Genomic DNA, 115,343 nt, shown 5'->3' with positions numbered 1-115,343 from the left:
CCTGACCGCGATGGCTTTATGAGCAAAACGTTATACGGCAATGTCGAGCATCAGTTCAGCGATAGCATAAGTGGATTCTTACGTGGATACGGTTTTGACAATCGGACCGCGTATGATGGTACCGCCAGCTTTAATCGTGTGGGGGCATTTCCCGATACAAGGCAGCTCTATAGCCAATCTTGGGATGGTGGATTACGTTATCACCAAGACATTTGGTCATCTCAGCTGATTACCAGCTACAGCCACAGTAAAGACTATAATTACGATCCGCGTTTTGGCCGCTCTGATATTTCCGCAACGTTGGATGATATTCAGCAGTACAACGTTCAGTGGGGCAACAGTGTTCAGGTTGGTAAAGGGAATATCGGCGTTGGGGTCGACTGGCAGAAACAGACCACCGAGCCTGGAACCAATTTTGTCACCAATGGGTATGAGTTGCGGAATACTGGCGTTTATACCACGGCGTTGCAGTCATTCGGGCCAGTAACACTTGAAGGTGCGTTGCGTAGTGATGATAGCTCTCAGTTTGGTCAGCATACTACCTGGCAGAGCAGTGCCGCGTGGGAGTTTGTTGAAGGGTATCGTCTGCTGGCTTCTTATGGGACGGGTTATAAGGCACCTACAGTTGGTCAATTGTATGGGTCATTTGCTGGAAATCCCAACCTGAAACCTGAGGAAAGCAAGCAATGGGAAGGCGGTATTGAAGGTCTTACCGGTCCGGTGAACTGGCATGTATCGGCATATCGCAATGATGTGGATAACCTGATCCAGAGCGGCAGTGCGCCGACTTTTGCAAATATGAACGTGGGACGCGCCCGTTTACAAGGTGTGGAAGCAACCGCATCGTTTGATACAGGGTTCGTATCACACAAACTGTCATACGATTATCTGGATCCACGTAATGTCGACACGAATGAAGTTCTGACCAGACGTGCACGGCAGCAATTCAAATATGATCTGGACTGGCAGTTCAACGACCTAGACTGGACGGTGACCTATCATTATTTAGGTGAGCGTTATGACCAGAACTTTAATACATCAGAGAGGGTGAAATTGGCTGGTGTCAGTCTGTGGGATGTTGCTGCGTCATATCCCGTCACCTCACATCTGACAGTTCGTGCTAGAATAGCCAACCTGTTCGATAAGAATTATGAGACGGTATATGGCTACCGAACTGCAGGGCGAGAATACTATCTCACCGGAAGCTATAGTTTCTGATTTACCCGCCCGCCCCACGGTCCTTGTATTTGATTCCGGGGTGGGCGGTTTGTCTGTTTATGATGAAGTTCGCAACCTACTGCCGGACTTACATTATATCTACGCCTTTGATAACGAGGCTTTTCCCTACGGAGAAAAGCCTGAGCAATTTATCATTGAGCGCGTGGTGTCTATCGTTGACGCGGTGGAAAAACAACATCCGCTGTCATTGGTCATCATTGCCTGTAATACAGCCAGTACGATTTCACTCCCGGCACTGCGTGCGCGCTTTAATTTCCCCGTCGTTGGTGTGGTGCCCGCGGTAAAACCGGCTGCCAAATTGACCCGGAACGGCGTCGTTGGGTTGCTGGCGACGCGTGCCACGGTCCAGCGTCCTTATACGCACGAACTGATTTCCCGCTTTGCCAATGACTGTCAGATTCTGTTGCTGGGGTCTGCAGAGTTGGTTGAATGGGGGGAGGCCAAACTTCAGGGGGAAACGGTACCTGAGGACGCGTTGCGGAAAATCCTCAAGCCCTGGCTGAAATTGTCGGAACCCCCGGATACGGTCGTTCTGGGATGTACTCATTTCCCTCTGTTATCGGAAGAGTTGCAGCAGGTATTGCCTGACGGCACACGGCTTGTCGATTCGGGCTCCGCTATTGCGCGCAGAACAGCATGGCTGATTGAGCATCTGGAGAATCCGAAATTGTCGACAGAGCGCAATCTGGCTTACTGTTTATCGATTACACCTAAGGTCGCGACACTGTTGCCTGTTCTGCGCCGTTATGGTTTCAGTTCGCTGGAACGATTAACGCTTTTGCCTGCTGGCGAATAAATATTGAGCGGTCAAAATTATTTTTGAAATTAGTGCTTGTCAGCGACGGAGAAGTCCCTATAATGCGCCTCCACTGACACGGCAACGGCAACAAACCGAAGCGGTTTCAGTAAGAAATCAGGCGCATATCGCTTGACTTCTTTTCGGGAAAGCATAATATATGCGACCCGCGACCACGGTAAGTGGTCCTGCTCTTTAACAATCAATCAGACAATCTGTGTGGGCACTCGCAGGACGCTTCACTAAAATATTTGTGAAAAGTCTTGAAGAGTGACAACAGTTAATTCATACGAACTAACAGTAAATTCTTTGAGCACGTTTTCTTCGGAAAACACATCAAACTTTAAATTGAAGAGTTTGATCATGGCTCAGATTGAACGCTGGCGGCAGGCCTAACACATGCAAGTCGAGCGGCAGCGGGGGGAAGCTTGCTTCCCCGCCGGCGAGCGGCGGACGGGTGAGTAATGTCTGGGGATCTGCCTGATGGAGGGGGATAACTACTGGAAACGGTAGCTAATACCGCATAACGTCGCAAGACCAAAGTGGGGGACCTTCGGGCCTCACGCCATCGGATGAACCCAGATGGGATTAGCTAGTAGGTGGGGTAACGGCTCACCTAGGCGACGATCCCTAGCTGGTCTGAGAGGATGACCAGCCACACTGGAACTGAGACACGGTCCAGACTCCTACGGGAGGCAGCAGTGGGGAATATTGCACAATGGGGGAAACCCTGATGCAGCCATGCCGCGTGTGTGAAGAAGGCCTTCGGGTTGTAAAGCACTTTCAGCGGGGAGGAAGGCGGCAAGGTTAATAACCTTGTCGATTGACGTTACCCGCAGAAGAAGCACCGGCTAACTCCGTGCCAGCAGCCGCGGTAATACGGAGGGTGCAAGCGTTAATCGGAATGACTGGGCGTAAAGCGCACGCAGGCGGTCTGTTAAGTTGGATGTGAAATCCCCGGGCTTAACCTGGGAACTGCATTCAAAACTGACAGGCTAGAGTCTCGTAGAGGGGGGTAGAATTCCAGGTGTAGCGGTGAAATGCGTAGAGATCTGGAGGAATACCGGTGGCGAAGGCGGCCCCCTGGACGAAGACTGACGCTCAGGTGCGAAAGCGTGGGGAGCAAACAGGATTAGATACCCTGGTAGTCCACGCTGTAAACGATGTCGATTTGGAGGTTGTGCCCTTGAGGCGTGGCTTCCGGAGCTAACGCGTTAAATCGACCGCCTGGGGAGTACGGCCGCAAGGTTAAAACTCAAATGAATTGACGGGGGCCCGCACAAGCGGTGGAGCATGTGGTTTAATTCGATGCAACGCGAAGAACCTTACCTACTCTTGACATCCAGCGAAGACTGCAGAGATGCGGTCGTGCCTTCGGGAACGCTGAGACAGGTGCTGCATGGCTGTCGTCAGCTCGTGTTGTGAAATGTTGGGTTAAGTCCCGCAACGAGCGCAACCCTTATCCTCTGTTGCCAGCACTACGGGTGGGAACTCAGGGGAGACTGCCGGTGATAAACCGGAGGAAGGTGGGGATGACGTCAAGTCATCATGGCCCTTACGAGTAGGGCTACACACGTGCTACAATGGCGTATACAAAGAGAAGCGACCTCGCGAGAGCAAGCGGACCTCATAAAGTACGTCGTAGTCCGGATTGGAGTCTGCAACTCGACTCCATGAAGTCGGAATCGCTAGTAATCGTAGATCAGAATGCTACGGTGAATACGTTCCCGGGCCTTGTACACACCGCCCGTCACACCATGGGAGTGGGTTGCAAAAGAAGTAGGTAGCTTAACCTTCGGGAGGGCGCTTACCACTTTGTGATTCATGACTGGGGTGAAGTCGTAACAAGGTAACCGTAGGGGAACCTGCGGTTGGATCACCTCCTTACCGAGTTGAAGTGCCTGCGTGGTGTCCACACAGATTGTCTGATGAAGTAAACGAGCGGTAAAACCTTATAGGCTTGTAGCTCAGGTGGTTAGAGCGCACCCCTGATAAGGGTGAGGTCGGTGGTTCAAGTCCACTCAGGCCTACCAGATTTCTCCTGATACTGCGTTGTGAAATAGCCCGCATATTGATGTATGCGTCGTCATTCCACGCCTTGTCTCAGAAGAAATTACGGGTAAAGGTTTACGTGTTGCATTCTATGGGGCTATAGCTCAGCTGGGAGAGCGCCTGCTTTGCACGCAGGAGGTCTGCGGTTCGATCCCGCATAGCTCCACCATTTACGAATGACTTCAGAGTATACTGGCGACAGTATGCTGCGAAGTATTCTGCTCTTTAACAATCCGGAACAAGCTGAAAATTTGAAACGACGGCATATGAGTGTGAATTCATGTGTTGTTCGAGTCTCTCAATATACCCGCATCCCGAGACACTTTCGGGTTGTGAGGTTAAGCGACTAAGCGTACACGGTGGATGCCTAGGCAGTCAGAGGCGATGAAGGGCGTGCTAATCTGCGAAAAGCGTCGGCAAGGTGATATGAACCGTTATACCCGACGATACCCGAATGGGGAAACCCAGTGTGATTCGTCACACTATCATTAACTGAATCCATAGGTTAATGAGGCGAACCGGGGGAACTGAAACATCTCAGTACCCCGAGGAAAAGAAATCAACCGAGATTCCCCCAGTAGCGGCGAGCGAACGGGGAGGAGCCCAGAACCTGAATCGGCTTGTGTGTCAGTGGAAGCGTCTGGAAAGTCGCACGATACAGGGTGAAAGTCCCGTACACGAAGATGCACAGGCCGTGAGTTCGATGAGTAGGGCGGGACACGTGGTATCCTGTCTGAACATGGGGGGACCATCCTCCAAGGCTAAATACTCCTGACTGACCGATAGTGAACCAGTACCGTGAGGGAAAGGCGAAAAGAACCCCGGCGAGGGGAGTGAAATAGAACCTGAAACCGTGTACGTACAAGCAGTGGGAGCACCTTTTGGGTGTGACTGCGTACCTTTTGTATAATGGGTCAGCGACTTATATTCTGTAGCAAGGTTAACCGCATAGGGGAGCCGCAGGGAAACCGAGTCTTAACTGGGCGTTAAGTTGCAGGGTATAGACCCGAAACCCGGTGATCTAGCCATGGGCAGGTTGAAGGTTGGGTAACACTAACTGGAGGACCGAACCGACTAATGTTGAAAAATTAGCGGATGACTTGTGGCTGGGGGTGAAAGGCCAATCAAACCGGGAGATAGCTGGTTCTCCCCGAAAGCTATTTAGGTAGCGCCTCGTGAATTCATCTCCGGGGGTAGAGCACTGTTTCGGCTAGGGGGCCATCCCGGCTTACCAACCCGATGCAAACTGCGAATACCGGAGAATGTTATCACGGGAGACACACGGCGGGTGCTAACGTCCGTCGTGAAGAGGGAAACAACCCAGACCGCCAGCTAAGGTCCCAAAGTCATGGTTAAGTGGGAAACGATGTGGGAAGGCCCAGACAGCCAGGATGTTGGCTTAGAAGCAGCCATCATTTAAAGAAAGCGTAATAGCTCACTGGTCGAGTCGGCCTGCGCGGAAGATGTAACGGGGCTAAAACCATGCACCGAAGCTGCGGCAGCGACGCTTAGGCGTTGTTGGGTAGGGGAGCGTTCTGTAAGCCGTTGAAGGTGGACTGTGAGGTCTGCTGGAGGTATCAGAAGTGCGAATGCTGACATAAGTAACGATAATGCGGGTGAAAAACCCGCACGCCGGAAGACCAAGGGTTCCTGTCCAACGTTAATCGGGGCAGGGTGAGTCGACCCCTAAGGCGAGGCTGAAAAGCGTAGTCGATGGGAAACAGGTTAATATTCCTGTACTTGGTGTTACTGCGAGGGGGGGACGGAGAAGGCTATGTCATCCGGGCGACGGTTGTCCCGGTTTAAGCGTGCAGGTGGGTGGACCAGGTAAATCCGGTCTGCTGTCAACACTGAGGCGTGATGACGAGGTACTACGGTACTGAAGTGACAGATGCCCTGCTTCCAGGAAAAGCCTCTAAGCATCAGGTAACATTGAATCGTACCCCAAACCGACACAGGTGGTCAGGTAGAGAATACTCAGGCGCTTGAGAGAACTCGGGTGAAGGAACTAGGCAAAATGGTGCCGTAACTTCGGGAGAAGGCACGCTGGGCATGGTGAAGTCCCTTGCGGACGGAGCTGAGCCCAGTCGCAGATACCAGCTGGCTGCAACTGTTTAATAAAAACACAGCACTGTGCAAACACGAAAGTGGACGTATACGGTGTGACGCCTGCCCGGTGCCGGAAGGTTAATTGATGGGGTTATCCGTAAGGAGAAGCTCTTGATCGAAGCCCCGGTAAACGGCGGCCGTAACTATAACGGTCCTAAGGTAGCGAAATTCCTTGTCGGGTAAGTTCCGACCTGCACGAATGGCGTAATGATGGCCAGGCTGTCTCCACCCGAGACTCAGTGAAATTGAACTCGCTGTGAAGATGCAGTGTACCCGCGGCAAGACGGAAAGACCCCGTGAACCTTTACTATAGCTTGACACTGAACCTTGAGCCTTGATGTGTAGGATAGGTGGGAGGCTTTGAAGTGTGGACGCCAGTCTGCATGGAGCCAACCTTGAAATACCACCCTTTAATGTTTGATGTTCTAACGTAGACCCGTAAACCGGGTTGCGGACAGTGTCTGGTGGGTAGTTTGACTGGGGCGGTCTCCTCCCAAAGAGTAACGGAGGAGCACGAAGGTTAGCTAATCCTGGTCGGACATCAGGAGGTTAGTGCAAAGGCATAAGCTAGCTTGACTGCGAGAGTGACGGCTCGAGCAGGTGCGAAAGCAGGTCTTAGTGATCCGGTGGTTCTGAATGGAAGGGCCATCGCTCAACGGATAAAAGGTACTCCGGGGATAACAGGCTGATACCGCCCAAGAGTTCATATCGACGGCGGTGTTTGGCACCTCGATGTCGGCTCATCACATCCTGGGGCTGAAGTAGGTCCCAAGGGTATGGCTGTTCGCCATTTAAAGTGGTACGCGAGCTGGGTTTAGAACGTCGTGAGACAGTTCGGTCCCTATCTGCCGTGGGCGCTGGAAGATTGAGGGGGGTTGCTCCTAGTACGAGAGGACCGGAGTGAACGCACCACTGGTGTTCGGGTTGTGATGCCAATTGCATTGCCCGGTAGCTAAGTGCGGAAGAGATAACCGCTGAAAGCATCTAAGCGGGAAACTTGCCCCGAGATGAGTCTTCCCTGGGCCCTTGAGGCCCCTGAAGGGACGTTCGAGACGAGGACGTTGATAGGCTGGGTGTGTAAGCGTAGCGATACGTTGAGCTAACCAGTACTAATGACCCGAGAGGCTTAACCTTACAACACCGAAGGTGTTTTGGTGAGAGAGACGAGAAAGAATTTGGCTTGTTCGACGGATGGATTCTGATGGTTGTGCGGCGCATGAGTGTGGGCATAACGGTTGGAATGAAAAGAATTTGCCTGGCGGCGAGAGCGCGGTGGTCCCACCTGACCCCATGCCGAACTCAGAAGTGAAACGCCGTAGCGCCGATGGTAGTGTGGGGTCTCCCCATGCGAGAGTAGGGAACTGCCAGGCATCAAATTGTGGTGTAAGAAAACACCGGTTATCGGATTGACTCCTCTGATAACGTACAGAATCGGTGGTGCGGTAGTTCAGTCGGTTAGAATACCGGCCTGTCACGCCGGGGGTCGCGGGTTCGAGTCCCGTCCGCACCGCCACCCTATTTAGGGGCGTAGTTCAATTGGTAGAGCACCGGTCTCCAAAACCGGGTGTTGGGAGTTCGAGCCTCTCCGCCCCTGCCAAACCAAAAATAGCCCTTCACGGTAGCGTGAAGGGTTTTTTTTCGTCCATTAATTTTTCATTTCATATTTTCCCCTTTTGATAAGCATGCCAATGATGCATTTTCACGACTATTTATTGAGGAAGTGCGTCTGGCTAGCCTCCCGTGAGTGGCTGCATCATAATACAGAACTGTTGCCATCCTTCATGATGGCGCATGTCTTAATGAAATCTGGAGTGTGTAACGGCTCTTCACAGACCGGTATACCTGCGAAGAATAATGCCTGGTTAATGAGGTCTATCGATCTTCCGAAAGCCCGTAGGACTTTCAGGTAGATCGCATAGTGCATTGATAATGGTTTAAGAAGCGATATTCAGTGGGGTTTTCATTAACTGTTTAATCAGCTCCTGTTGATCGCTGTTTCCAAGCCAAACCGCATAGCAGGGGCGAACCACGATATTGGCCTCAGGAATCGGGTGCAGTTCAGGATAGTGCTGCGACCAGTCGCTGGGGAGAAATGCACAACCACCGATGGTTGCCATCAATTGCCGCGTCAGGTGTGCGGAAGACGTGGTGAGCGACGGTACCTGATCTCCGGGCAGCCAGTGATTCTCATACTGATGGAAATCTGCCCCCCATTCCAGCCTGATATAAGGTCGTTCCTCTGCTGATACATTATCGGTAGTAAACAGAGACAAAGAAAAATTGCCCAATAACTGACAAGAAAGTTCGTCCATCTTCGGCGATTCGGTAGTAATCAGTAAATCCAACTGACGTTCATGGAGTTGCTTAATCAGCGTTTGTCGCTGTGCGATTCTTGCCTCTAGCTGCAGCAGCGGGCGTTGCTGATAGAGTTCATTTAGCCAGGGCGTCAGGAACGCCTCCCAGAGCGAAGCCGTAGCGCCTATGGAAAGCTGGCTGTGCTGTTGGGAACGAGCGACCTCTTTCTTGGCTATTTGCCAGGTGCCGATCAGGTTTTCCGCATAAGGCAGCAGACGTTCGCCGGCGGGCGTCAGGCGAATATTGTTACGGTGCCGGGTGAACAAATTGGCGCCCAGTTGATTTTCAAGTTGCCTGATACGAAAGCTCACCGCTGACTGCGTCAGATACAATGATTCGGCCGCTCGGCCGAAGTGTCTTGTCCGGCTGACTTCCAGAAAGGTTTTCAGTAAGTCGGTATCCATGCTTTCCTCCAAAATTTTTTGTCGTCATGATTTAAATGTTTTGTTTTACAGGAAGTCAAGCCTATCTAATACTCCGCGCCATAAACGGCACGACCATATGAGAATTAGGAGCGTGTAAGATGGCGGAAAGCTTCTCAACAACCAGTCGTTTTTTTGATAACAAATTCTATCCACGTGGTTTTTCCCGGCATGGTGACTTTACGATTAAAGAAGCTCAACTGCTGGAGCGTCATGGACAGGCATTTAACGAACTTGATTCGGGCAAACGTCATCCGGTGACAGAGGAAGAGATTCAGTTTGTTGCTGTATGCCGCGGTGAGCGCGCAGCACAGACCGAATTGGAAAAAATCTGGGCGAAGTACGTCAGCCGTATTCGTCGTCCTAAACGTTTCCATACGCTGTCTGGCGGCAAGCCGCAAATGGACACCGTGGAAGAGTACACAGAAAGCGATGACTAATCTGAATGGGGCTCCGGCCCCATTTTTATTTCTGCCGCAGATTAACTGACGCTGGCTCGGGTTCATGCCAGGCTCTTGTGCAACTGAATTAGCAGACGATCCATACAACGATAGCTGAGCGCTTCCGACAAATGAGTACGATGAATCTGATCTTCTCCTCCCAGGTCGGCAATCGTGCGCGAGACTTTCAGTATCCGGTGCCAGGCTCTGACCGACAGCCCTAATTTGCTCATCACTTCTTCCAGGTACGCCGCATCCTCGCTTTTCAACCGACAGTGACAGGCGATGTCATCCGATTTCATGTGTGCGTTGATTCTGCCGATACGGGCTAACTGCCGCCTTCTGGCTTCAAATACCCGTTCCCGCACGGTTGCGCTGTCCTCGCCAATGCGTGTTTGCTGGCGAAGAATACCGGGGGGCAGTAATGGCACCTCAATGGATAAATCAAAGCGATCCAGAAATGGACCGGATAGCCGGTTGAGGTAACGCAGAATTTGCTGTGCCGGCATGCGATTGTGGATGCCCTGATAGTGACCTGATGGACTGGGATTCATTGCGGCCACCAACTGAAAACGGGCAGGATAGCAGACTTTGGCGCGAGTACGGGAAATCACGATTTCGCCTGATTCCAACGGTTCCCGCAGCGAGTCCAGTACCCGTCGTTCAAATTCCGGCAACTCATCCAGAAATAACACGCCATTATGCGCCAGCGAGATCTCGCCAGGTTTGGGCAGTACGCCGCCGCCGACCAGCGCAGTAATGGATGCGGTATGGTGAGGAGAACGAAACGGCCGGTTACGCCATTGCGACAGGCTGGGCTGAATATCAATCAGGCTGTTGATGGCGGCGCTTTCCAGCGCTTCCTCATCATCAAGCGGCGGCAACAAACCGGGTAGACGGCTGGCCAGCATGGTTTTGCCGGTGCCCGGCGGGCCGAGCAACAGCAGGTTATGTCCGCCCGCCGCCGCAATTTCCAGCGCGCGTTTGGCTTGTTCCTGACCGATGATGTCCTTCAGGTCCGCTATCGGCGTATGGGCCGGCGTTTCAGACGTAATATCGCTGCCACACAGCAGCGGCGTTTCGCCTTGCAAAAAGGCGCAGACCTGCAGCAGGTGATTAGCCAGCAACGTATCGCCATGTGGAACCAGAGTGATTTCCATTTTGTTGTCTTCCGGCAGAATCAGCCCCCGGCCTGCTTTTTGTGCTTCCATCGCCGCCGGAATAGCGCCATGAACGCCTCTCAGGCTGCCCGACAGCCCGAGTTCGCCAAGGAACTCATACTGAGCAAGTTTCTCGCCGGCAATCTGTTCTGAGGCTGCCAGAATGGCCAGGGCGATGGGGAGGTCATATCGTCCCCCTTCTTTCGGTAGGTCCGCAGGCGCCAGGTTGACGGTAATCCGCTTGGCGGGAAAGGTGAAGCCACAGTTGATCAGAGCGCTACGCACCCGATCTCGTGCCTCCTTGACCGTGGTTTCCGGTAAGCCGACCAGTGTCAGTGCGGGCAGGCCATTACTGATATGCACTTCAATCGAAACTTCCGGCGCCTGCATACCGATGGTGGCTCGCGTGTAGGTCACAGCCAGTGTCATTGCTCATTCCTCCCTGTGAGGTGGGCATCATGCCGGTCCGGCCGCTTTGTGACATCGTAGTGATGACCACTTTGCGAGGCGTTGCCATAAAACAATCTGCTATTTCAGGCGAGATTCATAAAATTGTGTGCGTGCTTCCTGCTGTCGTTAATAAAAAGTTACAAGGTGGCCGTATTCGCAACAGATTCATACCGAACACAGCATTGCCCGATTGCCATGAGAGGCGTATTTAACAAATATTTAAAATATCATCTGCGATTTTCACATCGCCTCATCGACTGCGGCATCGCTTGCCGTTCAGCCTGTTAATGACGTGAAGCTGTCTCACTATCAGGATAAAAATTATGTTTGGTTGGACTGCCCTGCAACGTAATGCAGCGATTGCCAGCTTTTTAAGCTGGGCGCTGGATGCATTTGATTTCTTCATTCTGGTTTTTCTGCTTAGCGAACTCGCCCATGCCTTTTCCGTCAGCATGGAACAGGTGACGCTGGCCATTCTGCTGACGCTGGCCGTTCGTCCTATCGGCGCGTTGCTGTTGGGACGGTTGGCGGAGAAGTTTGGTCGCAAGCCGATTTTGATGCTGAACATCGTGCTGTTCTCGGTGTTTGAGCTGTTATCCGCCGCAGCGCCGAGTATTACGGTATTTCTGCTGTTGAGAGTGCTGTATGGCGTGGCGATGGGAGGAATTTGGGGCGTGGCGTCCTCACTGGCGATGGAAACCATTCCTGACCGCTCCCGTGGGTTGATGTCAGGCATTTTTCAGGCCGGTTATCCGTTTGGTTACTTGCTGGCGGCGGTGGTTTACGGATTGTTGTTTGATCAGGTCGGCTGGCGCGGCATGTTTATCATCGGCGCGGTTCCTATTTTGCTGCTGCCGTTTATTTATTTCTGTGTGGAAGAGTCGCCGGTATGGCGGGCTGCCCGGGTACGTAAGGAAAGCACGGCGTTATTGCCGGTGTTAAAGACGCACTGGAAACTTTGTCTTTATCTGGTGGTGCTGATGGCGTCGTTCAATTTCTTTAGCCACGGCACGCAGGACCTGTATCCGGCATTTTTGAAAATCCAGCATGGTTTTGACGCGAAAACCGTCAGTATGATCGCCATCGGCTACAATATTGCCTCGATCATCGGCGGCATCTTTTTCGGTACGCTGTCGGAGCGCATTGGTCGGAAGAAAGCGATTATGGCGGCGGCGTTGCTGGCATTGCCGGTGATCCCGCTGTGGGCGTTCTCGCACGGGCCCTGGGCGCTGGGGTTGGGCGCGTTTTTGATGCAGTTCATGGTGCAGGGCGCCTGGGGCGTGATCCCGACCTTCCTGAATGAGCTGGTGCCGAGCAACACGCGGGCGGTGCTCCCCGGTTTTGTCTACCAGCTCGGCAACCTGATTGCATCGGTTAATGCCACGCTGCAGGCGAGCATTGCCGAAGCCCACAACCATAACTATGCGCTCGCTATGGCGATGGTCGCCGGAGTGGTGGCGATCATGATTGCCGTGCTGGCGGCGTTTTCCGAACGAAAGTGGACGGCAAAAAGCACGATGTCGCATGTGGCGGGTTAATGCATGAATAATAAGCCGTTTTGTGATGCTTATCGGTTGGCTGGCTCAATAGTTGCGGAAAAAAAGAGTTGTCATGGCGGGGCTTGCTGTGATAACTCTGTAGGTATTCGTTCGACAGTAGATTAATGAACAACCTGAAATGAAAGCCTTCAACCTGGTGATTAGCCTAGTCGTGATTAGCGTGGTGGTGATTATTATCCCACCGTGCGGGGCTGCACTTGGACGAAGAATGGCTTAGAAATCAAGGCCGAATTCAAGAAAACCCCCGCACCGAAAGGTCGGGGGTTTTTTTATGGGCCGGCAATCGCAACAAGGGAGCAGATAATGTCGAGTAGCATAAAATCCTGTTTTCCCCAGATAGAGTCGGGGAAATAACTATGAATGGTGCGCAGTGGGTGGTACAAGCGTTGCGGGCGCAGGGAGTGGAGACCGTATTCGGTTATCCAGGTGGCGCGATTATGCCGGTCTATGATGCGTTGTACGACGGCGGCGTGGAACACCTGCTCTGTCGCCATGAGCAGGGGGCAGCCATGGCCGCCATCGGTTATGCCCGCTCCACCGGCAACGTTGGAGTTTGCATTGCGACGTCCGGCCCCGGCGCGACTAATCTGATTACCGGCCTGGCGGATGCGTTGCTGGATTCAGTACCCATTGTGGCGATTACCGGTCAGGTTGGCTCGGCCCTGATCGGGACCGATGCCTTTCAGGAGATCGATGTACTCGGCCTCTCGCTGGCCTGCACCAAACACAGTTTCCTGGTTGACTCCATCGCGTCGTTGCCGGAGATCATGGCTGAAGCTTTCGCCGTGGCCCGCAGCGGGCGCCCCGGCCCGGTGCTGATTGATATTCCTAAGGATATTCAATTGGCGGAAGGGGATTTCTCTCCGTGTTTCATGCCGGTGGATGACGTTATGCCCTTTTCGACCCAGCAGGTCGCGGAAGCGCGGGCGATGCTGGCGCGAGCGAAAAAACCGGTGCTGTATGTGGGGGGCGGCGTAGGAATGGCGCAGGCGGTTCCAGCGCTGCGCTCATTTATCGAAACGTCCCGGATTCCCGCCGTGGCGACCCTGAAAGGGTTGGGCGCGGTGGAGAAAGACTACCCGTATTATCTCGGTATGATCGGCATGCACGGCACCCGCGCCGCCAACCTGCTGGTACAAGAGTGCGACTTGCTGGTTGCCGTCGGCGCGCGCTTTGATGACCGCGTGACCGGTAAACTGAGCGCGTTTGCGCCGCATGCCAACGTGATCCACATGGATATCGATCCGGCGGAGCTGAATAAACTGCGGCAGGCGCACGTGGCGCTGCGTGGTGATCTGAATCAGCTGCTGCCGGCGTTGCAACAGCCGTTGGATATCGCTGACTGGCGTCAGCAGGCGGCGATGATGAAAGCTGAATACGACTGGCGTTATGACCATCCGGGTGAAGCCATTTATGCTCCGGCGCTGCTCCGCACCCTGGCGGACCGTATGCCGGCCGAAACGGTGATCACTACCGATGTCGGGCAGCATCAGATGTGGGCCGCCCAGCATATGCACTTCACCCGCCCGGAAAATTTCATCACCTCAAGCGGTCTTGGCACCATGGGATTCGGCGTGCCGGCGGCGGTCGGCGCTCAGGTGGCGCGTCCCGACGATACCGTAATCTGTATTTCCGGTGACGGCTCTTTCATGATGAATGTGCAGGAGCTCGGCACCATCAAGCGAAAACGTCTGCCGCTGAAAATCGTGTTGATGGACAATCAGCGACTGGGCATGGTGCGACAATGGCAGCAACTGTTTTTCGACGAACGCTACAGTGAAACCAACCTCTCCGATAACCCCGATTTCCTGATGCTGGCCAGCGCCTTCGGCATTCCCGGCCAGCGAATTACCCATAAAGACCAGATTGATTCCGCCCTGGATGCGCTGCTGAACAGCGAAGGTCCTTACCTGCTGCATGTTTCCATCGACGAGAATGAGAATGTCTGGCCGCTGGTGCCGCCGGGTGCCGGTAATGAAACGATGCTGGATAAAACAGAATAATGGCAGGAGATTTTCCCATGACACATCATCAGCTTTCCATTCAGGCCCGTTATCGCCCGGAAGTCCTGGAGCGCGTGTTGCGCGTGACCCGTCACCGCGGCTTTCAGGTCTGCGCCATGAACATGACGCAGGCGAATAACGACGATCAGGTACAGATTGAAATGACCGTTGCCAGCCACAGACCGGTGGATTTATTGTCAACCCAATTAAGCAAACTGCTGGACATCGCCTGTGTGGAGATCCAGCCGCTCACATCACAACAAATACGTGCCTGACGGCATCGGTAAGGAAAATCAACAATGACTAAAAAAGCAGACTATATCTGGTTCAACGGCGAAATGGTTCCCTGGGCGGACGCTAAAGTTCACGTGATGTCCCACGCGCTGCATTACGGCACGTCGGTGTTTGAGGGTGTGCGATGCTATAATTCTCACAAAGGGCCGGTGGTGTTCCGTCATCGTGAACACATGCAGCGCCTGCATGATTCAGCCAAAATTTACCGTATGCCGATTTCCTACAGCGTTGACGAACTGATGGAAGCCTGCCGCGAAACACTGCGTCGGAACAAACTGACCAGCGCGTATATCCGCCCGCTGGTATTCGTTGGCGATGTCGGCATGGGGGTGAACCCGCCGGCTGGCTACAATACCGATGTGATTATCGCGGCGTTCCCGTGGGGCGCGTATCTGGGCGAAGAAGCGCTGGATCAGGGGATCGACGCCATGGTGTCGTCCTGGAACCGCGTTGCCGCCAACACGATCCCGACCGCGGCCAAAGCGGGCGGTAACTATCTGTCCTCCCTGTTGGTGGGCAGTGAAGCGCGTCGTCACGGCTATCAGGAAGGGATCGCGCTGGATGTAAACGGCTATGTGTCCGAAGGCGCAGGCGAAAACCTGTTTGAAGTAAAAGACGGCGTGATTTTCACCCCGCCGTTCACTTCCGCCGCGCTGCCGGGCATCACCCGCGACGCCATCATCAAGCTGGCGAAAGACAAAGGTTTTGAAGTGCGCGAGCAGGTGTTGTCGCGCGAATCGCTATATTTGGCGGATGAAGTGTTCATGTCCGGCACGGCGGCGGAAATCACCCCGGTTCGCAGCGTGGACGGCATTCAGGTCGGCATCGGCAAGTGCGGCCCGGTCACCAAGCAGCTGCAACAGGCGTTTTTCGGCCTGTTCACTGGCGAGACGGAAGACAAATGGGGCTGGCTGGATCCGATAAACCGTTAATTGAAAAAAGACTTTTCCCGGTGGCGTATCGCCGCCGGCTACCCGTTTAAACTGGAGTAATCAGAGTATGCCTAAGTACCGTTCAGCCACCACCACGCATGGTCGTAATATGGCTGGAGCGCGAGCCCTGTGGCGCGCCACCGGCATGACCGATGCCGATTTCGGCAAGCCCATCATCGCTGTGGTGAACTCGTTCACGCAATTCGTTCCCGGACACGTTCATCTGCGCGATCTGGGCAAACTGGTCGCCGAGCAGATTGAAGCCGCCGGCGGCGTCGCCAAAGAATTCAATACCATCGCGGTGGATGACGGTATCGCGATGGGGCACGGCGGTATGCTTTACTCCCTGCCTTCCCGCGAGCTGATCGCCGACTCAGTGGAGTACATGGTCAACGCCCACTGCGCGGACGCCATGGTGTGCATCTCCAACTGCGACAAGATCACGCCGGGGATGCTGATGGCCTCGCTGCGCCTGAACATTCCGGTGATCTTCGTCTCCGGCGGCCCGATGGAAGCCGGGAAAACCAAACTCTCCAACCAGTTGATCAAGCTGGATCTGGTGGACGCCATGATTCAGGGCGCCAACCCCAACGTCAGCGACGCCGACAGCGATCAGATTGAGCGCTCCGCCTGTCCGACCTGCGGTTCCTGTTCCGGCATGTTCACCGCCAACTCGATGAACTGCCTGACCGAAGCGTTGGGGCTGTCTCAGCCGGGCAACGGCTCGCTGCTGGCGACCCATGCCGACCGCAAACAGCTGTTCCTCAACGCCGGCAAACGCATCGTTGAACTGACCAAGCGTTATTACGAACAGGATGACGCCAGCGCGTTGCCGCGCAATATCGCCACCAAGGCGGCGTTTGAAAACGCCATGACGCTGGACATCGCTATGGGCGGATCCACCAACACCGTGCTGCATCTGCTGGCGTCGGCGCAGGAAGCGGAAGTGGACTTCACCATGGACGACATCGATCGCCTGTCGCGTAAGGTGCCGCAGCTGTGCAAGGTGGCGCCGAGCACCCAGAAATACCACATGGAAGATGTGCATCGCGCCGGCGGCGTTATCGGCATTCTGGGCGAGCTGGATCGCGCCGGGCTGCTGAACCGCGATGTTCGCAACGTACTGGGCAAGGATCTGGTGCAAACGTTGCAAGCCTACGACGTGATGCAGACCGAGGACGAAGCGGTCAAGAAAATGTACTCCGCCGGTCCGGCGGGCATCCGTACCACGCAGGCATTCTCGCAGGACTGTCGCTGGGAGACGCTGGATACCGACCGTAAAGAAGGCTGCATCCGTTCCCGCGAACACGCTTACAGTCAGGATGGTGGGTTGGCCGTGCTGTACGGCAACATCGCAGAGAATGGCTGTATCGTGAAAACCGCCGGCGTGGATGAAGGTAGCCTGGTGTTCCGCGGTCCGGCGAAAGTGTACGAATCGCAGGATGACGCGGTAGAAGCGATCCTGGGCGGTAAAGTGGTGGCGGGCGACGTGGTGGTGATTCGCTACGAAGGGCCGAAAGGCGGGCCGGGCATGCAAGAGATGCTCTATCCGACCAGTTTCCTGAAATCGATGGGATTGGGCAAAGCCTGCGCGCTGATCACCGACGGTCGCTTCTCCGGCGGCACCTCCGGCTTGTCTATCGGTCACGCATCGCCGGAAGCGGCCAACGGCGGCACCATCGGCCTGGTGCAGGACGGCGACATGATTGCCATCGACATTCCCAAGCGCGGTATCGCGCTGGAAGTGAGCGACGACGATCTGGCCCGCCGCCGCGAGCAGGAACTGGCGCGCGGCGATGCCGCCTGGACGCCGAAAAACCGTAATCGTCAGGTTTCTTTTGCGCTGCGCGCTTACGCCAGCCTGGCTACCAGCGCCGACAAAGGCGCGGTTCGAGACAAGAGCAAGCTGGGAGGCTAAACGCCATGGCTGTTTCTCTACCTCTTCCCGCCGAACCCGGCGGGGCGGAGTACCTGCGCGCGGTGTTGCGCGCGCCGGTGTACGAAGTGGTGCAGGTCACGCCGCTGGAACGGATGGATAAACTTTCCTCACGGCTTGGCAATGTCATTCTGGTGAAGCGCGAGGATCGGCAGCCGGTGCATAGCTTCAAGCTGCGCGGTGCTTACGCCATGATGGCGAGCCTCAGCGACGAGCAGAAATCGCACGGCGTGGTGACGGCTTCGGCCGGCAACCATGCGCAAGGCGTGGCGCTGTCCGCCAGCCGTCTCGGCATTCGCGCGTTGATCGTGATGCCGGTCGCCACGGCGGATATCAAGGTGGATGCGGTACGCGATTTTGGCGGCGAAGTGCTGCTGCACGGCGCCAACTTTGATGAAGCCAAAGCCAAGGCGATCGAACTGTCGCAACAGCAGCACATGACCTTTGTGCCGCCGTTCGACCACCCGGCGGTGATCGCCGGGCAGGGAACGCTGGCGATGGAACTGCTGCAGCAGGACGCTCATCTGGACCGCGTGTTCGTGCCGGTCGGCGGCGGCGGTCTGGCGTCGGGCGTCGCGGTGCTGATCAAGCAACTGATGCCGCAGATTCAGGTGATCGGCGTGGAAGCGGAAGACTCCGCCTGCCTGCGGGCGGCGCTGGACGCCGGCCAGCCGGTGGATTTGCCGCGCGTCGGGCTGTTCGCCGAAGGGGTGGCGGTGAAACGCATCGGTAACGAAACCTTCCGCCTGTGTCGGGAGTATCTGGACGATGTCATCACCGTCGACAGCGACGCTATCTGCGCGGCGGTCAAAGATCTGTTCGAGGATGTGCGCGCGATTGCCGAGCCGTCCGGGGCGCTGGCGCTGGCCGGGATGAAAAAATACATCCAGCAGCACAACATTCAGGGCGAACGGCTGGCGCATATTCTGTCCGGCGCCAACGTCAACTTCCACGGGCTGCGTTACGTGTCCGAGCGTTGCGAACTGGGCGAACAGCGCGAAGCGCTGATGGCGGTGACCATTCCCGAACAGAAGGGCAGTTTCCTCAAGTTCTGCCAACTGTTGGGCGGGCGCTCCGTCACCGAGTTCAACTACCGTTACGCCGATGCCGACAACGCCTGTATTTTTGTCGGCGTGCGACTGACGCGCGGCAACGCCGAGCGCCACGAGATTCTGGCGGAATTGCAGGCGGGCGGTTATCAGGTGGTAGACCTGTCCGACGACGAGATGGCGAAACTGCATGTGCGTTACATGGTCGGCGGGCGGCCGTCCAAGCCGCTGAAGGAACGGTTGTACAGCTTTGAATTCCCGGAATCGCCGGGCGCGTTGCTGAAGTTCCTCAATACGCTGGGAACGTACTGGAATATTTCGCTGTTCCATTACCGCAGCCACGGCACCGACTTTGGTCGTGTGCTGGCGGCCTTCGAGCGTACGGAACACGACCCGGCGTTCGAGCAGCATCTGCAGGCGCTGGGGTATGAGTGCCACGATGAGACGCAGAACCCCGCGTTCCGTTTCTTCCTGCAAGGTTAGGTCCGTTCGCTTCTCCGAATGCGCCCGACGGTTTTACGCCGCCGGGCGCATTTTATTTTATGGCGTGCTGCGGTAGGCTTGACGTCTCACCAGTCAGTCAGGGACACCACATCATGGCAACGGGATTCAACGGGTTTTCGCCGCAGACGCTGACCTTTTTGCAGCAGGTACGCCAGCAGGACAGCAAAGAATGGTTTGAAGAGCACCGGCAAGAGTATGACGACCGGCTGCTGACGCCTTTTCGGGCGCTGGTGGAGTCGCTGTCTATCGCTATGCTGCAGATTGACGACCATTTCGAAACCAAGCCGGCGGTGGGCAAAACGTTATCCCGCATTCACCGCGACACCCGCTTTTCTCATGACAAATCCCGCTATCGCGACAAAATGTGGTTCACCTTCAAGCGTACCCACAAGGACTGGACCGATGCGCCGGTCTACTTTTTCGAACTGACGCCGTATGACTGGAGCTACGGGTTGGGGTATTACAGCGCCAGCCGCACCACGATGGAGCTGTTCCGGCAGACGCTGCGCGACAATCCACAGGGTTTTCTGGACATCGCGTCTTGTCTGGGCCGTGAGTTTGCGCTGGTGGGCGAGAGTTACAAACGGCCGCTGATTAAGGATCAGGAGGCAGAACTGGCGCACTGGTACAACCGTAAATCGTTTGCGGTCATGACCACCCGTCAGGATCAGGACCCGCTGTTTAGCGGTGAACTGGCGTCGGTGTTGGCGAAAGGCTTTACCCGGCTGGAGCCGTTGTACCACTATCTGATGAAGATTGAAGCGATGAAGAAAGCGGCGGAACCGGAAAAAGTCAGCCCCGCCTTTCTGGATGAGAAATGGTTTAGTCGTTGAGGGTTATTTGCCCTTCACCATCAAATAATCAAACAGATAGCTTTCACCGGCGGCGTCAAACACCGTGATTTGTACCTGCCGGTTATCAACGCAGGTCAACAGCAGCTTTTTCTGCCCGCCGAAGCTGCTTTCCGTCTGGCCGATGGCCTGAGTGTCGGTCATCTGGCGGGCGCTGAGCGTGATGTCATCCAGCTTGTTGGCATAGCGAAACGCCACTGAACCGGTGCCGGTGATGTCGCCGTCTTCGGTATTCAGCGTCAGGTTGACCAGGTGGTACGGCGCTTTCTGGTCGTACATTTCCTTGAAGTAATCGCTCAGTTCGGCGTACTCCTGATCGGACAACTGCAGGTAATACTCGTAGCTGTAGTCGCCGTCAAAGCAACTGCTGCGGCGTGGCCGGGCGATCGGGTCCGGCATCGTGTGCTGGGTGACATCGTTCAGGTAGCGCAGGCGGTTAAGCTGTTGCTGGTAGCTCTGGCGCAGGCACTCTTCATCCCGGCAGGTATTGCGGCTGGACAGCCAGTTGCGCTGGAACTGGGTCAGATTTTTGTCCTGCGCGACGCGTTCGGGGTTGCCGGTGAGAAACGCCCGCGATTTCTGCCACTCTTTTGCCAGCTCGTCATCCAGTTGGCTGAGCGCCGGCGTCTGGCAAATCAGTTTTTCCTGCGCCGAGGCGGCCTGCTGGCAGGGAAAACTGGCGGCCAGCGCCGGGAGCGCACTGCAACCCACAGCCAGTGGCAGCAGTAACGTAGCAAGCGATCGTTTCATCATTTTTCCTGTAGGGTTTCCCAAAATGCTGCTATCAGCGGGTCGTTCAGGCGCTTTTTCTGCACGCAGACGCCCAATTCGAACGGTTCCATGGCTTGCGCTTCCAATATCGACACACGATTACGCACCGGTTCCGGACTGTTTTCAAGTACCACGTCAGGAATCAGGGCGATACCGCAGCCCAACGCCACCATCGAGACCATCGCTTCATGGCCGGACACCGTGGCATAGATGGGAGGATTGGTAATGTGCTGACGGCGGAACCAGACGTCAATTCTTTTCCGCACCGGCCCGTGTTCCGGCAGGATGAACGGAATCTGCGACCAGTCCGGATGCGGCAGCAATGCCTGCGCCTGCACCGGGCAGGGCAGCGCCGGAATGATCAGCACCAGCGGCACCTTGCCGATCGGCATAAAGTCCACGCTGGCCGGCAGCGTTTCCGGATGTCCGGCGATGCCGAGATCGGCGTCATTGGACTGCACCTTGTCCACCGCGTCAGCCGCGTCGCCGGTCGTGAGCTTGATTTCCACCAGCGGATACCGCGCACGGAAGCGATCCAGAATCGGCGGCAGGTGGCTGTAAGCGGCGGTCACCGAGCAGAACAGCCGCAGCTCGCCGCAGAGCGACTGGCCGCGTTGTTGCAGAATCAGGCGTAACTGCTGGTATTGCAGCAGGGTCTGCTGGGCGAAGGTTTTGAGGTGCTCGCCGGCATCGGTCAGGCGTACGGTGCGGTTGTCGCGCAAAAACAGCGCCTGTCCGATGTCCTCTTCCAGCCGTTGGATCTGGCGCGACAGCGTGGAGGGACTGATATGCATCGCCTTGGCGGTACGGCCGAAGTGGCGGCTCTCCACCAGATGCAAAAAAAGTTTCAGATCCCGTAAGTCCATGCGCGCCGTGTCTCGTTTTAATGTTGCAATTCTTGCAATATGACGTTGTTAATATATCAATTTAAGCAATGTATTTCCTGTCATATCATAATGACATTCTGATGGCGGTGGTTACCGCCGTCCCGAACATAAAGCAAACACAAACACAATATCAGATGGAGCACGCCTCATGGCCAATTACTTCAATACACTGAACCTGCGTCAACAGCTGGCGCAACTGGGCAAGTGCCGTTTCATGGGCCGCGATGAATTCGCCGATGAAGCCAGCTATCTGAAAGGCAAAAAAGTGGTCATCGTGGGGTGTGGCGCTCAGGGTCTGAACCAGGGTCTGAACATGCGCGATTCCGGTCTGGATATCGCTTACGCCCTGCGTGCCGAAGCCATCGCCGAAAAACGCGCGTCATGGCGCAAGGCTACCGAAAACGGCTTTAAAGTCGGCACCTATGAAGAACTGATTCCGCAGGCGGACCTGGTGGTTAACCTGACTCCGGACAAACAGCACTCCGCCGTGGTACAGGCTGTGCAGCCGCTGATGAAACAGGGTGCGGCGCTGGGTTACTCCCACGGTTTCAACATCGTTGAAGTGGGCGAGCAGGTTCGTAAAGACATCACCGTAGTGATGGTGGCGCCGAAGTGCCCGGGCACCGAAGTACGTGAAGAATACAAACGTGGTTTCGGCGTGCCGACGCTTGTCGCCGTTCACCCGGAAAACGACCCGAAAGGCGAAGGCATGGCGATCGCCAAAGCCTGGGCTGCTGCGACCGGTGGTCACCGTGCGGGCGTGCTGGAGTCATCTTTCGTGGCGGAAGTGAAATCCGACCTGATGGGCGAGCAGACCATTCTGTGCGGCATGCTGCAGGCCGGTTCGCTGCTGAGCTTCGACAAGCTGGTTGCGGAAGGCGTTGACCCGGCTTACGCGGAAAAACTGATTCAGTTCGGCTGGGAAACCATCACCGAAGCGCTGAAGCAGGGCGGCATCACCCTGATGATGGACCGTCTGTCCAACCCGGCTAAACTGCGCGCTTTCGCCCTGTCTGAACAACTGAAAGGCATCATGGCGCCGCTGTTCCAGAAACACATGGACGACATCATCTCCGGCGCGTTCTCCAGCGGCATGATGGCCGACTGGGCCAACGACGACGTGAAACTGCTGACCTGGCGTGAAGAAACCGGCAAAACCGCGTTTGAAAACGCGCCGCAGTTTGACGGTAAAATCGGCGAGCAGGAATACTTCGACAACGGCGTGCTGATGATCGCGATGGTCAAAGCCGGCGTGGAACTGGCGTTCGAAACCATGGTCAGCTCCGGCATTATCGAAGAGTCGGCTTACTATGAGTCGCTGCACGAACTGCCGCTGATCGCCAACACCATCGCTCGTAAGCGTCTGTATGAAATGAACGTGGTGATCTCCGATACCGCTGAGTACGGTAACTACCTGTTCGCCAACGCTGCTGTTCCGTTGCTGAAAGGCGCGTTCATGGACAGCCTGCAGCCGGGCGACCTGGGCAAACCGGTAGCCGCGACCAGCGTGGATAACGCACAGCTGCGTGACGTGAACGACGCTATCCGTAACCACCCGATCGAAGTCATCGGCAAGAAACTGCGTGGCTACATGACCGACATGAAACGCATTGCGGTGGCTGGCTAAGGCCATTAGAACCTATCGCATAGCAGAACGGGGCGCAGATGGCGCCCCGTTTTTTTATGCATCCGAGCGTCGGTTTATCAGCCACATACGTCAAAGGCGAGTTATGCAAACCACAAAGGTGAGTAAGGCGTTTTCTTTCTCGTCGCCGCGGCTGACGGTCGCTGCCGCCGCTTTGATCGTGGTGTTTTTGGCTTTTCTCTATTGGTCGGACGATGATTACAATCTGGTACGACAATATCAGCTTGAAGATAACGTCACGGTAAATATTCTCCAGCTCGATAGCGGCGGGGCGACCGTAGGGTTTATCTATCGGTATACCGTCAGCGTGAACGGCGGGGAAGCGAGAGACGTGCTCAAGACTAACAGCCGCGACGCGGATATTCGTATGCAGGATGGCGTGCTGGTGATTAACGTGACCGGCGATGTGTACCGGCTGGATAACCGTATTCGGCTTCACGGCGGTTACGAAACATTGAAAACCCGCATTACCGTGACTCACCCATAACACGGCCCGCTGATTCGGGCCGTATTGTTGTCTGGGGTCAGGCATCCGCCGGCGCAGATTTAAACTCCCGCTCGGCCTGATGGAAACGCTCGGTCACAGCGGCGGACGGCGCGCGGCCCAGCAGACTGACGACCACAATCGCGGCGCAGGACAGCAGGAAGCCGGGGATGATTTCATACAGATTCAGCCAGCCGTACTGTTTCCAGATGATGACCGTGGCGGCGCCGACCAGCATACCGACCAGCGCGCCATTGCGGGTCATACGCGGCCACAGCAGGGAAATCAGAATCACCGGACCGAACGCGGCGCCAAATCCTGCCCAGGCGTAGCTGACCAGCCCCAGTACCCGATTTTCTGGGTTCACCGCCAGCGCAATGGCGATCACCGACACCAGCAGCACCATCGCGCGGCCGACCCATACCAGTTCTTTCTGGCTGGCGTTTTTGCGCAGGAACGGTTTGTACAGATCTTCGGTGATGGCGCTGGAGCAGACCAGTAACTGGCAGCTCAGCGTGCTCATTACCGCCGCCAGAATGGCCGACAGCAGCACGCCGGCGATCCACGGGTTGAACAGCAGACGTGCCAGTTCGATGAACACCCGCTCGCCGTTCTGGGCGACGTTGCCCGCCTGATCGGGATTACCGGTGAAGTAGGCGATGCCGAAGAAACCGACGGTGACGGCGCCGGCCAGACAGAGCACCATCCAGATCATGCTGATACGACGGGCATTGCGGATAGTGTGGTGTGAGTCCGCCGCCATGAAACGCGCCAGAATATGCGGCTGCCCGAAGTAGCCCAGCCCCCAGCCCAGCAGCGACAGAATAGCGACGGTGTCCAGCCCTTTGAACATATCCAGATTGGCCGGGCTTTTGCCTTCAATCACCGTCAGCGACGGCGTGATGCCGCCCACCGACAGAATAACGATTACCGGCGTCAGGATCAGCGCGAAAATCATCAGGCTGGCCTGTACGGTGTCGGTCCAACTGACCGCCAGATAGCCGCCGATAAAGGTGTAGGCGATGGTGGCCGCGGCGCCGGCCCACATTGCGGTGGTGTAATCCATATTGAAGGTGCTTTCGAACAAGCGGGCGCCCGCCACGATGCCGGAAGCGCAATAAATGGTGAAGAACACCAGAATCACCAGCGCCGAGATCACCCGCAGCAATTTGCTTTTATCTTCAAAACGATGGCTGAAATAGTCCGGCAGCGTCAGGGCGTTATGGTTCACTTCGGTGTGCACCCGCAGGCGCCCGGCCACCCAGGTCCAGTTCAGATAAGCGCCGATGGTCAGGCCGATAGCAATCCAGCTTTCAGAAATGCCGGACAGAAACACCGCGCCCGGCAGCCCCATCAGCAGCCAGCCGCTCATGTCGGACGCGCCGGCGGACAACGCGGTGACCACGCTCCCCATGCGGCGGCCACCCAGAATATAGTCGCCAAAGTTGTTGGTGGCGCGATAGGCCATCAGGCCGATCAACACCATCCCGAAGATGTACACCAGAAAGGTGACCAGCAAGGGTGTGCTCATCGTCGTCATTGTGTTCTCCATTGTGATGAGATCCGTCAGTCCTGCGCCCCGACAAATTCAGGGCGGTCGCGGATTCGATGTCGTTGCTACAGGTTGCACCTTTCATCTGACGGCCGGCAAGCGCAAAGGAAAACCTTGCGGACGTCGCCGGCCAACCGGCTATCCGATCAGAGAAACGGGCGGCAATATCGTGAAAAGCGTAATTTGTTAACAAGGTTGCACAAAGTTGCAACCTGCCTGATAGTGGTCCTGCTTTCCAACATAACTTTCTTATACCCGTCATACTTCAAGTTGCAGGTGCGTTGGCTTTCTTACTCGGCCCATAAATGGGCCTCGCCCTACGGGCCGCTGCAAGCAGCGTTCAAATCGGCGAGTGCCGATTTGTCGCTCACCCCAGTCACTTACTTGGGTAAGCTCCTGGGGATTCGCTGCGTCGCCGCGTTACAAGGCTCAATGAGCCTTGCCCTGAAGGGCCAACGTACTGCGTTGTTCAAAACGCGAGCGTTTTGTCCCGCAACTCGAATTATTTAGGGTACATAACAGGAGCGGATATGGGCACCACCACCATGGGCGTCAAGCTCGATGAGGCCACGCGCGAGCGTCTCAAAGCCGCGGCGCAGCGTATTGATCGCACGCCGCACTGGCTGATTAAACAGGCCATTTTCAGCTATCTTGAGCGCCTTGAAAGTGGTGCGGACACCCCTGAAATTCCTTCCCCGATCGGGCTGGACCCGATTGAGGCGGCAGAGATTATGCCGCAATCGCCGCAAGAAGAAACCCATCAACCGTTTCTGGACTTCGCTGAGCAGGTGTTGCCGCAGTCGGTGCTGCGCTCCGCGATCACCGCCGCGTACCGACGGCCGGAGACGGAAATGGTGCCGATGCTGCTGGAACAGGCGCGGATGCCGGAAACCATGTCGCACGCTGCCAGCACGCTGGCGGCCGGGCTGGCGGAGAAACTGCGCGGACAGAAAAACAGCGGCGGGCGCGCTGGCATGGTGCAAAGCCTGCTGCAGGAATTTTCGCTGTCGTCGCAGGAGGGGGTGGCGTTGATGTGTCTGGCGGAAGCGCTGCTGCGCATCCCGGACAAACCCACGCGCGATGCGTTGATCCGCGACAAAATCAGTAACGGCAACTGGCAGTCGCACGTCGGGCGCAGCGCCTCGTTGTTCGTCAACGCCGCCGCCTGGGGGTTGCTGGTCACCGGTAAGCTGGTTGCCACTCACAACGAATCCCATCTGTCCGGCGCGCTTAACCGTATCATCAGTAAAAGCGGCGAACCGCTGGTGCGCAAGGGCGTGGACATGGCGATGCGGCTGATGGGCGAGCAGTTCGTGACCGGGGAAACTATCGCCGAGGCGCTGGCGAATGCCCGCAAGCTGGAAGAGCGTGGTTTCCGTTATTCCTACGATATGCTGGGCGAGGCGGCGCTGACCGCCGATAACGCCGAGGCGTATTTAATGTCCTACCAGCAGGCGATTCACGCCATCGGCAAAGCCGCCAGCGGACGCGGGATTTATGAAGGGCCGGGTATCTCCATCAAACTGTCGGCGCTGCATCCACGTTACAGTCGGGCGCAGTACGAACGGGTGATGGACGAGCTTTATCCGCGCCTGCTGTCGCTGACGCTGCTGGCGCGGCAATACGATATCGGCATCAACATCGATGCCGAAGAGGCCGACCGGCTGGAACTGTCCCTCGATTTACTGGAGCGCCTGTGTTTCGAACCCCGGCTGGCGGGATGGAACGGCATCGGCTTTGTGATTCAGGCTTATCAGAAACGCTGCCCGTTCGTGATTGACGCGCTGATCGATCTGGCGCGCCGCAGCCAGCGCCGGTTGATGATTCGGCTGGTTAAAGGCGCTTACTGGGACAGCGAAATCAAGCGCGCGCAGATGGACGGGCTGGAAGGCTATCCGGTGTACACCCGCAAGCTGTACACCGATGTTTCCTATCTGGCCTGCGCTCGCCGCCTGCTGGCGGCGCCGAACCTGATCTACCCGCAGTTCGCCACCCACAACGCCCATACCCTCAGCGCTATCTACCATCTGGCGGGCAACAACTACTATCCGGGTCAGTATGAATTCCAGTGCCTGCACGGCATGGGCGAGCCCCTGTATGAGCAGGTGGTGGGTAAGGTGTCGGACGGCAAACTGAACCGCCCGTGCCGGATTTATGCGCCGGTCGGCACCCATGAAACGCTGCTGGCCTATCTGGTGCGCCGTTTGCTGGAAAACGGCGCCAATACCTCGTTTGTCAACCGGATTGCCGATCCGTCGGTGGCGCTGGAAACGCTGGTGGCCGACCCGGTAAGCGAGACGGAAGCGCTGGCGGCGCGTGAAGAGCGGGTCGGGCAGCCGCATCCGCGCATTCCGCTGCCGCGCGCGTTGTATGGTAGCGGGCGGCGTAATGCCAGCGGGCTGGATTTGTCCAGCGAACACCGGCTGGCGTCGCTGTCCAGCGCATTACTGACCAGCGCCGCCCGGTCGTGGCTGGCGCAACCGATGCTGGCCGTAGACGATGATGCCGGCGGCGATAGCAGACCGGTGGTCAATCCGGCTGAACCGCGCGACGTGGTGGGATATGTGCGCGAGGCGCAACCACAGGCGATTGCGCAGGCGTTAGCGCAGGCGGTCAGCGCCGGCGATATCTGGTTCGCCACGCCGGCTGCCGAGCGAGCGGCGATTTTGTCGCGCGCCGCCGATCTGCTGGAAAGCCAGCAACAGCACCTGCTGGGGTTGCTGGTGCGCGAGGCGGGCAAGACGCTGGCGAACGCGGTGGCGGAGGTGCGCGAAGCGGTGGATTTCCTGCGTTACTACGCGGCTCAGGTCAGCGAGACGTTCAACAATCATGACTATCGCCCGCTGGGTCCGGTGGTATGCATCAGCCCGTGGAACTTCCCTCTGGCGATTTTTACCGGTCAGATAGCGGCGGCGCTGGCGGCCGGCAACAGCGTGCTGGCCAAACCGGCGGAGCAAACCCCGTTGATTGCCGCGCAGGCGGTGCAGATTCTGCACGATGCGGGGGTGCCGGTCGGCGCGCTGCAATTACTGCCGGGTACCGGCGAAACCGTGGGCGCGGCGCTGGTCGGCGACGAACGGGTGCGGGGCGTGATGTTTACCGGGTCTACCGCCGTTGCCGCGCAGTTGCAGCGTGCGCTGGCCGGTCGGCTCGACCCACAGGGGCGCACCACGCCGCTTATCGCCGAAACCGGCGGCATGAACGCGATGATTGTCGATTCTTCAGCGCTCACCGAGCAGGTGGTGACGGATGTGGTGACCTCGGCGTTCGACAGCGCCGGTCAGCGCTGCTCCGCCCTGCGGCTGCTGTGCGTGCAGGAAGAAGTGGCGGAGAAAACGCTGGCGATGTTGCGCGGTGCGATGGCGGAGTGCCGCATGGGTAACCCAGAGCGGCTTGCCACCGACATCGGGCCACTGATTGACGCCGAGGCGAAACAGCGGATTGAACGCCACATTCGGACTCTGCGCGCGAAGGGGCGGCCGGTGTTTCAGGCGGCGTGGCCGAACAGCCAGGATGAGCAGGAGTGGACGCGCGGGCATTTCATCCCGCCGACGTTGATCGAACTGGAGAGCGTGGAAGAGCTGCGGCAGGAAGTGTTCGGCCCGGTACTGCACGTGGTGCGTTACTCCCGTAATCAGCTGGATGCGCTTATCGGGCAAATCAACGCCGCCGGTTATGGGCTCACGCTCGGCCTGCATACCCGTATTGACGAGACAATTAACCGGGTAACCGGCCAGGCGAAGGTCGGCAATCTGTACGTGAACCGTAACATGGTCGGGGCGGTGGTCGGCGTGCAGCCGTTCGGCGGCGAAGGGCTGTCCGGCACCGGGCCGAAAGCGGGCGGGCCGCTCTATCTCTGTCGGCTGCTGTCGCACCGTCCGGATGACGTGGTGATACGGGCGCTGGCCCGTCAGGACAGCGAGCGCCCGGCTGATGTCGCCGCGCGTCAGCCGCTGCTGAAGGGATTGCAGACGCTGGAAGCCTGGGCGCGGCAAGCTCGGCGTGACGGGCTGGTTTCATGCTGCCGGCGTTATGCCGAGCTGACGCAGAGTGGTACCGTTCGGGTGTTGCCAGGCCCTACCGGCGAACGTGATACCTATACGCTGCTGCCGCGCGAGCAGGTACTGTGCATGGCGGATAACGACGATGACGCGCTGGTGCAACTGGCGGCGGTGCTGGCGGCTGGCAGCCGGGCGCTGTGGATCGATACGCCCGAACGGCGGTCGCTGCATCGTCAATTGCCTGACGAGGTTCAGGCGCGAGTGGTGTTCTGTCGTGATGGGGTGACGGACGACAGCCGGTTTGACGCCGCGATTTTCCACGGCGACGCCGATCAGTTGCGTCATCTGAGCGAACAACTGGCGCAGCGCGATGGTGCGATTGTCGGTATTCAGGGACTGGCGCGAGGGGAAACCGGTATTACGCTGGAACGGCTGCTGATCGAGCGATCGCTCAGCATCAACACCGCAGCGGCCGGCGGCAACGCCAGCCTGATGACTATTGGATAATGCTTTAGGCTGGAAACAGCCTCATCGTTTTGTTAGCGGCAAATTTATGTCAGAACAGTGAAACATTACGTGCGTAATAACGTTAGGTATTCCTTGCAACTTCATCGCACGCACGACAATGAGAGGCTCAGACGCTGCCTCTCCTTGACCACTGGCTAGTGGCTAAACTGTGCCGCTACGCGATTCCTTCGGTATTCGCCTTCGCTGTTCGGGCCACCCGTGACGCGTTTACTCGCCACATACTGTGGCTCGCCCTGCGGGCCAGCGTAAACGCTGTTCAAAAACGCTTCCGGCGTTTTTGTTAGACGCGGCACGGGCTTTCGCGGCATCCATGCCGCTCACCCGGCGAAGTCGCTTGCCTCAGCACAGTTTTGACGCCGGAAAAGCATTCACCTGTAATTAAGGAGTTGTTAACAGTTTGAGGCGGCATTTGCCGCCTTTTCCTCAATTACGGTACAGCACCTTGATAATGTGGTAGCCGAACTGGGTTTTGACCGGGCCGAAGGGTTTGAGCAGTTCGCAGGAAAACACCGCTTTATCAAAATCCGGCACCATATCGCCTTTGCGGAATTCTCCCAAATCGCCGCCGTTACGTTTTGACGGGCAGGTTGAATGTTTTTTTGCCAACTGCTGAAAATCCGCTCCCTTCTCCAGTTGAGCCAGAATATCGGTGGCCTGTTGTTCAGTATCCACCAGAATGTGCAATGCTGCCGCGGTATTTGCCATAGTACGCTCCTTGAGCAAAGGGAAAGCTGATGTTGCAAAGCACAGCCTAGCACCCCCTCATCAGGAAAGGAAATGCGGGGCGCGTTCAGAAGCGGGTTAACGGATCTCGCCCCGGCCCTGACTTTTGCTACAATCCTCTTCTGTTATCATCCCCTTTCCGTTTGAACGTCGAGCACCAAACACCATGCGCATGAATCCCAGCCAACAACACGCCGTTGAATTTGTGACCGGTCCCTGTCTGGTACTGGCCGGGGCGGGATCCGGCAAGACCCGGGTGATTACCCAGAAAATCGCGCACCTGATCCGCGGCTGCGGTTATCAGGCGCGCCATATCGCCGCGGTGACCTTTACCAACAAGGCCGCGCGGGAGATGAAGGAGCGTGTGGCGCAGACGTTGGGGCGTCAGGAAACCCGTGGTCTGCTGATCGCCACCTTTCATACGCTGGGGTTGGAGATCATCAAGCGCGAATACGCTGCGCTGGGCATGAAGTCCAACTTTTCGCTGTTTGACGATCAGGATCAGATGGCGCTGCTGAAAGAACTGACCGAGCTATGGTTGCAGAATGACAAAGATTTGCTGCAACAGCTGGTGTCCGCCCTGTCCAACTGGAAAAACGACCTGATTGACCCGGCACAGGCGGCGGCACTGGCGCGCTCGGAACGGGACCGGTTGTTCGCGCATTGCTACCGCCTGTATGACGAGCATCTGCGCGCCTGCAACGTGCTGGACTTTGATGACCTGATCCTGTTGCCGACGTTGCTGCTCAAACGTAATGAAGAGGTGCGTGAACGCTGGCAGAACCGCCTGCGCTATCTGCTGGTGGACGAATATCAGGACACCAACACCAGTCAGTACGAACTGGTGAAGCTGCTGGTGGGCAGTCGGGCGCGTTTTACCGTGGTGGGCGATGACGATCAGTCTATTTACTCCTGGCGCGGCGCCCGCCCGCAGAACCTGTCGCTGTTGCAGCAGGATTTCCCACAGTTGCAGGTCATCAAGCTGGAGCAGAATTACCGTTCGTCCGGCCGTATTCTCAAGGCCGCCAATATTCTGATCGCCAACAACCCGCACGTATTCGAAAAGCGGCTTTACTCCGAACTGGGTTATGGCGAAGAGCTGAAAATCATCACCGCCAATAACGAAGACCATGAAGCCGAGCGGGTGGTGGGGGAACTGATTGCCCATCACTTCATCCGGAAAACCCAGTACGGCGACTACGCTATTCTCTATCGCGGCAACCATCAGTCACGATTGTTCGAAAAAGTGCTGATGCAAAACCGCATTCCTTATCGCATTTCCGGCGGTACGTCGTTTTTCTCCCGGCCGGAAATCAAGGATTTGCTGGCTTATTTACGCGTGCTGACCAACCCGGAAGACGACAGCGCGTTTCTGCGCATCGTGAATACGCCGAAGCGCGAAATCGGCCCGGCGACGCTACAGAAGTTGGGCGAATGGGCCAATCAGCGTAATCGCAGCCTGTTTAACGCCAGCTTCGACATGGGGTTGAGCCAGACCCTGAGCGGGCGCGGGCTGGAGTCATTGCAGCGTTTCACTCAGTGGATAGGCGAGATAGCCCGGCTGGCGGAACAGGAGCCGGTGAAGGCGGTGCGCGATCTGATCCACGGTCTGGATTACGAAAGCTGGTTATACGAAACCTCGCCGAGCCCGAAAGCGGCGGAAATGCGCATGAAAAACGTCAATACGCTGTTTACCTGGATGACGGAAATGCTGGAAGGCAGCGACCTTGACGAACCGATGACGCTGACTCAGGTGGTGACCCGGTTTACCCTGCGCGACATGATGGAACGCAACGAAGCCGAGGAAGAGCTGGATCAGGTGCAATTGATGACGCTGCACGCCTCCAAGGGGCTGGAGTTTCCGTATGTGTATCTGGTGGGGATGGAAGAAGGGCTGCTGCCGCATCAGACCAGCATCGACGAGGACAATGTCGACGAGGAACGGCGTCTGGCTTACGTGGGCATTACCCGCGCGCAGAAAGAACTGACTTTCACCCTGTGCCGCGAGCGGCGGCAGTACGGTGAGTTGATTCGCCCGGAGCCGAGCCGTTTTCTGCTGGAGTTGCCGCAGGACGATGTGATGTGGGAAACCGAACGTAAGGTCGCCAGCCCGCAGGAGCGGATGCAGAAAGGGCAGACCCATCTGGCTAACCTACGCGCCCAGTTGGCGAAAGCCAGAGACAAAGAGTGAAGAAGGAAAATACGCCGGGCCTGGCGGCCCGGCGTAAGGATCGCTACCGGTTAGGGCGTAACGATTTTGCCATCCACGGTGACATTCTTCACCGTGCCGAATTTCCACGGTGAAGAGCCGCTGCGCAGATTACTGAACGTCAGGTTGTTGAACTGGCTGTCGCTCAGATCGCTTATCGCGGTGGGCATCACGCCGCTGAGTTTTATATTGCTGAACGCAAACTGGCTGTGCCAGATGCCTTTGCTGCTGTCACCGGTGATTTCGATAGCCGGGCTCTTGCCGGTGCTGTCCTGCACGGTGACGTTTTTGACGGTGAAGTCATAGAAACGGGCAGGCACTTTAGCCGGTGTATAGTCGATGGTGCCGTTGCTGTCCGTGTAGCTTAAGGTCACGATCACTGCCTGTTTAGCCAGATTTTTTATCGCGCTGTTGCGGAATACGATGCCATGCGCGCCGCCGCCGATGGCAGGGGCGCTTTTGGCGCGCAGGCCGACGTCGTTCTGGCTTATCACGTTGTTTTCCGCCAGCACGTCGACGATACCCGCGCCGGTATGGCTGCCTAATACCACCGCGCCGTGACCGTGGCGGAAGTAGTTATTGAACAGCCAGGCATTCTGGACCGGTTCCTGATTTTGGGCCGATTGCCCCATGCCGGCGGCAAAATTGATGCTGTCGTCCCCGGTATCGAACACGCTGTTGAACACCATGATGTTCTGGCTGTTGCCGAATTCGACGCCGTCGCCGTTGTTGGCGTCAAAGGTTTGATGAATCACGCCGTTTTCAACCACATTCTGGTTTTCCAGGAACATGATGCCGTGGTTGGCCGGATTGCGGATGGTAACGTCGGCGACATAGACATTCTGCACGCCGCGCAGGGTGATTAGGCTGGAGCGGCGCTGGCTGTAGGCGGTTTTGGTGTCCATGCCATTGGCGACGGCGGCCGCCACCTGGTTTTTCGCCAGAATGCCGTCTTTACTGACTTTGCTATTATCACTCTTCACGTACTGCGGCAGGCTGTTACCCAGTTCATCTTTGGCGTCAGCGCTACGTTTCCAGCCGTTACCGTCGATGATGCCTTTGCCGACGATACGGATGTTTTTAAACGTCCCGATGGCGGAGCTGGTTTTATCAATGGCGTTGATCAACGAGGCCGGGCGCATCTGAGACGAATAGCTGTAAATCTTGTAGGCGTCAGGGTAATCCGCCGCATTGTCGGAGCCGAGCAATGTCGCACCCTGTAACAGATTCAGCGTCATGTCGCTTTTCAGCCACAGTGCGCCAGTCTTGAATACCCCCGCCGGGACGTCAATGCGGCAGCCGACCTGGCAGGCGTCAATGGCTTTCTGGATGGCGTTGGTATTGAGCGTGGAGCCGTCGCCTTTGGCGCCATACTGGGTGATGTTGATCACCTGCGGTGCAGCCGTCGTGGTGACGGTAACAGCGTTGCTGTCGGCTGACGTCGTGCCATCGGCATAGACCGCCCGAACAGTAAACTGGTAGTCGGTCTTGGCTTTCAGACCGTCGATTTTGGCGTTTTGCACGACAATTCGGTGGTGAAAATTGCTGGTGTCATTTTTGTAAAACGCGCTGATGTATGGTTTGGCCGGTGAGTTCTTGTCATTATTCTGGCTGGCGAGCCCGACAAGTTGACCGTTCTGATAAATCTGGTAATCGGTGATGGCGGACGTGTCTTCCGGCGCGTCCCAGACCAGCGCTACGCTATGGTCGTCATAAGACAGCGTGGGGATCTGGAGTTTTTGCGGCGCCTGCGCCGTTGCCGCCAGCGCAGATGTACTCATTAGACATGCCGCTACCATTGATGCCAGAACAGAGCGACGTGAAAATGTGATGGCTTCCATCCTTGTTCCTTAGTTCTCTTTTAAATTGATAAATGTGTTTTATCCGGACGAGATACGGTTTCTTTTCGAAACGGCGTTTTATAAAAATACATGTCGTATTTCTTTTTTCCCCGGAAGCGATCACAGATTAATCAGGAGACAAGAAGGAAAGGGGTAACCAATTGTTACCCCTTTTTGCCGTCAGATGGCGTGTTCTTCGATGATGAGCGGCCAGTGAACATAGCTCTGCCACAGGCTTTCCTGCGACAGGGTTTCGGTTCTCAGAGGATGTTGGTCGAGCCAGCCGGCGGGCAGAATGACGCGCAGACTTTCCCCTTCCACCCGCAGCCTGACTGCCGGCAGCGTGTCGTCGCGGCGGCGGCTGGCGAAGATAATCGCCAGACGCAGCAGGCGGCAAAGCCGTTGCGCCAGATTGACCGGCAGGGCGTTTTGTTGGGTCAGCGGGATGGGGTCGATAGTGTTGCTTTGGTTTTGCAGGAGTGTCGCCAGTAACTTTTTCTGGGCGGGCGTGAAGCCGGGAAGATCGCTGTTGCGGACCAGATAGGCCGCATGCAGCGGCGCCTGACGAAAATCGACGCTCAGGCCGATTTCATGGATCAGACAGGCGCTGCCCAGTAACTCCCGACATCGGCCATCCAACTGCCAGTCGCGCGCCACCTGTTGCAGAAAGTTGTCCGCCAGCAGCCTGACCCGCTGGGCCTGCTCGCTATCCAGCAGATAGCGGCGTTGCAGGTTGTGCAGCGTGCGGTGACGAATGTCCTGCTCAATCGGCAGATGCAGCATGCCGTAGACCAGCCCTTCCCGCAGCGCGCCGCCCGCCAGCGTCATGGAGTCGATCTCCAGTTCCTGAAAGACAGCCAGCAGAATCGACAGGCCGCTGGGAAACACCAGCGCCCGCTCCAGCGTCAGCCCTTCGATTTCCAGCTCTTCCAGCTTGCTGCACTGAATCGCGCGTTGTTGCAGTTGGCGCAGTTTACCGAGAGTGATGTATTCATCCATCCCCTGCGCCACCATGATTTCCTGCAGCGCCTGCACCGTGCCGGATGCGCCGACGCAAATCTGCCAGCCTTGCTGGCGCAAGATATCCTTCACCGGGCGCAGCATTTCGCGGGCGGCCTGTTCGGCCCGATCAAAATGCGCCTGAGTCAGATCGCGGTCGGTAAAATAGCGTTCCAGCCAGGTGACGCAACCCATCGGCAGGCTGAACAATTGGGTATGGTGGGCGCCGGTGCCGGTCGCCAGCTCGGTGCTGCCGCCGCCGATATCCACCACCAGCCGTTGCTCCGGCCCGCCGGTGGTATGGGCGACGCCCTGATAGATGAGCCGTGCTTCTTCTTCGCCGCTGATGACCTGGATCGGCAAGCCCAGAATGTGTCGGGCCCGTTCAAGGAATTCGTCAGCGTTGGTCGCCAGCCTTAGCGTGGCCGTTGCGACGACGCGTACCTGCTGCGGCGGAATGTCCTGCAATCGTTCGGAGAACAGCGCCAGACATTGCCAGCCGCGCTGCATCGCTTCCGGCGAAAGGCGGTTGCTGGCATCCAGCCCGGCCGCCAGCCGGACTTTACGCTTGATGCGCGCCAGCGTCTGTACGCTGCCGGCTACTTCACGCACGACCAGCATGTGAAAGCTGTTAGACCCTAAATCGATCGCGGCATAAAGAGAAGAAGAGCTCGGCATCAGCAACTTAACCCGGTCGTTTACGGTTGTTACGGGGCGCGCCGCTACGGCGAGGCGCGCCAGGGCGACGCGGGCCGCCGGCGGAACGCGGGCGACTCAGTCGCTTCGGCTCCGGCAGTTCGGTCAACAGGGCCTCACTGCGGTATTTGCTCACCGGGATACGGTGACCGATATAGTCTTCAATGGCCGGCAAATTCAGTGCGTACTCTTCACAAGCCAGGCTGATGGAGCAACCGCTGGCGCCGGCGCGACCGGTACGGCCGATACGGTGTACGTAATCTTCGCAATCGTCGGGCAGGTCGTAGTTGAATACGTGGGTTACGGACGGAATATGCAGACCCCGCGCCGCCACATCGGTCGCCACCAGAATGTCCAGGGTGCCCTGGGTGAAATCTTCCAGAATGCGCAGCCGTTTTTTCTGCGCCACATCGCCGGTCAGCAGGCCGACGCGATGACCGTCTGCGGCCAGATGGCCCCAGATATCTTCACAGCGGTGCTTGGTGTTGGCGAAGATGATGCAGCGATCCGGCCACTCTTCCTCGATAAGCGTTTGCAGCAGACGCATCTTCTCTTCATTGGAAGGGTAGAACAGTTCTTCCTTGATGCGATGACCGGTTTTCTGCTCCGGTTCCACTTCGACGTATTCGGCGTTGTTCATCTGTTCGAACGCCAGTTCACGCACGCGGTAAGATAAGGTGGCGGAGAACAGCATGTTCAGGCGCTGATTGGCCGGCGGCATACGACGGAACAGCCAGCGGATGTCTTTGATAAAGCCGAGATCGTACATGCGATCGGCTTCGTCCAGCACCACCACCTGAATGGCGCCCATATTAACGTGGTTCTGCTTGGTGTAATCGATTAAACGACCGGTGGTGCCGATCAGAATATCGACGCCGTCTTCCAGCACTTTCAGCTGTTTATCGTAGCCGTCGCCACCGTACGCCAGCCCCAGCCGCAGACCGGTCGCCTTCGCCAGCGCTTCGGCATCGGTATGGATCTGCACCGCCAGCTCACGGGTCGGCGCCATGATCAGGGCGCGAGGTTGATTGGTCTGACGTTCGGCAGGAGCGGGGTGGGTCAGCAAATAATGAAATGTAGACGCCAGAAACGCCAGCGTCTTGCCTGTTCCTGTTTGCGCCTGGCCCGCCACGTCACGCCCTGACAGCGTCAGCGGCAACGCCAGCGCCTGAATGGGCGTACAGTTATGAAAGCCTTTATTTTCAAGAGCTTCAATAACCTGCGGATGCAGTGCGAAGTCGGAAAACTTCTGTTCGGTTAAGTGTGTTTTGCTCATAGCGTGGTAGAATATCAGTTAACTATTGCTTTACGAAAGCGTATCCAGTGAAATAAAGTCAACCTAATAGTTGGTTAATGCTACACCAACTGGGTAGAGATAATCCTGCGGAGTAAAACATGAGCGATAAAATTATTCATCTGACAGACGACAGCTTCGAGACGGACGTATTGCAGTCTGAACATGTGACACTGGTTGATTTCTGGGCTGACTGGTGTGGTCCCTGTAAAATGATTGCTCCGATTCTGGATGAGATCGCCGACGAGTTCGACGGTAAGCTGACGGTCGCCAAGCTCAACATTGATGAAAACCCGGCGACTGCGCCGAAATACGGCATCCGCGGTATCCCGACTCTGCTGCTGTTCAAGAATGGCGAAGTCGCCGCCACCAAAGTGGGCGCGCTGTCAAAAGGCCAGTTGAAAGAGTTCCTGAACGCCAATCTGTAATCTGTCACACACTCTAGTTCCCGGGCGACGGCGGGTGATGAGATTTTCTCATTCTGACCGCTGGACGCCCACCGGGAAGCGTGCTAGATTCGTCAATACTGCATATCGTACTTACCTTATAGTTTGAGCCCTTAGGCTTGAGCCTGAAGTTAGAATCTAAAGCTTTATCCCGTGTCAGGGTCGGAAATCATTACGTTACAGCGCGTTAGTATGTCTCCGGGCCGGCAATCTGATAGTTTTACATTAATTAGTTTTAAGGTGTCTTCGATCTCTTGCCGTGTGTATGCGTAGAGTCAGCGCGATTCAGCCTGAGCAACACGGATGTCTGGTGATTGAAGGCTGTTAAGCGGCATGGATGTTCCTGCCATACCATTCACGTTAATAGTTCGAGATTTACCCCGAGTTTAAGAACCCACCATTATGAATCTTACCGAATTAAAAAATACGCCAGTGTCTGAGTTAATTACTCTTGGCGAAAATATGGGGCTAGAGAATCTGGCTCGCATGCGTAAACAGGATATTATTTTCGCTATCCTCAAGCAGCACGCGAAAAGTGGTGAAGACATCTTTGGCGATGGCGTGCTGGAAATATTGCAGGATGGTTTTGGTTTCCTCCGCTCCGCAGACAGCTCCTACCTTGCCGGCCCTGATGACATCTACGTTTCTCCCAGCCAAATCCGACGCTTCAACCTCCGCACTGGCGACACCATTTCCGGTAAGATTCGTCCTCCGAAAGAAGGTGAACGCTATTTCGCGCTGCTGAAGGTCAACGAAGTCAACTACGACAAGCCGGAAAACGCCCGCAGCAAAATCCTGTTTGAAAACCTGACGCCGCTGCACGCTAATTCGCGTCTGCGTATGGAGCGCGGCAACGGTTCCACCGAAGACCTGACGGCTCGCGTACTGGATCTGGCCTCGCCGATCGGTCGTGGTCAGCGTGGTTTGATCGTGGCGCCGCCGAAAGCCGGTAAGACCATGCTGCTGCAGAACATCGCCCAGAGCATCGCTTACAACCACCCTGACTGCGTGCTGATGGTGCTGCTGATTGACGAACGTCCGGAAGAAGTGACGGAAATGCAGCGTCTGGTGAAAGGGGAAGTGGTGGCGTCGACTTTCGACGAACCGGCCTCCCGTCACGTTCAGGTCGCCGAAATGGTGATCGAGAAAGCCAAGCGCCTGGTCGAGCACAAGAAAGACGTGATTATCCTGCTGGATTCCATCACCCGTCTGGCGCGTGCTTACAACACTGTGGTGCCGGCTTCCGGCAAGGTGCTGACCGGTGGTGTCGACGCCAACGCCCTGCACCGTCCGAAACGCTTCTTCGGCGCGGCCCGTAACGTTGAGGAAGGCGGTAGCCTGACGATCATCGCCACGGCCTTGATCGATACCGGTTCGAAGATGGACGAAGTGATTTACGAAGAGTTCAAGGGCACCGGCAACATGGAACTGCACCTGTCTCGTAAGATTGCCGAGAAGCGCGTGTTCCCGGCCATCGACTACAACCGCTCCGGTACCCGTAAGGAAGAGCTGTTGACCACCTCCGAGGAACTGCAGAAAATGTGGATCCTGCGTAAGATCATCCACCCGATGGGCGAGATCGATGCGATGGAGTTCCTGATCAACAAGCTGGCGATGACCAAAACCAACGACGAATTCTTCGATATGATGAAACGGTCGTAACCGGTTGAGTCTCTAAAGAAAACGCCACGACATCGTGGCGTTTTTTGTTTCTGTTTGGTGCGTTGTACCCTGCGCTTTTGACCTTCGGCGGCGCCGGGAGCCGGACAACATCATGTTTTGTTACCCGAACGCGCAGGAACTTTCTGAAAAATTTGGTAAATTAACACCGGCTGGTGTGATTCCCGGTAGTATTCTCAGGCACTGTTAAGCGTGAATAAATCATGATGAGTGCTCAATTAGTCGCCGTATTTTTGTGCTCGTTCTTCTCTCTGTTGCTGGCGCGCAACGTGGCGAGAAAAACCGGTCTGGTTGACCGGCCAAACTATCGCAAACATCATCATGGCGCGGTGCCGCTGGTTGGCGGTATTTCTGTTTACATTGGCATCTGCCTGTTGCCTGTTCTCATTTCCGAATCGATTCCCCATTTCCCGATCTACCTGATGTGTTCGGGTATGCTGGTGCTGATTGGCGCGCTGGATGATCGCTTTGATATCAGCATTGGCGTGCGGGCGTCGGTACAGGCGGTCGTGGCTATCCTGATGATGGCGCTGGCCGGCCTCATGCTACAGCGTCTGGGGTTTATCTTCGGGCCGCTCTGGGATATCGGGCTGGGACCGATGCGTTATCTCATGACGCTGTTTGTGGTGTGGACGGCCATCAATGCTTTTAACATGGTGGACGGCATTGATGGTTTGCTGGGCGGGCTGTCCTGCGTGCTGTTCGCCGGATTAGGCATCCTGCTGTATCACCACGGTAGTCTGGCGCTGGCATTGTGGAGTTTCGCCATGATCGCCGCCGTCTTGCCGTACATCCTGTTGAATCTTGAGCTTATGGGGCGGCGTTATAAAGTCTTCATGGGGGATGCGGGCAGCACTATGATCGGCTTTACGGCGATTTGGTTACTGTTGCAAAGCTCCCAGGGCATGGATAGCGCCATCAGGCCGGTGGCGGCGCTGTGGGTTATCGCTATTCCGCTGATGGATATGGTGGCGATCGTCTATCGTCGGCTGCATAAAGGCACTGGCCTGTTCTCGCCGGATCGCCAGCATATCCATCATCTGCTCATGCGGGCAGGGTTGACTTCCCGCCAGGCTTGTCTGCTGATTACACTGGTCGCCGCGCTGCTGGCGGCGATAGGGATAGCCGGCGAATTTCTGGCGGTGCCCGAGTACGTAATGCTGGCGCTGTTCTTGCTGGTGTTCAGCGGTTACGGCTATTGCATCAAACGAGCGTGGCGGGTGGCGCGTGTTGTCCGGCGCATTCGGCGTTATTGGCGCAGCCATCGTTATTGTGGGTAAACCAAGTTGTGGGTAAATCGAATTGTGAATAAACCGAATCAGGGAGCGCAATGAAACGGGAAACCTCCCCTCAGTCGTCGTCGCCGGATAATGAACTGGATATTCGCCAGCTCTGCCTGGCGCTGTGGCAAGGCAAGATCTGGATTGTCGGTTCGGCGGCGCTGTTTGCTCTGCTGGCGCTGATTTATTCCTGGCTGGTGCAGCCGGTATGGCGCACCACCGCGGTGACCGATAAACCAACGGCCGCTATGCTGTCGACGTTCTTCGACCAGCAACAGTGGTTGCGCTCGCTGGATGCGCCGACGACGACGGTACCGGACGGCAACGCCATCATGGCCGATGCCTATGGCGAATTCACGATGCAGGCCGCCGCCTACGATACCCGGCGTGAATTCTGGTTGCAGTCCCCTTATTACCGCGAGCGTCAGAAAGGCGATGAAAAGGCGGATGCCGTGCTGCTGGACGCGTTGATCAACGATATTCAGTTTATGCCGCGCGATGACGCCAAAAAAACCAACGATACCCTCAAATTGGGCGCGGATAATGCGCGAGACGCCAGCAATCTGCTGCGGCAATACGTGCAGTTCGCCAACCAGCGGGCCGTTAATCATCTGAATCAGAGTCTGGCCGGAAGCTGGGCGGCGCGCATCCGGTTTGAACGGGCCTGGCTGCAACGCGAGGATACGGTGGCGCGAGCCGCCTATGACCGGACAGTACAGCGTTTGACGCAGGCGCTCGTTATTGCGCGCCAGCAAGGGATCGTACAGCCGAAAAGCGAGGCGTCGCTGTCGCTGCCTGATTCGGAATGGTTTTTACAGGGCAGCGCGCAGTTGCAGGCGCGTTTGGACATGCTGAAGGCCAGCGGGCCGACGTTCGACGTCGATTATGAGCCGCGGCGCGCGGCGCTGTCGATGCTTGAGAACGGGCCTGCGCTGGCGGACCGGTTTCAGACTTACCGCTATTTGCATACGCCGGAAGAGCCGGTTCAGCGCGACAGCCCGCGCCGCGGTTTTCTGCTGCTGATGTGGGGCAGCATCGGTCTGTTGGCCGGCGCCGGGGCGGCGCTGGCGCGGCGTTCCCGCTAAGTGGTCGATGACGGTGAATATTGTATTGATATGAATAAGTTTTTTACCGTGGCGGTAAACCGGAATAAAGAGAGTCATCAGTGAAAGAGAGTCATTAGTGAAAGTCTTGACGGTTTTTGGCACTCGCCCTGAAGCGATAAAAATGGCGCCGGTGATACGGGCGATGGCTCAGGATGCTTTCTTTGAATCCAAAGTCTGTGTGACGGCGCAGCACCGTGACATGCTTGATCAGGTGCTACGTCTGTTTGAGATTGTGCCGGACTACGATCTCAATGTTATGCAGCCGGATCAGGGGCTGGTGGAGATTTCCGCCCGTATCCTCTCTGGATTGGGGCCGGTGCTGACCCAGTTTCGGCCGGACCTGATGCTGGTGCACGGCGATACCACCACGACCCTGATGACCAGTCTGGCGGCGTTCTATCATCGTATTCCGGTAGCGCATGTCGAAGCCGGTCTGCGTACCGGTAATCTGACGGCGCCCTGGCCGGAGGAAGCGAATCGCCTGCTGACCGGCCGTCTGGCGACCTACCATTTTGCGCCGACGATCAATGCGCGGCAGAATCTGCGGCGGGAGCAGGTCCCGCCGTCCCGTATCTGGGTGACGGGCAATTCGGTGATTGACGCATTATTCTGGGTTCGTGATCTGATCGCCCGCGATGCGGTATTGCATGGGCAGTTGCAGGAAAAATACGCCTTTCTGGATCAGGAGCGAAAAATGATTCTGGTCACCAGTCATCGGCGGGAAAGCTTTGGCGACGGGATGGAGCGAATTTGTAACGCGTTGGCGGCGCTTGCCCGCCATCATCCGGATATTCAGATTGTTTATCCGGTACACCGCAATCCCAACGTACTGGAGCCGGTTCAGCGTATTCTCAGCGGCATTGATAACGTGTTTCTGATAACGCCGCAGGACTATCTGCCCTTCGTCTATCTGATGAACCGCGCCTGGCTGATCCTGACGGACTCGGGGGGGATTCAGGAAGAAGCGCCTTCGCTTGGAAAACCGGTGCTGGTGATGCGGGAGACGACCGAAAGGCCGGAAGCGCTGGCCGCCGGTACCGTGCGGCTGGTGGGAACCGATACCGCAACGATTATCCGCGAAGTCTCGCAACTGCTGGCGGATGCTTCCGTTTATCAGGCCATGAGCTATGCGCATAACCCTTATGGCGATGGGTTAGCCAGCCAGCGAATTCTCTCCGTTTTGAAACAACACCGGGTGACCGCATGAGTTTTAATCGCATCTGTGTGCTGGGTCTGGGGTATATCGGCCTGCCGACCGCTACGCTTTTGGCCTCGCGGCAACAGTCTGTTTTTGGTGTGGATGTGAACCCGCACGTGGTGGAGAGCATCAACCGGGGCCATACTCATATTGCGGAGCCGGGATTGGCGCAGGCGGTGCAGGCGGCGGTGGCGCAAGGGTATTTGCAGGCCGGCAGCCATCCGGTGTCGGCGGAGGCCTTCCTTATCGCGGTGCCGACCCCGTTAAAGGCGGACCATCAGCCTGACGTCTCGTTGGTGGAAGCCGCCGCCCTGTCGCTGGCGCCGGTGCTGAAACCGGGGGATCTGGTCATTCTGGAGTCGACGTCGCCGGTCGGCGCCACGGAGCAGATGGCGGACTGGCTGGCGCAGGCGCGGCCGGATCTGAGCTTCCCCCAGCAGGCCGGCGAGGCGTCGGATATCCGCATTGCCTATTGTCCGGAGCGGGTATTGCCCGGCCGCATCATGGAAGAACTGCTCAGCCAGGATCGGGTGATCGGCGGGATGACGCCGCGTTGCGCGGCGCGGGCAAGCGAGCTGTATCGCCTCTTCCTGCTGGACGGCGAGTGTACGATGACGGACTCGCGAACCGCTGAAATGTGCAAATTGACGGAAAACAGCTTTAGGGACGTGAATATCGCGTTCGCCAATGAATTGTCGCTGATTTGCGCCGAGCAGCAAATCGATGTGTGGGCGCTGATTCGTCTGGCTAATCGCCATCCACGCGTCAATATTTTGCAACCGGGGCCGGGCGTGGGCGGTCACTGCATCGCGGTCGACCCCTGGTTTATCGTATCGCAGCACCCGCAGCAGGCGCGTCTGATTCGTACCGCCCGCGAGGTGAATGACGCCAAGCCCCGCTGGGTGGTGGAGCAGGTGAAAATTATGGTGGCGGATGCGCTGGCGCAGGGCAATAAACGGGCCTGCGATTTGCGCATCGCCTGTCTGGGGCTGGCGTTCAAGCCCGATGTGGAAGACCTTCGCGAGAGTCCGGCGCTGGCGATCGCCGGGCAGGTGGCTGAATGGCATGCCGGGACGACCTGGGTGGTCGAGCCTCATATTCGTCAGTTACCGCCCGGTTTGCAGGGAAAGGCCGAGCAGGTGGAGATTACGCGGGCGTTGAGCGACGCGGATGTCCTGGTGTTGCTGGTAGACCACCAGCAGTTCAGGGCGATTGCCCCTGAACAGGTGACGCAACGCTGGGTGGTGGACACCAAAGGCGTCTGGCGGTGAAGGCGGCGTGGCGACGGCTGTGGATTCTGCGTTAACCGGAGTGACCTATGCCTGTTTGTGCTGAGATTGAACCTCTGGTCTGGGAAAGCGATTTTTTTCAGCGTATTAGCGGACGGTTGAGTTTCCAGGATACCGCACCGCCGTTAACCATTGCCGATCTGGATCGCTATGAGTTATGCCAGGCCAAGCTGGCGGCCAGCGATCTGGCGACGGCGGATGCGTTGTCGGCGCTGGGGTTTCGGCTGGCGGAAGGCGAGGTGGATTTCAGTATGCCGGTCGTACCTGCCGCCCGGGCCATGTTCGCCGTTGGCGTGCGTGAGGCGGAGACGGGGGATATTGCGGCGCTGCGCGCGGCGGCGACAAAAAGTTTTGTACTGAGCCGGTTTCGGGCGCCGTGGTATGGCCCGGACGATTGCGGCCGTTTCTATGCGCGGTGGGTGGAAAAAGCGGTGTATGGCACCTTTGACGACGCCTGTCTGGTGATGGGCGGTCAGGGCGCGCCGTTGCAGGGGTTCGTGACGTTACGCCAGACTTCGCCCAGCACCGCGCGTATCGGCGTGTTGTCCGCCTGGCCGGGCATGACCGGGCAAGGGATTGGTCAGCGGCTGATGCAGGTGGCGCGGGTCTGGTGTCAGCAGCGCGGCATTCGCCGGCTGACGGTGGCGACCCAGACCAGCAATCTGGCGGCATTACGGCTCTACCTGCGCAGCGGCGCACGGGTGGAGAGCACCGCCTACTGGTTTTATCGATAATGGTTCTATCGATGATGGTTCTACCGATAATGTTTCTGCAGGTGACGACATGATTCCTTTTAACTCGCCGCCGGTGGTGGGATCAGAACTGGAGTATATGCAGGCCGCGATGCGCAGCGGCAAGCTCAGCGGCGACGGCGCGTTTACCCGTCGCTGTCAGCAGTGGCTGGAACATTATTCGGGCAGTTGCAAGGTATTGCTGACGCCTTCCTGCACCGCGTCGCTGGAAATGGCGGCGCTGTTGCTGAACATCCAGCCCGGCGACGAAGTCATCATGCCGAGTTACACCTTTGTCTCCACCGCCAACGCCTTCGTACTGCGCGGCGCCACCATCGTGTTTGTCGACATCCGACCGGATACCCTCAATCTTGACGAAAACCTTATCGAAGCCGCGATTACCAAGAAGACTCGCGCCATTGTGGTGGTGCATTACGCCGGGGTGGGCTGCGATATGAACGCCGTCATGGCGCTGGCGCAGCAATACGGGCTGTTTGTGGTGGAAGATGCGGCGCAGGGGATGATGTCGCGCTATCAGGACCGGCCGCTGGGCGCAATCGGCCATATCGGTTGTTTCAGTTTCCACGAAACCAAGAATTACACCGCGGGCGGCGAAGGCGGCGCTACGCTGATCAACGCCCCTGAACTGGCGGAGAGGGCCGAGATTATCCGCGAGAAAGGCACCAACCGCAGCCAGTTCTTTCGCGGTCAGGCGGATAAGTACACCTGGCGCGACATCGGCTCCAGTTATCTGATGGCGGATATTCAGGCGGCTTACCTGTGGGGACAACTGGAAGCGGCGCAGCGCATTCATGACCGGCGCCTGAAATTATGGCAACACTATGCGCGCGCGTTCGCGCCGCTGGCGGCGGCAGGCCGGGTGACGTTGCCGGTGATTCCGGCGGACTGCCGCCATAACGGCCACCTGTTTTTCCTGCGCCTGCGGGATGAGGCGGAGCGTTCAGCGTTTATCAGCCATATGAAAGAAGCGGAGATCCTGACGGTGTTCCACTATATTCCTTTGCATTCCAGCCCGGCCGGCCGGCAATGTGGCCGTTTTGTCGGCGAAGACCGTCACACCACGCGGGAAAGCGAGCGGTTGGTACGCCTGCCGCTGTTCTACAACCTGTCTGACCTTAACCAGCGTACCGTAATCAATTCGGCGCTGAGTTTCTTTTCCTGATGTCGTTGGCGCGTGCATCGTTATGGACGGCTGCGTCCACGCTGGTCAAAATCGGCGCGGGGCTGGCGGTCATCAAACTGCTGGCGGTGACGTTCGGCCCGGAAGGCGTCGGGCTGGCCGGTAACTACCGCCAGTTGATCACCGTGCTGGGCGTGATGGCCGGCGCGGGCATCGCCAACGGCGTTACCCGGGCGGTGGCCGCCGCGCCGCCGGATGCCGACCGTCCCAGTCCGTTGCTGGGGACGGCGGTATCGCTGTCGATGGGTTGCTCGCTGTTGCTGACGCTGGCGTTGTGGCTGCTGGCTGCGCCGCTGTCGCGCCTGCTGTTTGGCGATGACGCCTACCAGCCTGCAATTCGTGCGCTGGCCTGGCTGCAACTGGGCCTCGCGGGCGCCAGCCTGCTGCTGGCGATCCTGAAAGGTTATCAGGATGCGCGGGGCAACGCGCTGGCCGTCATGGCAGGCAGTCTGCTGGGGGCCGTGGCGTATGGCGTCAGCGTTTGGTTTGGGGCGTATACCGGCGCGCTGGTGGGATTGGCGCTGATGCCGGCGCTGGCGTGCGTGCCCGCGCTGGTGCTGTTGTTCCGGCGAACGCCATTAGGTTTGCGAGCGCTCACACCTGACTGGTCATGGCCGCTGGCCGGTCAGTTAACCCGCTTCAGTCTGATGACGTTGATCACCGCCGTAACGCTGCCGGTGGGCTACGTGATGATGCGAAACCAACTGGCGACCCATTACACCTGGCAGGAGGTGGGCGTGTGGCAGGGGGTTACCACCATTTCCGATGCCTGGCTGCAGTTCATTACCGCGTCATTCACGGTTTATTTACTGCCTGCGCTGGCGCGTTTGCAGGATAAACGTGCGATCCGGCATGAGATTCTCAGCGCGTTGCGGTTTGTGTTGCCGGTGGCTGCCGCGGCGGGCGTGGCTATCTGGCTGTTGCGCGATGTGGCGATTCACTTACTGTTTTCCAGCGCGTTTTCGGCCATGCGTGACCTGTTTGCATGGCAGCTGGCAGGTGATGTATTGAAAGTGGGCGCTTACGTTTTTGGTTATCTGGTGGTCGCCAGAGCCTCGCTGCGGTTCTATTTGCTGGCTGAACTCGGCCAGTTCCTGCTGCTGACCGGGTTTGCCCGTTGGCTGATTCCATTGCATGGCGCGCTGGGCGCGTCGCAGGCGTATCTGGCAACCTATGCGGTCTATTTTCTGTTGTGTTGCGGCGTTTTCATTCTGTACTGCAGGCGAGCATGACCACACTGATTCATGTCCTGGGGGCGGATATTCCCCACCATAACCAGACGGTGCTGCGTTTCTTTAACGATACGCTGGCGCCGGCGCTGCCGCCGCATCAGGTACGGCGGTTCATGGTTGTTGCGGCGGCCGATCTCTTTGAGCAAACCTATCCGGCGTTGCAGATAGCGCGTTTTGCTGACCAGAAAGCGCTGGCGCGCGCCGTGGTGGCGCTGGCGCGTGAGGATCGGTCGGCTCGTTTCTTTTTTCACGGCCAGTTTAACCCCTGGCTGTGGCTGGCGTTGCTGTGCGGCGGTATCCGCACGGCTCAGGCTTACTGGCACATCTGGGGGGCCGATTTGTATGAAGAAGCCCGCGGCTGGCGCTGGCGCTGGTTTTACCGGCTGCGGCGACTGGCGCAGCGGCGGGTTGCCCAGGTATTCGCCACCCGCGGCGATATCGACTATTTCCGGCGGCGTTACCCGGCCGCGGCGACGTCGCTGCTTTATTTCCCCACCCGTATGAGCCCGTACGCGGCGAGCCCGCATGAAAAAGCGCCGGACGCGTCGCTGACCATTCTGGTCGGCAACTCCGGCGATCGCAGCAACCGCCATCTGGCGGCGCTTGACGCCATTCATCGTCAGTTTGGCGCGCAGGTGCGGGTGATCGTGCCGATGGGCTATCCGGCTGGCAACCATGATTACATTGAGCAGGTGGCGCGGCACGGGCTGGCGTTGTTCGGAGCTGAGCGCTGCCGGGTCTTGCGCGAGTCACTGGCGTTCGACGATTATCTGGCGTTGTTACGCGCCTGCGATCTCGGCTACTTCCTGTTTCACCGCCAGCAGGGGATTGGCACGCTGTGTTTGTTGATTCAACTGGGCGTGCCGTTCGTTATCAGTCGCCATAACCCGTTCCGACAGGATTTGGCGGAACAGCGCCTGCCGGTGTTGCTTAGCGAGGAGGCGCTGAACGAGGCGATGGTGCGCGACGCATGCGAGCAACTGGCGCGAATAGATACCCGGCAGGTAGCGTTCTTCAGCCCCGGTTATGAACAAGGGTGGCGGCAGGCGTTGTCACTGGCGGCGGGAGACGGCGATGACTGAGTGGGCGTTTTTCGGTTTGTGGCTGGTCTGGCTGGGCGGCGGCGGCGTGGTGCTGTGGCTGAGCGGGCGTGAGTTCCGCCGGTGGCGTTTCAACTTCAATGTGCTGTTTTCCTTGCTGTATCTGCTGACGTTCTATTTCGGCTTTCCGTTGACCGCCTTACTGACATTTCGCTTCGGGGTGGAGACGGCCTCGCCGCTGAATCTGCTGCTGGCGCTGCTGTCCGCCACGGCGTTTTACGTCATTTATTATGTCAGTTATAAAACCCGGCTGCGGTCTGCACCGGCTGCACCGCGCTCGTTGCCGTTGACCATGACGCGGCTGGAAGCGCTTCTCACCTGTGGGTTGCTGGCGCTGGTGGCGCTGGTGACCGCTGCGGTATTCTTCGCCAACAACGGCCTGCTGCTGTTCAAACTCAGTTCCTATAGCCAGATTTTCTCTCGCGACGTCGCCGGCGTCGCCCTGAAGCGCTTCTTCTATTTCTTTATTCCCGCCATGCTGATGTGGTATTTCCTGCACCAGACCCGGCGCGCCTGGCTGATTTTCTTGCTGACGACCGTCGCGTTTGGCGGGCTGGCCTACCTGCTGGTGGGCGGCACCCGCGCCAATATCATCATCGCTTTCGCTCTGTTTCTGTTTATTGGCCTACAACGCGGTTGGATCGCCTGGTGGATGCTGGCGGCGGCAGGCGGTGGCGGTATCGTGGCGATGTTCTGGCTGGCGCTCAAGCGCTACGGTCTGGACGTCAAGGGCGAAGAGGCGTTCTACACCTTTTTGTACCTGACGCGGGATACCTTTTCGCCGTGGGAAAATCTGGCCATGCTATGGCAACATCTCGACCAGATCACGCTACAGGGACTGGCGCCCATCGTGCGGGATTTTTATGTCTTTATTCCCGCCTGGCTGTGGCCGGAGCGACCAGCGCTGGTACTGAACAGCGCCAACTATTTCACCTGGGAAGTATTGAATTATCATGCCGGGCTGGCGATATCGCCGACCTTGCTCGGTTCGCTATTGATTATGGGCGGGCCGCTGTTGATTCCGGCTGGCGCGATTGCGGTCGGGTTGCTCATCAAGGGGTTTGACGGCCTTTACCGCTACGGGCGGCAGGCGGAAAACCGCTATCTGTCCGCCGTGTTGCAGGCGTTCTGCTTTGGCACGGTTTTTAACCTGATCGTGCTGGTGCGTGAAGGGCTGGATGCGTTTGTCTCGCGGGTGGTGTTTTTCTGTCTGGTTTTCGCTGCCTGCCTGCTGGCGGCCAAATTGTTGTACTGGCTGCTGTTGCGCGCCGGCGCGGTTGCCGTTCGCGCGCCATCACAAGGAGAAACGGAATGAATGATGCACGGCCGCAGTACCCTATTCCGCAGTACCGTATTCGCGGCATCCCGGTGCAGGGTTTTCGGGATATGGAGCAGTGTGTGTCGGCGCTGTTTGCAGGCGGCTCGCCGCATCCGGGAACGTTGATTGCCATCAATGCCGAAAAGGTGATGGCCGCCGATCGCGATGCAACGCTGCGTGAACTGATGTTGCAGGAGGGTAACTGCAACTATGCCGATGGCATCAGCGTGGTGTGTTCCATTCGCCGCAAATATCCGGGCGCCCAGGTGGAGCGTATCGCCGGCGCCGATCTGTGGGAGGCGCTGATGCAGCGCGCCGGGCAGTTGGGAACGCCGGTGTTTCTGCTTGGCGGCAAGCCGTCGGTGCTGGCGGAGACCGAACGCAAGCTGCGTGAACAGTGGCAGGTCAATATTGTGGGCACGCAGGACGGTTACTTTACGCCGGAACAGCGTCAGGCGGTATTAGAGCGCGTGCGCGACAGCGGCGCGCAACTGGTGACGGCGGCGTTGGGGTCGCCGCGGCAGGAATTATTGATGCGCGATTGCCGTCGGCTGTATCCCGCCGCGTTCTACATGGGCGTGGGCGGCACGTACGATGTGTTTACCGGACAGGTCAAACGCGCTCCGCCGGCGTGGCGGCGCTACGGGGTGGAGTGGTTGTACCGCTTGCTGACGCAGCCCAGCCGTTTTCGCCGCCAGTTCAAACTGTTGCGCTACCTGGCCTGGCATTTCGGCGGCAGACTCTAGGCGCGTTTCAATGCGGCATCACCCCGCATGGCGGCGGCCCGGCCCGCGCTTGCTGCTCGTCAGACCACTTTTTTTACGGCTTTATCGTTGTGATCAAGGTCTGTCTGCGCTGTTTATTTCATCATGTCCAGGTACAGGAAGGGTAGGAATCCGGTTTGCATTGCGGTATCTTCTCGGCCGTTTTTCCGGTCGGGGAGCGGTAATGCTTTGCCGGGAGAGAGCCGGTATACCTATGTGAAGCATGGCGGGTATAAAACAATAACGCTTTGATACCGGCGTAAAAAGGATCTATTGAAGACAGAGGTTATATGGCAAATACAGAAAAACAGGACAAGCTCCACCGTGGGCTGGAAGCGCGACATATCGAGCTTATCGCGCTGGGCGGCACCATCGGCGTGGGCTTGTTCATGGGGGCGGCCAGCGCCCTGAAGTGGGCTGGGCCGTCCGTGCTGCTGGCTTATATCGTGGCTGGCATTTTTGTGTTCTTCATCATGCGGTCGATGGGGGAAATGCTGTTTTTGGAGCCGGTGACCGGTTCGTTCGCGGTTTACGCCCACAATTACCTGAGTCCGTTCTTCGGCTATCTCACGGCGTGGGGTTACTGGTTCATGTGGATGGCGGTCGGCATTTCGGAAATTACCGCCATCGGCGTGTATGTGCAGTACTGGTTCCCGACCTTGCCGCAGTGGATTCCGGCGATCGGCGCGGTTGCGCTGGTGGCGGCGGCCAATCTGGCGGCGGTACGGCTGTATGGTGAAATCGAGTTCTGGTTCTCGATGATCAAGATCACCACCATTGTGGTGATGATTGTGGTGGGCGTCGGCATCATTTTCTTCGGCATCGGCAACCACGGTCAGTCCACCGGTTTTGTTAACCTGACCGAGCACGGCGGTTTCCTGGCCGGCGGCTGGAAAGGACTGCTGTTTGCGCTCTGTCTGGTCGTGGCCTCCTATCAGGGGGTGGAGCTGGTCGGCATTACCGCCGGTGAAGCCCGTAATCCGCAGGTGACGCTGAAACGGGCAATCAACAATATCCTGTGGCGTATCCTGATTTTCTATGTCGGCGCCATTTTCGTCATTGTGACCATTTTCCCGTGGAATGAGATCGGTACGTCCGGTAGCCCGTTCGTGCTGACTTTCGCCAAAATCGGCATTACCGCCGCGGCGGGCATCATCAACTTCGTGGTGCTGACGGCGGCGCTGTCGGGTTGCAACAGCGGCATGTACAGCTGCGGGCGTATGCTCTATTCGCTGGCCAACAACCGCCAGTTGCCAGCGGCGCTGGGACGGGTGACGGCGGGCGGCGTGCCGGCTGTTGGGGTGACGGTGTCCATCCTGTGTCTGGTGGCCGGCTCGGCGCTGAATTACATTATCCCCAATCCGGAGAAAGTGTTCGTGTACGTGTACAGCGCCAGCGTGCTGCCGGGTATGATTCCCTGGTTTGTGGTGCTGATAAGCCAGCTGCGTTTCCGTCAGCAGCATCAGGCGGCGCTCGCCAGCCATCCGTTTAAGTCGATCCTGTTCCCGTGGGTGAACTACCTGACGATGGCGTTTCTGGTCTGCGTGCTGGTCGGGATGTACATCAACGAAGACACGCGCATGTCGCTGGTGGTCGGCGGTATTTTCCTGGCTGCGGTCAGCCTGTTTTACGTTGCGCTGGGGCTAGGTAAAAAACAGCCGGAAATGCAAACGGAAACCGAGTAATCGCGGCTAGCTGCGGGTGGTGACGGCGGATTGAACCGGGTTTTGACCGCAAATGAGCAAAGCATAAGCAAACGCATCATTTCTGTGAAAAAGCACTGGACAGGCCTATATTAAATCCGTACTATCCCCACCCGCAACGGCGCTACGCGCCCGTAGCTCAGCTGGATAGAGCGCTGCCCTCCGGAGGCAGAGGTCTCAGGTTCGAATCCTGTCGGGCGCGCCATTAAATTGGGCGCGGGAGCTGCGGAGGTACTTATTACCCCGTAAATTGAGTACCGGAATACGTAGTAAAGCAGTGGTATATGGTGGCTATAGCTCAGTTGGTAGAGCCCTGGATTGTGATTCCAGTTGTCGTGGGTTCGAGTCCCATTAGCCACCCCAAATTTTAAAGTTTGTGATATGCGAAGGTGGCGGAATTGGTAGACGCGCTAGCTTCAGGTGTTAGTGTCCTTCGGACGTGAGGGTTCAAGTCCCTCTCTTCGCACCACACAAACAATGATAGTTGTGTACGTGTTCTAAATCGGGATCGGCGAGTAGCGCAGCTTGGTAGCGCAACTGGTTTGGGACCAGTGGGTCGGAGGTTCGAATCCTCTCTCGCCGACCATCCTATTCTTAAGAAGCGGCAGTCCAAATGGACTGCCGTTTTTTTATGGCTTTTCCCGCCTGATTTGCTTTCTACACCCGACTGGTGTATCTCCTTAATTGAATTTTTATTCGTTTTATTTGCATTTAAATGGAGATTTAATATGTCGGTCATCGATCCGGTTGAAAAACAGTTTGCCGCCTACAACGCCCACGATCTGGACGCCTTTGCCGCCTGTTTCCATGAGGATTTCCGGGCTTACCGCATGCCATCCGAAACACCGTCCATGCTGGGCAAAGCCGCGCTGGAAACCTTCTATCGCGACCATCGGTTCAATAACCCGGCGTTGCGTGCCGAACTGCTATCCCGCACGGTGTTGGGCAACCATGTTTTTGATCATGAAAAGATTTACGGCATTGAACCCGAACCGATCGAAAGTATTGCGGTGTTTGAAGTCAAAGACGGATTGATTACGACGGCATGGTTCTATTTTGCGTAATTATGCGAATACGGCGATGGTTGCCGCGTATAAACAAAGAACAGACCGCTGAGGCGGTCTTTTTTACCGTAGCCATCCGCCGGAACCACGGCCCTATACCGTGCCGTATGCGAGTGACGCAGTTTGTACATCTGCATTGGGTACAAGACAGCCTAAATAGTAACCCGACAGAAATTAGAAGGATTGCATCGTTTCGGATGAAGTAATTGTGAGCGAAATCATAAAACAATAAAGAATATCTTAGATCGATCGGGTATATAGGCGGGAATATCGCCAGTGATATAGTCGCCAACAAACAACAGCGTCGTCTTGACCCGCCTCTCTTTCCCCCATTATTACAATGTAAACGAGTGAGTTATGGCATCACATCTGATTGATTTTCTTCTTATTGGAAATAACTTTGGCACACCAGAAATGCGCGCCGTATGGTCAGAGCAGAATCGCCTGACCCGCCAGGTTGACGTGGAAATCGCGTTGGCGCTGGCAGAAGGCGATCTGGGTGTCATCCCGCAGGACGCGGCCAGCACCATTGCTTCCCACGCCAACGCCAGCGCACTGAATATTGAAGAGATCGCCCAGGATGCGGTGCGCATGAAGCATTCCCTGATGCCGACCATCGCCGCCATCCAGAAACAGTGCGGCGAAGCCGGCGAATACATCCATTACGGCGTAACCACGCAGGATGTGGTGGATACCGCTACGGTATTGCAGCTGCGTCAGGCATTCGACATTGTGGTGCGCGACACCCGTCTGGTGGCTATCGAACTGAAACGACTGGCGAAGAAACACCAGCATACGCTGATGACCGGTCGTACCCACGGCATGCAGGCGTTGCCGACCACCTTTGGTTTCAAGCTGGCGGTATGGCTGGACGAGTTTGTGCGCCACCTGCAACGCCTGAATGAAATCCGCGATCGGGTGTTGGTAGGCAACATCAACGGCGCCATCGGTACCTACGCCTCTTTTGGCGAGCTGGGGCCGGAAATCGAACGCCACACCCTGACCCGTCTGGGTCTGAATACCCCGAATATCGGCTGGCAGTCCGCCCGTGACCGTTTCTCGGAATACGCGTCGGTGGCGGTGCTGATCAGCGGTACGCTCGGTAAGATCGGCAACGAGCTGTACAACCTGATGCGTACCGAAATCAACGAAATCGAAGAACCGTTCTCCGAAGGGAAGATCGGTTCCACCACCATGCCGCACAAGCGCAATCCGGCCGCGCTGGAAGGGCTGGCCAGCCTGACGGCGCCGCTGTTCAAGAGCGCCGCTCTGATCCATGAATCGATGAAAGTCGAACACGAGCGTGACGCCATGAGCTGGCGTGCGGAGTGGATCGCGTTGCCGGAAATCAACATCTATCTGTCGGCGCAGTTGCAGAACGCGCTTGGCATCCTGCGCGGTATGTCGGTGAACGAAAAGCAGATGCGCGCCAATCTTGATTTGCAAAACGGCCTGTTGCTGTCGGAAAAGGTGATGTTTGAAATCGGCAAGCTGCTCGGCAAGCAGACGGCCCATCACCTGGTGTACGAGTGCTCAATGGCGGCATTTGAGCAGAACCGCGAGTTCAAAGCGCTGCTGCTGGAGCATCCGGTTCTGTCGCAGCACCTGACGGCGGATGCGCTGGATGCCTGGCTGGATCCGGCGAACTATGTCGGCAGCGCGCCGCAGAAAGTCGATGAGGTTATCCGGTACGCGGATGGCACCGGCCTGCTGGCCGAGTGACGGGAGACGCCATGAGTACCGTATTTCGTCAGGCTACGTCTGCGGACGATGAAGCGTTTCTGGCGCTGGCGCTGGCCGCTTATGCGCCGGTGCGTGAGCTGGGCATCAAGTTTGACGCCGCCTACGCCGATATCGACATGGTGCGCCGTCATCTGCGCAGCAACGGCGTGTATGTGATGGAGAAAGACGGGCGTCTGGCCGCGTCGGTCACCATTCGTTATCCGTGGGGGCCGAATCCCGGTCCGTACGGGTTGCCGCACATCGGTTGGTTCGCCACTCATCCGGACTTCAAACAACAGGGACTGGGCAAACAGATGCTGGACTGGCTGGAGCAGGCGGTGCTGCAAGAGCAGTTAAAAGCGCCCGCCGTGACGCTGGGCACCGCCAAACAGCATCCCTGGTTGCTGGATATGTACCGAAAATATGGCTTTCAGGAAGTCGGCCAGGCGGATTTAGGGAAAGGACACCTCACGATTTACATGCGAAAAGTCCTGGATCAGGACCTTTATCATCACTGGGAAAAGAAACACCCCTAAGAGGCGTTATTCGATGACTATGAAAAAAATTATCCTCCCTGTATTAGCTTTGTCTGCGGTCATTCTGGCGGCAGGTTGCGATTCTCAGAACAGCGGTGAGAAGGTGCTGCGCATCGGCGCCACCGGGCAGAGCTACCCGAGTTCGTTCAAACAGGACAACAAGCTGGTCGGGTTTGATGTGGAAGTAGCGGAAACCATCGCCAAGGATCTGAATTATAAGGTTGAATGGGTGACGGCGGATTTCAGCGGCCTGATGGGGCAACTGGAAGCCAGCAAGCTGGACACCATCGCCAACGTGGTGGCGATTACCCCGGCGCGCCAGGAGAAGTACAGCTTCTCCCAGCCATACAGCTACTACGGCAGCCAGATCGTCACGCATAAAGACAACGCCAACATCAATACGCTGGATGACCTGAAAGGCAAAACCGTGGCGGGCGTGTTGGGTTCCAACCACGTCAACAACCTGAAAAAAGCCTTTGCCGACGGCAGCGTCAACATTCGTACCTATGAAACCCGCGATGGCGCCATGAGCGATGCGCTGGCCAAACGCGTTGAAGGCTACATCAACTCCCGCCCGATCCTGCTGGCGGAAATCAACAAGCGCAACCTGCCGTTCAAGCTGGTGGGTGAGCCGCTGGTGGTGGAGCAGGTTGGGTTCCCGTTCCATAAAGATCAGAAAGGCGACGAACTGCGTAAGAAGTTTGATGACGAACTGAACAAAATGCGCAGTGATGGCCGACTGAAAGCCCTGTCCGTCAAATATTTCGGCGAGGACATTACGGCGGGTAAATAACCCTGCCTGCTCGCTCAACTCCTGTGACGCCAGCCTGATTTGCGGCTGGCGTCAGTGTTAATGGTATGGCCCATGAATATCGATCTTTCCTACCTGCTGAAAGTTTTTCCCCAGGTGTTGATGTACTTGCCCACCACGCTGTTGCTGGCGGTGGTGTCGATGCTGTTTGCCATCGTGCTGGGACTGGTGCTGGCGCTGGTTCGCGAGAGCCGGTTCGTTGTGGTGACGAAACTGGTGGAACTCTATATCTCGCTGTTTCGCGGTATTCCATCGCTGGTTCAGTTGTTCATCATCTATTTCGGGTTGCCGCAGCTGTTTCCGTCGCTTAACGGCCTATCCGCCATGACGGCGGCGATTATCGGCTTTAGCCTGAAAAACTCGGCGTATATGGCGGAGATCTTCCGGGCGGCGCTGGCGTCCGTGGATTTCGGGCAAACGGAAGCCGGCCTGTCGGTAGGGATGAACAAGGCACAGATTTACCGCCGCATCGTGTTGCCGCAGGCGATGCTCAATGCGCTGCCTGCTACCGGCAACACCTTTATTTCGCTGATCAAAGACACCTCGGTGGCCTTTGCGCTCGGTGTCTCGGAACTGTTTGCCGAAGGCAAGATGATCGCCGCCGAATCGCTGCGCTTCTTCGAAACCTTCCTGGTGGTGGGGCTGATTTACTGGCTGCTCATCATGGTTTACTCCTGGTTGCAGTCGCAACTGGAGAAGAAACTGAGCCATTCACGGCAGCGTTAAGGAGCCGACATGATTAGCGTAAAAAATCTGACTAAACGTTTTGGCGACCAGGTGGTGCTGAACAATATCAGTCTGGATATCGCCCAGGGCGAGGTGGTGGCGATCATCGGGCCGTCCGGCTCAGGCAAGTCCACCCTGTTGCGTTGCCTGAATCTGCTGGAAAGGCCAGAGTCCGGCACCATTACCATCGGCGATCAGTCGCTGGATACCAGCCGTTATACCGGCAAGGAAGAGTATGCGCTCAGACGTCAGACGGCGATGGTGTTCCAGAATTACAACCTGTTCAAGAACAAGACCGCGCTGGAAAACATCACCGAAGCCCTGATTGTGGTGAAGAAGATGCCGAAAAAGCAGGCGGACGAGATTGGGCTGTCGCTGCTGGAGCTGGTGGGGCTGTTGCCGCAGGCGCATCAGTACCCGGTGACGCTGTCCGGCGGCCAACAGCAGCGTGTCAGCATCGCTCGTGCGCTGGCGGTGGATCCGAAGGCGATCCTGTTTGATGAGCCGACCTCGGCGCTTGATCCGGAACGCGTGCATGAAGTGCTGCAGGTTATCCAGAAACTGGCGGGGCAGAACACCACCATGGTGATCGTGACCCATGAGATGCAGTTCGCCAAAGAAGTGGCGGACCGGGTGATCTTCATGGCCGACGGGCACATCGTGGAACAAGGGCCGGCGGAGAAAGTGATCAGTTTCTCCGACAACCCGCAGACCCGCCGCTTCCTGCGACAGCTGACTAACATTCAGGAACCATCAGAGTTCGATATCTGATCGATAACGTATTCACCTGCAGGCTCGACTCGTCGGGCCGCCCTGTCAGACAGGGCTGAAAAAAAGAGGAGTGACCTTACATGAAAGTGCATGCCCAGCATGAGCCGTTGGCACAGTTTATTCAGGCGTTCCGGCACGATCTGCATCAGCATCCGGAGCTGTCTAATCAGGAGTTTGAAACCACGCGGAAAATTCGCGCCGTGCTGGAAAAAGAGGGGATTCGCATCCTTGACCTGCCGTTGAAAACCGGCCTGGTGGCGGAAGTAGGCGGTCTACAGGACGGCCCGCTGGTGGTGGTGCGATCCGACATCGACGCCCTGCCGATTGAAGAAGAGTCCGGCGTCGAATTCAGTTCGAAAAATACCGGTGTGATGCACGCCTGCGGGCATGATTTCCATTCTTCGGCGGCGCTGGGTGCGGCGATTCTGCTCAAACGTATCGAGCCGCAGCTGAAAGGTACCGTGCGTATTCTGTTTCAGGCGGCCGAAGAAACCGGGCTGGGTGCGCCGGAAGTGATCGCAGTCGGCGCGCTGGACGGCGCGACCGCTATTTTTGGCATTCATAACGACCCAACGCTGCCGGTCGGCGTAATTGGCGGTAAAGACGGCGCGCTGACCGCCGGGGTGGACCGTTTTGAAATCAAGATTGCCGCTAAAGGCTGTCACGCCGCCAAACCGCACGAAGGTAATGATCCGATCATTATTCTGGGGCAGCTGATTTCCGCGGTGCAGACCATTATTAGCCGCACCGTGCCGTCCGATAATAATGCGGTGGTGTCGATCACTCAGGTACATAGCGGCAGCACCTGGAACGTCATTCCGGATACCGCCTACGTAGAAGGAACGGTGCGTACCTTCAGTCAGGCGGTACGCGACCTGATTGAACAGCGTTTCCGCCAGATTGTGGCCGGTATCGCCAGCACCTTTGGCGCGGAAATCGAGTTTATCTGGCACGCCGGGCCGCCATCGGTGGTGAACACGCCGCGCTGGGTGGATTTTGCGCTGCAGGTCGCTGATGACGAAGGGTTTGAGGCGCGTCGCGTCGAAGCCAGCCCCATCGGCGAAGATTTTGCGTTCTACCAGCAGAAGCTGCCGGGCACCTTTATGATGGTAGGCTCCGGCGGCCCTTACGCGCTGCATCACCCCAAATTCCGGGTGGATGATAGTGCGCTGTTCCCCACCGCGCACTATCTGTATCAGCTGGCGAAGCAGAGCCTGGAACAGTTGTCGCAGACCGCCTGATTACCCGTCAGCATCCTATCCATGACAACGGCCACGGTTATCCGTGGCCGTTTGGTTTGAGTCGTCAGCGAAAGGCGACTTGTGGCTTTTCGGCGACAGTTCGGGTGTATTCGTGTCGTCAAAGAGAGACATATAACTGGTTGAATTCTAAAGAATATAAACGACGGTGTTGGTAGCGTCTCTGATTAGCGACAGTATTGGTGAAGAATGTCTGATTTTTCAGCAGGTTAGTTATGCGGGAATTAAACAGTGATTTGTATTTAATTACTTATTTATCAATGAGTAGTATTTTGTTTTCTGGTTTTCTATGAAGTTGGCATCATTCATGCTTTATTAGAAGTGTAGATGCTCATTCCACCTTCTATGCTTGCTTCGGCTTCATAAACCTGGGAATGACGCAGAGCCATTTACGGTGCCTAACGTCCGATTATTGATGAAGTGCTGCTTCATCGCTGTTGGACGTAACGTTGAGTGGGGCACCTTAAAGTTGTCTTTCAGACCTGATTTTTATTGCACGCTTGTCGCTGGTCGGCAAGCGTTTTTTTTTCGCCATTATTCTGCTAAATCATAGCGTTATCAGATCGTGTTATCAGGGAGAGAAGACCGGCGCTGGAGCGCGCCGGTTCGGGCCGGTCAGGCGTCGTGGGGCGATTGTAGCGTCAATAACAAACCGTCACGCCGCATGCGGGCCGCGTCTTCAGGGCGCTTCAGCCGATCAAACGCGTCGGCGCACCAGGCGTAGTCATAGGCGTCCGGTCGCAGCGCCAGTGCGGCGGAGAAGGCATCACTGGCCTGTTGCCATTCACCATGCTTCGCCAGCAACTGCCCCAGCGTACTGTGCAACAGCGCATCATCGCTGTGCTGTTTCAGACGCTGACGCAACAGTTTTTCCAGCGGTTCCGGCTGACCGGCATTGAGCCTGGGGATCAGCTGTACCAGCCGGTAGTCAAACTGCTGCTTCAGCCCGTCGACAATGATGTCCTGTGCGGTGACGTGGTCATCGCACACAATCAGCCGCTCGGCCATTGCCACCTGCATCGGCAGCGCCTGACGCACTTTACGCGGCTGATTTTTCCACCACTGTTTCAACCCTTCGCTGCCGCCTTCCGCCATGGCCTGATCCATCAGGCCGATGGTGGCGCGCTGTTGCAATTCATCCAGATGGGATTCGTCATGCAGGCGGGTTTTACGCATGGCGGGCAGGATATCCAGCAACGCATTGTAGGCGTGGGTACGCAGGAATGCCTGTTCCGCCAGGCGCAGGACTTCCGGGTGGCGCGGTGCCACTTCCAGCAAACGGTCTACGCCGTGGCGGGCGGCGTGGTCTTCGTTACGGGCCAGTTGAATGCGCACGCGGGTGATATCCACCGGCAACTGGTCGCTGTCGGCGATTTCAGCCGCCCGCTCCAGATATTGCCGGGTACGGAACTCGTCGCCGCGCTGCTGGGCTGCTTCCGCCGCCAGCAGGTAGTTCACCACCGGCTGTTCCGCGTGGTCGGCATTGCGGGTCAGCAGTTTTTCCACCTGCAGATAATCGCCTTCGGTCAGTTTCAACAGCGCGGCTTTGGTCTGCTGACGCGCCCGGGTGCGTTTACGGCCGATGAACCAGCCGCGGGTACGGGCGCCGGTGCGGAATACTCGCCGCAGCAGCCATTCCACCGCCAGAAACGCCAGCAGAAACAACACCAGCATGATCACCAGCCCGGTGACGCTGGTTTCAATGTTGTAATTGTCGGTCTGAATCAGCACGTAACCCTGATGGCCGGCCAGCATCGGCCCCACCACAATGCCGGCGATCAGCACCACAAACAGCAGAAATACCTTCAGCATGTTCAGCCCTCCTGTGGTTTGGCGGATGGCTGCGCCAGCAGGTTACGGACTCGGGTTTGCATCAGTTTGTCCAGCAGCGGCTGGCTTTGCAGTTCATTCGGCACATCCATTGCTACCGACTGCTGACTCAGTGCGTCCAACTGGTCCAGAAACGCTTTGGTGGTCGGATCGCTTTCGTCAAAGTAGGCGCGTATCCAGGTCGCCGCCGTTTCCAGCGACTGCCGGTAGGTTTCGTTCTGGTGACGCGGCACCGCCTGTGCGGCGACCAGCAGGCGCGAGCGGATGTTTTCGCGCAGATACACATCCTGATTCGGCGCCAACAGCGGCTCGGCGCTGTCGTCGCGGCGACGAATGGTGATGAAGTCCGACAGGAAGTTGTGCCAGCTCTTGCTCAGGTTCTGCCGCCATTCGCTCAGTGAGGCCGACAACGTCGAGTCGCTTTCTTCCATCGGCGCTTCGTCGGTGTCGGTATCGGCCAGCCGCAGGTTGTCCACCTGATCCGCCAACTGGTTCACTTTAAGGATGATGCCGTCGAAATCGATCTGACTGACGCCGGCCAGCATGCCGATATCGTGAGTGATGGCCCGGCGCACGTCGATCAGGCTGGGGTCGTTCATGTCCGCCAGACTGGCGTCGGCGCTTTTGAGCAAGGCGCCGGCGGTGGTGACGTCTTTATCGCTCCACAGCTTGCGCCCGGCCTGTTTTACCAGAAAATCAGCCTGCGCCAGCAGCCAGGTTTTGGAGTCGCTGTTGGCGAGCGTAGCCAGTTTTTCCTGCATTTCGCCAGCCTGCCGGGTCAGGGTCGCCAGCCGTTGCTCATCGGCGCTCAGGGCTTTGGCCTGTTGGTCCAGCGTCTGTTGCCACTGCTGCTGCGCCTGTGATTGCTGTTTTTGCAGCGCAGCGAGTTGCTCCTGCAATTGGGTCAGGGCGGAACTCTGACGCGTCATCTGCTGGTGGGCGTAATAATAGACGCCGCCGCTCAGCGCCAGCGAAACCACGATGGCGATGGCGCCCAGCACAAGACCGTGGCGCGACGCACCGGAGGAGGGCGGCGATTTTTGCGGAGATGTGGGTTCAGCCCGTTCGACCACCTCTTCGGAGGGCGTTGAGGAGGTAATGTGTTCCGTCATATGAGTACATCCTATGATCAGGGTAATGGTAATTGTCCGGGTTACTATCTGGTTAGTTTACTATCTGGTTAGTTGTGTAACGGTATCAGTTGCATAACGACATCCGCTGCGTTATTGAAGCGCCCGCATCAGCGCATCGTTATCCGCGTTATCGGCGATCCGAATGTCACGCCAGCCCAGCTCGCGGGCCATTTCGGCCAGACGCTCGCTGACGACGACGACCCGGCAACCCGGTAGCCAGGTAGTTCGATAATAATCAGGCACTAAAGTATAGAACTGTTGCAGCATTTCTCCGCTGGTGATCACCAGCGTATCGATACCGAGATGTTGCCAGCGCTGGCATTGTTCCGCGCCGTCGTAAACCACCGGATTGCGTTGATAGCACTCGCAGTAACGCACCTGCGCGCCGCGCTGCTGCAAGGTATCGCCCAGCAGTTCCCGGCCGCCGTTGCCGCGCAGCAGCAACGCCTGTTTGCCCGCTACCTGCTGTAGCGCCGGCGACTGCAATAATGTTTCGCTGGTCGCGCGCTCCGGCGGGTAGAGCACTGGCAAACCGCTGACGGTATGCAGCGCCAGCCCGGTGGCGCGCCCCACCGCAAAATAGGTGAGCGTTTTGGGCCAGCCGGTTCCGGCGCGTGATAGCGCCGGGTCAGCGTATTCCACAACCTGCTGCGACAGGGCGAAGACCAGATCGCCGGGGCGTAGCGCTTGCAGCATGGTGGGCAGTTGCGGCAATTCGCTGCCCGGAGAAAATTCGATTAATGGACTGTGGTAGGCCTGCAGGCCTGCCATTCTGAGACGGGCTACCAACTGCTCACCCGCAGGAGAGGGACGGGTAACCAGAATCGTCATGACGAGGCTGCTCCATAAACGGATTGCAGGATGTCGCGTGCGCCGCGTTCAAGCAGTTCGTCCGCCAGGGCGATGCCAAGCTGTTCGGCATCCTGACGCAGCCCACGACGTTCCGCGTAAATAATGCGACTGCCGTCCGGCGCGCCCACCAGCGCACGTAGCCACAGCGTGTCGCCGTCCTGCAGTTCGGCGTAGCTGCCGATCGGAACCTGACAACCGCCTTCCAGCCGGGTATTCATGGCGCGCTCGGCCAGTACGCGCGTTGCGGTATCGTCGTGGTTCAGCGGCGCCAGCAGCGCGCGGGTTCGGGCATCGTCCAGCCGGCACTCCACGCCGACCGCGCCCTGACCGACCGCCGGCAGCGATTGCTCCGGACTAAGCGCGGTACGGATACGATCTTCCAGACCAAGGCGTTTTAGCCCCGCGACCGCCAGAATGATGGCGTCGTAGTCGCCGTTATCCAGTTTGGACAGGCGGGTGCCGACGTTGCCGCGCAGATCGCGGACCACCAGATCCGGGCGATGGGCGCGCAACTGGCACTGGCGGCGCAGGCTGGAGGTGCCGACGCAGGCGCCGACAGGCAGATAATCCAGCGTGGCGTAATGGTTGGAGACAAAGGCATCGCGCGGGTCGTCGCGCTCGCAGATGGTGACCAGCCCCAGACCCTCGGGGAATTCGACCGGCACATCCTTCATTGAGTGCACCGCGATATCGGCACGGTTTTCCAGCAGCGCCAGTTCCAGTTCTTTGACAAACAATCCCTTGCCGCCCACTTTGGCCAGCGGCGTATCCAGCAGCACATCGCCGCGGGTGACCATCGGTACCAGTTCTACCCGCAAGCCGGGGTGGCAGGCTTCGAGTCGTTGCTGAACAAAATGGGCCTGCCACAGCGCCAGCGGGCTCTGTCGGGTGGCGATTCTTAGAATAGTGTCTACCATGCTTGATACCGTTCTGATCCTTTCTTTCCATCGTACCATTGAAGGCGAGCCGGTGTCAGTTGCCCGGCCGTCGTGATGAGGGAAGGGAACGACAAAACCCCGTCGGGGGATAGCCGGGCGCGGCAAAAACGGCGATAATATGTTCAACGCTGAAGCATCAATAAACAAATCTGACTTTCTTTAGTTTCTTTACGCCCTTTCAGCAAGGTGTTAAATTGATCACGTTTCCAGCAATAATCTGCCCGCCATTCTTCTAATATCTATTCTGGACAGGTTGGGGAAACAACGGCTTCTTTATAGGCACTGGGATAAGCAGGCGAAACGTCTTGTACTTCTACATCGAGACACTGAAGCAAAGACTGGATGCGATCAACCAACTGCGTGTGGATCGTGCTCTGGAAGCAATGAAACCCGCTTTTCAGCAGGTTTACAGTCTTTTGCCAGTTTTATTACATCATCATCACCCGTTGATGCCTGGCTATCTGGAAGGCAAGGTTCCGCACGGCATTTGTCTTTTCTCCCCCGATGAAAAACAACAGCACTACCTCGACGGCGTGGAATTGCGCTGGGGCGAGCTGTCTGTGCCGGATCGCAAGGGCGAACTGCCGATCACCGGTGTCTATTCCATGGGCAGCACCTCGTCCATCGGGCAGAGCTGTACTTCTGATCTCGATATCTGGGTCTGCCATCAATCCTGGCTGGACAGCGAAGAGCGCCAGCGGCTGCAGCAGAAATGCTCGCTGTTGGAAAAATGGGCGGCCGGGCAAGGTGTCGACGTCAGTTTCTTCCTGATGGATGAAAACCGCTTCCGCCATAACGAGAGCGGCAGCCTCGGCGGCGAGGATTGCGGCTCCACTCAGCATATCCTGTTGCTGGACGAATTTTACCGCACCGCGGTGCGCATGGCGGGCAAGCGCATTCTGTGGAACATGGTGCCGGTGGAAGAGGAAGCCAATTATGATGAATTCGTGCTTTCCCTGTATGCCCGCGGCGCGCTGGCGCCGAACGAATGGCTGGATTTGGGCGGGCTGAGCGCGCTGTCGGCGGAAGAGTACTTTGGCGCCAGCCTGTGGCAGCTGTATAAAAGCATCGACTCGCCCTACAAGGCGGTGCTGAAAACCCTGTTGCTGGAAGCCTACTCCTGGGAATATCCCAATACCCGTCTGCTGTCGAGCGAGATCAAAGCGCGTCTGCATAAAGGCGAGATCGTGTCTTTCGGGTTGGACCCTTATTGCATGATGCTGGAGCGCGTCACCCAGTATTTGAACGCAATCAATGACCAGACCCGGCTGGATCTGGTGCGTCGCTGCTTCTACCTCAAAGTGTGTGAAAAACTCTCCCGCGAGCGCGCCTGTACCGCCTGGCGCCGCCAAATCCTGACGCAACTGGTGCAGGCATGGGGATGGAGCGACGAACGGCTGGTGATGCTGGACAATCGCGCCAACTGGAAAATTGGGCAGGTGCGCGAAGCGCATAACGAGCTGCTGGATGCGATGATGCAGAGCTATCGCAACCTGATCCGTTTCGCCCGCCGCAATAATCTGAGCGTCAGCGCCAGCCCGCAGGATATCGGGGTGCTGACCCGCAAATTGTATGCCGCTTTCGAGGCGTTGCCGGGCAAGGTTACGTTGGTTAACCCGCAGATTTCGCCCGACCTGTCAGAAACTAATCTGACCTTTATTTATGTTCCGGCGGGACGCGCTAATCGATCCGGCTGGTATCTGTACAATCAGGCGCCGTCAATGGACGCCATCATCAGCCATCAGCCGCTGGAATATAACCGCTATCTCAACAAGCTGGTGGCCTGGGCCTATTTCAACGGCCTGCTGACATCGTCCACCCGCCTGCACATCAAAGGGCATGAGCTGTGCGATATCGCCCGGCTGCAGGAACTGGTGTCGGATGTGTCCAGCCACTTCCCGCTGCGGGTGGCGGCTCCCACGCCGAAAGCGCTGTATAGCCCGTGCGAGATTCGTCATTTGGCGATTATCGTCAATCTGGAGCATGACCCGACGGCGACGTTCCGCAATCAGGTGGTGCACTTCGATTTCCGTCAGTTGGACGTCTTTAGCTTCGGCCAGCAGCAGCAGTGTCTGGTCGGCAGTATCGATTTGTTGTACCGCAATTCCTGGAATGAAGTGCGTACTCTGCATTTCAGCGGCGAACAGGCGATGCTGGAAGCGCTGAAAACCATTCTTGGCAAAATGCATCAGGACGCGGCGCTGCCGGAGTCGCTGGAAGTGTTCTGCTACAGCCAGCATCTGCGCGGGTTGATCCGGACCCGGGTGCAGCAACTGGTGTCCGAATGTATTGAACTGCGTCTGTCCAGCACCCGTCAGGAGCCAGGCCGTTTCAAAGCGGTGAAAGTCGCGGGCGAGACCTGGGGATTATTCTTCGAACGCCTGAGCGTATCGGCCCAGAAACTGGAAAACGCGGTGGAGTTCTACGGCGCGATTTCCAACAACAAGCTGCAGGGGCTGCCGGTTCAGGTGGAAACCAACCATATCCATCTGCCTCCGGTGGTGGACGGCGTCGCCAGCGAGGGAATTATCCAGTTCTTCTTTGAGGATCAACAGGATAATCAGGGATTCAATATCTATATTCTGGACGAGTCGAACCGGGTGGAAGTCTATCACCATTGCGAAGGCAGCAAGGAAGAACTGGTGCGCGACGTCAGCCGCTTCTATTCCTCGTCGCACGACCGCTTTACCTACGGCTCCAGCTTCATCAATTTCAATCTGCCGCAGTTCTATCAGATTGTTCAGTTGGACGGCCGCACGCAGGTAATCCCGTTCCGCAGCAGCGCGCTGTCTCATCTGTGCGTCACGCCATCGTCTGAAGACAAGAAGAATCTGGTGCTGAGCCAGCGCTTGCAGATGCTCTGATTCCAGAGCGGGAAATCCAGGATGAATGACAGTTGGGGCTAACCGCCCCAATCTGCTTTAGTCGAAATGGCAGTCTTTTTTAATCGAAATAAACGTCTTCGCCGCTCTGCTCCGAGCAGGCCTGCGCCAGCAGCGCCATGAAATCGCTGCCGCTGCGGTCGCAAATCCAACGGCCATTCTGATAGTCGAAGTGATAGCCGCCGCCTTTGGTCGCCAGCCACACCTGATGCATCGGCTCCTGCCGGTTAATCACGATCTTGCTGCCGTTCTCAAAACTCAGCGTCATCACGCCGCCATTAGTTTCGTAATCGATATCCGCATCGCCATCAAATCGATCCAGCGTTTCTTCCACCTTCAGCATCAGCGCGTCGGCCAATTGATGAAACTCGCTATCGTTCATATTCGATTCCTATTGATTTTCATGATCCACCTGCGATTATAGAGAGCATAGGTATCTGAATGACAGGTTTTAACGAAATGAAAACACTTTTTCGTCAGGGCGCGCTGGCATTGCTGGTGATGTCACTGGCTGGTTGTGGTTTGAAAGGCCCGCTTTATTTTCCGCCAGAGCAACCGGCTCCGGTTAAAAAAACGCAGCAGCAAAACACCCAGGCTCCGCAAGCATCGTCCGCCCGGCAGTAGCCGCCGCGGTACGCAGGGTGATTGAGGGTAATCTCGCGGGTCGCGACAGGGTCTCTGCCGCACCCGTTTAACGCAGCGGGGTCAGGAAATGCAGTTCTCCAAAATGCACGGTCTGGGCAATGATTTCATGGTTGTCGATGCCGTGACGCAAAATGTCTACTTTTCACCGGAGCTGATCCGTCGCCTGTCGGACCGGCATTGCGGGGTGGGATTCGATCAGTTATTGATCGTTGAACCGCCCTACGATCCCGAACTGGATTTTCATTACCGAATTTTCAATGCGGACGGCAGCGAAGTGGCGCAGTGTGGTAATGGCGCTCGCTGCTTTGCCCGTTTCGTACGCCTGAAAGGGTTGACCAACAAGCGTGAGATCAACGTCAGCACCCATAACGGTCGTATGGTGTTGTCGGTGACGGAAGACGAGCTGGTGCAGGTGAATATGGGCGAACCTAACTTCGAACCGCAGCAGGTGCCGTTCCGCGCCGCTAAGCCGGAAAAAACCTATATTCTTCGTGCCGACGAGCACACGGTGCTGTGCGGCGTGGTGTCGATGGGCAACCCGCATTGCGTGATTCAGGTGGACAATGTGGATACTGCACCGGTAGAGACGCTCGGGCCGCTGCTGGAAAGCCACGAACGTTTTCCGGAACGCGCCAACGTCGGTTTTATGCAGGTGGTTAACTCCGGCCTGATCCGGTTGCGGGTGTTCGAGCGCGGCGCGGGTGAAACCCAGGCCTGCGGCAGCGGCGCCTGCGGCGCGGTGGCGGTGGGGATTCAGCAGGGGCTGCTGGCGGCGGATGTCAAAGTGCAACTGCCGGGCGGCGAACTTGAGATTCACTGGGACGGTCCCGGCCACCCGCTGTTTATGACCGGCCCGGCTACGCATGTTTATGATGGGTTTATGCATCTATGAAGAACGTGGAAGAGCAGGCTGAACGTCAGGCGCTGACTGACGATCTGGTGTTGCAGTACCTGCGCCAGCACCCTGACTTTTTCATTCGCCATTCCCACCAGACTGAAACCATGCGTATTCCGCATCCGGTGCGCGGCAGCGTGTCGCTGGTGGAGTGGAAAGTCGCCCGCCAGCGCAAGCGCATTCAGTATCTGGAAGAAGAGATCGCCTTGCTGACGGAACAGGCTACCCGCAACGAGGAACTGTTCAGCCAGCTATTGCAATTGCAGATGGCGCTCTCTACCGCCGCGTCGTTGCAGGAATTGCTCGACAGGCTGCACCGCTGGGCGCGCAAACTGGGGCTGTCGGGTGCGGCTATCCGTTTGTTTACCGATCGCTGGCGTATCGGCGCGCCTTCCGATTTTACCCATCTGGCGCTTAACCGTACGGTGTTTGAGCCGCTGCGTATCCAGCGGCTGGGCGAACGGCATCATTATCTTGGGACGCTGAACGGCCCCGAACTGTTGCTGTTGTTGCCGCAGGCGCGCCATGTCGGCTCGGTGGCGCTGTCGCTGATGGGAAAAAACGGCGATCTGGGATTGCTGATTTTCAGCAGCCGCGACAGCCACCACTATCAGGACGGCATGGGCACCGATCTGTTGCAACATCTGGCGACGATTATCCCGGTATTGCTGGAGCGATGGATTGAACGCCTATGAACCCCGATTCCCCCCTGTCGGCGCCGGCCGAAGCCTTTCTGCGTTACCTGCGGGTTGAGCGGCAACTGAGTCCGCTGACGCAAAGCAGCTATGCCCATCAGTTACAGGTGATTATCGACATGTTGTCGGCGTCCGGCGTTGCCGATTGGCAGGCGCTGGATGCTGCCGGCGTGCGAGCGGTGGTGGCGCGCAGCAAGCGCGACGGGCTGAGCGCCGCCAGTCTGGCGCAGCGTCTGTCGGCGTTACGCAGCTTTCTTGACTGGCTGGTTGGCCGCGGCGAGCTCAAGGCCAATCCTGCCCGCGGCGTACCGGCGCCGAAAGCGGGTCGGCATCTGCCCAAAAACATGGATGTGGATGAAATGAGCCGCCTGCTGGATATCGACCTCAGCGATCCGCTGGCGGTGCGCGATCGCGCCATGCTGGAAGTGATGTACGGCGCCGGGCTGCGTCTGGCGGAACTGGTCGGGCTGGACTGCGGTCACGTCGATCTGGACAGCGGCGAAGTATGGGTGATGGGGAAAGGCAGTAAAGAACGCAAGCTGCCGATCGGTGCGACCGCCGTTACCTGGCTACGGAATTGGCTGGCGGTGCGGGATATTTACGCGCCGGAAGACGACGCGATATTCATCTCCAGCCTCGGTAAGCGCATTTCAATGCGCAACGTACAGAAGCGCTTTGCCGAATGGGGCGTCAAACAGGGCGTGAACAGCCATGTTCACCCGCACAAGTTGCGGCATTCGTTTGCCACCCACATGCTGGAGTCCAGCGGCGACCTGCGCGCGGTGCAGGAACTGCTGGGCCATGCTAACCTCTCCACCACCCAGATCTATACCCACCTGGACTTTCAACATCTGGCATCGGTGTACGATGCCGCGCACCCACGCGCCAGACGAGGTAAATCCTGATGTATTTTTATCGCCCGCTTGGTCGGATTGAGGCCATCACGTTCGATTTGGACGATACCCTGTACGACAACTATGAGGTTATCCGGCGAACGGAGCTGGAGTCGTTGCGGTTTTTGCAGAACTATCACCCTGGGTTGCGGGCGTTTACCAGCGAAGGATTGCGTCAGCTACGGCAGGAACTGCTGGCGCAGGAGCCGGAGGTTTATCACGACGTCACGCACTGGCGTTGGCGTTCCGTACATCTGGCGATGACCCGGGTGGGGATGTCGCCGGACGAGGCGGCCGCCGGCGCGGACGCAGTGATGGCGGAATTCGCCCGCTGGCGCAGCCGTATCGCCGTGCCGCAGGAAACCCACGATACATTGCGCGCGCTGGGGCAACGCTGGCCGCTGGTGGCGATCACCAACGGCAATGCCGATCCGCACGCCTGCGGTCTTGGCGATTATTTCCGGTTTATTTTGCGCGCCGGTCCGGATGGCCGCTCAAAGCCCTGGCATGATATGTATCAACGGGCCGCCGAACGGCTGAATTTACCGTTGCATAACCTGCTGCATGTGGGGGATGATCTGACCACCGACGTGGCCGGCGCCATTCGCAGCGGCGTACAATCCTGCTGGATTAATCTGCGTGACGGCAACCTGATGCAGATTCACGATTCCCGGCTGCTGCCGCATGTGGAAATTTTCAGCTTGGCATCGCTCACCACGTTGCTATAATTCTGCTATTTTTACTGTATAGATAACCAGTGGAATTTGTCTCCGATCCGGAGGCCGGGTTCCTCTTTGACGGATAACCGACGCCTATGGACGTATCTGACCTGCTCGACAGTCTGAATGATAAACAGCGTGACGCCGTGGCGGCGGCGCGCAGCAACATGCTGGTACTGGCTGGCGCAGGCAGTGGCAAAACCCGCGTGCTGGTTCATCGCATCGCCTGGTTGCTGACGGTGGAAAACTGTTCGCCTTATTCGATCATGGCGGTGACCTTCACCAACAAGGCGGCGGCGGAAATGCGCCACCGTATCGATCAACTGCTCGGCACCAGTCAGGGCGGGATGTGGATCGGCACGTTCCACGGACTGGCGCATCGACTGCTGCGCGCGCACCATCTGGATGCCGGCTTGCCGCAGGATTTCCAGATTCTGGACAGCGAAGATCAGTTGCGGCTGCTCAAACGTCTGATCAAGGCGCTGAATCTGGATGAGAAGCAGTGGCCGCCCCGTCAGGCGATGTGGTACATCAACGGCAAGAAAGACGAAGGGCTGCGGCCGCAGCACATCGACAGCTACGGCAATCCGGTGGAGCAGACCTGGCTGCGCATCTATCAGGCTTATCAGGAAGCGTGCGATCGCGCCGGGCTGGTGGATTTCGCCGAATTGCTGCTGCGCGCCCACGAATTGTGGCTCAACAAACCGCATATCCTGCAGCATTACCGCGACCGTTTTAACAACATTCTGGTGGACGAGTTTCAGGATACCAACCGTATCCAGTACGCCTGGATTCGCCTGCTGGCCGGCGACAGCGCCAAAGTGATGATCGTCGGCGACGATGACCAGTCGATCTACGGCTGGCGCGGGGCGCAGGTGGAGAACATCCAGCACTTCCTGCGCGATTTCAGCGACGTAGCCACCATCCGTCTGGAGCAGAATTACCGTTCCACCGCCAACATCCTCAATGCCGCCAACGCGCTGATTGCCCACAACGGCGACCGGCTGGGCAAGAACCTGTGGACCGATGGCATCGAGGGCGAACCGATTTCGCTGTATTGCGCCTTTAACGAACTGGACGAAGCGCGGTTTGTGGTCAGCCGCATCAAGGTGTGGCAGGAAGCGGGCGGCGCGCTCAGCGAATGCGCCATTCTTTATCGCAGCAACGCCCAGTCGCGCGTACTGGAAGAAGCGTTGTTGCAGCAAAGCCTGCCGTACCGGATTTATGGCGGCATGCGCTTCTTCGAACGACAGGAAATCAAGGATGCGCTGTCTTATCTGCGGTTGATGACCAACCGCAACGATGACGCCGCCTTTGAGCGTGTGGTCAATACGCCGACGCGCGGCATCGGCGATCGCACGCTGGACGTGGTGCGCCAGACGGCGCGCGACCGCCAGTTGACGCTGTGGCAGGCCACGCGCGCGTTGTTGCAGGAAAAAGTGCTGGCCGGGCGCGCCGCCGCCGCGCTGCAACGTTTTCTGGAACTGGTGGATGCGCTCGCCAGCGATACCGCCGATTTACCGCTGCATGTGCAGACTGACCGGGTGATCCGCGATTCCGGGTTGTGGAGCATGTACGAGCAGGAAAAAGGCGAGAAGGGTCAGGCGCGGGTGGAAAACCTGGAAGAACTGGTGACGGCGACCCGCCAGTTCAGCTATCAGGACGAAGATCAGGACTTGCTGCCGCTGCAGGCGTTTTTGTCTCATGCCGCGCTGGAAGCCGGCGAAGGGCAGGCGGACGCCTATCAGGACGCGGTGCAATTGATGACGCTACACTCCGCCAAAGGGCTGGAGTTCCCGCAGGTATTCGTCGTCGGCATGGAAGAGGGGATGTTCCCCAGCCAGATGTCGCTGGATGAAGGCGGCCGTCTGGAAGAAGAACGCCGGCTGGCCTACGTTGGCGTGACGCGCGCCATGCAGAAACTGACGCTGACCTACGCCGAAAGCCGCCGTCTGTACGGCAAGGAAACCTATCACCGTCCGTCGCGTTTTATCGGCGAACTGCCGCCGGAGTGCGTGGAAGAGGTACGGCTGCGCGCCAGCGTCTCGCGCCCGGTCAATCATCAGCGGCTGGGGACGCCAATAAGCCAGAGCGATAGCGGTTATAAGCTGGGGCAACGGGTGCGCCACGCCAAATTCGGCGAAGGCACCATTGTTAATGTGGAAGGCAGCGGCGATCACTGCCGGATCCAGGTGGCGTTTGCCGGTCAGGGCATCAAATGGCTGGTGGCCGCGTATGCCCGTTTGGATACGGTATAACGCGTTCATGCCGTGATGGGAGCGGTGTTCAGTCTGAGTTCACTGGATGTTACGGTTGGACACAGACTAATCATCTGTTTGTATGTTGACAGCCTTTTTCATCTCGGCGTAACATGCGCCCATCATTATTCCCGGAGGACCCACGCCTTGGACACACCCAGTCGATACTGGCTCAATAACCTACTGATTAGGTACCACTTCTAAGGCTATCTTCCCTGAGCTGATAGCCTTAGCGGTTGTCAGCGATATTGTTTGTCGCATCGAGTCAGCACCGTCTCACGGCCTGAAACCTGATGGTGACTTTTCCACCCTGTTTCTGTGTTTCAATCGCGTTTTGTCCCTCTTTGTTACATTTTGGGAGCATGGCTTATGCTGAGCGCATTCAAACTCGATAACTGCCGTTTAACTCGCCTGGAACTGGATGAAAGCAACGACCTGACCACCTCGCTATGGGTGGATTTGGTCGAGCCGGACGTCGAAGAGCGAGATTTGGTGCAGAATCAGCTGGGGCAAAGCCTGGCGACCCGACCGGAACTGGAAGACATTGAGGCATCGGCCCGTTTTTTCGAAGATGAAGACGGCCTGCACATTCACTCCTTTTTCTTTTATGAAGACGCGGACGACCACGCCGGCAACTCCACGGTGGCGTTCACCATTCGCGATGGCCGTTTGTATACGCTGCGCGAACGCGAACTGCCGGCTTTCCGTCTTTACCGCATGCGCGCCCGCGCTCAGACGCTGGTCGACGGCAACGCCTACGAACTGCTGCTCGATCTGTTTGAAACCAAAATCGAGCAGCTGGCGGACGAAATCGAAAACATCTACAGCGATTTGGAATCCTTAAGCCGGGTGATCATGGACGGCCGTCAGGGCGACGAATATGACGACGCGCTATCGACGCTGGCGGAGCAGGAAGATATCGGCTGGAAAGTACGGCTGTGTCTGATGGATACCCAGCGCGCGCTCAACTTCCTGGTGCGCCGCGCCCGGTTGCCGAGCAGTCAGTTGGAACAGGCGCGCGAGATCCTGCGCGACATCGAATCCCTGTTGCCGCACAATGAATCGCTGTTCCAGAAGGTCAACTTCCTGATGCAGGCGGCGATGGGTTTCATCAACATCGAGCAGAACCGCATTATCAAAATCTTCTCGGTGGTATCAGTGGTATTCCTGCCGCCGACGCTGGTGGCGTCCAGCTATGGCATGAACTTCGAATTCATGCCGGAACTGAAATGGGCCTATGGCTATCCGGGCGCGATGCTGTTGATGCTGCTGGCCGGTCTGGCCCCGTACCTGTATTTCAAACGCCGCAACTGGCTGTAACGCCAACGCCCTTTTCTCCGACAGGCGACTCGTTGCCCGCAAGGCCGACGAGTCCCTGGCCCGATTTCCTCCGACAATTGTTGATAACGGACAGATTTCGCACGGATAGATGCCCGTCTGACGGGCTTCCGGGGTAGAATCGCCTCTCTGCTTTGATGTTGTAACAGGTGCTGTGCATGGAGAGGTTTCCCGCGTCGACACAATGGTTCATGCTGCTGGCGGTTTCGTTGGTGTTGGGTTTTGGTCTGCAGATTTACCATGTTCCGGCGGCGCTGCTGCTGGGGCCGATGTTGGTAGGGGTGGTGATGGGTCTGAACGGCGCCACTATCCGTATTCCCCGTCCGCTGTTTTTCGCCAGTAATGCCGTGCTGGGCTGTCTGGTGGCGCAAAGTCTCTCCCTGTCCATTCTGACGCCGCTGGTAAAAGAGTGGCCGCTGGTACTGTTTATCCTATTGTCGACGCTGGTTGCCAGCGGGCTGTCGGGCTGGTTGCTGATGCGCTACAGCGAGCTGCCGGGCACGACCGGCACCTGGGGCGCCTCTCCGGGCGGCGCGTCGGCGATGGTGGCGATGGCGGGGGATTTCGGCGCCGATGTGCGGCTGGTGGCGTTCATGCAGTACCTGCGGGTGCTGATGGTGACCGCGGCGGCGGCGTTTGTGGCGCGCGCCAGTCTTGGACAAGGCGCACAAGCCAATAGCGCGCTGCTGGTCTGGTTCCCCTCGCTGGACTGGCGTTTCCCGGCCACGCTGGCGGTGGCGTTTAGCGGCGCCTGGATTGGGCGGCGGCTGCGCATTCCTTCCGGCCAATTGCTGGGGCCGATGATCATCGGTTCCATGCTGCATTCCACCGGTACGCTGGCGTTACAGACGCCGGAATGGCTGCTGGCGCTAGCCTATGCCCTGATTGGCTGGAGCGTCGGCCTGTCGTTTACCCGCCCCGTTTTTCTGCTGGCGCTGCGCACCCTGCCGAAAATGATGATGTCGATTGTCACGCTGATGTTGCTGTGCGGCGGAATGGCGCTGATGATAACGCATTTGTTGTCGGTGGATATCCTGACCGCCTATCTGGCGACCAGCCCCGGCGGGCTGGACTCCATCGCTATTATCGCCGCCGGCAGCCGGGTGGATATCGCGTTCGTTATCGCCATGCAGACGTTGCGCCTGTTCTCCACCCTGATTTTCAGCCCGATTTTGTCACGTTACATCTCGCGCCACGCTGTGGCTGGCGCGGCGTAACCGTCGCTGGGTATAGAGCGCGTCGAGCGTGAACACCGCCAGCGCCAGCCAGATGAAGGCGAAGGTGACTAATCGGTCCGACGTGATGGTTTCGCCGTACACCAGCACCGCCAGCAGGAAGGTCAGCGTCGGCGCCAGATACTGAAAGAAGCCCAGTGTAGACAACCGCAGCCGCATGGCGGCCGAGGTAAACAACAGCAGCGGCACCGTGGTGACGATGCCTGCCGCCATCAGCAGCACATTCAGCGACATCGCGTTTTGGCTGAGGTGGCTGGTGGGCGAATCGGCCAGCCATTCCAGATAGACCAGCGCGGCGGGCAGCAGCCACAGGGTTTCGAACAGCATGCCGGTCTGGCCGTCGATAGCGATCTTTTTACGCAGCAGACCGTAAAATCCGAAACTGAAGGCCAGCGTGAGCGCGATGACCGGCAGCGAGCCGAGCGTCCACAACTGCACCAGTACGCCGCACACCGCCAGCATCATCGCCAGCCATTGCGTTGGGCGGAACCGCTCCCCGAGAAACAGCATCCCCAGCAGCACACTGACCAGCGGGTTGATGAAGTAACCCAGGCTGGCTTCCAGCATATGGTTATGGTTGACCGCCCAGATGTAAATCAGCCAGTTACAGGCCACCAGCATGGCGGTGATCGCCAGCAGCAATAGCTGGCGCGGCCGGCGGCAGGCGTTGCGCACCACGCCCCATTTACGGCTGAGGCTCAGCAGCAACAGCATGAAAAAGAACGACCAGATAATACGGTGGCTGAGAATTTCATCAGCCGGCACTTGCCCGAGCTGTTTGAAATAAACCGGGGCAATCCCCCAGATGATATAAGCGCCGAGGGCGAACAGTACCCCCTGGCGGTGTTGTGGCATACTCATTGATTAGAAACCAGATAAACCGCAGATGAGCATCCAGTGTACCGGACCACGGCGCGGGTGTCTTGACGCTGCGTGTCGATAAATCCCTGTTCGGTGTTCCCTTTAGCCAACGATGTAGGTGGCGATGGCGCTGGCGATATGCGACTGTTTTTCGTTATGCAATTCAGCCCGCGCCACGGCGATTTTATTGCCGCCGCGCAACAGCTGGCTGGTCAGGATAAAACGTTCGCCGCGGCCGGGGCGCAGATAATCCACCCGCAGGTCGATGGTGCCCATACGCGACAGCCGCTGATGAAGCTCCTGCTCGCTCAATGTGTCATGGCGCAGCAGCGCGCTGCCCACGCACACCAGCCCGGCAGCCACGTCCAGACCGGTGGCGATCACGCCGCCGTGCAGGATCTGCTGCAACGCGTTGCCCACCAGTTTGTTCTGATGGTGGAAACTCAGCGTGACCGCATCCGGCGAGAACGCCTCCAGCGTGAGTCCCAACTCCTGATTGAACGGCATCTGATAAATGAAAATATCGCTGACGCGCTGACGCAGCGTGTCTTGAGTGAGCGGTGTAGTAAGCATGTGTGAGCCTCTCTTCGCGCCTGTAGGGGGGGGGGGTGGTTAATTTTTATGTATTTATAGGTTAATGAGTTGTTATTTTAGGCGCCGTTATGCTTTCTTGCTACCGCTGGTCGATATAACAACAGGAAAACTGCGCGAAGCGGGTGACCTGTGTACACTATCCGCCGTCATTTCAGTTCGTTATCCAATTCACATAACTATCTTGACCCTTTGGGAGAATACGCGCATGTATAAATCAGGTGGGATGGCTGTTGCGCTGATGCTGGCGGCGACCGCCCAGGCTCAGGAAGCCCGCGTTCAGGAAATCCATGACGCTCCGGCCGTACCGGGCAGTATTATCGCCGGGCTGCTGCAGAAACATGACACGCCGTTCATACTCTACCCTTATGAAAGCAACTACCTGCTTTACACCTACACCAGCAACATCAATAAACAGGCGATTCAGAGCTATAGCTGGGCCGACGATGCCCGTAAAGATGAAGTGAACTTTCAGCTAAGCCTCGGTTTTCCGCTGTGGCGCGGCATTGCCGGGGAAAATTCGCTGTTGGGCGCGTCTTATACCCAGCGCTCCTGGTGGCAGATGTCCAACAAGAGCGAGTCTACGCCGTTTCGTGAAACCAACTACGAACCGCAGCTCTTTCTTGGCTGGGCGACGGATTACCGTTTTGCCGGCTGGACGCTGCGCGACGTGGAGATGGGGTTCAATCACCAGTCCAACGGGCGCGCCGATCCGACCTCGCGCAGCTGGAACCGGGTCTATGCCCGCCTGATGGCGCAGAACGGCAACTGGCAGGTAGAAGTGAAACCCTGGGTTCGTCTGAGCGACAGCGATGACGACAATCCGGATATTACCCGCTATATGGGGCACTATCGGGTGCGGGTCGGCTACCACTGGGGAGACAGCATTTTCAGCGCCGAAGGACGTTATAACTGGAATTCCGGTTACGGCGGCGGCGAGCTGGGATGGAGTTACCCGATCAGCGATCATGTCCGTTTTTACACCAAGGTATTCAGCGGTTACGGCGAGTCGCTGATTGACTACAATCACCGCCAGACCCGCTACGGCATTGGCGTGACGCTCAACGACATGTTCTAGCTCTGGTCGGCAGGACTGCGGGCCGTCGCAGAAAACCCGGCGACAGACGTTGCAGTTTTGGCGGGCGGCGCTGAAAATAGCGCCTGTTTGCTTTTTTCAAAAGCGGTGAATAACTTTTTCAGGGCAGTGAATAACGTGAAAGCGGTGAAGGCGTGTCTACGGCAGAAGTATTGAATAAAGAAACGCTGGCGATGCAGGTGCTGCGAGAAACCTTCGGTTACCAGCAATTCCGGCCGGGTCAGCAGGCAATTATCAATGCCGTCATCAGCGGGCGTGACTGCCTGGTGATCATGCCGACCGGCGGGGGCAAATCCCTGTGTTATCAGATTCCGGCGCTGGTGCTGGAAGGGCTGACGCTGGTGGTGTCGCCGCTTATTTCCCTGATGAAGGATCAGGTCGATCAGTTGCAGGCTTATGGCGTGGCGGCGGCTTGCCTCAATTCCACCCAGACCCGTGAGCAGCAGCAGGAGGTGTTCAGCGCCTGTCGCCGCGGCGAACTGAAGCTGCTATACATCGCGCCGGAACGTCTCACCACCGACGGGTTTCTGGAGCAACTGACGCACTGGAACACGACGCTCATCGCCATCGACGAAGCGCACTGCATTTCCCAGTGGGGGCACGATTTTCGCCCGGAATACCGCGCGCTGGGGCAGATCAAACAACAGTTTCCCGCTCTGCCGATTGTGGCGCTGACCGCCACCGCCGATGAAACCACCCGTCAGGATATCGCTCGTCTGCTGGATTTGCGCGACCCGCTGATCAATATCAGCAGCTTTGACCGCCCCAACATCCGCTACACGCTGGTGGAAAAATTTAAACCGCTCGATCAACTGTGGCTGTTTGTGCAAGGGCAGCGCGGCAAGAGCGGCATCGTGTATTGCAACAGCCGGGCCAAGGTGGAAGACCTGTGTGCCCGGTTGCAGAACCGCGGGCTGAGCGTCGGCGCTTATCACGCCGGGCTGGAAAACGACCGTCGCGCTCAGGTGCAGGAGGCGTTTCTGCGCGATGACCTGCAGGTGGTGGTCGCCACGGTGGCGTTCGGCATGGGTATCAACAAACCGAACGTACGCTTCGTGGTGCACTTCGACATCCCGCGTAATATCGAATCCTACTATCAGGAAACCGGTCGCGCCGGGCGCGACGGCCTGCCCGCCGAAGCGGCGCTGTTCTACGACCCGGCGGACATGGCCTGGCTGCGCCGCTGTCTGGAAGAAAAACCGGCCGGCATGCAGCTGGATATCGAGCGGCACAAACTGAATGCGATGGGGGCGTTTGCCGAAGCGCAGACCTGCCGCCGTCTGGTGCTGCTCAACTACTTTGGCGAAAACCGTCAGCAAGCGTGCGGCAACTGCGATGTTTGTCTCGATCCGCCCCGACGCTACGACGGGCTGGTGGACGCGCAGAAAGCGCTGTCCTGCGTCTACCGCGTCGGGCAGCGGTTCGGCATCGGTTACATCGCCGAAGTGCTGCGCGGCGCCAATAACCAGCGCATTCGCGAATTCGGTCACGACAAACTGCCGGTGTACGGCCTGGGTAAGGATAAAACGCAGGAGCAGTGGGTCAGCATCCTGCGTCAGTTGATCCACCTGGGGTTGCTGGCGCAGAACATCGCCCACCATTCCGCGTTGCAACTGACCGAGTCGGCACGGCCGGTGCTGCGCGGCGAAGTGCCGCTGCAACTGGCGGTGCCGCGCGTCATCAGCCTGAGCAAGCCGCGCGCCAGCCAGAAAACCTACGGCGGCAATTACGACCGCAAACTGTTCGCCAAACTGCGCAAACTGCGTAAATCCATCGCTGACGAAGACAATATTCCGCCGTACGTGGTGTTCAGCGACGCCACGCTGCTGGAAATGGCCGAACTGTTGCCGGTCACCGCCAGCGAGCTGCTGGCGGTCAATGGCGTCGGCCAGCGGAAACTGGAGCGATTTGGCGCCCCCTTTATGACGTTGATCCGCGATCATTTGGATAACGGCGACGATTGAGACGTGCTCAGTCTGCTGGCCGGGTCTTCGCCTGTTCTGGCATGTAAAAAAAGGAATGAATATGTTGATGTTGTTTCTCACGGTAGCGCTGGTACACCTGATTGCGTTGATGAGTCCGGGGCCGGATTTCTTTTTCGTCTCCCAGACGGCGGTCAGCCGTTCCCGTCGTGAAGCGCTGATGGGCGTCCTGGGGATTACGCTGGGCGTGCTGGTATGGGCCGCTATCGCGCTGATGGGGCTGCATCTGCTGCTGGAGCGTATGGCGTGGCTGCACCGTCTGGTCATGATCGGCGGCGGCCTGTATCTGTGCTGGATGGGCTGGCAGATGCTGCGTTCGGCTTTGCGTAAGCGTGAACAGCAGGAAGGCGACGTGATGGTGGCATTGCCGCAGCGGGGCAAAACCTTCATGCGTGGTTTTCTGACTAACCTGTCCAACCCCAAGGCGTTGATCTATTTCGGCAGCGTGTTCTCGCTGTTTGTCGGTGACGATGTGGGCGCGGCGGCGCGCTGGGGACTGTTTGCCCTGATTTCGCTGGAAACGTTGCTGTGGTTCAGCCTGGTGGCGCTGGTGTTCGCGTTGCCGGTGATGCGCCGCGGTTATCAGCGGCTGGCGAAATGGGTGGACGGCCTGGCTGGCGTGTTGTTCACCGGGTTCGGCATCCACCTGATTATCTCGCGTTAAATTCCACCTGCCTTTTTACCACTGGCAGGCGTTCGCGGTGCTGACTCCCGGCCGGGTCGCCGGGAGTGTTGCGCTCCGGCAGCCGCTGGAGTCGGCAAGGTCAGCAAGCAAGATAGTGCGTCAACCGCGCCTGTCAGGTCGCCGTCGTTAACCCGTGTTCCGCCAGTGGAATGCATTTTTCAGCGGCATCAGGGTCCTGACCGACAAAAGCCGCCACGATAGCCCCTTCTTTCAGCAAACACAGCAGGTCAATAAAGGCTTCACTCGCCGTGGGTAAATGCTGTTGCAGCAACCGGCGCACTTTCTGCTTGTGCTCACGGCAATATTGCGCGATCGGGCTGGAAGGATCGCGGATTTCCGCCGCCGTATTGATAAAAAAGCACCCATGAAATGCGCTCAGTTCCTTAACCTCTCCCCTGAACCAGTCGGTCAGCGCATGAAACAGACGTTGCACAACGTCATTCGGCGTCGCGGCCTGCGCCAGCGCCGAAGATAACCAGCTCATGAAGATCTGATCCCGGTACGCCAGCGTCGCGAGTACCAGCTCGTTTTTGCCGGGGAAATGGTGATAAAGGGTCTTTTTAGCGATCCCTGAAACCTCAAGCACTTCGTTGATACCGACCGAATTAATGCCTTTCTGATTGAACAATGCCAGGGCTGTAGTGATCAGTTGCTGTCGTTTGTCGTTCATAGCTGGCCTCCTGACGATATATTGACAAAGGTAGACCAATCTGTCTACTCTAAAAGTAGACCAAGTTGTCTACTTTTAGAGTCCAGGAGTAAGTCATGATAAAAAAACTGATTTTCCCGGTGGTATCGGGTGTCGGCGCAGCGCTGACCATTGGTCTGCTGTCGTATGTGGATACGCTGCAGTCAGGCTGGGTATTGCTGATGGCGCCTTTCGGCGCGACGGCGGTGCTGGTATTCGGGGTGCCGGCCAGTCCGCTGGCGAAGCCCAAAAATGTGATTATGGGGCATTTTATTACGGCGTTGATTGGCGTCTGCTTTGCGCAATGGACGGGCGTCAGCCCGCTGACGCTGGCACTGGCGACCGGGTTGGCGGTTAGCGCTATGCTGCTGACGGGAACGACGCATCCGCCCGCGGGCGCGAATCCGCTGCTGATTATGCTGACAGGACAGAGCTGGTCGTTCTTGCTGGCGCCGGTGTTGATGGGCGCCGTCATCATCGTTCTGGCCGGCAAGGCGCTGAATGTTCTGCGCGCACATCCGCTCTGGCAACGGTCAGTGGCCGGCGGGGAGTCACTGCGGTGAACTATTCCGGCGGGGAGGTAGGTGGTAAGAGTGCTGTCGAAAAAATCCATCTGTACCGCTCGCCGTACCTGCCGTGAGCGGTAACATCCTCAGATTCAGGCTTTGCGGGCCGTCGCCAGCAGCGCGCCGACCAGCATGAACAGCGAGCCGAAGGTCCGGTTCAGCTGTTTGAGCTGGCGCGGACCTTTCAGCCACAGCGCGATGCGCCGCGCCAGCGTGGCGTAGCCAATCATCACGATGATGTCGATCACGACGGTGGTGACGCCCAGCACCAGATACTGCATCGCCTGGGGCTGATGCGGGATAATAAACTGCGGGAACAGCGCGGCCAGAAACACGATGCTTTTCGGGTTGGTTAGATTGACCAGAATCGCCCGTTTGAACAAACGACGACGCGGCATACTGTTAGCCAGCGTTTGCAGGTCCAGCGAACCGGCGCTACGCCATTGCTGGATGCCAAGCCAGATCAGGTAAGCGGCGCCGAACCATTTCAGCAAATCAAACGCCAGCACCGACTGAGATAACAACGCCCCCAGACCGATCCCCACCAGTACGATATGAATAGCCAGGCCCAGTTGCAGCCCGGCGATGGACGCTATCGCGCCGCGGTAACCGTGGCTGATGCTGGTGCTCATGGTATTGATGGCGCCGGAACCGGGCGACAGGCTTAGAATCAATGTGGTGACGAGGTAGGTTAACCACCAGTCCTGGGTCATGGCTGAATGCTCCCTGATTGCGGTTTTTTATGCCACAATACGCCAATGCCCGTCTTTGTGCCATAGCTCACAAAAATCAATCCGTTCGGCATGATTTACCTCGGGAGAGCCTGATGAATCCTTATCCGGAGTGCCTGCTGACAAGGGAATGGCAGTACGCCGCATTCGCTACCGGGCCGTTGCTGGATTTCTGGCGACAGCGTCAGGAAGGGATGTTCATCGGCGTGGATGACGTGCCGATTCGTTTCGTGCGTTTTAGCTCACTGTCGCACTCGCATCTGGTGGTGGTGTTGCCCGGCCGCACTGACAGCTACGTAAAATATGCCGAGGCGGCCTACGACCTGTTTCAGTGCGGTTACGATGTGCTGATGATGGACCACCGTGGACAAGGGCGCTCCGGCCGGTTGCTGAAAGATAGCCATCGGGGGCATGTGCGCCGCTTTTGCGATTATGTGGACGACGTGGCGACGCTATGGCAACAACAGGTGGCGCCGGGACAGTATACCAAACGGTTCGCGCTGGCCCATTCGATGGGCGGCGCGATTCTGGCGCAGTTTCTGGCGCGCCAGCCGCAGACGTTCGATGCGGTCGCGCTCTGTGCGCCGATGTGCGGCATTCTGCTGCCGATGCCGCGCTGGCTGGCCTGGCGTATTCTGGACTGGGCCGAGCGTTACCCGGCGATACGGGACTATTACGCCATCGGCACCAGCCAGTGGCGTCCGTTGCCGTTTATGGTCAATGTGCTGACCCACAGCCATGCGCGTTATCGTCGCCACGTGCGTTTTTATGCCGACGACCCGGATTTGCGCATCGGCGGCCCGACCTATCACTGGGTGCGGGAGGCGCTGCAGGTGGAAACACAACTGCTGCAACAGGCGCCGGCGATCACGACGCCGCTGCTGCTGTTGCAGGCAGAAGAGGAGCGGGTGGTGGACAATGGCTGTCAGGACGCTTTTTGTCAGGCGCTGGCGACAGCCCACCCGTGTGCGGATGGTCATCCTTATGTCATTCGCGGCGCCCGCCACGACATTCTGTCGGAAAAGGATGCGATGCGGGCCGAGGCCTTCGGGCGGATTTTGCGACACTTCAACGATTATCATTAATACGTCTGTGCGGCCAGGCCGCCCGGCACCAGCGGAGGTTGGATTTCAACGTATGTACCCGATTGTTGCTTCCGATTTGGATGGCACCCTGCTGTCACCCGATCACACCCTGTCACCCTATGCCAAAGAAACCCTGCGTCTGATGACGGAACAGGGCGTCCATTTTGTTTTCGCCACCGGGCGTCACCATATGGATGTGGCGCAGATCCGCGATAATCTGGCGATCAGCGCCTACATGATTACGTCTAACGGCGCGCGGGTGCATAACACCGACGGCGAGCTGATTTTCAGTCACAATCTGGACCGCGACATCGCCCACGATCTGTTCGGCATGGTGTATCACCATCCGGAAATTCTGACCCACGTTTATCGCGGCGATGAGTGGTTCCTGTGCCGCTCCCGCCCTGAAGAAGAGCGCTTTTTTACCGAGACGGTGTTCCGCTACAAACTGTTCGACCCGGAAACGCTGGGTACGGACGGCGTCGGCAAAGTGTTTTTCACCTGTGAAGATCACGACAAGCTGCTGCCGCTGGAAGAAGCGCTCAACGCGCGCTGGGGCGACCGGGTGAACGTCAGCTTCTCCACCCTGAGCTGTCTGGAAGTGATGGCGGGCGGCGTATCCAAAGGTCATGCGCTGGAGCAGGTCGCCAAAATCCTCGGTCATACCATCAAAGACTGCATCGCCTTCGGCGACGGCATGAACGACTATGAAATGCTGTCGATGGCGGGCAAAGGCTGCATCATGAGCAATGCCCACCAGCGACTGAAGGATATGCTGCCGAACAACGAGGTGATTGGCACCAACATCGATCAGGCGGTGCCAAAATACCTGCGTCGTCTTTATCTCTGAGACGGCCGGGAATCCTGCGGTGAATGCAGGAACGACACGGCTTTGTCGGGGAAGTCGGTGAACAGGCCGTCGACATCGGCCTGACGGTAGAGCAGCGCATAGAGCGCGTTCACGTCGGCGACGTACTTCGGCAACCGGTCAGCCCGCACCGTGTAGGGGTGCACCACTATGCCGCTGGCGTGCGCCTCTTTCACCAGCGGACTGACGGCGACCTTGCCCGCGTCGCCGCTGAGCAGCATGTGATAGTCGGGGCCGACGCCGTCGGCGTAGCGGGCGATTTTCTGCATCGCGCCCGGTTTGAGCATCCAGTCGTAGTCATAGTTGACCCAGCGGCCGTCGGGTTGTTGCTGCTGGGTTTCCTGCCAGCGGGTTTCGGCGATCAGTTGCACCAGTTTCAGGTCCATCCCCAGCGCCGGTTCCAGTTCGGTTTTGATGCGTTGCAGCTCGTTGGCGTCAAAGCATTGCAGGTAAACCCGGTCGCTTTTTTGGCTGTAACCGTACTGTTTGAGCACCTCCAGCACCACGCGGGATATATCTTTGCCCTCCTGACGGTGGAACCACGGCGCTTTGATTTCCGGGTAGATGCCGATGTTTTTGCCGGTCGAGTGGTTCAGCCCCTGAATGAATTCGATTTCATCCTGAAAGGTGTGAATGCGAAAGTCCGATTTGCCCATCGGGAAGCGATTCGGGTAGCTCTGCACCGGCTTGCCGTCTTTCAGGTCAAACCCTTCGGTGAATTTAAGCGAACGGATTTCCGCCAGCGTAAAATCGATGGCGTAGTAACGGCCGTCAGCCCGCGCCCGGCCGGGGAAACGCTCGGCGACGTCGGTGACGCGGTCAAGGTAGTGATCGTGCAGCACCACCAGCGCGTTGTCCCTGGTCATGACCAGATCCTGCTCCAGATAGTCCGCGCCCTGCGCGTACGCCATCGCCTTGGCGGGCAGGGTATGTTCCGGCAGGTAGCCGCTGGCGCCCCGGTGGGCAATCACGATTTTATCGCCGGTCTGCGCCAGCACGGAGAGGGACATCGCCAGCGTCATGCCGGCCAGTAAAGGCTTGAACAGAGGATTCATGTCAGCGTCCTTTTTCAGTGGGAGAAAGAAAAGCTGTGTGAGTCGATGTGTTGAAAATGGCGTTGATAACTCCCCGCCGGCCCGGCATGGTCCGGCGGGGATAAAGCGCATGGTTACCGTCGTCAGTAAACCACGGCTGGATGACAGAATCAGGCGCGTTGCGCCAGTTCTTGCTTGTGTTTCTTCTCGTTGATCATGGTCAGGATCAACAACAGTACCGCCAGTACGCTGCCGCCGATCATCACCAGGAAGCCGCCGTTCCAGCCGAAGAAGTCTACGGTGTAGCCGACGATGGCGCTGGCTGCCACCGAACCGCCCAGGTAACCGAACAGGCCGGTGAAGCCGGCGGCGGTGCCGGCGGCTTTCTTCGGCGCCAGTTCCAGCGCATGCAGGCCGATCAACATCACCGGGCCGTAGATCAGGAAGCCGATGACGATCATGCAGAGCATGTCCACGCCGGGATTGCCCGCCGGATTCAGCCAGTACACGATAGTGGCGATGGTCACCAGACTCATGAAGAACACGCCGGTGGCGCCGCGGTTGCCCTTGAACACCTTGTCGGACATCCAGCCGCACAGCAGCGTGCCTGGAATACCGGCGTATTCATACAGGAAATAGGCCAGCGAAGACTTATCCAGCGCAAAGTGCTTCACCTCTTTGAGATAGGTCGGCGACCAGTCGAGAATGCCGTAACGCAGCAGGTAGACGAACACGTTGGCAAAGGCGATGTACCACAACAGTTTGTTGGGGAACACGTACTGCATGAAGATTTCTTTGGCGGTCAGCTCCTGTTCGTCTTTCTCGCTGTAATCTACCGGATAATCGTTTTTGTATTCTTCGATCGGCGGCAGACCGCAGGACTGCGGCGTGTCGCGCATCATGGCGAAGGCGAACAGCGCCACCAGAATGGCGGCGAACGCCGGCATATAGAGCGCGGCTTTCCAGTCATTGAACCAGGCCATCCCCAGCAGGAACAGCAGCGGCGGGATGCCGCCGCCCACGTTGTGGGCGCAGTTCCAGACGGAAACGATGCCGCCGCGTTCTTTCTGCGACCACCAGTGCACCATGGTACGGCCGCACGGCGGCCAGCCCATGCCCTGAAACCAGCCGCAGACGAACAGCAACACGAACATCACCATGATGCTGGAAGTCGCCCACGGCACGAAGCCCATAAACAGCATCACCGCCGCCGCCAGAATCAGGCCGGCGGGCAGGAAGACGCGCGGGTTGGAGCGGTCGGATACCGAACCCATGATGAATTTGGAAAACCCGTAGGCGATGGAAATGCCGGACAGCGCGAAACCCAGATCACCCTTTGAGAACCCCTGCTCGACCAGATAAGGCATCGCCAGCGCGAAGTTCTTTCTGACCAGATAGTAGGCGGCGTAGCCGAAAAAGATCCCCAGAAAAATTTGCCAGCGCAGACGACGGTAGAGCGGATCCACCCGATGTTCCTCTACGCGCGGACGATGTGCCGCAGGCTTGAAAATACTCAGCATAAATAAACGATCCCCGATAGTTATGTTCTATAACGCTCGCCAGCGTAGCGAATACGCGTGATGTTCAGTGTGAGTAAACGCGCAATTGTTACACTTTTATGACGAGGTGGGTCATTTTGAGCTGTGAGTAACACAAATGAAATAACCATTTTTCATTTCTGAGTGATTTGAATCACATATTTGTCGTCTCATCATCGTTTAATTTTCGTTTTTTGAGTGTTTTTGTTCTTTATCAATCATTGTGGCGGCGGTTTGTGTCCCACTACATACAGACATGATCCGGATTGAGGTGGGACGGTAATGGCGAACAACGGTTTGCGACGTGAAACGGATGTGGTGATTATCGGCGGCGGCGCCACCGGCGCGGGGACCGCCCGCGACTGCGCGTTGCGCGGTTTGCGGTGCCTGCTGCTGGAACGGCACGACATCGCCACCGGCGCCACCGGTCGTAATCATGGGTTGTTGCACAGCGGGGCGCGCTATGCGGTCACCGATGCGGAGTCCGCTCGCGAATGCATTGAAGAAAACCAGATTCTGCGGCGCATCGCCCGCCACTGTATTGAGCCGACCGACGGCCTGTTTCTGACGCTACCGCAGGATGACCTCGACTATCAGGCGCGGTTTGTCGCCGCCTGCCGACAGGCGGGGATCCCGGCGCAGGCGATCGATCCGCAGGAGGCGCTGCGACTGGAACCGGCCGCCAATCCAGCCTTGATCGGCGCAGTGAGGGTGCCGGACGGTACCGTGGATCCGTTCCGGCTGACCGCCGCCAATATGATCGACGCCTGCGAACATGGCGCGGAAGTGCTGACCTACCACGAAGTGATCGGGTTGATTCGTCAGGGCGATCGTGTCACCGGCGTGCGCGTTTTCGACCACAAACGCCATGTCGCCAGTGAAATTTATGCGCAAGTGGTGGTGAACGCGGGCGGCATCTGGGGGCAGCGCATCGCTGAGTACGCCGATCTGACTGTGCGCATGTTTCCAGCCAAGGGCGCGCTGCTGATTCTGGGGCACCGCATCAACAACCGGGTGATCAACCGCTGCCGTAAACCGGCGGACGCCGACATTCTGGTGCCGGGCGACACCATTTCGCTGATTGGCACCACCTCGACCCGCATCGACTATGACCAAATCGACCACATGACCGTTACCCCGGCGGAAGTCGATACCCTGATCCGCGAAGGCAGTCTGCTGGCGCCGCAACTGGCGCAAACCCGCATTCTGCGTGCCTACGCCGGGGTGCGGCCGCTGGTGGCGAGCGACAACGACCCGTCCGGGCGCAGCGTCAGCCGCGGCATTGTGCTGCTGGACCACGCCAGCCGGGACGGGCTGGAAGGGTTTGTCACCATCACCGGCGGCAAGCTGATGACCTACCGGCTGATGGCGGAATGGGTGACGGACAAAGTATGCGAAAAGCTCGGCCACCGGGCCGAATGCGCCACCGCGTCACGGCCGTTGCCGGGGTCGGAAACGCCGAATCCGGACACGCCGCAGGCCGCATCGGCGCTGTCGGCGCCGTTGCGCGGTTCTGCGATTTATCGCCACGGGCATCGCGCCGCGCCGCTGGTGTCCGGCCAGCGGGTGGACAGCAGTCTGGTGTGCGAATGTGAAGCGGTGACGGCGGGCGAGGTGCGTTATGCGGTGGAGTCGCTGCAGGTCAACAACCTGACTGACCTGCGCCGCCGTACCCGCGTCGGCATGGGCACCTGTCAGGGGGAACTGTGCGCCTGTCGCGCGGCCGGTCTGTTGTGCCGGCTGGGACAGTCCACGCCGCATCAGGCGGTGTCGCAACTGAGCCAGTTTCTCAACGAGCGCTGGAAAGGCATGCGCCCCATCGCGTGGGGGCACACGCTGCGGGAAAGCGAATTTACCAGCTGGATTTATCAGGGGCTGTGCGGGCTGACCGAAAGCCGGGAGCAGGAGAACAGCGATGCGTTATGACGTGGTGATAATTGGCGGCGGGCTGGCCGGGTTAGCCTGCGGCATTCGCCTGCAGGAGCAGGGTAAACGCTGCGCCGTGGTCAGCGTCGGGCAAAGCGCGCTGACCTTTGCGTCCGGCGCGCTGGATCTGCTGGCGACGCTGCCGGACGGCACGGCGGTCGACCAGCCGTTAGCGGCGCTGGATGCGCTGGCGGCGCAGGCGCCGCATCATCCTTATACCCTGATGGGTAAGGCGCGCGTAAACCAACTGGCGTCGGACGCCGAAGCGTTGCTGGCGCGCTGCGGGTTGTGGCTGCGAGGGGAAAGCGGGGGCAATCATCAGCGTCTTACGCCGTTGGGCAAGTGGCATCCGTGCTGGCTGAGCCCGTCGGATAGCGTAACGCGCGGCCTGCCGGGGTCGCCGGCGTGGCGTCAGCCGCTGGTCGCCGGTATCGACGGCTTTATGGATTTTCAATCCCGGCTGGTGGCCGGGGAACTGCAAGCGCAGGGGATTGCCGCCCGCGCCGACGATCTGCACTTGCCGTTGCTGGATGCGTTGCGGCAAAACCCCAGCGAGTTTCGCTCGCTGAATCTTGCCCGGGTGCTGGATACCCCGACGGGCGTGGCGGCGCTGGCGGAGGAACTGCTGACGCGATCGAACGGCAATGACGCGGTGATACTACCCGCTTGTATCGGGCCGGACGCGCAGGCGCGGCTAAATGCCGCGCTGGGTAAACCGGTGGGACTGCTGGCGACGCTGCCGCCGTCGTTGCCGGGCATGCAGTTGCATCAGGCGCTGCTGGGCCGCTTTCGTCAGATTGGCGGCACCGTGATGCCGGGGGACCGGGTGTTGTCGGCGCAGCCGCAAGAAGACGGCGTGGCGCTGTATACCCGCAGCCACGGCGAAATACCGCTGCGAGCCGGTCATGTGGTGCTGGCGAGCGGCAGTTTTTTCAGCAACGGTCTGGTGGCCGAGCGCGATCGGGTGGTGGAGCCGGTGTTCGGGCTGGACGTGGATTTCCTGCCCACGCATGAAGACTGGAGTCGGCCAAATCTGTTCGCCGCTCAGCCGTACCTGCAATTCGGCGTAATGGTGGATGAATGCCTGCACCCGGCTATTAGCGGCCGTGTCCAGCCCCGTTTGTACGCGATTGGTTCGGTATTACGCGGGTATGACCCGTTGCGTCAGGGGTGCGGCGGCGGGGTGTCGCTGTTGACCGCGTTGTACGCCGCTGAAATGATCGTAAGGGAGAGCCTGTGATGAGCCGGTCTGACACCAGTTTCGAAAACTGCATCAAATGCACCGTCTGCACCACCGCCTGCCCGGTGGCGCGCGTCAATCCGCTCTATCCGGGGCCGAAGCAGGCTGGGCCGGATGGCGAACGGCTACGGCGTAAAGACCCGGCGTTGTTTGATGAAGCGCTGAAATATTGCACCAACTGCAAGCGGTGCGAGGTAGCCTGCCCGTCGGATGTGCACATCGGCGACATCATCCAGCGCGCCAAAGCCAGCCATAGCCAGCATCGCCCGACGCTGCGCGACGCCATTCTCAGCCACACGGATCTGATGGGTACCGTCGCCACGCCGTTTGCGCCGCTGGTGAACACCCTCACCGGGTTAAAACCGATGCGCCAACTGCTGGATAAGGCGTTGAAAATCGACCATCGCCGCCAGTTGCCGCGCTATTCCCACGGCACTTTCCGCAGCTGGTATCGCCAGCAGGCGGCGCATCAGTTGCAATTTGCCGAACAGGTCGCCTATTTTCACGGCTGCTACGTCAACTACAACCACCCGCAGCTGGGGCGCGATCTGATTCGTGTGTTTAACGCGATGGGGGTCGGGGTGCAGCTGCTGACCAAAGAGAAGTGCTGCGGCGTGGCGCTGATCGCCAACCGTTTTCTCGACAAGGCGCGCAAGCAGGCGCGTTTCAACCTGGCTTCGCTGGATGACGCCATCAACAGCCGGGGGCTGCCGGTCATCGCCACCTCGTCCAGTTGCACTTTTACGCTGCGCGATGAATATCCCCATCTGCTGGGGCTGGACAACCAGCATGTGCGCGACGGCATCGAACTGGCGACGCGTCACCTTTATCGCTTGCTGGAGCAAGGCCGGACGCTGCCGTTGCAGCCTTTGCCGCTGCGGGTGGTGTATCACACCCCTTGCCATCTGGAGCGTATGGGATGGACCGCGTATACCCTCGAACTGCTGCGGCGGATTCCAGGGCTGGAGTTGCAGGTGCTGGATTCCCAGTGTTGCGGCATCGCCGGGACCTATGGTTTCAAGAAGGAAAACTACGATACCGCGCAGGGGATTGGCGCGCCGTTGTTCCGGCAGATTGACGCGAGCGGCGCCGATCTGGTGATCACGGATTGCGAAACCTGCAAATGGCAGATTGAAATGTCCACCGGCAAACCCTGCGAACATCCCTTCAGCCTACTGGCTAAAGCGCTGCCGGCGTAAATGGTTTTAGTGGGGCCGCCCTCGCTGTTTTTCCAGGAGAGGGCGGCCGTTTTTCTATTCCCGCGCATTACACATGGTTAAATGTTAACCATTTGATTCTGAAAAAATAATCTTGTATGCCTGTAGCGAAATGACTGGAATGTCAGGCGGGCTGGCCTTCTCAGGCATGATTTTTCTTTTAGTTGAACAAAAAAACGCTTTACAGATGCAAATGATAATGATTATTATTGCCATGCGTTCCGGGAAAGCCTAATGAATCCATCCTTGTGACTCATCGCGGTTTTGCTGTGAAGGCACGACATTGCTCACATTGCTTCCAGTATTACTTAGCCAGCTCGGGTGCTGGCTTTTTTTTATCCTGAATTTTTAGGAGTCTGGTTTCCAATTTGTTTGTCGTTGCACGACGTTAAAAATTTCTCCCGGAAATTTTTTGAATAGAGCGGTGAGTTTTTTCGGCTTTCTTATTCTCCGGCGGCCGCTAGACTGAAAAAAAACGTTGGAGGAACGTCACATGATTTATTTACGCAAAGCACAAGATCGCGGTCATGCCAATCACGGCTGGCTCGACAGCTGGCATACTTTTTCATTCGCTGATTACTACGACCCTGATTTCATGGGCTTTTCCGCGCTGCGGGTGATCAATGAAGACCGTATCGAGGGCGGCCAGGGTTTTGGAACCCACCCGCACCGGGATATGGAAATTCTCACCTATGTGCTGGAAGGCACGGTGGAACATCAGGACAGCATGGGCAACAAAGAGCAGATCCCGGCGGGCGAGTTTCAGATCATGAGCGCCGGCACCGGGATCCGTCACTCGGAGTACAACGCCAGTCAGGACAAATTGCTGCACCTGTACCAGATCTGGGTGATCCCGGAAAAAACCGGCCTGACGCCGCGTTACGAGCAGCGCCGTTTTGATGCGCGGCAGGGCCGCCAACTGGTGTTGTCGCCGGATGCCCGCGACGGGTCGTTGAAGGTGTTTCAGGACATGACGCTGTGGCGCTGGGCGCTGAAATCGCAGGAAGCGTCGAGCTATCAGGCCCAGCAGGGGCGTCAGCTGTGGATTCAGGTGGTGCGCGGCGCTATTGAGATCAACGGTCAGCAGGCCAACGCCAGCGACGCGCTGGCTATCTGGGATGAGGATTCCATCACCGTGCGCGCCAGCGAAGACAGCGAAATCCTGCTGTTTGACCTGCCGCCGGTAAAATGACGGCGGCGGCGTTTACCAAGGCGATCCCATGCCGGATCGCCTCGTTTGCCCCCAGTTCACGGTAGTACAGCGGAGGCCCAGCCTCCGCGACCAAACCGCCTGGGGTTGAGGCTGCCCGGCCTTATACTGCTGATAGTTAATTAATCGGTACTCCCTTACGCGCCAACTGTTGCCGCCAGTTGTTGTCCCAGTTTTTCTGATGGACATCATTCGCCGAGCCGTCACGAGGGGCGTAGCGGGCACGATTTCTGGTCAGGAGTTCTGTTCCGATATCAATGGTTTGGGCGTAGTTGTCCCGGTTAAAGGAGATAATGGCGTTAGGACTTTCAGCCTCGAAGAGCGCGATTTGGGCATCGGCCAGTTTATTCGCCTGATCCACCAGCTCACGGGATGAATTCAGCGCCTGTTCCAGCCGCTGAATCTGTTCCTGGTTCAGCCCTTGTGCTCCGGTCACTACGAGCCTGTTGTACTTACTCACGCTGAAACCGAAAGTCGCTCCCTTTAAATCCGGGTTATCTTTGCCGAGTTGTTCCAGAAAAGACATATAAGTCGGCTCAATCTGAGCAGACGCCGAACGCAGGTTGAGTGTCGCCTGGTCCACGGTTTTCATCCGCTCGGCCCAGGTATCAGTCGGCGTCATCAACTTGGCATACTCTTCTTCGCTGAGCGCATCGGGAACCTGAAGCGCGATGCCTTCCGAGATAGTCACCTGATTAGAGGTAGCGTCACCCGATTTTCGCGCTTCAATATATGTCTGATATTTACTGAGGGCTTCTGCGCTGATATTGACATCCTGACGTTCAATTTTTACTTCGTCCGCGACAGCCCCGCTATTATCGACTTGTTGTTCCGCCGTGCTGTGCGTTACCCGCCAACTCTGTCCTGACTGTGGGTCTGCCACCGTGTACGATCCAAATGTAGGAATACTATTCATATTCTTTGCTCCTGTTCGCCAGGCGTTTGCGCTGTGCAACAACGTCTACCTGCAACTCGAATTATTTAGGGTATATATTCATAAATGAAATAATACGGTAGACCTTTTATCGCAGAAGGCGAGTGTAGCACTCTGTTTCAGTCCGTCATTCCGAAGGCGTGGCGCTGAAATAGCCTGTCTCTGCATGAAATTATGGAACATTTCCACCGGCTTGTTTTTGTGGCGTAAGCTGGAATGTAACATTAATGCGCGATGCTATTTATAATAAAAAATCATTTATTGTCGGATTTTTATTAATATAAAAATCGTCATTTATTGGCGATATATACTCATTCGTTGTTGGTTATAATTAATAACCAGCAAACAATAAAAATCAAAATAATATAATGGGTATTATTTGCACGACTTCACCATGCCTGATTTTATGACCTGTGTTCAAGTACATATTCTGCTAACCATTTCTCTAGTACAATCGGCGTTTTCAGCCACGGGGATGTCAACGGATGATAAAGAAAAAAAGGCCGGGACTTCAGGATGTCGCCGACCGGGTCGGGGTGACCAAAATGACGGTCAGCCGCTATTTGCGCAACCCCGAGCAGGTGTCCGCGGCGCTGAGAGGCAAAATCGCCGCCGTACTGGATGAACTGGGGTACATTCCCAACCGAACGCCGCATATTCTCGCCAATTCCACCAGCCGGGCGATCGGCGTGCTGTTGCCGTCGCTTACCAACCAGGTGTTCGCCGAGGTGTTGCGCGGCATCGAAAAAGTGGCGGAAGCGCAGGGATATCAAACCATGCTGGCGCATTACGGTTATCAGCCGGAAATGGAAGAGCGACGTTTGATGTCATTGCTGGCCTACAACATTGACGGACTGATCCTCGCCGAGCGCAATCATACCGCCCGCACCCGTCAGATGATCGCCGTGGCCGGGATCCCGGTGGTGGAGTTGATGGATTCCGTGTCGCCCTGTCTCGATATGGCGGTGGGGTTCGATAATGTGGACGCCGCGCGCCAGATGACGCGCTACATGATCGCGCGCGGTCGCCGCCATGTGGTGTATCTCGGCGCGCGTCAGGACGAACGCACGCTGATGAAACAGCAAGGTTACGCGCAGGCGATGGCCGAAGCCGGCCTTGCCAGCTACAGCGTGATGAGCGAAAGCCCGTCGTCCTATACGCTGGGCGGAGAGCTATTGCGCCGGGCGCAGGCGGAATACCCGCAGGTGGACAGCCTGTTCTGCACCAACGATGACCTGGCTATCGGTGCCATGTTCGAGTGCCAGCGGCAGGGGGTGAGCGTTCCCGAACAGATGGGCATCGCCGGTTTCCACGGTCACGATATCGGCCAGACCACAGTACCGCGGCTGACCAGCGTATTGACGCCGCGTAAGCGCATTGGCGAAGTCGGCGCCGCGCAGCTGCTGGCGCGTCTGCATGGGGAAACGTTGCCGACGGCCAGCGTAGACGTCGGCTTTACCCTGCAGGTGGGAGAGAGCGTCTAGGCCGGCGCTTTCAGCGTGATGGGTGCGCGCGTAACGCCGCGGCGCACCGCTCCACCACCTGATCCATCGGGCCGTTGATATCGACGGTGATGACATCGGTTTCCGTTTCACCCGGTTCTTCCAGCGCATCAAACTGGCTTTGCAGCAATCCGGTCGGCATAAAATGCCCGGCGCGCGCCTGATGACGCTGCAGAATCACCTCGAAGCTGCCTTTCAGGTACAGGAACACCATGCCGTCGTTGCCTTCGCGCAGCCGGTCACGGTAGCGCTTTTTCAGCGCGGAACAGACGATAATGCCGGTTTCATTTTTATGCAGCAGGCTGTAGGCGGCGTCGTTCAGGCGCTCCAGCCAGGGGGCGCGGTCGTCGTCGTTGAGCGGCTGACCGCTGGCCATTTTCTGGATGTTGGCTCTGGGATGCAGATCGTCGCCGTCGATGAATTTGGCGTTGATTTCCCGTGCCAGCCGGGCGCCCACGCTGGATTTCCCGCTGCCGGAAACCCCCATCAGAATAATACTTTGTCCTGACATAATTTGATCTCTATCCCAAACTGTAAATTAAATGCTTCGTACCGGTTTCAGACTTTAACATGTTACCGGTATCATGATACCGGTAACATCGTGCGTTGTGATGTACATCACACGGGTTAAGCGCTACCCGAACGCCTGACTCTACTGTAGCGAAGGCACGCCCGAAACACCGGGAGAATTCGCAAAACACAAGAAAATCCCCCCTGTCGTTGCCCGACTCGCGCAGGCAGGGGTTGCCGGAGATCGTTATGCCACTCGTGATTGTCGCTGTGGGTGTCGCACTGCTGCTGGTGCTGATGATCCGCTTTAAACTGAACGGCTTTATTGCACTGATTCTGGTTGCCCTGGCCGTGGGCATCATGCAGGGAATGCCGGTGCAGAAGGTGATGACGTCCATCAAGAACGGGGTGGGCGGCACGCTGGGCACGCTGGCCTTGATCATGGGCTTTGGCGCCATGTTGGGGAAACTGCTGGCGGACTGCGGCGGCGCGCAGCGTATCGCCACCACGCTGATTAATCGCTTCGGTCGCAAACATATTCAGTGGGCGATTGTGCTGACCGGTTTTACCGTCGGCTTCGCGCTGTTCTACGAAGTGGGTTTCGTGCTGCTGTTGCCGCTGGTGTTCAGCATCGTGGCGTCGGCCCGTATTCCGCTGCTGTATGCCGGCGTGCCGATGGCGGCGGCGTTGTCCGTCACCCACGGCTTCCTGCCGCCGCATCCGGGGCCGACCGCCATTGCCTCGTTGTTCCACGCCGACATGGGCAAAACCCTGCTGTACGGTACGCTGTTGGGGATCCCGACGGTGATTCTGGCCGGCCCGGTTTACGCCCGCTTCCTGAAGAAAATCGACAAGCCGATTCCGGAAGGGCTGTATAACCCGAAGCAGTTCACCGAGCAGGAGATGCCGAGCTTTGTCGTCAGCGTGATGACCGCGCTGGTGCCGGTGATTCTGATGGCGCTGCGCGCCGTGGCGGAAATGGTATTGCCGAAGGGACACGCGTTGTTACCGTATGCCGAGTTCTTCGGCGACCCGGTGATGGCGACCCTGATTGCGGTGCTGATCGCTATTTTCACCTTCGGCCTGAACCGTGGCCGCAGCATGGATGAGGTGATGGGCACCATTACCGACTCGATTAAAATCATCGCCATGATGCTGCTGATCCTCGGCGGCGGCGGTGCGTTTAAACAGGTGCTGGTCGACAGCGGCGTAGACAAATACATCGCCGGGATGATGAACGGTAGCAGCGTGTCGCCGTTGCTGCTGGGTTGGCTTATCGCCGCCGTGCTGCGTCTGGCGCTGGGGTCCGCTACGGTGGCCGCGCTGACCGCAGGCGGGATTGTGGCGCCGATTATTGCCACCAGCGGCGTTAGCCCGGAGCTGATGGTGATCGCGGTCGGTTCCGGCAGCGTAATTTTCTCCCACGTTAACGACCCCGGCTTCTGGCTGTTCAAAGAGTATTTCAACCTGAGCATTCCGGAAACGCTGAAGTCGTGGTCGGCGCTGGAAACCATCATCGCGGTGTGCGGTTTGGTCGGCACCCTGCTGCTGAGTTACGTGGTGTGATGAACGTAGGTTGGATGTAGCGGTTTGCTCTCAGTCTCCGCTTCGGCAGGGAGACTGAGAGCGTCTGCGGTTACAGTTTCAGATAGGCCCGAATGCCATCAAGAAACATTTGGGTGGAAAGCATGACCAGCACCAATCCCATCAACCGTTCCAGCGCGTTGACGCCCTTGTCGCCCAACAGGCGCAGGAACAGGTTCGACAGCAGCAGCACGACAACCGTGATACCCCAGGCGATGAACAGCGCCAGCGTCAGGTGCGGCATTTGATTCGGGTACTGGTGCGAGAGCAGCATCAGCGCGGCCAGAATCGACGGCCCGGCCACCATCGGGATAGCCAGCGGCACCAGAAACGGTTCGTCGCCGGCGGGCAGACCGCTGGTAAAGCCTTCCTGCGTCGGGAAAATCATGCGGATGGCGATCAAAAACAGCACGATACCGCCGGAAATGGAGACGGTTTCCGTGCGCAGGTTCAATATCGCCAGAATCTTCTCGCCGGCGAACAGGAATACCAGCATCACCCCCAGCGCGATGATCATTTCCCTAATCAGCACCACGCGCCGCCGTTTGGGATCCAGGTGCTTCAATACGGACATGAACACCGGCAGATTGCCGAGCGGATCCATAATTAACAACAACAGTACGGTTGCCGAGATCATTTCAGTCATGGTGGCGGTAAGCTCCTCTCATCCCCAGCCTTTTGCCAGACACATTAGGCGTGTTGCTGAAAACGCCTGAGTCATCGAATAAATTCACTTGCGACTTCTGATACATTTTGTAAGGTTGACAGTCATCACTTTAAACTTATGCTCCCTGCCTGAAACGGCAGTCGGATTGCTTTTTGTCACCCCCAGGCAGGACGGTTACCATGAAAAATGTTGGTTTTATTGGCTGGCGCGGTATGGTCGGTTCGGTACTCATGCAGCGCATGGTGGAAGAACGCGACTTTGATTTAATCCGCCCGGTATTCTTCTCTACGTCTCAGCACGGCCAACCGGCGCCGGCGCTGGGCGGCCAGCAGGGTGTCCTGCAGGATGCCTACAATCTGGAAGCGCTGCGCGCGCTGGATATCATCATCACCTGTCAGGGCGGCGATTATACCAACGAAATCTATCCAAAGCTGCGTGAAAGTGGCTGGCAAGGATACTGGATCGACGCAGCATCGTCTCTGCGAATGAAAGATGACGCGATTATTATCCTGGACCCGGTTAACCACGGCGTGATCAAGTCCGGTCTGGATAAAGGCATCAAAACCTTCGTCGGCGGCAACTGTACCGTCAGCCTGATGCTGATGTCGCTGGGCGGCCTGTTCGCCAACGATCTGGTGGAGTGGGCGTCTGTCGCCACTTATCAGGCAGCGTCCGGCGCGGGCGCGCGCAACATGCGCGAACTGCTGGTGCAGATGGGCCAACTGAACGCCGAAGTGGCTGCTGAACTGCGCGACCCGGCCTCCGCCATTCTGGATATCGAGCGCAAAGTGACGGCGCTGTCGCGCGGCGGTCTGGATGTGGAAAACTTCGGCGTGCCGCTGGCCGGCAGCCTGATTCCGTGGATCGACAAACAGCTGGAAAACGGCCAAAGCCGCGAAGAGTGGAAAGGTCAGGCGGAAACCAACAAGATTCTGAACACCGCCAGCACTATTCCGGTGGACGGTCTGTGCGTGCGTATCGGCGCGTTGCGCTGCCACAGCCAGGCTTTCACGCTGAAACTGAAGAAAGATGTGTCGATTCCGGAAATCGAGCAGATGCTGGCAACCCATAATGACTGGGTGAAAGTGGTGCCGAACGACCGCGAGATCACCATGCGCGAACTGACCCCGGCCGCCGTGACCGGTACGCTGTCCACGCCGGTGGGCCGTCTGCGCAAACTGAACATGGGCCCGCAGTACCTGTCCGCCTTCACCGTCGGCGACCAACTGCTGTGGGGCGCTGCCGAACCGCTGCGCCGCATGCTGCGCATCCTGCTGTAATCATTGCTATACGAGGCGCGCCATCACGGCGTGCCTCGCCTTTTTGTCGCTTTTCCCACAAATCTCGCCCGTTGCGTCCTACTGATTCACGCGCCATATTGCGCTGCGTCACGATAGCCGTTGCGGCGCGCGGCATAATGGGGCGACCCGAGCGGCGCCGTCGCCGGGGATTCTTTTCGCTTTTCTGTGAGGCCGACATGCAACGACTGACGATTTCTCTGGATGACCCGCTGGCCGAGGCGCTGGACGCGTTGATGCTGCGTAAAGGCTATGCCAACCGGTCGGAAGCGTTTCGCGATATGCTGCGGCGTGAGCTGGGCGAAATGACGGTGGCACAGGATAAAAACGCGGAATGCGTGGCGGTGCTGAGCTATGTATACGACCATCACGAACGCCAACTGTCGAGCCGGCTGGCCGGCATGCAGCATGAGCATCATCACCTCACCGTGTCCACCATGCATACCCATCTGAGCCATGATGAGTGCGTGGAAACCGTGATTCTGCGCGGGCCGACCGAGCGGGTGGAACAGTTCGCCGCGTCGGTCATCGCCCAGACCGGCGTGCGTCACGGCCGATTGAACCTGATCCCGATGGATCATGCCGCCAATGGCGCGGAACCGGTAAAGCACAAATAATCAGCGGTCTGGTGGGGGGGAGCCGCAGGTTGTGGCGTGGCGTTGGCAAAATATCCTGCGCTTCAGCCTCTGCCTTGAAACCGGTGGTGTCGAAGAAATAACCTATCGGGATTCATTAACTTCATGAATTATAATAAATATAAAATATTTACATCTCGCGATAATACATAACGCTTGCATTCGTTCCGGATGAATGCGTTAATGGTGTCACGGTTTGTTAGTCAGACCTATTTATGCAAAGCATTTTACTAAAGCAGTCCTCAGTCCAAGCGTTATCCTCGATATCACTTCCCCTGAATCTCTTTTTTTCTTGCTCATAAGTATTTCCTGCAATGCAGACCTATATTGCCCTCTAACGGGCTGGAAAAAATTACGAGGTAATATAATGTCTAATAAAATGACTGGTTCAGTAAAATGGTTTAACGAAACTAAAGGTTTTGGCTTCATCACTCCGGCTGACGGCAGCAAAGACGTGTTCGTTCACTTCTCCGCCATTCAGAGCGATAGCTTCAAAACTCTGTACGAAGGCCAGAAAGTTGAATTCGTTATCGGCAACGGCCCGAAAGGTCCTTCCGCTGAAAACGTTGTAGGGCTGTAATTCCCCGGGTAATCATCGCTTACGATAGCGAAGATGGCGTTAGCCGGAGCAGTTAAGTTGATGTGATACCCAGGTCTGCCTGAGAGCGGCTTCCCCACAAGGGAAGCCGTTTTTTATTATTGGCATACTGAAACGCCTGAACAGGTGTAGTAAATAATGAGCGGTTTCGGCCGCGAATTTATCCCACCCGCAGCGGCACTCGTACCCGCACGCGGGTAAAATGTTCCGGCTCGCTGGTGACGGTGATGCCGTAGTGATGGCCGTAACGCGCCTTGATGCGCCGGTCCACCAGATTCATGCCCAGCCCGTCGCCGCCGTTGCGCGGGTGATAAGTCCCGGCGTTGTCCTCCACCGTCAGCTCCAGCATGTTGGCGTGGGTGCGGGCGTCAATGCGCAAATGGCCGTTGTCCAGCATTTGGGAAATGCCGTGCTTGATGGCGTTTTCCACCAGAGGTTGCAGGGAAAAGGCCGGTAGCCTGGCGGCCCTGAGCGACGGCGGAATGGCAATGTCCACCGTCAGCAGATTGGCGAAACGCGCCTTTTCGATTTCAAGGTAGGCGTCGACATGCTCCAGCTCATCGCTGAGAGCCACTTCGTCACTGCTGCGCTTGAGGTTTTTGCGAAAGAAGGTGGATAGCGACAGCACCAACTGACGCGCCTGATCCGGGTTGCGGCGAATAATCGCCGACAGGGTATTGAGGGCGTTGAACAGGAAGTGCGGGTTGACCTGAGCGTGCAACAGCTTGATTTCGGACTGCGCCAGCAATTGTTTCTGTTGCTCAAAACGGCCGGCGAAAATCTGGGCCGACAGCAGGTGACCGATGCCTTCTCCCAGCGTCCGGTTGATGCTGGAGAACAGCTTGTTTTTCGGTTCATACAGCTTGATGGTGCCGATCACCCGCTGTTCTTCGCCGCGCAGCGGGATCACCAGCGTGGACCCAAGCTTACAGTGCGGCGAGATGGAACAGTTGAAGGGCGCTTCGTTGCCGTCGGCGTACACCACCTGATTGTGGTCGATGGCCTGATGGGTGAACGGCGAGGTGATCAGCGAGCCGGCCGTGTGGTGATCGTCGCCGGTACCGACGAACGCCAGCAATTTTTCCCGATCGGTGATGGCGACCGCGCCGACGCCCAACTCTTCATACAGGATGCGCGCCACCCGCATACTGGTTCTCGGATTAAATCCTTCCCGCAGCGCCCCTTCGGCGCGGGCGGCAATCTGCAACGCCCGGGCGGAAAACGCCGACGTGTATTTCTCGAACATCGCCCGCCGGTCCAGCAGGATGCGCATGAACATCGCCGCTCCGACGCTGTTGGTGATGATCATCGGCAGCGCGATGCTTTTGACCAGCGTCAGCGCGTCGCCGAATGGCCGCGACAACAGCAGGATGATGCTCATCTGCAACACTTCCACCAGCAGGGTGGCGGCGGCGATGACCAGCGGCTGGAACAGCAGATCGACGCGATGGCGGCGGGTCAGGTAGCGGTGCAGCAGGCCGCCGGCCAGCCCTTCCGCGATAGTGGAAACCATACAGGCCAGCGCGGTCATGCCGCCGAGGGAATAGCGATGCAAACCGCCGGTCAGCCCGACCAGCACCCCCACCGACGGCCCGCCCAGTACGCCGCCCAGCAGCGCGCCGATGGCGCGGGTATTGGCGATGGAATCGTCGATATGCAGGCCAAAATAGGTGCCGAGGATGCAGAACATCGAGAAGGTCAGGTAGCAGATCAGTTTATGCGGCAGGCGGATGGTGACCTGCGTCAGCGGAATAAACAGCGGAGTTTTGCTCAATAGATAGGCAATGACCAGATAGACGCATGTTTGTTGCAGCAATGACAGAATCAGATCGATTTGGCTTATCATAAGCAGTACACCTCCCTGTTGATGCATCCGATTTTACCCGTCGCGGTCGAACAATCTCCGGACAGGATCAACATTCGCTAACACTATGATTAATTATTTTTTCTTATAAGTCTTTGGCGCAAAAATTTATCCATAATCTCAAATGTTTTCTCTTTTCTTGACTAAGCTGAATCTTAGGTTTGTCTGAAAAATGCTTCGCAGGCTCAGCGAGTGCTGTGAGGTGTTTTCTGTTCGGGTGCGTTTTCTTTTTTTATGGGGTCAGGCTGGTTCCTTTTCTGTTATTGACGCAGGGCATTTCCCTATCCACAAGAATGCCGAAGAAATGATCTGTCTCTTTAACATGCTTAACTTATTCAGATGGTTAATTCAGAGGATGGATGCCATGTCAGGGTTTTCTGATCAGAACATTATTAATCTCCTTTTTTCCGGCCATTACGCCGATCCTTTTGCGGTACTGGGTATGCATGACACCGCCTCGGGGCTGGAAGTGCGCGCGCTGCTTCCCGATGCCAGCGACGTGTACGTGGTGGACGCACACAGCGGACGTAAAGTGGCGGACCTGCAATGCCGGGACCCGCGCGGTTTTTTCTCGTCGGTGCTGCCCCGCCGCAAAAAGCCGTTCAGCTATCGGCTGGCGGTGACCTGGCAGCAGGATACGCATGTTATTGATGACCCTTATCGTTTTGGCACGCTGTTGCAGGAGTTGGATATCTGGCTATTGGCGGAAGGGCGCCATTTGCGGCCGTTTGAAACGTTGGGCGCGCATCCGGCTACGTTGGATGGCGTCGATGGCACCTGTTTTGCCGTCTGGGCGCCGAATGCCCAGCGAGTGTCGGTGGTGGGCGATTTCAATTTCTGGGACGGCCGCCGCCATCCGATGCGTCTGCGGCGCGAAAACGGCGTGTGGGAGCTGTTTGTGCCGGGCGTCGGGCCGGGTCAGCTGTACAAGTTCGAGATTATCGACTGTTACGGCAATGTGCTGGTGAAATCCGACCCCTATGCGTTCGAGTCGCAGATGCGTCCGGATACCGCATCGGTGGTCGGCCGTCTGCCGCCCGCGTTGCCGGTGGATGAAGCGCGGCAACACGCCAACGATCTGCAATCGCCGATTTCCATTTACGAGGTGCATTTAGGGTCATGGCGGCGGCACACCGACAATAATTTCTGGCTCAGCTACCGCGAACTGGCGGACCAACTGGTGCCGTACGTGAAAGAAATGGGATTTACCCATGTTGAACTGATGCCGGTGCATGAGCACCCGTTTGACGGCAGCTGGGGCTATCAGCCGCTGGGGTTATACGCGCCCACCCGTCGTTTCGGTTCGCCGGACGATTTCCGCTATCTGGTGTCGGCCTTTCATGAGGCGGGCATCAATGTGCTGCTGGACTGGGTATCCGGCCATTTCCCGGCGGACAGCTACGGGCTGGCGCGTTTTGACGGCACCGCGCTGTACGAATACGCCGACCCGAAAGAAGGCTACCACCAGGACTGGAACACGCTGATTTATAACTTTGATCGCCACGAAGTGCGCAACTATCTGGCGGGCAACGCGTTGTACTGGACGGAGCGCTTTGGCGTCGACGGGCTGCGGGTCGACGCGGTGGCCTCGATGATTTACCGCGATTACAGCCGCCGCGACGGGGAATGGGTGCCGAACTATTTCGGCGGCAAGGAGAATCTGGAGGCGATCGGCTTCCTGCGCTACACCAATCAGATGCTGGGGCAGCATCATGCCGGCGCGGTCACCATCGCCGAAGAATCCACCGATTACGCCGGGGTGACGTTGCCGCCGGAGCATGGCGGGCTGGGTTTCCACTACAAGTGGAACATGGGCTGGATGCATGACTCGCTGGCCTACATGCAACTGGACCCGGTACACCGCAAATACCACCACGACCTGCTGACCTTCGGCATGCTGTACGCCTATAGCGAAAACTTCGTGCTGCCGCTGTCGCATGACGAAGTGGTGCACGGCAAGCGCTCGCTGCTGGATAGGATGCCCGGCGACGCCTGGCAGAAGTTCGCCAACCTGCGCGCCTACTACGGTTTCATGTGGGCGTACCCCGGCAAGAAGCTGCTGTTCATGGGCAGTGAATTTGCGCAGGGGCGGGAGTGGAACCATGACACCAGCCTGGACTGGCATCTGCTGGATGAGGAGGAAGGCTGGCACGCCGGGGTGCAGCAACTGGTGCGCGACCTCAACCACTGTTACCGCCAGCATCCGCCGCTCTATCAGTGCGACTACCTGCATCAGGGCTTCGAATGGGTGGTGGTGGACGACCGGGAAAACTCGGTGTTCGCCTTTATCCGGCGCGATGTCGACGGCAACGAAATGCTGATCATCAGCAACTTTACGCCGGTGCCTCGGGACGGCTATCGCGTCGGCATCAACCAGCCGGGGCAGTGGCGCGAGGTGCTTAATACCGACTCCTTGCATTACCACGGCAGTAACCTTGGCAATCAGGGACTGGTGCGCAGCGAAACGGTGGGTAGCCATTCCCGGCCGCAGTCGCTGGTGCTGACGCTGCCGCCGCTCTCCACCTTATATCTGGTGAAGGAGGCGTAATGGCTGAGCTGCTGGCGGGGCGCCCGCGACCATTAGGCTCTCATTTCGATGGCGAAGGCGTGAACTTCGCCTTGTTCTCATCCGGGGCGTCGCGGGTGGAATTGTGTATTTTTGACGGCCTGCGGGAGCAGCGTTTGCCGCTGACGGCCCGCACTGGCGATATCTGGCACGGTTATCTGCCGGACGCCCAGCCGGGCTTGTGCTACGGCTATCGCGTCGATGGCGCGTTCGAGCCGCGACGCGGGCTGCGTTTCAACGCCAATAAGCTGTTGCTTGACCCTTGCGCCCGGCAGATGGACGGCTGGGTGGTGGATGACGAGCGGCTGCACGGCGGTTACGACCAGCCCGACCTTTCCGACAGCGCCGAAGTGATGCCGCGCAGCGTGGTGGTGGACGAACATTACGACTGGCAGAACGACCGGCTGCCGCGCACCCCCTGGGGGCAGACGGTGCTGTACGAAGCCCACGTGCGCGGGTTGACCCGTCGACACCCCGGTATTCCGGCGGCGATACGCGGCACCTATGCTGCGCTGGCTCACCCGGTGATGCTGGATTATCTGACGCAACTGGGCGTGACCGCGCTGGAGCTGATGCCTATCCACCAGCATGCCGACGAGCCGCGTCTGCAATCAATGGGCCTGCGCAATTACTGGGGCTACAACACGCTGTTGCCGTTTGCGGTGGACAGCAGCCTGGCGGCGAGCGATGACCCGCTCAACGAGTTCCGCGACGCGGTGCGTGCGCTGCATCAGGCCGGCATCGAGGTGATTCTGGATGTGGTGTTTAACCACAGCGCGGAGCTGGATGTAGACGGCCCGACCCTGACGCTGCGCGGTATTGATAACGCCAGCTACTACTGGCTGACGGAGAACGGCGATTATCACAACTGGGCGGGGTGCGGCAACGTGCTGCGGCTTGAGCATCCGGCGGTGCTGCATTGGGTGATCGAGTGTCTGACGTTCTGGCGCGAGGTCTGCCATGTGGATGGTTTTCGTTTTGATCTGGCGACGATTCTGGGACGCCTGCCGGACTTTTCCTCCGCCGCTCCGTTCTTTACGGCCCTGCGCAATCACCGCTCGCTGCGCGACTGCAAATTGATTGCCGAACCCTGGGACATCGGTCCCGGCGGCTACCAACTGGGGCAATTCCCGGCGCCGTTCGCGGAGTGGAACGACCGCTTCCGCGACGACATACGCCGTTTCTGGCTGCATGGCGATCTCCCCGTTGGGGTGCTGGCCCGTCGTTTCGCCGCCTCCAGCGAGGTGTTTGAGCGCGGCAGCCGGCAGCCCTGGGCGTCGGTCAACATGCTGACCTCTCATGACGGTTTTACCCTGCGCGATCTGGTGTGTTTCAACCACAAGCACAACGACGCCAACGGGGAGCAAAACCGGGACGGCACCAACAGCAATTTCAGTTTCAACCACGGGACCGAGGGGCTGGAGGCGGATGAGGCGACGCAGGCGCGGCGGCGCGTCAGTCAGCAGGCGCTGCTGACCACGCTGCTGTTGTCGCAGGGAACGCCGATGCTGCTGGCGGGCGATGAATTCGGCAACAGCCAGCAGGGCAACAATAACGCCTACTGTCAGGACAACGCGCTGGCCTGGTTGCATTGGGATCAGGCGGATGACGCGTTGCTCGCGTTTACGTCCGGGTTGATCCGGCTGCGCCGGTCTATCCCTGCGTTGCAGCGGGGGCGCTGGTGGCGTGACGGCGAGAACGACGTGCGGTGGCTGAATGCGCAGGGAGAGGCATTAACGCCGTACGAATGGGAACAGGGAGCACACCAGTTGCAAATCCAGCTTTCCGAACGCTGGCTACTGTTGATCAATGCCACGCCGCAGGAATGTGATTTCTCCCTGCCGGAAGGGGAATGGCGGGTTGAGCCGCCGTTTAGCGCGGCCGACCATCCACTCGATGGGCGGGTCTGGCGCGGGCAGGCGAATGCGGTGTGCGTACTGGTAAAACAATAATAAGGAGCCTGACATGGTGAGTACTGACAAACACGATCCTCTGATGCTGGCCAGACAATTGCCCCTAAAATCCGTCGCGCTGATTCTGGCGGGCGGGCGAGGTACCCGACTGAAAGATTTGACCGCATACCGCGCCAAGCCGGCCGTACACTTTGGCGGTAAGTACCGAATTATCGATTTTGCTCTTTCCAACTGCCTGAATTCCGGTATCCGCCGGATTGGCGTCATTACTCAGTATCAGTCGCACACGCTGGTGCAGCACATCCAGCGCGGCTGGTCGTTCCTGAACACCGAGATGAATGAATTTGTCGATTTGCTGCCGGCGCAGCAACGACACGATGAAAACGATCACTGGTATCGCGGCACCGCCGACGCCGTGTGCCATAACCTGGATATTATCCGGCGCTATCGGGCGGAATACGTAGTGATTCTGGCCGGCGACCACATCTACAAGATGGATTATTCCCGCATGCTGCTGGACCACGTGGAGAACGGCGCCGAGTGCTCGGTAGCCTGTATCCCGGTGCCGATTAAAGAGGCGCACGCCTTCGGCATCATGAGCGTGGACAAGGATAACCGCATCGTCAGCTTTGAAGAGAAACCCGCCAAACCGACGCCGATGCCGGATAACCCGGACATGGCGCTGGCCAGCATGGGGATCTACGTGTTCAACGCCGACTATCTCTACCGGCGGCTGGAAGAAGACGTGTGCACCTCGGACTCCAGCCACGATTTCGGCAAAGACCTGATCCCGAAAATCGTGGCGCAAGGGCATGCCTGGGCGCACCCCTTCACGCTCTCCTGCGTTACCTCCTCGGACAACGCGCCGCCTTACTGGCGGGACGTGGGAACGCTGGAGGCCTACTGGCGCGCCAACCTCGATCTGGCTTCGGTCATGCCGGAACTGGACATGTACGACCACAACTGGCCGATTCGCTCGGCGATGGCGGCCTTGCCGCCCGCCAAATTCGTGCAGGACCGCTCCGGCAGCCACGGGCTGACCATGAATTCGCTGGTTTCCGGCGGGTGCATCGTCTCCGGCTCGGTGGTAACGCACTCGGTGCTATTTCCGCGGGTGCGAATCAACTCCTTCTGCAGCATCGATTCGTCGGTGTTGCTGCCGGATGTCAAAGTGGGGCGCTCATGCCGTCTGCATCGCTGCATTGTCGATCGCGCCTGCGAAATTCCGGAAGGCATGGTGATCGGCGAGAACGCCGAGGATGACAACCGTCGCTTTTATCGTTCCGAAGAAGGGATTGTGCTGGTGACGCGCGCCATGCTGGCCAAACTCAAACCTTAGCCGCGATGCCCGGCCGAGGGCGGCCGGGGGATTGATGCCGCCGCGCCAGAGACGAGGCGGCTACGGGAGACAAGATGCGGGTATTACATGTGTGTTCAGAGCTGTTCCCCCTGCTGAAAACCGGGGGACTGGCGGATGTGGTGGGGGCATTGCCCGGCGCGCAGATCGCCGCGGGGATGGATGTGCGGGTGCTGTTGCCGGCGTTCCCCGACCTGAAAAAAGGCATCCCGGATGCGCAGGTGGTGCGGGAACTGGATACGTTTGGCGGTCGTGTCACGCTGCGCTACGGTCATTACAACGGCGTGGGTATTTACCTGATCGATGTTCCCCACCTGTATGAACGGGCGGGCAGCCCGTATCACGACACCTCTTTGTTTGCCTATTCGGATAATTTTCTGCGCTTCGGTCTGCTGGGTTGGATGGGGGCGGAAATGGCCAGCGGCGTCGATCCGTTCTGGCGGCCGGACATCGTGCACGCCCACGACTGGCATGCCGGTCTGGCTTGCGCTTACCTGGCGGCGAAAGGTCGACCGGCAAAATCGGTATTTACCGTCCATAATCTGGCTTATCAGGGATTATTTGATGCCCGTCACATGTCGGAGCTGCGGTTGCCGCCGGAGTACTTCAGCATGTACGGGCTGGAATTCTACGGTCAGATCTCGTACCTCAAAGCCGGGCTGTACTATGCGGATCACATCACCACCGTCAGCCCGACCTATGCGCATGAGATCACTCAGACGGAATACGGCTACGGGCTGGAGGGGTTGCTGAAGTCGCGGGAAGACGCCGGTCGTCTGTCCGGCATCCTCAACGGCGTGGATGACGAGATCTGGAACCCGGCGCACGATTCGTTGCTGACCGCCACCTATAGCCGCGATGAGCTGGCGCGCAAGGCGGATAACAAACGGCATCTGCAAACGGCGATGGGGCTTAAGGTGGATGACCGGGTGCCGGTGTTCGCCATCGTCAGCCGTCTTACCAGTCAGAAGGGGTTGGATATCGCGTTGCAGGCCGTGCCGGGTTTGCTGGAGCAGGGCGGGCAACTGGTGGTGCTGGGGGCGGGCGACGCCACCCTGCAGGAAGGTTTTTTGGCGGCGGCGGCGGAGTATCACGGCCGTGTCGGCGTTCAGATCGGTTATCACGAAGCGTTCTCGCACCGCATTATTGGCGGCGCGGATGTGATTATGGTTCCTAGTCGGTTCGAACCCTGCGGTTTGACTCAGCTGTACGGCCTGAAATACGGCACGTTACCGCTGGTCAGGCGCACCGGCGGGCTGGCGGATACAGTGGCAGATTGCTCGCTGGAAAATCTGGCCGATGGCCTGGCGAGCGGTTTTGTGTTCAGCGATTGCAATACAGCGTCGCTGTCGCGGGCGATTCGTCGGGTCTTTGTGTTGTGGTCACGCCCTTCGCTCTGGCGTTATGTACAGCGTCAGGCAATGGCAATGGATTTTAGTTGGCAGGTTGCTGCCCAGGCCTATCGTGCGCTTTATCAACGTCTGTGGTAGTACGCATCAGTGGGAATGACATATGAACTCTCCATTTATCTACAACTCACCTACGCTTAGCGTAGACGCGCTGAAACACTCCATCGCTTACAAGTTGATGTTTACCGTAGGCAAGGATCCCAGCATCGCCAGTAAACATGACTGGCTGAATGCCGCGGTGTTGGCCGTGCGGGATCGCATGGTAGAGCGCTGGCTGCGTTCCAATCGCGCGCAGTTATCGCAGGATGTCCGGCAGGTTTACTACCTGTCGATGGAATTCCTGCTGGGACGCACGCTGTCCAACGCGCTGCTGGCGATGGGCATGTTTGACGATCTGAGGGACGCGCTGGAAGCGATGGGCCTGGATCTAAACGAGCTGCTGGAAGAAGAGGACGATCCGGCGCTGGGCAACGGCGGTCTCGGACGGCTGGCGGCCTGCTTCCTTGACTCGCTCGCCACTATGGCGCTGCCGGGGCGCGGTTATGGCATCCGTTACGAGTACGGTATGTTCCGGCAGAACATCGTCGACGGCAGGCAGGCGGAGTCGCCGGATTACTGGCTGGAATACGGTAACCCGTGGGAATTCGTCCGCCACAGCACCCGTTACAAAGTGCGTTTCGGCGGTCGTATCCAGCAGGAAGGCAGTAAAACCCGCTGGCTGGAAACCGAGGAGATCATCGCCTGCGCTTATGATCAAATCATCCCCGGCTTTGATACCGACGCCACCAACACCCTGCGGCTGTGGGCGGCGCAGGCCAGTAACGAAATCAACCTCGGTAAGTTCAATCAGGGCGACTATTTCGCGGCGGTGGAGGATAAAAACCACTCCGAAAACGTGTCGCGCGTGCTGTATCCCGACGATTCCACCTATTCCGGCCGTGAGCTGCGTTTACGTCAGGAGTACTTTCTGGTCTCCGCCACGGTGCAGGATATCCTCAGTCGCCACTGGATGATGCACAAAACCTACGCCAATCTGGCGGAAAAATTCGCTATCCACCTCAACGACACCCACCCGGTGCTGGCGATTCCGGAACTGATGCGCCTGTTGATCGACGAGCATAAGTTCAAGTGGGACGCCGCCTGGGAAGTGGTCACCAAGGTGTTCTCCTACACCAACCACACCCTGATGGGTGAGGCGCTGGAGACCTGGCCGGTCGACATGATGGGCAAAATTTTGCCGCGCCATCTGCAACTGATTTTCGAAATCAACGACCGTTTTCTGGACGACGTGCAGGAACGTTTCCCGAACGACAACGATTTGCTGACGCGGGTGTCGATCGTGGATGAAACCCACGGGCGCAAAGTGCGCATGGCATGGCTGGCGGTGATCTGCAGCCATCAGGTGAACGGGGTGTCCCAGTTGCATACCGACCTGATGGTGCAGTCGCTGTTCGCCGACTTCGCCCGGCTCTATCCGGACCGTTTCTGTAATAAAACCAACGGCGTTACTCCGCGGCGCTGGCTGGCGCTGGCGAACCCGTCGCTATCGAAAGTGCTGGATGACACCATCGGCAAAACCTGGCGCACCGATCTGAGCCAACTGGCGGACCTGAAGCCGCACATTGATTTCCCGGCCTTCTTGCAGAAAGTGCGTAAGGCCAAACAGGAAAACAAAAAGCGGCTGGCGATCTACATCGCCCAGCATCTGGATGTGGTGGTGGATCCCAGCGCGTTGTTTGATGTGCAGATCAAGCGTATTCATGAGTACAAACGTCAGCTGCTCAACGTATTGCACCTGATTACGCTTTATAACCGCATCAAGGATGACCCGAATCTGGATCGCGTACCGCGCGTCGCCATCTTTGCCGGCAAGGCGGCATCCGCCTACTACATGGCCAAGCACATCATTCACCTGATCAACGATGTGGCCAGCGTGGTGAACAATGACCCGGAGGTGAAAGACAAACTGAAGATCGTTTTCATCCCCAACTACGGCGTCAGCCTGGCGCAAATCATCATTCCGGCGGCCGACCTGTCGGAACAGATTTCGCTGGCGGGCACCGAGGCTTCCGGCACCAGCAATATGAAGTTTGCCCTGAACGGCGCGCTGACCATCGGCACGCTGGACGGCGCCAACGTCGAAATGCGTGAACGGGTGGGTGAAGAGAATATCTTCATTTTCGGCAACACCACGGAACAGGTGGAAGAACTGCGGCGTAACGGTTACAACCCGCGTGAATTCTACAATCAGGACGAGGAGTTGCACCGGGTGCTGACGCAGATCGCCACCGGCGTGTTCAGCCCGGATGAACCGGGCCGCTATGCCGACCTGTTCGATTCGCTGGTCAATTTCGGCGATCACTACCAGTTGCTGGCGGATTACCGCAGTTATGTGGATAGCCACGACAAGGTGGACGATGTCTACCGCGACGAGGACGAATGGACGCGCCGTACCCTGCACAACATCGCCAACATGGGCTATTTCTCCGCCGATCGCACCATTCAGGAATACGCCGACGACATCTGGCATATCAAGCCGATACGGTTGTAGCTCGATTGGATGGTGTAACTGGATGTGCAGTTAGGCTGTAGACAAACAGCGCTGTTGTTTTGTGATTGGCGATTTATGTCGGAGTAGTGTGAGGTTTCGTGCTTGATGACATCGGTTATTCCTTTGCGGCATCATCGCCCGCACGACAAGGAGAGACTTGTATCTTGCTCATGTCGTGATTAGCTATCACGACATGAAACAGAGTGAGCTTCGAAGGAGAGCCAGGGCTATAAACCTTGTGGTTGAGTTTAAGCCCTCTGTTTCACCTTTCACGCCAGCATTAACATTGAACGGTTACCCAGAGCACTGACTCTGAATGTACAAGCGGAACGGGCGTGATGGCTTCAGTGAAAGGGGACATCATTATGTATTACGTTGGTATTGATATCAGTAAGCGTTTTGTCGATGTGTGTTTGTTAGCTGATGGCATGAAAGGTAAACGGAAGACGAAAACGTTACCCAATGGCCCCAACGCCGTTCAGGCTTTGGCTGAATGGCTAACGCGACAAAAATGTGACCCGGGTCAGGCCCATATCATCATGGAAGCCACGGGGGTTTATCACGAACACCTCGCTTATGGTCTTCATCAGTCAGGCATTGCCGTATCCGTGATAAACCCTCATCGGTTGCGTGAATTCGCCAGGGGAATGGGGATACTCACGAAGACGGATAAAGTGGATGCCTATGTGCTGGCCTGTTATGGCGGTTTGCGCCAACCGGAGGGCTGGAGCCCGCCTTCGCCAGAAATAAGGAAACTCAAGGCATTACTCCAGCACAGGGATAGTCTGCTGAGTGATAAACAACGCATAGAAAATCGGCTGAGCACGTTAGCATCCACACAGGCCCCGGAAGAGGTTGTGGCGTCGCTGGACTCGATGGTGCGGCATGTAAAGAGTGAACTGGAACGTATTGAGCGACTGATAGAAGACCACATAGACAAGCATCCTGGACTAAAAAACGACCTGAAGCTCCTGAAATCGATTGATGGTGTTGGCGACCAAATCGGCTGGAATATGTTAGCCACCATCCGGAGCGGTCACTTCAGGAGCGCGGAGCAGGTGGCGGCGTATCTGGGGGTTATCCCGGTAGAGCGTCGCTCAGGCACCTCGGTACGAGGCAGAGCCAGGTTGTCGAAAATAGGGCCGCCCGCGATGCGGGCAAAGCTGTATATGGGAGCCATAGCCGCCATCAGTCACAATCGTCATGTAAAAGCGCAATACGAGCGACTTTTGCTGAAAGGCAAGGCGAAGATGTTGGCGGTAGGCGCGGCGATGAGGAAACTGGTCCATCTGTGTTATGGCGTGCTGCATACGCAGCAGCGCTATGACAAGAATTATGGGGTGGTAGTCAGTTGAAATACTTGACTGGCAACACGGTTACTCAAACGCCACCTCTCCTTGACCTCTGGCTGAGGGCTAAATTATGAACCCTGACGGGTTCACCCTTGCGGGCCAGCGCAAGCGCTGTTCCATTTTGCGTTGCAAAATGGTGTGCCGCTTCGCGGTGCCTTCGGCAATCGTCTTCGCAGTTCGGGCCGCCCGTGACGTGCTCCCAGCACGACACGGGCTTTCACCGCGTCCATGCGGCTCACCCGGCGAAGCCGCTAGCCTCAGCACAGTTTTTGACGCCGAAAACGCCTTCGTTTTGTATCGAGTGAGGTCAATAGAAACGGCTTCCATAAGGAAGCCGTTTTTCTTTGGGATTAACCGGCCTTGGCTAACTGACTGCGGTAGTTTGCCAGCCATTCACTAATACGCTGCTGTTGGGCGTCATCCAGCCACATGCCCAGTTTGGTGCGGCGCCAGATAGCGTCTTCCAGCGACACCACCCATTCGTGCTCCACCAGATAACGCAGCTCGGCTTCGTACAGGGTATGGCCGAAATGCTCACCCAGATCGCTCAACGCCTGCGCGTTGCCGAGTATTTTCTCGCTCTGGGTGCCGTAGGTGCGGCTGTAGCGACGCGCCAGCGCTTCCGGCAGATTGTAGCGGCGGCGCAGCAGGGCGGCGTAGTCTTCGCGGCTGCCGCTGATATCGCCGCCGGGCAGAATGGCGCGGTTGGTCCACGCCTGGCCCGCCTGCGGGTAGTATTTCGCCAGCTTGTCCATGGCGTGTTCCGCCAGCTTCCGGTAGGTGGTCAGCTTGCCGCCGAACACCGACAGCAGCGGCGCCTTACCGCTTTCATCCGCCACTGACAGCGTGTAATCGCGGGTGATGGCCTGCGGTGAATCCGACTCGTCGTCGCACAACGGACGCACGCCCGAGTAGCTCCAGACGATGTCGTCGCGCGTCAGCTGTTTTTTGAAGTGGTCGTTGTATACGTCCAGCAGGTAACGAATTTCGTTGTCGTCAATCTTCACCTGATGCGGATCGCCGTGGTACTCCACATCGGTAGTGCCGATGATGGAAAACTCATCCTGCCACGGGATCACAAACACGATGCGGTGGTCTTTATTCTGCAGAATGTAGGCCTGCTCTTCCTGATGTACGCGCGGAACGACGATATGGCTGCCTTTGATCAGTCGGATGCCGTACGGCGACGGCAGCGCCAGACCATCGTCAAAGAACTGGCGTACCCACGGGCCGGTTGCGTTGACCAGGCCTTTC

90 protein-coding genes, 8 tRNA genes and 3 rRNA genes (2 of these 101 only partly in view) are annotated in these 115,343 nt (G+C 57.8%); 76 read left to right on the top strand and 25 right to left on the bottom strand.

Features of this window, described 5'->3' with window-relative positions:
- The 9 genes from btuB to CVE23_RS21155 all read left to right on the top strand — a co-directional run.
- Nucleotides 1-1,218, top strand: the 3' portion of a protein-coding gene (btuB, locus tag CVE23_RS21195; RefSeq protein ID WP_049853754.1) for a TonB-dependent vitamin B12 receptor BtuB. 660 nt of this gene lie to the left of the window's left edge; 1,218 of the gene's 1,878 nt are visible here — the last part of the coding sequence; the start codon falls outside the window, past its left edge; its stop codon occupies nucleotides 1,216-1,218.
- Nucleotides 1,163-2,035, top strand: coding sequence for a glutamate racemase (murI, locus tag CVE23_RS21190; protein WP_049853753.1), 873 nt, complete (start codon nucleotides 1,163-1,165; stop codon nucleotides 2,033-2,035). The genes btuB and murI overlap by 56 nt, the downstream gene beginning before the upstream one ends.
- A gap of 345 nt (nucleotides 2,036-2,380) precedes the next feature.
- A 16S ribosomal RNA gene (locus CVE23_RS21185) occupies nucleotides 2,381-3,922 on the top strand.
- Between the two features lie 69 nt (nucleotides 3,923-3,991).
- Nucleotides 3,992-4,068: transfer RNA gene (locus CVE23_RS21180), tRNA-Ile, on the top strand.
- A 112-nt stretch (nucleotides 4,069-4,180) separates the two neighbouring features.
- A tRNA-Ala gene (locus tag CVE23_RS21175) sits at nucleotides 4,181-4,256 on the top strand.
- Between the two features lie 167 nt (nucleotides 4,257-4,423).
- Nucleotides 4,424-7,330 (top strand): 23S ribosomal RNA (locus CVE23_RS21170).
- Nucleotides 7,331-7,450: 120 nt separating this feature from the next.
- A 5S ribosomal RNA gene (rrf, locus tag CVE23_RS21165) occupies nucleotides 7,451-7,566 on the top strand.
- The 16S, 23S and 5S rRNA genes sit together here with 4 tRNA genes alongside, the layout of an rRNA operon.
- Nucleotides 7,567-7,632: 66 nt before the next feature.
- Nucleotides 7,633-7,709 (top strand) — tRNA-Asp (locus CVE23_RS21160).
- Between the two features lie 8 nt (nucleotides 7,710-7,717).
- Nucleotides 7,718-7,793, top strand: a tRNA-Trp gene (locus CVE23_RS21155).
- Between the two features lie 337 nt (nucleotides 7,794-8,130).
- On the opposite strand, the gene hdfR is transcribed toward CVE23_RS21155, so the two are convergent.
- Nucleotides 8,131-8,955: an HTH-type transcriptional regulator HdfR gene (gene hdfR, locus CVE23_RS21150; protein ID WP_100850289.1), complete on the bottom strand. Its 825-nt coding sequence runs from the start codon at nucleotides 8,953-8,955 to the stop codon at nucleotides 8,131-8,133.
- Between the two features lie 119 nt (nucleotides 8,956-9,074).
- Here hdfR and CVE23_RS21145 point away from each other — a divergent pair, with 119 nt between their 5' ends.
- Nucleotides 9,075-9,413: a MaoP family protein gene (locus CVE23_RS21145; protein WP_033569495.1), complete on the top strand. Its 339-nt coding sequence runs from the start codon at nucleotides 9,075-9,077 to the stop codon at nucleotides 9,411-9,413.
- A 62-nt stretch (nucleotides 9,414-9,475) separates the two neighbouring features.
- Here the strand turns inward: CVE23_RS21145 and CVE23_RS21140 are convergent, their stop codons facing one another.
- On the bottom strand, nucleotides 9,476-11,002 hold the full coding sequence (locus tag CVE23_RS21140) for a YifB family Mg chelatase-like AAA ATPase (RefSeq protein WP_100850288.1): 1,527 nt from the start codon (nucleotides 11,000-11,002) through the stop codon (nucleotides 9,476-9,478).
- 344 nt (nucleotides 11,003-11,346) lie between these two features.
- Between CVE23_RS21140 and CVE23_RS21135 the strand changes: the two genes are divergently transcribed.
- The 8 genes from CVE23_RS21135 (at nucleotide 11,347) to CVE23_RS21100 (ending at nucleotide 20,133) form a co-directional block, all read left to right on the top strand.
- Nucleotides 11,347-12,561, top strand: coding sequence for an MFS transporter (locus CVE23_RS21135; protein WP_038920526.1), 1,215 nt, complete (start codon nucleotides 11,347-11,349; stop codon nucleotides 12,559-12,561).
- A gap of 139 nt (nucleotides 12,562-12,700) precedes the next feature.
- Nucleotides 12,701-12,799: an ilv operon leader peptide gene (ilvL, locus tag CVE23_RS21130; protein WP_071526243.1), complete on the top strand. Its 99-nt coding sequence runs from the start codon at nucleotides 12,701-12,703 to the stop codon at nucleotides 12,797-12,799.
- Nucleotides 12,800-12,938: 139 nt separating this feature from the next.
- Nucleotides 12,939-14,585: an acetolactate synthase 2 catalytic subunit gene (ilvG, locus tag CVE23_RS21125; protein ID WP_038920525.1), complete on the top strand. Its 1,647-nt coding sequence runs from the start codon at nucleotides 12,939-12,941 to the stop codon at nucleotides 14,583-14,585.
- A gap of 17 nt (nucleotides 14,586-14,602) precedes the next feature.
- Nucleotides 14,603-14,860 carry an acetolactate synthase 2 small subunit gene (ilvM, locus tag CVE23_RS21120; protein ID WP_038920524.1) on the top strand — a complete coding sequence of 86 codons (258 nt, stop codon included), beginning with the start codon at nucleotides 14,603-14,605 and terminating at the stop codon, nucleotides 14,858-14,860.
- Between the two features lie 24 nt (nucleotides 14,861-14,884).
- Entirely contained in the window at nucleotides 14,885-15,811 is a 927-nt protein-coding gene (gene ilvE / locus CVE23_RS21115; RefSeq protein ID WP_038920522.1) for a branched-chain-amino-acid transaminase, read from the top strand.
- A 67-nt stretch (nucleotides 15,812-15,878) separates the two neighbouring features.
- Nucleotides 15,879-17,729 carry a dihydroxy-acid dehydratase gene (ilvD, locus tag CVE23_RS21110; RefSeq protein WP_038920521.1) on the top strand — a complete coding sequence of 617 codons (1,851 nt, stop codon included), beginning with the start codon at nucleotides 15,879-15,881 and terminating at the stop codon, nucleotides 17,727-17,729.
- Nucleotides 17,730-17,734: 5 nt separating this feature from the next.
- Complete coding sequence (gene ilvA / locus CVE23_RS21105; protein ID WP_100850287.1) at nucleotides 17,735-19,279, top strand: threonine ammonia-lyase, biosynthetic; 1,545 nt, start codon at nucleotides 17,735-17,737, stop codon at nucleotides 19,277-19,279.
- Between the two features lie 113 nt (nucleotides 19,280-19,392).
- Complete coding sequence (locus CVE23_RS21100) at nucleotides 19,393-20,133, top strand: DUF2461 domain-containing protein (RefSeq protein WP_049854274.1); 741 nt, start codon at nucleotides 19,393-19,395, stop codon at nucleotides 20,131-20,133.
- Nucleotides 20,134-20,136: 3 nt separating this feature from the next.
- Here the strand turns inward: CVE23_RS21100 and CVE23_RS21095 are convergent, their stop codons facing one another.
- Together CVE23_RS21095 and ilvY are read right to left on the bottom strand one after the other, a co-directional pair.
- Nucleotides 20,137-20,901, bottom strand: a complete 765-nt coding sequence (locus tag CVE23_RS21095) for a lysozyme inhibitor LprI family protein (RefSeq protein WP_100850286.1) — start codon at nucleotides 20,899-20,901, stop codon at nucleotides 20,137-20,139.
- Nucleotides 20,901-21,788: an HTH-type transcriptional activator IlvY gene (gene ilvY / locus CVE23_RS21090; protein WP_038920518.1), complete on the bottom strand. Its 888-nt coding sequence runs from the start codon at nucleotides 21,786-21,788 to the stop codon at nucleotides 20,901-20,903. Before ilvY ends, CVE23_RS21095 begins: the two co-directional genes overlap by 1 nt.
- 169 nt (nucleotides 21,789-21,957) lie before the next feature.
- Between ilvY and ilvC the strand changes: the two genes are divergently transcribed.
- Complete coding sequence (gene ilvC / locus CVE23_RS21085; protein WP_038664620.1) at nucleotides 21,958-23,436, top strand: ketol-acid reductoisomerase; 1,479 nt, start codon at nucleotides 21,958-21,960, stop codon at nucleotides 23,434-23,436.
- A 103-nt stretch (nucleotides 23,437-23,539) separates the two neighbouring features.
- The gene (locus tag CVE23_RS21080; RefSeq protein WP_225622618.1) at nucleotides 23,540-23,941 is read left to right on the top strand and encodes a hypothetical protein; all 402 of its coding nucleotides are present in this window, start codon (nucleotides 23,540-23,542) and stop codon (nucleotides 23,939-23,941) included.
- Between the two features lie 37 nt (nucleotides 23,942-23,978).
- On the opposite strand, the gene putP is transcribed toward CVE23_RS21080, so the two are convergent.
- Entirely contained in the window at nucleotides 23,979-25,478 is a 1,500-nt protein-coding gene (putP, locus tag CVE23_RS21075) for a sodium/proline symporter PutP (RefSeq protein WP_100850285.1), read from the bottom strand.
- 542 nt (nucleotides 25,479-26,020) lie between these two features.
- On the opposite strand from putP, the gene putA reads away from it, so the two are divergent.
- Nucleotides 26,021-29,998: a trifunctional transcriptional regulator/proline dehydrogenase/L-glutamate gamma-semialdehyde dehydrogenase gene (gene putA / locus CVE23_RS21065; protein ID WP_100850284.1), complete on the top strand. Its 3,978-nt coding sequence runs from the start codon at nucleotides 26,021-26,023 to the stop codon at nucleotides 29,996-29,998.
- 444 nt (nucleotides 29,999-30,442) lie between these two features.
- On the opposite strand, the gene ppiC is transcribed toward putA, so the two are convergent.
- Nucleotides 30,443-30,724: a peptidylprolyl isomerase PpiC gene (gene ppiC / locus CVE23_RS21055; protein WP_012767933.1), complete on the bottom strand. Its 282-nt coding sequence runs from the start codon at nucleotides 30,722-30,724 to the stop codon at nucleotides 30,443-30,445.
- Between the two features lie 184 nt (nucleotides 30,725-30,908).
- Between ppiC and rep the strand changes: the two genes are divergently transcribed.
- Nucleotides 30,909-32,933, top strand: coding sequence for a DNA helicase Rep (gene rep, locus CVE23_RS21050; protein WP_100850283.1), 2,025 nt, complete (start codon nucleotides 30,909-30,911; stop codon nucleotides 32,931-32,933).
- Between the two features lie 50 nt (nucleotides 32,934-32,983).
- On the opposite strand, the gene CVE23_RS21045 is transcribed toward rep, so the two are convergent.
- The 3 genes from CVE23_RS21045 to rhlB all read right to left on the bottom strand — a co-directional run bounded on the left by CVE23_RS21045 (nucleotide 32,984) and on the right by rhlB (nucleotide 37,763).
- Nucleotides 32,984-34,792, bottom strand: a complete 1,809-nt coding sequence (locus tag CVE23_RS21045) for a glycosyl hydrolase family 28 protein (RefSeq protein WP_038920515.1) — start codon at nucleotides 34,790-34,792, stop codon at nucleotides 32,984-32,986.
- 180 nt (nucleotides 34,793-34,972) lie between these two features.
- Nucleotides 34,973-36,469: an exopolyphosphatase gene (gene ppx / locus CVE23_RS21040; protein WP_038921151.1), complete on the bottom strand. Its 1,497-nt coding sequence runs from the start codon at nucleotides 36,467-36,469 to the stop codon at nucleotides 34,973-34,975.
- A 7-nt stretch (nucleotides 36,470-36,476) separates the two neighbouring features.
- Nucleotides 36,477-37,763: an ATP-dependent RNA helicase RhlB gene (gene rhlB, locus CVE23_RS21035; protein ID WP_038664636.1), complete on the bottom strand. Its 1,287-nt coding sequence runs from the start codon at nucleotides 37,761-37,763 to the stop codon at nucleotides 36,477-36,479.
- Nucleotides 37,764-37,882: 119 nt separating this feature from the next.
- On the opposite strand from rhlB, the gene trxA reads away from it, so the two are divergent.
- From trxA to CVE23_RS20915, 24 genes are all read left to right on the top strand, one after another.
- Nucleotides 37,883-38,209, top strand: coding sequence for a thioredoxin TrxA (trxA, locus tag CVE23_RS21030; RefSeq protein ID WP_013319859.1), 327 nt, complete (start codon nucleotides 37,883-37,885; stop codon nucleotides 38,207-38,209).
- 420 nt (nucleotides 38,210-38,629) lie between these two features.
- Nucleotides 38,630-39,889 carry a transcription termination factor Rho gene (rho, locus tag CVE23_RS21025; protein WP_012886501.1) on the top strand — a complete coding sequence of 420 codons (1,260 nt, stop codon included), beginning with the start codon at nucleotides 38,630-38,632 and terminating at the stop codon, nucleotides 39,887-39,889.
- Nucleotides 39,890-40,113: 224 nt separating this feature from the next.
- Nucleotides 40,114-41,187, top strand: coding sequence for a UDP-N-acetylglucosamine--undecaprenyl-phosphate N-acetylglucosaminephosphotransferase (wecA, locus tag CVE23_RS21020; RefSeq protein ID WP_167389582.1), 1,074 nt, complete (start codon nucleotides 40,114-40,116; stop codon nucleotides 41,185-41,187).
- A 50-nt stretch (nucleotides 41,188-41,237) separates the two neighbouring features.
- The gene (gene wzzE, locus CVE23_RS21015) at nucleotides 41,238-42,272 is read left to right on the top strand and encodes an ECA polysaccharide chain length modulation protein (RefSeq protein ID WP_100850281.1); all 1,035 of its coding nucleotides are present in this window, start codon (nucleotides 41,238-41,240) and stop codon (nucleotides 42,270-42,272) included.
- A gap of 97 nt (nucleotides 42,273-42,369) precedes the next feature.
- On the top strand, nucleotides 42,370-43,500 hold the full coding sequence (gene wecB / locus CVE23_RS21010; protein ID WP_100850280.1) for a non-hydrolyzing UDP-N-acetylglucosamine 2-epimerase: 1,131 nt from the start codon (nucleotides 42,370-42,372) through the stop codon (nucleotides 43,498-43,500).
- On the top strand, nucleotides 43,497-44,762 hold the full coding sequence (wecC, locus tag CVE23_RS21005; protein ID WP_038920511.1) for a UDP-N-acetyl-D-mannosamine dehydrogenase: 1,266 nt from the start codon (nucleotides 43,497-43,499) through the stop codon (nucleotides 44,760-44,762). The genes wecB and wecC overlap by 4 nt, the downstream gene beginning before the upstream one ends.
- A gap of 47 nt (nucleotides 44,763-44,809) precedes the next feature.
- Nucleotides 44,810-45,514, top strand: coding sequence for a dTDP-4-amino-4,6-dideoxy-D-galactose acyltransferase (gene rffC / locus CVE23_RS21000; protein ID WP_038664656.1), 705 nt, complete (start codon nucleotides 44,810-44,812; stop codon nucleotides 45,512-45,514).
- A 49-nt stretch (nucleotides 45,515-45,563) separates the two neighbouring features.
- Complete coding sequence (gene rffA, locus CVE23_RS20995; protein WP_100850279.1) at nucleotides 45,564-46,694, top strand: dTDP-4-amino-4,6-dideoxygalactose transaminase; 1,131 nt, start codon at nucleotides 45,564-45,566, stop codon at nucleotides 46,692-46,694.
- A complete protein-coding gene (gene wzxE / locus CVE23_RS20990) occupies nucleotides 46,694-47,944 on the top strand; it encodes a lipid III flippase WzxE (RefSeq protein ID WP_100850278.1) in 1,251 nt (416 codons plus the stop codon). Before rffA ends, wzxE begins: the two co-directional genes overlap by 1 nt.
- Entirely contained in the window at nucleotides 47,941-49,026 is a 1,086-nt protein-coding gene (locus tag CVE23_RS20985; protein WP_100850277.1) for a TDP-N-acetylfucosamine:lipid II N-acetylfucosaminyltransferase, read from the top strand. Before wzxE ends, CVE23_RS20985 begins: the two co-directional genes overlap by 4 nt.
- Entirely contained in the window at nucleotides 49,019-50,359 is a 1,341-nt protein-coding gene (gene wzyE, locus CVE23_RS20980; protein ID WP_100850276.1) for an ECA oligosaccharide polymerase, read from the top strand. The genes CVE23_RS20985 and wzyE overlap by 8 nt, the downstream gene beginning before the upstream one ends.
- Complete coding sequence (wecG, locus tag CVE23_RS20975; RefSeq protein ID WP_100850275.1) at nucleotides 50,356-51,108, top strand: lipopolysaccharide N-acetylmannosaminouronosyltransferase; 753 nt, start codon at nucleotides 50,356-50,358, stop codon at nucleotides 51,106-51,108. The genes wzyE and wecG overlap by 4 nt, the downstream gene beginning before the upstream one ends.
- A gap of 308 nt (nucleotides 51,109-51,416) precedes the next feature.
- Nucleotides 51,417-52,811, top strand: a complete 1,395-nt coding sequence (gene thrP, locus CVE23_RS20970; RefSeq protein ID WP_038920503.1) for a bifunctional threonine/serine APC transporter ThrP — start codon at nucleotides 51,417-51,419, stop codon at nucleotides 52,809-52,811.
- Nucleotides 52,812-52,957: 146 nt separating this feature from the next.
- A tRNA-Arg gene (locus tag CVE23_RS20965) sits at nucleotides 52,958-53,034 on the top strand.
- An 82-nt stretch (nucleotides 53,035-53,116) separates the two neighbouring features.
- Nucleotides 53,117-53,192: transfer RNA gene (locus CVE23_RS20960), tRNA-His, on the top strand.
- A 20-nt stretch (nucleotides 53,193-53,212) separates the two neighbouring features.
- Nucleotides 53,213-53,298, top strand: a tRNA-Leu gene (locus CVE23_RS20955).
- A gap of 40 nt (nucleotides 53,299-53,338) precedes the next feature.
- Nucleotides 53,339-53,415 (top strand) — tRNA-Pro (locus tag CVE23_RS20950).
- A gap of 142 nt (nucleotides 53,416-53,557) precedes the next feature.
- The gene (locus tag CVE23_RS20945) at nucleotides 53,558-53,893 is read left to right on the top strand and encodes a nuclear transport factor 2 family protein (RefSeq protein ID WP_100850274.1); all 336 of its coding nucleotides are present in this window, start codon (nucleotides 53,558-53,560) and stop codon (nucleotides 53,891-53,893) included.
- Between the two features lie 357 nt (nucleotides 53,894-54,250).
- Nucleotides 54,251-55,615, top strand: coding sequence for an adenylosuccinate lyase (purB, locus tag CVE23_RS20940; RefSeq protein WP_038920501.1), 1,365 nt, complete (start codon nucleotides 54,251-54,253; stop codon nucleotides 55,613-55,615).
- Nucleotides 55,616-55,626: 11 nt separating this feature from the next.
- Nucleotides 55,627-56,151 carry a GNAT family N-acetyltransferase gene (locus CVE23_RS20935; RefSeq protein ID WP_100850273.1) on the top strand — a complete coding sequence of 175 codons (525 nt, stop codon included), beginning with the start codon at nucleotides 55,627-55,629 and terminating at the stop codon, nucleotides 56,149-56,151.
- A gap of 13 nt (nucleotides 56,152-56,164) precedes the next feature.
- Nucleotides 56,165-56,944, top strand: coding sequence for an amino acid ABC transporter substrate-binding protein (locus CVE23_RS20930; protein WP_038920498.1), 780 nt, complete (start codon nucleotides 56,165-56,167; stop codon nucleotides 56,942-56,944).
- Between the two features lie 72 nt (nucleotides 56,945-57,016).
- Nucleotides 57,017-57,688 (top strand): amino acid ABC transporter permease, encoded by a 672-nt coding sequence (locus CVE23_RS20925; RefSeq protein WP_038664688.1) that lies wholly within the window; start codon nucleotides 57,017-57,019, stop codon nucleotides 57,686-57,688.
- Nucleotides 57,689-57,697: 9 nt separating this feature from the next.
- Nucleotides 57,698-58,459 carry an amino acid ABC transporter ATP-binding protein gene (locus tag CVE23_RS20920; protein WP_038664692.1) on the top strand — a complete coding sequence of 254 codons (762 nt, stop codon included), beginning with the start codon at nucleotides 57,698-57,700 and terminating at the stop codon, nucleotides 58,457-58,459.
- 80 nt (nucleotides 58,460-58,539) lie between these two features.
- Nucleotides 58,540-59,700: a M20 peptidase aminoacylase family protein gene (locus tag CVE23_RS20915; protein ID WP_100850272.1), complete on the top strand. Its 1,161-nt coding sequence runs from the start codon at nucleotides 58,540-58,542 to the stop codon at nucleotides 59,698-59,700.
- 633 nt (nucleotides 59,701-60,333) lie between these two features.
- Here CVE23_RS20915 and hemY read toward each other — a convergent pair.
- The 4 genes from hemY to hemC all read right to left on the bottom strand — a co-directional run bounded on the left by hemY (nucleotide 60,334) and on the right by hemC (nucleotide 64,450).
- On the bottom strand, nucleotides 60,334-61,530 hold the full coding sequence (gene hemY, locus CVE23_RS20910; RefSeq protein WP_100850271.1) for a protoheme IX biogenesis protein HemY: 1,197 nt from the start codon (nucleotides 61,528-61,530) through the stop codon (nucleotides 60,334-60,336).
- A gap of 2 nt (nucleotides 61,531-61,532) precedes the next feature.
- Nucleotides 61,533-62,660: a uroporphyrinogen-III C-methyltransferase gene (hemX, locus tag CVE23_RS20905; RefSeq protein WP_100850270.1), complete on the bottom strand. Its 1,128-nt coding sequence runs from the start codon at nucleotides 62,658-62,660 to the stop codon at nucleotides 61,533-61,535.
- Nucleotides 62,661-62,771: 111 nt separating this feature from the next.
- Entirely contained in the window at nucleotides 62,772-63,512 is a 741-nt protein-coding gene (gene hemD, locus CVE23_RS20900; protein WP_100850269.1) for a uroporphyrinogen-III synthase, read from the bottom strand.
- Nucleotides 63,509-64,450: a hydroxymethylbilane synthase gene (gene hemC, locus CVE23_RS20895; protein WP_100850268.1), complete on the bottom strand. Its 942-nt coding sequence runs from the start codon at nucleotides 64,448-64,450 to the stop codon at nucleotides 63,509-63,511. The genes hemD and hemC overlap by 4 nt, the downstream gene beginning before the upstream one ends.
- 326 nt (nucleotides 64,451-64,776) lie before the next feature.
- Here hemC and CVE23_RS20890 point away from each other — a divergent pair, with 326 nt between their 5' ends.
- Nucleotides 64,777-67,335, top strand: coding sequence for a class I adenylate cyclase (locus CVE23_RS20890; protein ID WP_038920490.1), 2,559 nt, complete (start codon nucleotides 64,777-64,779; stop codon nucleotides 67,333-67,335).
- Between the two features lie 79 nt (nucleotides 67,336-67,414).
- Here CVE23_RS20890 and cyaY read toward each other — a convergent pair whose 3' ends face one another.
- Complete coding sequence (cyaY, locus tag CVE23_RS20885; protein ID WP_038664732.1) at nucleotides 67,415-67,735, bottom strand: iron donor protein CyaY; 321 nt, start codon at nucleotides 67,733-67,735, stop codon at nucleotides 67,415-67,417.
- Between the two features lie 77 nt (nucleotides 67,736-67,812).
- Between cyaY and lptM the strand changes: the two genes are divergently transcribed.
- From lptM to CVE23_RS20845, 8 genes are all read left to right on the top strand, one after another.
- Nucleotides 67,813-67,977 carry an LPS translocon maturation chaperone LptM gene (gene lptM, locus CVE23_RS20880; protein WP_303313299.1) on the top strand — a complete coding sequence of 55 codons (165 nt, stop codon included), beginning with the start codon at nucleotides 67,813-67,815 and terminating at the stop codon, nucleotides 67,975-67,977.
- Nucleotides 67,978-68,065: 88 nt separating this feature from the next.
- On the top strand, nucleotides 68,066-68,890 hold the full coding sequence (gene dapF / locus CVE23_RS20875; RefSeq protein ID WP_038664735.1) for a diaminopimelate epimerase: 825 nt from the start codon (nucleotides 68,066-68,068) through the stop codon (nucleotides 68,888-68,890).
- Entirely contained in the window at nucleotides 68,887-69,588 is a 702-nt protein-coding gene (locus CVE23_RS20870; protein ID WP_100850267.1) for a DUF484 domain-containing protein, read from the top strand. The genes dapF and CVE23_RS20870 overlap by 4 nt, the downstream gene beginning before the upstream one ends.
- Complete coding sequence (gene xerC, locus CVE23_RS20865) at nucleotides 69,585-70,493, top strand: tyrosine recombinase XerC (RefSeq protein WP_100850266.1); 909 nt, start codon at nucleotides 69,585-69,587, stop codon at nucleotides 70,491-70,493. The genes CVE23_RS20870 and xerC overlap by 4 nt, the downstream gene beginning before the upstream one ends.
- Nucleotides 70,493-71,209: a 5-amino-6-(5-phospho-D-ribitylamino)uracil phosphatase YigB gene (yigB, locus tag CVE23_RS20860; protein ID WP_100850265.1), complete on the top strand. Its 717-nt coding sequence runs from the start codon at nucleotides 70,493-70,495 to the stop codon at nucleotides 71,207-71,209. The genes xerC and yigB overlap by 1 nt, the downstream gene beginning before the upstream one ends.
- An 86-nt stretch (nucleotides 71,210-71,295) precedes the next feature.
- Nucleotides 71,296-73,458 (top strand): DNA helicase II, encoded by a 2,163-nt coding sequence (gene uvrD, locus CVE23_RS20855; RefSeq protein WP_038664747.1) that lies wholly within the window; start codon nucleotides 71,296-71,298, stop codon nucleotides 73,456-73,458.
- A 369-nt stretch (nucleotides 73,459-73,827) separates the two neighbouring features.
- Entirely contained in the window at nucleotides 73,828-74,778 is a 951-nt protein-coding gene (gene corA, locus CVE23_RS20850) for a magnesium/cobalt transporter CorA (protein WP_022635229.1), read from the top strand.
- Nucleotides 74,779-74,954: 176 nt separating this feature from the next.
- Complete coding sequence (locus CVE23_RS20845) at nucleotides 74,955-76,013, top strand: AbrB family transcriptional regulator (protein ID WP_038920483.1); 1,059 nt, start codon at nucleotides 74,955-74,957, stop codon at nucleotides 76,011-76,013.
- On the opposite strand, the gene rarD is transcribed toward CVE23_RS20845, so the two are convergent.
- Together rarD and CVE23_RS20835 are read right to left on the bottom strand one after the other, a co-directional pair.
- Nucleotides 75,972-76,892: an EamA family transporter RarD gene (gene rarD, locus CVE23_RS20840; protein ID WP_100850264.1), complete on the bottom strand. Its 921-nt coding sequence runs from the start codon at nucleotides 76,890-76,892 to the stop codon at nucleotides 75,972-75,974. The genes CVE23_RS20845 and rarD overlap by 42 nt on opposite strands.
- A gap of 102 nt (nucleotides 76,893-76,994) precedes the next feature.
- Nucleotides 76,995-77,465, bottom strand: coding sequence for a thioesterase family protein (locus CVE23_RS20835; RefSeq protein WP_100850263.1), 471 nt, complete (start codon nucleotides 77,463-77,465; stop codon nucleotides 76,995-76,997).
- A gap of 226 nt (nucleotides 77,466-77,691) precedes the next feature.
- On the opposite strand from CVE23_RS20835, the gene pldA reads away from it, so the two are divergent.
- The 3 genes from pldA (at nucleotide 77,692) to rhtC (ending at nucleotide 81,225) form a co-directional block, all read left to right on the top strand.
- On the top strand, nucleotides 77,692-78,561 hold the full coding sequence (gene pldA, locus CVE23_RS20830) for a phospholipase A (RefSeq protein ID WP_049854256.1): 870 nt from the start codon (nucleotides 77,692-77,694) through the stop codon (nucleotides 78,559-78,561).
- Nucleotides 78,562-78,713: 152 nt separating this feature from the next.
- Entirely contained in the window at nucleotides 78,714-80,543 is a 1,830-nt protein-coding gene (gene recQ / locus CVE23_RS20825) for an ATP-dependent DNA helicase RecQ (RefSeq protein WP_038664763.1), read from the top strand.
- A 61-nt stretch (nucleotides 80,544-80,604) separates the two neighbouring features.
- The gene (rhtC, locus tag CVE23_RS20820; protein ID WP_038664766.1) at nucleotides 80,605-81,225 is read left to right on the top strand and encodes a threonine export protein RhtC; all 621 of its coding nucleotides are present in this window, start codon (nucleotides 80,605-80,607) and stop codon (nucleotides 81,223-81,225) included.
- A gap of 133 nt (nucleotides 81,226-81,358) precedes the next feature.
- Here the strand turns inward: rhtC and CVE23_RS20815 are convergent, their stop codons facing one another.
- A complete protein-coding gene (locus CVE23_RS20815; RefSeq protein WP_049854255.1) occupies nucleotides 81,359-81,916 on the bottom strand; it encodes a TetR/AcrR family transcriptional regulator in 558 nt (185 codons plus the stop codon).
- Between the two features lie 95 nt (nucleotides 81,917-82,011).
- Between CVE23_RS20815 and CVE23_RS20810 the strand changes: the two genes are divergently transcribed.
- A complete protein-coding gene (locus tag CVE23_RS20810) occupies nucleotides 82,012-82,497 on the top strand; it encodes an HPP family protein (RefSeq protein ID WP_100850262.1) in 486 nt (161 codons plus the stop codon).
- A 95-nt stretch (nucleotides 82,498-82,592) separates the two neighbouring features.
- Here CVE23_RS20810 and rhtB read toward each other — a convergent pair whose 3' ends face one another.
- Entirely contained in the window at nucleotides 82,593-83,213 is a 621-nt protein-coding gene (gene rhtB / locus CVE23_RS20805) for a homoserine/homoserine lactone efflux protein (protein WP_100850261.1), read from the bottom strand.
- Nucleotides 83,214-83,326: 113 nt separating this feature from the next.
- Between rhtB and pldB the strand changes: the two genes are divergently transcribed.
- Nucleotides 83,327-84,316 carry a lysophospholipase L2 gene (pldB, locus tag CVE23_RS20800; protein ID WP_100850260.1) on the top strand — a complete coding sequence of 330 codons (990 nt, stop codon included), beginning with the start codon at nucleotides 83,327-83,329 and terminating at the stop codon, nucleotides 84,314-84,316.
- A 52-nt stretch (nucleotides 84,317-84,368) separates the two neighbouring features.
- Entirely contained in the window at nucleotides 84,369-85,166 is a 798-nt protein-coding gene (gene yigL / locus CVE23_RS20795; RefSeq protein ID WP_038920476.1) for a sugar/pyridoxal phosphate phosphatase YigL, read from the top strand.
- Here yigL and glpQ read toward each other — a convergent pair.
- Both glpQ and glpT read right to left on the bottom strand, forming a co-directional pair.
- Entirely contained in the window at nucleotides 85,157-86,239 is a 1,083-nt protein-coding gene (gene glpQ / locus CVE23_RS20790) for a glycerophosphodiester phosphodiesterase (RefSeq protein ID WP_100850259.1), read from the bottom strand. The two genes, yigL and glpQ, sit on opposite strands and share 10 nt — an antisense overlap.
- A gap of 149 nt (nucleotides 86,240-86,388) precedes the next feature.
- Nucleotides 86,389-87,738: a glycerol-3-phosphate transporter gene (gene glpT / locus CVE23_RS20785; protein ID WP_100850258.1), complete on the bottom strand. Its 1,350-nt coding sequence runs from the start codon at nucleotides 87,736-87,738 to the stop codon at nucleotides 86,389-86,391.
- A gap of 300 nt (nucleotides 87,739-88,038) precedes the next feature.
- Between glpT and glpA the strand changes: the two genes are divergently transcribed.
- From glpA to CVE23_RS20765, 4 genes are all read left to right on the top strand, one after another.
- Complete coding sequence (gene glpA / locus CVE23_RS20780) at nucleotides 88,039-89,682, top strand: anaerobic glycerol-3-phosphate dehydrogenase subunit A (RefSeq protein WP_038920473.1); 1,644 nt, start codon at nucleotides 88,039-88,041, stop codon at nucleotides 89,680-89,682.
- Nucleotides 89,672-90,922 carry a glycerol-3-phosphate dehydrogenase subunit GlpB gene (gene glpB, locus CVE23_RS20775; protein WP_049854250.1) on the top strand — a complete coding sequence of 417 codons (1,251 nt, stop codon included), beginning with the start codon at nucleotides 89,672-89,674 and terminating at the stop codon, nucleotides 90,920-90,922. The genes glpA and glpB overlap by 11 nt, the downstream gene beginning before the upstream one ends.
- Nucleotides 90,922-92,121, top strand: coding sequence for an anaerobic glycerol-3-phosphate dehydrogenase subunit GlpC (glpC, locus tag CVE23_RS20770; protein ID WP_038920471.1), 1,200 nt, complete (start codon nucleotides 90,922-90,924; stop codon nucleotides 92,119-92,121). The genes glpB and glpC overlap by 1 nt, the downstream gene beginning before the upstream one ends.
- A 511-nt stretch (nucleotides 92,122-92,632) precedes the next feature.
- The gene (locus tag CVE23_RS20765; RefSeq protein ID WP_100850257.1) at nucleotides 92,633-93,331 is read left to right on the top strand and encodes a pirin family protein; all 699 of its coding nucleotides are present in this window, start codon (nucleotides 92,633-92,635) and stop codon (nucleotides 93,329-93,331) included.
- Between the two features lie 136 nt (nucleotides 93,332-93,467).
- On the opposite strand, the gene CVE23_RS20760 is transcribed toward CVE23_RS20765, so the two are convergent.
- Nucleotides 93,468-94,265 (bottom strand): hypothetical protein, encoded by a 798-nt coding sequence (locus CVE23_RS20760; protein WP_100850256.1) that lies wholly within the window; start codon nucleotides 94,263-94,265, stop codon nucleotides 93,468-93,470.
- Between the two features lie 506 nt (nucleotides 94,266-94,771).
- Between CVE23_RS20760 and gntR the strand changes: the two genes are divergently transcribed.
- Nucleotides 94,772-95,767: a gluconate operon transcriptional repressor GntR gene (gene gntR / locus CVE23_RS20755; protein ID WP_038921150.1), complete on the top strand. Its 996-nt coding sequence runs from the start codon at nucleotides 94,772-94,774 to the stop codon at nucleotides 95,765-95,767.
- 10 nt (nucleotides 95,768-95,777) lie between these two features.
- Here the strand turns inward: gntR and CVE23_RS20750 are convergent, their stop codons facing one another.
- The gene (locus CVE23_RS20750) at nucleotides 95,778-96,296 is read right to left on the bottom strand and encodes a gluconokinase (protein ID WP_033569420.1); all 519 of its coding nucleotides are present in this window, start codon (nucleotides 96,294-96,296) and stop codon (nucleotides 95,778-95,780) included.
- Between the two features lie 248 nt (nucleotides 96,297-96,544).
- Here CVE23_RS20750 and gntT point away from each other — a divergent pair, with 248 nt between their 5' ends.
- Nucleotides 96,545-97,861 carry a gluconate transporter gene (gene gntT, locus CVE23_RS20745; protein ID WP_038664809.1) on the top strand — a complete coding sequence of 439 codons (1,317 nt, stop codon included), beginning with the start codon at nucleotides 96,545-96,547 and terminating at the stop codon, nucleotides 97,859-97,861.
- A 70-nt stretch (nucleotides 97,862-97,931) separates the two neighbouring features.
- Here the strand turns inward: gntT and CVE23_RS20740 are convergent, their stop codons facing one another.
- On the bottom strand, nucleotides 97,932-98,525 hold the full coding sequence (locus CVE23_RS20740; protein WP_012768001.1) for a YhgN family NAAT transporter: 594 nt from the start codon (nucleotides 98,523-98,525) through the stop codon (nucleotides 97,932-97,934).
- Between the two features lie 200 nt (nucleotides 98,526-98,725).
- On the opposite strand from CVE23_RS20740, the gene asd reads away from it, so the two are divergent.
- The 3 genes from asd (at nucleotide 98,726) to cspE (ending at nucleotide 101,059) form a co-directional block, all read left to right on the top strand.
- Entirely contained in the window at nucleotides 98,726-99,826 is a 1,101-nt protein-coding gene (gene asd, locus CVE23_RS20735) for an aspartate-semialdehyde dehydrogenase (protein ID WP_038664817.1), read from the top strand.
- Between the two features lie 197 nt (nucleotides 99,827-100,023).
- Nucleotides 100,024-100,461 carry a nickel-responsive transcriptional regulator NikR gene (nikR, locus tag CVE23_RS20730; protein ID WP_049854246.1) on the top strand — a complete coding sequence of 146 codons (438 nt, stop codon included), beginning with the start codon at nucleotides 100,024-100,026 and terminating at the stop codon, nucleotides 100,459-100,461.
- 385 nt (nucleotides 100,462-100,846) lie between these two features.
- A complete protein-coding gene (gene cspE, locus CVE23_RS20725) occupies nucleotides 100,847-101,059 on the top strand; it encodes a transcription antiterminator/RNA stability regulator CspE (RefSeq protein WP_013319797.1) in 213 nt (70 codons plus the stop codon).
- Between the two features lie 178 nt (nucleotides 101,060-101,237).
- Here the strand turns inward: cspE and CVE23_RS20720 are convergent, their stop codons facing one another.
- Nucleotides 101,238-102,923, bottom strand: coding sequence for a sensor histidine kinase (locus CVE23_RS20720; RefSeq protein ID WP_038920466.1), 1,686 nt, complete (start codon nucleotides 102,921-102,923; stop codon nucleotides 101,238-101,240).
- Nucleotides 102,924-103,305: 382 nt separating this feature from the next.
- Here CVE23_RS20720 and glgB point away from each other — a divergent pair, with 382 nt between their 5' ends.
- The 6 genes from glgB to CVE23_RS20690 all read left to right on the top strand — a co-directional run bounded on the left by glgB (nucleotide 103,306) and on the right by CVE23_RS20690 (nucleotide 114,092).
- On the top strand, nucleotides 103,306-105,489 hold the full coding sequence (gene glgB / locus CVE23_RS20715) for a 1,4-alpha-glucan branching protein GlgB (RefSeq protein ID WP_100850254.1): 2,184 nt from the start codon (nucleotides 103,306-103,308) through the stop codon (nucleotides 105,487-105,489).
- A complete protein-coding gene (glgX, locus tag CVE23_RS20710) occupies nucleotides 105,489-107,459 on the top strand; it encodes a glycogen debranching protein GlgX (protein WP_100850253.1) in 1,971 nt (656 codons plus the stop codon). Before glgB ends, glgX begins: the two co-directional genes overlap by 1 nt.
- 13 nt (nucleotides 107,460-107,472) lie before the next feature.
- The gene (gene glgC / locus CVE23_RS20705) at nucleotides 107,473-108,759 is read left to right on the top strand and encodes a glucose-1-phosphate adenylyltransferase (RefSeq protein WP_038920463.1); all 1,287 of its coding nucleotides are present in this window, start codon (nucleotides 107,473-107,475) and stop codon (nucleotides 108,757-108,759) included.
- Between the two features lie 74 nt (nucleotides 108,760-108,833).
- On the top strand, nucleotides 108,834-110,267 hold the full coding sequence (gene glgA, locus CVE23_RS20700; protein ID WP_100850252.1) for a glycogen synthase GlgA: 1,434 nt from the start codon (nucleotides 108,834-108,836) through the stop codon (nucleotides 110,265-110,267).
- Between the two features lie 22 nt (nucleotides 110,268-110,289).
- Complete coding sequence (glgP, locus tag CVE23_RS20695; RefSeq protein ID WP_038920461.1) at nucleotides 110,290-112,737, top strand: glycogen phosphorylase; 2,448 nt, start codon at nucleotides 110,290-110,292, stop codon at nucleotides 112,735-112,737.
- A 365-nt stretch (nucleotides 112,738-113,102) separates the two neighbouring features.
- Nucleotides 113,103-114,092, top strand: coding sequence for an IS110 family RNA-guided transposase (locus CVE23_RS20690; protein ID WP_100850510.1), 990 nt, complete (start codon nucleotides 113,103-113,105; stop codon nucleotides 114,090-114,092).
- 347 nt (nucleotides 114,093-114,439) lie between these two features.
- Here the strand turns inward: CVE23_RS20690 and glpD are convergent, their stop codons facing one another.
- Nucleotides 114,440-115,343, bottom strand: the 3' portion of a protein-coding gene (gene glpD / locus CVE23_RS20680; RefSeq protein WP_038664843.1) for a glycerol-3-phosphate dehydrogenase. 596 nt of this gene lie beyond the right edge of the window; the window shows 904 of its 1,500 coding nt (coding positions 597-1,500); its start codon lies beyond the right edge, outside the window — the gene reads right to left on this strand; it ends in the stop codon at nucleotides 114,440-114,442.

Source organism: Dickeya fangzhongdai (assembly GCF_002812485.1).
In the GTDB taxonomy this organism is placed as follows: Bacteria; Pseudomonadota; Gammaproteobacteria; order Enterobacterales; family Enterobacteriaceae; genus Dickeya; species Dickeya fangzhongdai.
The sequence above is the reverse complement of the archived record's forward strand: the minus strand, read 5'-3'. Positions and strand labels throughout refer to the sequence as shown.

Excerpts from the sequence above, each read along its gene's own strand:
- corA (WP_022635229.1), top strand. The coding sequence starts at position 73,828 with ATGCTGAGCGCATTCAAACTCGATAACTGCCGTTTAACTCGCCTGGAA.
- glpC (WP_038920471.1), top strand. The coding sequence starts at position 90,922 with ATGAGCCGGTCTGACACCAGTTTCGAAAACTGCATCAAATGCACCGTC.
- CVE23_RS20815 (WP_049854255.1), bottom strand. The coding sequence starts at position 81,916 with ATGAACGACAAACGACAGCAACTGATCACTACAGCCCTGGCATTGTTC.
- wecA (WP_167389582.1), top strand. The coding sequence starts at position 40,114 with ATGAGTGCTCAATTAGTCGCCGTATTTTTGTGCTCGTTCTTCTCTCTG.
- CVE23_RS21135 (WP_038920526.1), top strand. The coding sequence starts at position 11,347 with ATGTTTGGTTGGACTGCCCTGCAACGTAATGCAGCGATTGCCAGCTTT.
- wzxE (WP_100850278.1), top strand. The coding sequence starts at position 46,694 with ATGTCGTTGGCGCGTGCATCGTTATGGACGGCTGCGTCCACGCTGGTC.
- putA (WP_100850284.1), top strand. The coding sequence starts at position 26,021 with ATGGGCACCACCACCATGGGCGTCAAGCTCGATGAGGCCACGCGCGAG.
- glpQ (WP_100850259.1), bottom strand. The coding sequence starts at position 86,239 with ATGAATCCTCTGTTCAAGCCTTTACTGGCCGGCATGACGCTGGCGATG.
- CVE23_RS21140 (WP_100850288.1), bottom strand. The coding sequence starts at position 11,002 with ATGACACTGGCTGTGACCTACACGCGAGCCACCATCGGTATGCAGGCG.
- CVE23_RS20720 (WP_038920466.1), bottom strand. The coding sequence starts at position 102,923 with ATGATAAGCCAAATCGATCTGATTCTGTCATTGCTGCAACAAACATGC.
- rep (WP_100850283.1), top strand. The coding sequence starts at position 30,909 with ATGCGCATGAATCCCAGCCAACAACACGCCGTTGAATTTGTGACCGGT.
- ilvY (WP_038920518.1), bottom strand. The coding sequence starts at position 21,788 with ATGGACTTACGGGATCTGAAACTTTTTTTGCATCTGGTGGAGAGCCGC.
- CVE23_RS20915 (WP_100850272.1), top strand. The coding sequence starts at position 58,540 with ATGAAAGTGCATGCCCAGCATGAGCCGTTGGCACAGTTTATTCAGGCG.
- CVE23_RS20845 (WP_038920483.1), top strand. The coding sequence starts at position 74,955 with ATGGAGAGGTTTCCCGCGTCGACACAATGGTTCATGCTGCTGGCGGTT.
- pldA (WP_049854256.1), top strand. The coding sequence starts at position 77,692 with ATGTATAAATCAGGTGGGATGGCTGTTGCGCTGATGCTGGCGGCGACC.
- glgC (WP_038920463.1), top strand. The coding sequence starts at position 107,473 with ATGGTGAGTACTGACAAACACGATCCTCTGATGCTGGCCAGACAATTG.
- CVE23_RS21080 (WP_225622618.1), top strand. The coding sequence starts at position 23,540 with ATGCAAACCACAAAGGTGAGTAAGGCGTTTTCTTTCTCGTCGCCGCGG.
- dapF (WP_038664735.1), top strand. The coding sequence starts at position 68,066 with ATGCAGTTCTCCAAAATGCACGGTCTGGGCAATGATTTCATGGTTGTC.
- CVE23_RS20690 (WP_100850510.1), top strand. The coding sequence starts at position 113,103 with ATGTATTACGTTGGTATTGATATCAGTAAGCGTTTTGTCGATGTGTGT.
- wecC (WP_038920511.1), top strand. The coding sequence starts at position 43,497 with ATGAGTTTTAATCGCATCTGTGTGCTGGGTCTGGGGTATATCGGCCTG.
- asd (WP_038664817.1), top strand. The coding sequence starts at position 98,726 with ATGAAAAATGTTGGTTTTATTGGCTGGCGCGGTATGGTCGGTTCGGTA.
- CVE23_RS20935 (WP_100850273.1), top strand. The coding sequence starts at position 55,627 with ATGAGTACCGTATTTCGTCAGGCTACGTCTGCGGACGATGAAGCGTTT.
- hemD (WP_100850269.1), bottom strand. The coding sequence starts at position 63,512 with ATGACGATTCTGGTTACCCGTCCCTCTCCTGCGGGTGAGCAGTTGGTA.
- glgP (WP_038920461.1), top strand. The coding sequence starts at position 110,290 with ATGAACTCTCCATTTATCTACAACTCACCTACGCTTAGCGTAGACGCG.
- CVE23_RS20740 (WP_012768001.1), bottom strand. The coding sequence starts at position 98,525 with ATGACTGAAATGATCTCGGCAACCGTACTGTTGTTGTTAATTATGGAT.
- ilvG (WP_038920525.1), top strand. The coding sequence starts at position 12,939 with ATGAATGGTGCGCAGTGGGTGGTACAAGCGTTGCGGGCGCAGGGAGTG.
- glgB (WP_100850254.1), top strand. The coding sequence starts at position 103,306 with ATGTCAGGGTTTTCTGATCAGAACATTATTAATCTCCTTTTTTCCGGC.
- ilvM (WP_038920524.1), top strand. The coding sequence starts at position 14,603 with ATGACACATCATCAGCTTTCCATTCAGGCCCGTTATCGCCCGGAAGTC.
- rffA (WP_100850279.1), top strand. The coding sequence starts at position 45,564 with ATGATTCCTTTTAACTCGCCGCCGGTGGTGGGATCAGAACTGGAGTAT.
- ilvC (WP_038664620.1), top strand. The coding sequence starts at position 21,958 with ATGGCCAATTACTTCAATACACTGAACCTGCGTCAACAGCTGGCGCAA.
- thrP (WP_038920503.1), top strand. The coding sequence starts at position 51,417 with ATGGCAAATACAGAAAAACAGGACAAGCTCCACCGTGGGCTGGAAGCG.
- hemY (WP_100850271.1), bottom strand. The coding sequence starts at position 61,530 with ATGCTGAAGGTATTTCTGCTGTTTGTGGTGCTGATCGCCGGCATTGTG.
- rho (WP_012886501.1), top strand. The coding sequence starts at position 38,630 with ATGAATCTTACCGAATTAAAAAATACGCCAGTGTCTGAGTTAATTACT.
- xerC (WP_100850266.1), top strand. The coding sequence starts at position 69,585 with ATGAACCCCGATTCCCCCCTGTCGGCGCCGGCCGAAGCCTTTCTGCGT.
- CVE23_RS20760 (WP_100850256.1), bottom strand. The coding sequence starts at position 94,265 with ATGAATAGTATTCCTACATTTGGATCGTACACGGTGGCAGACCCACAG.
- CVE23_RS20870 (WP_100850267.1), top strand. The coding sequence starts at position 68,887 with ATGAAGAACGTGGAAGAGCAGGCTGAACGTCAGGCGCTGACTGACGAT.
- yigL (WP_038920476.1), top strand. The coding sequence starts at position 84,369 with ATGTACCCGATTGTTGCTTCCGATTTGGATGGCACCCTGCTGTCACCC.
- ilvL (WP_071526243.1), top strand. The coding sequence starts at position 12,701 with ATGAAAGCCTTCAACCTGGTGATTAGCCTAGTCGTGATTAGCGTGGTG.
- hemC (WP_100850268.1), bottom strand. The coding sequence starts at position 64,450 with ATGGTAGACACTATTCTAAGAATCGCCACCCGACAGAGCCCGCTGGCG.
- rffC (WP_038664656.1), top strand. The coding sequence starts at position 44,810 with ATGCCTGTTTGTGCTGAGATTGAACCTCTGGTCTGGGAAAGCGATTTT.
- ilvA (WP_100850287.1), top strand. The coding sequence starts at position 17,735 with ATGGCTGTTTCTCTACCTCTTCCCGCCGAACCCGGCGGGGCGGAGTAC.
- CVE23_RS21100 (WP_049854274.1), top strand. The coding sequence starts at position 19,393 with ATGGCAACGGGATTCAACGGGTTTTCGCCGCAGACGCTGACCTTTTTG.
- yigB (WP_100850265.1), top strand. The coding sequence starts at position 70,493 with ATGTATTTTTATCGCCCGCTTGGTCGGATTGAGGCCATCACGTTCGAT.
- CVE23_RS20930 (WP_038920498.1), top strand. The coding sequence starts at position 56,165 with ATGACTATGAAAAAAATTATCCTCCCTGTATTAGCTTTGTCTGCGGTC.
- glgA (WP_100850252.1), top strand. The coding sequence starts at position 108,834 with ATGCGGGTATTACATGTGTGTTCAGAGCTGTTCCCCCTGCTGAAAACC.
- lptM (WP_303313299.1), top strand. The coding sequence starts at position 67,813 with ATGAAAACACTTTTTCGTCAGGGCGCGCTGGCATTGCTGGTGATGTCA.
- cyaY (WP_038664732.1), bottom strand. The coding sequence starts at position 67,735 with ATGAACGATAGCGAGTTTCATCAATTGGCCGACGCGCTGATGCTGAAG.
- gntT (WP_038664809.1), top strand. The coding sequence starts at position 96,545 with ATGCCACTCGTGATTGTCGCTGTGGGTGTCGCACTGCTGCTGGTGCTG.
- rhlB (WP_038664636.1), bottom strand. The coding sequence starts at position 37,763 with ATGAGCAAAACACACTTAACCGAACAGAAGTTTTCCGACTTCGCACTG.
- CVE23_RS20765 (WP_100850257.1), top strand. The coding sequence starts at position 92,633 with ATGATTTATTTACGCAAAGCACAAGATCGCGGTCATGCCAATCACGGC.
- CVE23_RS20985 (WP_100850277.1), top strand. The coding sequence starts at position 47,941 with ATGACCACACTGATTCATGTCCTGGGGGCGGATATTCCCCACCATAAC.
- CVE23_RS20925 (WP_038664688.1), top strand. The coding sequence starts at position 57,017 with ATGAATATCGATCTTTCCTACCTGCTGAAAGTTTTTCCCCAGGTGTTG.
- CVE23_RS21095 (WP_100850286.1), bottom strand. The coding sequence starts at position 20,901 with ATGAAACGATCGCTTGCTACGTTACTGCTGCCACTGGCTGTGGGTTGC.
- murI (WP_049853753.1), top strand. The coding sequence starts at position 1,163 with ATGGCTACCGAACTGCAGGGCGAGAATACTATCTCACCGGAAGCTATA.
- ppx (WP_038921151.1), bottom strand. The coding sequence starts at position 36,469 with ATGCCGAGCTCTTCTTCTCTTTATGCCGCGATCGATTTAGGGTCTAAC.
- hemX (WP_100850270.1), bottom strand. The coding sequence starts at position 62,660 with ATGACGGAACACATTACCTCCTCAACGCCCTCCGAAGAGGTGGTCGAA.
- ppiC (WP_012767933.1), bottom strand. The coding sequence starts at position 30,724 with ATGGCAAATACCGCGGCAGCATTGCACATTCTGGTGGATACTGAACAA.
- CVE23_RS21145 (WP_033569495.1), top strand. The coding sequence starts at position 9,075 with ATGGCGGAAAGCTTCTCAACAACCAGTCGTTTTTTTGATAACAAATTC.
- putP (WP_100850285.1), bottom strand. The coding sequence starts at position 25,478 with ATGACGACGATGAGCACACCCTTGCTGGTCACCTTTCTGGTGTACATC.
- CVE23_RS21045 (WP_038920515.1), bottom strand. The coding sequence starts at position 34,792 with ATGGAAGCCATCACATTTTCACGTCGCTCTGTTCTGGCATCAATGGTA.
- wzyE (WP_100850276.1), top strand. The coding sequence starts at position 49,019 with ATGACTGAGTGGGCGTTTTTCGGTTTGTGGCTGGTCTGGCTGGGCGGC.
- trxA (WP_013319859.1), top strand. The coding sequence starts at position 37,883 with ATGAGCGATAAAATTATTCATCTGACAGACGACAGCTTCGAGACGGAC.
- hdfR (WP_100850289.1), bottom strand. The coding sequence starts at position 8,955 with ATGGATACCGACTTACTGAAAACCTTTCTGGAAGTCAGCCGGACAAGA.
- rhtC (WP_038664766.1), top strand. The coding sequence starts at position 80,605 with ATGTTGATGTTGTTTCTCACGGTAGCGCTGGTACACCTGATTGCGTTG.
- CVE23_RS20945 (WP_100850274.1), top strand. The coding sequence starts at position 53,558 with ATGTCGGTCATCGATCCGGTTGAAAAACAGTTTGCCGCCTACAACGCC.
- wzzE (WP_100850281.1), top strand. The coding sequence starts at position 41,238 with ATGAAACGGGAAACCTCCCCTCAGTCGTCGTCGCCGGATAATGAACTG.
- pldB (WP_100850260.1), top strand. The coding sequence starts at position 83,327 with ATGAATCCTTATCCGGAGTGCCTGCTGACAAGGGAATGGCAGTACGCC.
- CVE23_RS20750 (WP_033569420.1), bottom strand. The coding sequence starts at position 96,296 with ATGTCAGGACAAAGTATTATTCTGATGGGGGTTTCCGGCAGCGGGAAA.
- glpA (WP_038920473.1), top strand. The coding sequence starts at position 88,039 with ATGGCGAACAACGGTTTGCGACGTGAAACGGATGTGGTGATTATCGGC.
- CVE23_RS20810 (WP_100850262.1), top strand. The coding sequence starts at position 82,012 with ATGATAAAAAAACTGATTTTCCCGGTGGTATCGGGTGTCGGCGCAGCG.
- glpT (WP_100850258.1), bottom strand. The coding sequence starts at position 87,738 with ATGCTGAGTATTTTCAAGCCTGCGGCACATCGTCCGCGCGTAGAGGAA.
- purB (WP_038920501.1), top strand. The coding sequence starts at position 54,251 with ATGGCATCACATCTGATTGATTTTCTTCTTATTGGAAATAACTTTGGC.
- rhtB (WP_100850261.1), bottom strand. The coding sequence starts at position 83,213 with ATGACCCAGGACTGGTGGTTAACCTACCTCGTCACCACATTGATTCTA.
- rarD (WP_100850264.1), bottom strand. The coding sequence starts at position 76,892 with ATGAGTATGCCACAACACCGCCAGGGGGTACTGTTCGCCCTCGGCGCT.
- ilvE (WP_038920522.1), top strand. The coding sequence starts at position 14,885 with ATGACTAAAAAAGCAGACTATATCTGGTTCAACGGCGAAATGGTTCCC.
- ilvD (WP_038920521.1), top strand. The coding sequence starts at position 15,879 with ATGCCTAAGTACCGTTCAGCCACCACCACGCATGGTCGTAATATGGCT.
- nikR (WP_049854246.1), top strand. The coding sequence starts at position 100,024 with ATGCAACGACTGACGATTTCTCTGGATGACCCGCTGGCCGAGGCGCTG.
- cspE (WP_013319797.1), top strand. The coding sequence starts at position 100,847 with ATGTCTAATAAAATGACTGGTTCAGTAAAATGGTTTAACGAAACTAAA.
- glgX (WP_100850253.1), top strand. The coding sequence starts at position 105,489 with ATGGCTGAGCTGCTGGCGGGGCGCCCGCGACCATTAGGCTCTCATTTC.
- CVE23_RS20835 (WP_100850263.1), bottom strand. The coding sequence starts at position 77,465 with ATGCTTACTACACCGCTCACTCAAGACACGCTGCGTCAGCGCGTCAGC.
- CVE23_RS20920 (WP_038664692.1), top strand. The coding sequence starts at position 57,698 with ATGATTAGCGTAAAAAATCTGACTAAACGTTTTGGCGACCAGGTGGTG.
- glpB (WP_049854250.1), top strand. The coding sequence starts at position 89,672 with ATGCGTTATGACGTGGTGATAATTGGCGGCGGGCTGGCCGGGTTAGCC.
- uvrD (WP_038664747.1), top strand. The coding sequence starts at position 71,296 with ATGGACGTATCTGACCTGCTCGACAGTCTGAATGATAAACAGCGTGAC.
- wecG (WP_100850275.1), top strand. The coding sequence starts at position 50,356 with ATGAATGATGCACGGCCGCAGTACCCTATTCCGCAGTACCGTATTCGC.